Source organism: Microbacterium oleivorans (assembly GCF_001644225.1).
GTDB lineage: Bacteria > Actinomycetota > Actinomycetes > Actinomycetales > Microbacteriaceae > Microbacterium > Microbacterium gawkjiense.
The window spans coordinates 334,577-429,942 of record NZ_LSTV01000002.1; the positions used below are offsets into that span (position 1 = coordinate 334,577).

General features: G+C 70.1%; 99 protein-coding genes and 3 tRNA genes (1 of these 102 cut by a window edge). 55 read left to right on the forward strand and 47 right to left on the reverse strand.

The annotated features are described in order from the left end of the window. Nucleotides 1-23, reverse strand: the 5' end (the start) of a protein-coding gene (locus AYL44_RS08255; protein WP_064002796.1) for a DUF7059 domain-containing protein. Its footprint begins 1,501 nt before the window's first position; 23 of the gene's 1,524 nt are visible here — the first part of the coding sequence; the start codon lies at nucleotides 21-23; its stop codon lies off the left edge, out of view. Nucleotides 24-130: 107 nt separating this feature from the next. Here AYL44_RS08255 and AYL44_RS08260 point away from each other — a divergent pair, with 107 nt between their 5' ends. The 4 genes from AYL44_RS08260 (at nucleotide 131) to trxA (ending at nucleotide 5,280) form a co-directional block, all read left to right on the forward strand. Further along, nucleotides 131-2,200, forward strand: coding sequence for a DUF6049 family protein (locus AYL44_RS08260; protein ID WP_064002797.1), 2,070 nt, complete (start codon nucleotides 131-133; stop codon nucleotides 2,198-2,200). Further along, nucleotides 2,200-3,816: a murein biosynthesis integral membrane protein MurJ gene (gene murJ, locus AYL44_RS08265; protein ID WP_064002798.1), complete on the forward strand. Its 1,617-nt coding sequence runs from the start codon at nucleotides 2,200-2,202 to the stop codon at nucleotides 3,814-3,816. Before AYL44_RS08260 ends, murJ begins: the two co-directional genes overlap by 1 nt. A gap of 85 nt (nucleotides 3,817-3,901) precedes the next feature. Continuing rightward, on the forward strand, nucleotides 3,902-4,882 hold the full coding sequence (trxB, locus tag AYL44_RS08270; protein ID WP_064002799.1) for a thioredoxin-disulfide reductase: 981 nt from the start codon (nucleotides 3,902-3,904) through the stop codon (nucleotides 4,880-4,882). Between the two features lie 74 nt (nucleotides 4,883-4,956). Continuing rightward, complete coding sequence (trxA, locus tag AYL44_RS08275) at nucleotides 4,957-5,280, forward strand: thioredoxin (protein WP_064002800.1); 324 nt, start codon at nucleotides 4,957-4,959, stop codon at nucleotides 5,278-5,280. A gap of 10 nt (nucleotides 5,281-5,290) precedes the next feature. Here the strand turns inward: trxA and AYL44_RS08280 are convergent, their stop codons facing one another. From AYL44_RS08280 to rpmH, 10 genes are all read right to left on the reverse strand, one after another. Then, nucleotides 5,291-6,322, reverse strand: a complete 1,032-nt coding sequence (locus AYL44_RS08280) for a hypothetical protein (protein WP_064002801.1) — start codon at nucleotides 6,320-6,322, stop codon at nucleotides 5,291-5,293. 23 nt (nucleotides 6,323-6,345) lie between these two features. Next, on the reverse strand, nucleotides 6,346-6,681 hold the full coding sequence (locus AYL44_RS08285; RefSeq protein ID WP_064002802.1) for a hypothetical protein: 336 nt from the start codon (nucleotides 6,679-6,681) through the stop codon (nucleotides 6,346-6,348). Between the two features lie 39 nt (nucleotides 6,682-6,720). After that, nucleotides 6,721-7,707 (reverse strand): ParB/RepB/Spo0J family partition protein, encoded by a 987-nt coding sequence (locus AYL44_RS08290; RefSeq protein ID WP_064002803.1) that lies wholly within the window; start codon nucleotides 7,705-7,707, stop codon nucleotides 6,721-6,723. Continuing rightward, nucleotides 7,707-8,636, reverse strand: coding sequence for a ParA family protein (locus AYL44_RS08295; protein ID WP_064002804.1), 930 nt, complete (start codon nucleotides 8,634-8,636; stop codon nucleotides 7,707-7,709). The genes AYL44_RS08290 and AYL44_RS08295 overlap by 1 nt, the downstream gene beginning before the upstream one ends. A 175-nt stretch (nucleotides 8,637-8,811) precedes the next feature. Next, complete coding sequence (gene rsmG / locus AYL44_RS08300; protein WP_064002915.1) at nucleotides 8,812-9,456, reverse strand: 16S rRNA (guanine(527)-N(7))-methyltransferase RsmG; 645 nt, start codon at nucleotides 9,454-9,456, stop codon at nucleotides 8,812-8,814. Next, nucleotides 9,449-9,952: a protein jag gene (locus AYL44_RS08305; protein WP_064002805.1), complete on the reverse strand. Its 504-nt coding sequence runs from the start codon at nucleotides 9,950-9,952 to the stop codon at nucleotides 9,449-9,451. The genes rsmG and AYL44_RS08305 overlap by 8 nt, the downstream gene beginning before the upstream one ends. Nucleotides 9,953-9,972: 20 nt before the next feature. Next, on the reverse strand, nucleotides 9,973-11,067 hold the full coding sequence (gene yidC, locus AYL44_RS08310; RefSeq protein ID WP_064002806.1) for a membrane protein insertase YidC: 1,095 nt from the start codon (nucleotides 11,065-11,067) through the stop codon (nucleotides 9,973-9,975). Nucleotides 11,068-11,073: 6 nt separating this feature from the next. Then, a complete protein-coding gene (gene yidD / locus AYL44_RS08315) occupies nucleotides 11,074-11,430 on the reverse strand; it encodes a membrane protein insertion efficiency factor YidD (protein WP_082886155.1) in 357 nt (118 codons plus the stop codon). After that, the gene (gene rnpA / locus AYL44_RS08320) at nucleotides 11,427-11,765 is read right to left on the reverse strand and encodes a ribonuclease P protein component (RefSeq protein ID WP_082886156.1); all 339 of its coding nucleotides are present in this window, start codon (nucleotides 11,763-11,765) and stop codon (nucleotides 11,427-11,429) included. Before rnpA ends, yidD begins: the two co-directional genes overlap by 4 nt. A gap of 9 nt (nucleotides 11,766-11,774) precedes the next feature. Further along, nucleotides 11,775-11,912 carry a 50S ribosomal protein L34 gene (gene rpmH / locus AYL44_RS08325; protein WP_064002918.1) on the reverse strand — a complete coding sequence of 46 codons (138 nt, stop codon included), beginning with the start codon at nucleotides 11,910-11,912 and terminating at the stop codon, nucleotides 11,775-11,777. Nucleotides 11,913-12,338: 426 nt separating this feature from the next. On the opposite strand from rpmH, the gene dnaA reads away from it, so the two are divergent. The 7 genes from dnaA (at nucleotide 12,339) to AYL44_RS08360 (ending at nucleotide 22,097) form a co-directional block, all read left to right on the forward strand. Further along, complete coding sequence (dnaA, locus tag AYL44_RS08330) at nucleotides 12,339-13,640, forward strand: chromosomal replication initiator protein DnaA (protein ID WP_419865920.1); 1,302 nt, start codon at nucleotides 12,339-12,341, stop codon at nucleotides 13,638-13,640. A gap of 431 nt (nucleotides 13,641-14,071) precedes the next feature. After that, nucleotides 14,072-15,214 (forward strand): DNA polymerase III subunit beta, encoded by a 1,143-nt coding sequence (dnaN, locus tag AYL44_RS08335; protein ID WP_064002808.1) that lies wholly within the window; start codon nucleotides 14,072-14,074, stop codon nucleotides 15,212-15,214. Between the two features lie 55 nt (nucleotides 15,215-15,269). Next, nucleotides 15,270-16,436, forward strand: a complete 1,167-nt coding sequence (gene recF, locus AYL44_RS08340) for a DNA replication/repair protein RecF (RefSeq protein WP_064002809.1) — start codon at nucleotides 15,270-15,272, stop codon at nucleotides 16,434-16,436. Then, nucleotides 16,423-16,917: a DUF721 domain-containing protein gene (locus tag AYL44_RS08345; protein WP_064002810.1), complete on the forward strand. Its 495-nt coding sequence runs from the start codon at nucleotides 16,423-16,425 to the stop codon at nucleotides 16,915-16,917. The genes recF and AYL44_RS08345 overlap by 14 nt, the downstream gene beginning before the upstream one ends. Nucleotides 16,918-17,040: 123 nt before the next feature. Next, the gene (gene gyrB, locus AYL44_RS08350; RefSeq protein WP_064002919.1) at nucleotides 17,041-19,083 is read left to right on the forward strand and encodes a DNA topoisomerase (ATP-hydrolyzing) subunit B; all 2,043 of its coding nucleotides are present in this window, start codon (nucleotides 17,041-17,043) and stop codon (nucleotides 19,081-19,083) included. A 51-nt stretch (nucleotides 19,084-19,134) separates the two neighbouring features. Further along, nucleotides 19,135-21,693: a DNA gyrase subunit A gene (gene gyrA, locus AYL44_RS08355; protein WP_064002811.1), complete on the forward strand. Its 2,559-nt coding sequence runs from the start codon at nucleotides 19,135-19,137 to the stop codon at nucleotides 21,691-21,693. Next, nucleotides 21,690-22,097, forward strand: coding sequence for a DUF3566 domain-containing protein (locus tag AYL44_RS08360; RefSeq protein WP_064002812.1), 408 nt, complete (start codon nucleotides 21,690-21,692; stop codon nucleotides 22,095-22,097). The genes gyrA and AYL44_RS08360 overlap by 4 nt, the downstream gene beginning before the upstream one ends. A gap of 21 nt (nucleotides 22,098-22,118) precedes the next feature. On the opposite strand, the gene AYL44_RS08365 is transcribed toward AYL44_RS08360, so the two are convergent. Continuing rightward, complete coding sequence (locus tag AYL44_RS08365; protein ID WP_064002813.1) at nucleotides 22,119-22,844, reverse strand: VIT1/CCC1 transporter family protein; 726 nt, start codon at nucleotides 22,842-22,844, stop codon at nucleotides 22,119-22,121. Nucleotides 22,845-22,958: 114 nt separating this feature from the next. On the opposite strand from AYL44_RS08365, the gene AYL44_RS08370 reads away from it, so the two are divergent. The 4 genes from AYL44_RS08370 (at nucleotide 22,959) to AYL44_RS08385 (ending at nucleotide 25,069) form a co-directional block, all read left to right on the forward strand. Next, nucleotides 22,959-23,032: transfer RNA gene (locus AYL44_RS08370), tRNA-Ile, on the forward strand. Between the two features lie 14 nt (nucleotides 23,033-23,046). Beyond that, nucleotides 23,047-23,119, forward strand: a tRNA-Ala gene (locus tag AYL44_RS08375). 163 nt (nucleotides 23,120-23,282) lie between these two features. Beyond that, nucleotides 23,283-24,410 (forward strand): dimethylsulfone monooxygenase SfnG, encoded by a 1,128-nt coding sequence (sfnG, locus tag AYL44_RS08380; protein WP_197471619.1) that lies wholly within the window; start codon nucleotides 23,283-23,285, stop codon nucleotides 24,408-24,410. Nucleotides 24,411-24,643: 233 nt separating this feature from the next. Next, nucleotides 24,644-25,069 carry an NUDIX hydrolase gene (locus tag AYL44_RS08385; protein ID WP_064002815.1) on the forward strand — a complete coding sequence of 142 codons (426 nt, stop codon included), beginning with the start codon at nucleotides 24,644-24,646 and terminating at the stop codon, nucleotides 25,067-25,069. Here the strand turns inward: AYL44_RS08385 and AYL44_RS08390 are convergent. Together AYL44_RS08390 and AYL44_RS08395 are read right to left on the reverse strand one after the other, a co-directional pair. Continuing rightward, complete coding sequence (locus AYL44_RS08390) at nucleotides 25,060-25,557, reverse strand: aminoacyl-tRNA deacylase (protein ID WP_197471620.1); 498 nt, start codon at nucleotides 25,555-25,557, stop codon at nucleotides 25,060-25,062. The genes AYL44_RS08385 and AYL44_RS08390 overlap by 10 nt on opposite strands. After that, nucleotides 25,550-26,119, reverse strand: coding sequence for a hypothetical protein (locus AYL44_RS08395; protein WP_064002817.1), 570 nt, complete (start codon nucleotides 26,117-26,119; stop codon nucleotides 25,550-25,552). Before AYL44_RS08395 ends, AYL44_RS08390 begins: the two co-directional genes overlap by 8 nt. Nucleotides 26,120-26,219: 100 nt before the next feature. Here AYL44_RS08395 and AYL44_RS08400 point away from each other — a divergent pair, with 100 nt between their 5' ends. Together AYL44_RS08400 and AYL44_RS08405 are read left to right on the forward strand one after the other, a co-directional pair. Further along, nucleotides 26,220-26,777 carry a peptidylprolyl isomerase gene (locus tag AYL44_RS08400; protein ID WP_064002818.1) on the forward strand — a complete coding sequence of 186 codons (558 nt, stop codon included), beginning with the start codon at nucleotides 26,220-26,222 and terminating at the stop codon, nucleotides 26,775-26,777. A 7-nt stretch (nucleotides 26,778-26,784) separates the two neighbouring features. Next, nucleotides 26,785-27,660, forward strand: coding sequence for a rhomboid family intramembrane serine protease (locus tag AYL44_RS08405; protein ID WP_231872757.1), 876 nt, complete (start codon nucleotides 26,785-26,787; stop codon nucleotides 27,658-27,660). Between the two features lie 78 nt (nucleotides 27,661-27,738). Here AYL44_RS08405 and AYL44_RS08410 read toward each other — a convergent pair whose 3' ends face one another. Continuing rightward, entirely contained in the window at nucleotides 27,739-27,975 is a 237-nt protein-coding gene (locus tag AYL44_RS08410) for a cell division protein CrgA (protein ID WP_064002819.1), read from the reverse strand. Between the two features lie 55 nt (nucleotides 27,976-28,030). On the opposite strand from AYL44_RS08410, the gene AYL44_RS08415 reads away from it, so the two are divergent. From AYL44_RS08415 to AYL44_RS08420, 3 genes are read left to right on the forward strand one after another with little or no spacing between them, the layout of a single operon-like run. Further along, nucleotides 28,031-28,828: a class E sortase gene (locus AYL44_RS08415; protein ID WP_064002820.1), complete on the forward strand. Its 798-nt coding sequence runs from the start codon at nucleotides 28,031-28,033 to the stop codon at nucleotides 28,826-28,828. Beyond that, nucleotides 28,828-28,995, forward strand: coding sequence for a hypothetical protein (locus tag AYL44_RS14695; protein ID WP_197471621.1), 168 nt, complete (start codon nucleotides 28,828-28,830; stop codon nucleotides 28,993-28,995). The genes AYL44_RS08415 and AYL44_RS14695 overlap by 1 nt, the downstream gene beginning before the upstream one ends. Next, entirely contained in the window at nucleotides 28,992-29,630 is a 639-nt protein-coding gene (locus tag AYL44_RS08420; RefSeq protein WP_064002821.1) for an anthranilate synthase component II, read from the forward strand. The genes AYL44_RS14695 and AYL44_RS08420 overlap by 4 nt, the downstream gene beginning before the upstream one ends. A gap of 9 nt (nucleotides 29,631-29,639) precedes the next feature. Here the strand turns inward: AYL44_RS08420 and pknB are convergent, their stop codons facing one another. The 7 genes from pknB to AYL44_RS08455 all read right to left on the reverse strand — a co-directional run bounded on the left by pknB (nucleotide 29,640) and on the right by AYL44_RS08455 (nucleotide 38,576). Next, nucleotides 29,640-31,337 (reverse strand): Stk1 family PASTA domain-containing Ser/Thr kinase, encoded by a 1,698-nt coding sequence (gene pknB, locus AYL44_RS08425; protein WP_197471622.1) that lies wholly within the window; start codon nucleotides 31,335-31,337, stop codon nucleotides 29,640-29,642. 88 nt (nucleotides 31,338-31,425) lie between these two features. Then, nucleotides 31,426-33,246 (reverse strand): protein kinase domain-containing protein, encoded by a 1,821-nt coding sequence (locus tag AYL44_RS08430; protein WP_082886158.1) that lies wholly within the window; start codon nucleotides 33,244-33,246, stop codon nucleotides 31,426-31,428. Then, nucleotides 33,243-34,697, reverse strand: a complete 1,455-nt coding sequence (locus AYL44_RS08435) for a peptidoglycan D,D-transpeptidase FtsI family protein (protein ID WP_064002824.1) — start codon at nucleotides 34,695-34,697, stop codon at nucleotides 33,243-33,245. Before AYL44_RS08435 ends, AYL44_RS08430 begins: the two co-directional genes overlap by 4 nt. After that, nucleotides 34,694-36,070 (reverse strand): FtsW/RodA/SpoVE family cell cycle protein, encoded by a 1,377-nt coding sequence (locus AYL44_RS08440; protein ID WP_064002825.1) that lies wholly within the window; start codon nucleotides 36,068-36,070, stop codon nucleotides 34,694-34,696. Before AYL44_RS08440 ends, AYL44_RS08435 begins: the two co-directional genes overlap by 4 nt. Then, nucleotides 36,067-37,296 carry a PP2C family protein-serine/threonine phosphatase gene (locus tag AYL44_RS08445; RefSeq protein WP_064002826.1) on the reverse strand — a complete coding sequence of 410 codons (1,230 nt, stop codon included), beginning with the start codon at nucleotides 37,294-37,296 and terminating at the stop codon, nucleotides 36,067-36,069. Before AYL44_RS08445 ends, AYL44_RS08440 begins: the two co-directional genes overlap by 4 nt. A gap of 12 nt (nucleotides 37,297-37,308) precedes the next feature. Continuing rightward, the gene (locus tag AYL44_RS08450; protein ID WP_064002827.1) at nucleotides 37,309-37,845 is read right to left on the reverse strand and encodes an FHA domain-containing protein FhaB/FipA; all 537 of its coding nucleotides are present in this window, start codon (nucleotides 37,843-37,845) and stop codon (nucleotides 37,309-37,311) included. Next, nucleotides 37,842-38,576, reverse strand: a complete 735-nt coding sequence (locus tag AYL44_RS08455) for an FhaA domain-containing protein (RefSeq protein ID WP_064002828.1) — start codon at nucleotides 38,574-38,576, stop codon at nucleotides 37,842-37,844. The genes AYL44_RS08450 and AYL44_RS08455 overlap by 4 nt, the downstream gene beginning before the upstream one ends. 143 nt (nucleotides 38,577-38,719) lie before the next feature. Between AYL44_RS08455 and AYL44_RS08460 the strand changes: the two genes are divergently transcribed. Both AYL44_RS08460 and AYL44_RS08465 read left to right on the forward strand, forming a co-directional pair. Then, nucleotides 38,720-38,803, forward strand: a tRNA-Leu gene (locus tag AYL44_RS08460). A gap of 90 nt (nucleotides 38,804-38,893) precedes the next feature. Continuing rightward, complete coding sequence (locus AYL44_RS08465) at nucleotides 38,894-39,925, forward strand: FUSC family protein (protein WP_064002829.1); 1,032 nt, start codon at nucleotides 38,894-38,896, stop codon at nucleotides 39,923-39,925. 7 nt (nucleotides 39,926-39,932) lie between these two features. Here AYL44_RS08465 and AYL44_RS08470 read toward each other — a convergent pair whose 3' ends face one another. The 3 genes from AYL44_RS08470 to AYL44_RS08480 all read right to left on the reverse strand — a co-directional run bounded on the left by AYL44_RS08470 (nucleotide 39,933) and on the right by AYL44_RS08480 (nucleotide 42,317). Then, nucleotides 39,933-40,328 (reverse strand): VOC family protein, encoded by a 396-nt coding sequence (locus AYL44_RS08470; protein WP_064002921.1) that lies wholly within the window; start codon nucleotides 40,326-40,328, stop codon nucleotides 39,933-39,935. A 73-nt stretch (nucleotides 40,329-40,401) separates the two neighbouring features. Then, a complete protein-coding gene (locus AYL44_RS08475; protein WP_064002830.1) occupies nucleotides 40,402-40,668 on the reverse strand; it encodes a metal-sensitive transcriptional regulator in 267 nt (88 codons plus the stop codon). A 2-nt stretch (nucleotides 40,669-40,670) separates the two neighbouring features. Beyond that, a complete protein-coding gene (locus tag AYL44_RS08480; RefSeq protein WP_064002831.1) occupies nucleotides 40,671-42,317 on the reverse strand; it encodes an FAD-dependent oxidoreductase in 1,647 nt (548 codons plus the stop codon). A 175-nt stretch (nucleotides 42,318-42,492) separates the two neighbouring features. Here AYL44_RS08480 and AYL44_RS08485 point away from each other — a divergent pair, with 175 nt between their 5' ends. Further along, nucleotides 42,493-42,699, forward strand: a complete 207-nt coding sequence (locus AYL44_RS08485; RefSeq protein ID WP_064002832.1) for a cold-shock protein — start codon at nucleotides 42,493-42,495, stop codon at nucleotides 42,697-42,699. 4 nt (nucleotides 42,700-42,703) lie between these two features. Here AYL44_RS08485 and AYL44_RS08490 read toward each other — a convergent pair whose 3' ends face one another. Next, complete coding sequence (locus AYL44_RS08490; protein ID WP_064002833.1) at nucleotides 42,704-43,381, reverse strand: HAD hydrolase-like protein; 678 nt, start codon at nucleotides 43,379-43,381, stop codon at nucleotides 42,704-42,706. A gap of 302 nt (nucleotides 43,382-43,683) precedes the next feature. Between AYL44_RS08490 and nucS the strand changes: the two genes are divergently transcribed. Further along, nucleotides 43,684-44,370: an endonuclease NucS gene (gene nucS / locus AYL44_RS08495; RefSeq protein WP_064002834.1), complete on the forward strand. Its 687-nt coding sequence runs from the start codon at nucleotides 43,684-43,686 to the stop codon at nucleotides 44,368-44,370. 6 nt (nucleotides 44,371-44,376) lie between these two features. Here the strand turns inward: nucS and AYL44_RS08500 are convergent, their stop codons facing one another. Continuing rightward, nucleotides 44,377-45,591, reverse strand: coding sequence for an MFS transporter (locus AYL44_RS08500; protein WP_064002835.1), 1,215 nt, complete (start codon nucleotides 45,589-45,591; stop codon nucleotides 44,377-44,379). 65 nt (nucleotides 45,592-45,656) lie between these two features. On the opposite strand from AYL44_RS08500, the gene AYL44_RS08505 reads away from it, so the two are divergent. From AYL44_RS08505 to mnhG, 7 genes are all read left to right on the forward strand, one after another. Then, complete coding sequence (locus tag AYL44_RS08505) at nucleotides 45,657-46,697, forward strand: LacI family DNA-binding transcriptional regulator (RefSeq protein WP_064002836.1); 1,041 nt, start codon at nucleotides 45,657-45,659, stop codon at nucleotides 46,695-46,697. Nucleotides 46,698-46,780: 83 nt separating this feature from the next. Further along, nucleotides 46,781-49,696: a Na+/H+ antiporter subunit A gene (locus AYL44_RS08510; protein WP_064002837.1), complete on the forward strand. Its 2,916-nt coding sequence runs from the start codon at nucleotides 46,781-46,783 to the stop codon at nucleotides 49,694-49,696. Then, nucleotides 49,693-50,214, forward strand: a complete 522-nt coding sequence (locus AYL44_RS08515; RefSeq protein ID WP_064002838.1) for a Na(+)/H(+) antiporter subunit C — start codon at nucleotides 49,693-49,695, stop codon at nucleotides 50,212-50,214. Before AYL44_RS08510 ends, AYL44_RS08515 begins: the two co-directional genes overlap by 4 nt. Continuing rightward, on the forward strand, nucleotides 50,211-51,782 hold the full coding sequence (locus AYL44_RS08520; RefSeq protein ID WP_064002839.1) for a Na+/H+ antiporter subunit D: 1,572 nt from the start codon (nucleotides 50,211-50,213) through the stop codon (nucleotides 51,780-51,782). Before AYL44_RS08515 ends, AYL44_RS08520 begins: the two co-directional genes overlap by 4 nt. Next, nucleotides 51,772-52,371, forward strand: coding sequence for a Na+/H+ antiporter subunit E (locus AYL44_RS08525; RefSeq protein WP_064002840.1), 600 nt, complete (start codon nucleotides 51,772-51,774; stop codon nucleotides 52,369-52,371). The genes AYL44_RS08520 and AYL44_RS08525 overlap by 11 nt, the downstream gene beginning before the upstream one ends. Further along, on the forward strand, nucleotides 52,368-52,640 hold the full coding sequence (locus tag AYL44_RS08530; protein ID WP_064002841.1) for a monovalent cation/H+ antiporter complex subunit F: 273 nt from the start codon (nucleotides 52,368-52,370) through the stop codon (nucleotides 52,638-52,640). The genes AYL44_RS08525 and AYL44_RS08530 overlap by 4 nt, the downstream gene beginning before the upstream one ends. Beyond that, a complete protein-coding gene (mnhG, locus tag AYL44_RS08535) occupies nucleotides 52,637-52,993 on the forward strand; it encodes a monovalent cation/H(+) antiporter subunit G (RefSeq protein ID WP_064002842.1) in 357 nt (118 codons plus the stop codon). Before AYL44_RS08530 ends, mnhG begins: the two co-directional genes overlap by 4 nt. Nucleotides 52,994-52,996: 3 nt before the next feature. Here the strand turns inward: mnhG and AYL44_RS08540 are convergent, their stop codons facing one another. The 3 genes from AYL44_RS08540 to AYL44_RS08550 are packed head-to-tail and all read right to left on the reverse strand — an operon-like array spanning nucleotide 52,997 to nucleotide 56,207. Continuing rightward, on the reverse strand, nucleotides 52,997-54,892 hold the full coding sequence (locus tag AYL44_RS08540) for a YhgE/Pip domain-containing protein (protein ID WP_064002843.1): 1,896 nt from the start codon (nucleotides 54,890-54,892) through the stop codon (nucleotides 52,997-52,999). Continuing rightward, nucleotides 54,889-55,599, reverse strand: coding sequence for a hypothetical protein (locus AYL44_RS08545; RefSeq protein WP_064002844.1), 711 nt, complete (start codon nucleotides 55,597-55,599; stop codon nucleotides 54,889-54,891). Before AYL44_RS08545 ends, AYL44_RS08540 begins: the two co-directional genes overlap by 4 nt. Continuing rightward, complete coding sequence (locus AYL44_RS08550) at nucleotides 55,596-56,207, reverse strand: TetR/AcrR family transcriptional regulator (RefSeq protein ID WP_064002845.1); 612 nt, start codon at nucleotides 56,205-56,207, stop codon at nucleotides 55,596-55,598. Before AYL44_RS08550 ends, AYL44_RS08545 begins: the two co-directional genes overlap by 4 nt. A 141-nt stretch (nucleotides 56,208-56,348) precedes the next feature. Between AYL44_RS08550 and AYL44_RS08555 the strand changes: the two genes are divergently transcribed. After that, nucleotides 56,349-56,660, forward strand: coding sequence for a hypothetical protein (locus AYL44_RS08555; RefSeq protein ID WP_064002846.1), 312 nt, complete (start codon nucleotides 56,349-56,351; stop codon nucleotides 56,658-56,660). Nucleotides 56,661-56,663: 3 nt separating this feature from the next. Here the strand turns inward: AYL44_RS08555 and argG are convergent, their stop codons facing one another. Further along, nucleotides 56,664-58,106 carry an argininosuccinate synthase gene (gene argG / locus AYL44_RS08560; RefSeq protein ID WP_064002922.1) on the reverse strand — a complete coding sequence of 481 codons (1,443 nt, stop codon included), beginning with the start codon at nucleotides 58,104-58,106 and terminating at the stop codon, nucleotides 56,664-56,666. Between the two features lie 344 nt (nucleotides 58,107-58,450). Between argG and AYL44_RS08565 the strand changes: the two genes are divergently transcribed. From AYL44_RS08565 to AYL44_RS08595, 7 genes are all read left to right on the forward strand, one after another. Then, nucleotides 58,451-59,440 (forward strand): ABC transporter substrate-binding protein, encoded by a 990-nt coding sequence (locus AYL44_RS08565; protein WP_064002847.1) that lies wholly within the window; start codon nucleotides 58,451-58,453, stop codon nucleotides 59,438-59,440. Between the two features lie 92 nt (nucleotides 59,441-59,532). Beyond that, nucleotides 59,533-61,125, forward strand: coding sequence for a sugar ABC transporter ATP-binding protein (locus tag AYL44_RS08570; RefSeq protein WP_064002848.1), 1,593 nt, complete (start codon nucleotides 59,533-59,535; stop codon nucleotides 61,123-61,125). After that, complete coding sequence (locus AYL44_RS08575) at nucleotides 61,122-62,171, forward strand: ABC transporter permease (protein WP_064002849.1); 1,050 nt, start codon at nucleotides 61,122-61,124, stop codon at nucleotides 62,169-62,171. The genes AYL44_RS08570 and AYL44_RS08575 overlap by 4 nt, the downstream gene beginning before the upstream one ends. Further along, a complete protein-coding gene (locus AYL44_RS08580; RefSeq protein ID WP_064002850.1) occupies nucleotides 62,168-63,196 on the forward strand; it encodes an ABC transporter permease subunit in 1,029 nt (342 codons plus the stop codon). The genes AYL44_RS08575 and AYL44_RS08580 overlap by 4 nt, the downstream gene beginning before the upstream one ends. A gap of 37 nt (nucleotides 63,197-63,233) precedes the next feature. Beyond that, nucleotides 63,234-64,757, forward strand: a complete 1,524-nt coding sequence (locus AYL44_RS08585; protein WP_064002851.1) for a sugar ABC transporter ATP-binding protein — start codon at nucleotides 63,234-63,236, stop codon at nucleotides 64,755-64,757. Further along, nucleotides 64,754-65,767, forward strand: coding sequence for a LacI family DNA-binding transcriptional regulator (locus AYL44_RS08590; RefSeq protein WP_064002852.1), 1,014 nt, complete (start codon nucleotides 64,754-64,756; stop codon nucleotides 65,765-65,767). Before AYL44_RS08585 ends, AYL44_RS08590 begins: the two co-directional genes overlap by 4 nt. A gap of 16 nt (nucleotides 65,768-65,783) precedes the next feature. Beyond that, entirely contained in the window at nucleotides 65,784-66,050 is a 267-nt protein-coding gene (locus tag AYL44_RS08595) for a hypothetical protein (RefSeq protein ID WP_064002853.1), read from the forward strand. Between the two features lie 32 nt (nucleotides 66,051-66,082). On the opposite strand, the gene AYL44_RS08600 is transcribed toward AYL44_RS08595, so the two are convergent. The 4 genes from AYL44_RS08600 to AYL44_RS08615 form a co-directional block, all read right to left on the reverse strand. Then, nucleotides 66,083-66,790 carry a Pr6Pr family membrane protein gene (locus AYL44_RS08600; RefSeq protein ID WP_064002854.1) on the reverse strand — a complete coding sequence of 236 codons (708 nt, stop codon included), beginning with the start codon at nucleotides 66,788-66,790 and terminating at the stop codon, nucleotides 66,083-66,085. Nucleotides 66,791-66,843: 53 nt separating this feature from the next. After that, nucleotides 66,844-67,671, reverse strand: a complete 828-nt coding sequence (locus tag AYL44_RS08605; RefSeq protein ID WP_064002855.1) for a MetQ/NlpA family ABC transporter substrate-binding protein — start codon at nucleotides 67,669-67,671, stop codon at nucleotides 66,844-66,846. Between the two features lie 65 nt (nucleotides 67,672-67,736). Further along, entirely contained in the window at nucleotides 67,737-68,456 is a 720-nt protein-coding gene (locus AYL44_RS08610; protein ID WP_064002856.1) for a methionine ABC transporter permease, read from the reverse strand. Then, complete coding sequence (locus tag AYL44_RS08615) at nucleotides 68,453-69,436, reverse strand: methionine ABC transporter ATP-binding protein (protein WP_064002857.1); 984 nt, start codon at nucleotides 69,434-69,436, stop codon at nucleotides 68,453-68,455. Before AYL44_RS08615 ends, AYL44_RS08610 begins: the two co-directional genes overlap by 4 nt. A gap of 194 nt (nucleotides 69,437-69,630) precedes the next feature. Here AYL44_RS08615 and AYL44_RS08620 point away from each other — a divergent pair, with 194 nt between their 5' ends. The 11 genes from AYL44_RS08620 to AYL44_RS08670 are packed head-to-tail and all read left to right on the forward strand — an operon-like array spanning nucleotide 69,631 to nucleotide 79,390. Further along, nucleotides 69,631-70,917, forward strand: a complete 1,287-nt coding sequence (locus tag AYL44_RS08620; RefSeq protein WP_064002858.1) for an adenylosuccinate synthase — start codon at nucleotides 69,631-69,633, stop codon at nucleotides 70,915-70,917. Nucleotides 70,918-70,920: 3 nt separating this feature from the next. Further along, nucleotides 70,921-72,033 carry a lactonase family protein gene (locus tag AYL44_RS08625; RefSeq protein ID WP_064002859.1) on the forward strand — a complete coding sequence of 371 codons (1,113 nt, stop codon included), beginning with the start codon at nucleotides 70,921-70,923 and terminating at the stop codon, nucleotides 72,031-72,033. A 37-nt stretch (nucleotides 72,034-72,070) separates the two neighbouring features. After that, nucleotides 72,071-72,871 (forward strand): hypothetical protein, encoded by an 801-nt coding sequence (locus AYL44_RS08630; RefSeq protein WP_064002860.1) that lies wholly within the window; start codon nucleotides 72,071-72,073, stop codon nucleotides 72,869-72,871. Continuing rightward, nucleotides 72,868-73,626, forward strand: a complete 759-nt coding sequence (locus tag AYL44_RS08635) for a hypothetical protein (protein ID WP_064002861.1) — start codon at nucleotides 72,868-72,870, stop codon at nucleotides 73,624-73,626. The genes AYL44_RS08630 and AYL44_RS08635 overlap by 4 nt, the downstream gene beginning before the upstream one ends. 22 nt (nucleotides 73,627-73,648) lie before the next feature. Continuing rightward, a complete protein-coding gene (locus AYL44_RS08640) occupies nucleotides 73,649-75,268 on the forward strand; it encodes an AAA family ATPase (RefSeq protein ID WP_064002862.1) in 1,620 nt (539 codons plus the stop codon). A gap of 11 nt (nucleotides 75,269-75,279) precedes the next feature. After that, nucleotides 75,280-75,486: a DUF2997 domain-containing protein gene (locus tag AYL44_RS08645; RefSeq protein ID WP_064002863.1), complete on the forward strand. Its 207-nt coding sequence runs from the start codon at nucleotides 75,280-75,282 to the stop codon at nucleotides 75,484-75,486. Then, complete coding sequence (locus tag AYL44_RS08650) at nucleotides 75,483-76,220, forward strand: 4Fe-4S single cluster domain-containing protein (protein ID WP_064002864.1); 738 nt, start codon at nucleotides 75,483-75,485, stop codon at nucleotides 76,218-76,220. Before AYL44_RS08645 ends, AYL44_RS08650 begins: the two co-directional genes overlap by 4 nt. Beyond that, entirely contained in the window at nucleotides 76,217-76,723 is a 507-nt protein-coding gene (locus AYL44_RS08655; RefSeq protein WP_064002865.1) for a hypothetical protein, read from the forward strand. The genes AYL44_RS08650 and AYL44_RS08655 overlap by 4 nt, the downstream gene beginning before the upstream one ends. After that, nucleotides 76,720-77,463: a ComEA family DNA-binding protein gene (locus tag AYL44_RS08660; protein WP_064002866.1), complete on the forward strand. Its 744-nt coding sequence runs from the start codon at nucleotides 76,720-76,722 to the stop codon at nucleotides 77,461-77,463. Before AYL44_RS08655 ends, AYL44_RS08660 begins: the two co-directional genes overlap by 4 nt. 53 nt (nucleotides 77,464-77,516) lie before the next feature. After that, the gene (locus AYL44_RS08665) at nucleotides 77,517-79,058 is read left to right on the forward strand and encodes an alpha-L-fucosidase (protein ID WP_064002867.1); all 1,542 of its coding nucleotides are present in this window, start codon (nucleotides 77,517-77,519) and stop codon (nucleotides 79,056-79,058) included. A 41-nt stretch (nucleotides 79,059-79,099) separates the two neighbouring features. Continuing rightward, nucleotides 79,100-79,390 carry a chorismate mutase gene (locus AYL44_RS08670; RefSeq protein ID WP_064002868.1) on the forward strand — a complete coding sequence of 97 codons (291 nt, stop codon included), beginning with the start codon at nucleotides 79,100-79,102 and terminating at the stop codon, nucleotides 79,388-79,390. Between the two features lie 116 nt (nucleotides 79,391-79,506). On the opposite strand, the gene AYL44_RS08675 is transcribed toward AYL44_RS08670, so the two are convergent. The 5 genes from AYL44_RS08675 to AYL44_RS08695 all read right to left on the reverse strand — a co-directional run bounded on the left by AYL44_RS08675 (nucleotide 79,507) and on the right by AYL44_RS08695 (nucleotide 84,714). Then, complete coding sequence (locus tag AYL44_RS08675) at nucleotides 79,507-81,399, reverse strand: amylosucrase (RefSeq protein WP_064002869.1); 1,893 nt, start codon at nucleotides 81,397-81,399, stop codon at nucleotides 79,507-79,509. 91 nt (nucleotides 81,400-81,490) lie between these two features. Then, on the reverse strand, nucleotides 81,491-82,186 hold the full coding sequence (locus AYL44_RS08680; RefSeq protein WP_064002870.1) for a hypothetical protein: 696 nt from the start codon (nucleotides 82,184-82,186) through the stop codon (nucleotides 81,491-81,493). Beyond that, nucleotides 82,183-83,079 carry an ABC transporter ATP-binding protein gene (locus AYL44_RS08685; RefSeq protein WP_064002871.1) on the reverse strand — a complete coding sequence of 299 codons (897 nt, stop codon included), beginning with the start codon at nucleotides 83,077-83,079 and terminating at the stop codon, nucleotides 82,183-82,185. The genes AYL44_RS08680 and AYL44_RS08685 overlap by 4 nt, the downstream gene beginning before the upstream one ends. Continuing rightward, nucleotides 83,076-83,459 carry a GntR family transcriptional regulator gene (locus tag AYL44_RS08690; RefSeq protein ID WP_064002872.1) on the reverse strand — a complete coding sequence of 128 codons (384 nt, stop codon included), beginning with the start codon at nucleotides 83,457-83,459 and terminating at the stop codon, nucleotides 83,076-83,078. The genes AYL44_RS08685 and AYL44_RS08690 overlap by 4 nt, the downstream gene beginning before the upstream one ends. Before the next feature lie 85 nt (nucleotides 83,460-83,544). Beyond that, nucleotides 83,545-84,714 carry a MalY/PatB family protein gene (locus AYL44_RS08695; RefSeq protein WP_064002873.1) on the reverse strand — a complete coding sequence of 390 codons (1,170 nt, stop codon included), beginning with the start codon at nucleotides 84,712-84,714 and terminating at the stop codon, nucleotides 83,545-83,547. 364 nt (nucleotides 84,715-85,078) lie between these two features. On the opposite strand from AYL44_RS08695, the gene AYL44_RS08700 reads away from it, so the two are divergent. Genes AYL44_RS08700 through AYL44_RS08710 form a run of 3 tightly spaced genes read left to right on the forward strand, consistent with a single transcriptional unit; the run spans nucleotide 85,079 to nucleotide 88,274 of the window. Further along, on the forward strand, nucleotides 85,079-86,368 hold the full coding sequence (locus tag AYL44_RS08700; protein ID WP_064002874.1) for a quaternary amine ABC transporter ATP-binding protein: 1,290 nt from the start codon (nucleotides 85,079-85,081) through the stop codon (nucleotides 86,366-86,368). Continuing rightward, entirely contained in the window at nucleotides 86,368-87,294 is a 927-nt protein-coding gene (locus AYL44_RS08705; protein ID WP_064002875.1) for an ABC transporter permease, read from the forward strand. The genes AYL44_RS08700 and AYL44_RS08705 overlap by 1 nt, the downstream gene beginning before the upstream one ends. Nucleotides 87,295-87,347: 53 nt before the next feature. Continuing rightward, entirely contained in the window at nucleotides 87,348-88,274 is a 927-nt protein-coding gene (locus tag AYL44_RS08710; RefSeq protein WP_064002876.1) for a glycine betaine ABC transporter substrate-binding protein, read from the forward strand. Between the two features lie 12 nt (nucleotides 88,275-88,286). On the opposite strand, the gene AYL44_RS08715 is transcribed toward AYL44_RS08710, so the two are convergent. From AYL44_RS08715 to purL, 5 genes are read right to left on the reverse strand one after another with little or no spacing between them, the layout of a single operon-like run. Beyond that, nucleotides 88,287-89,039 carry a hypothetical protein gene (locus tag AYL44_RS08715; RefSeq protein ID WP_064002877.1) on the reverse strand — a complete coding sequence of 251 codons (753 nt, stop codon included), beginning with the start codon at nucleotides 89,037-89,039 and terminating at the stop codon, nucleotides 88,287-88,289. A gap of 10 nt (nucleotides 89,040-89,049) precedes the next feature. Further along, on the reverse strand, nucleotides 89,050-89,913 hold the full coding sequence (locus AYL44_RS08720) for a hypothetical protein (protein WP_064002878.1): 864 nt from the start codon (nucleotides 89,911-89,913) through the stop codon (nucleotides 89,050-89,052). Between the two features lie 45 nt (nucleotides 89,914-89,958). Next, nucleotides 89,959-90,690, reverse strand: coding sequence for a YqjF family protein (locus AYL44_RS08725; protein ID WP_064002879.1), 732 nt, complete (start codon nucleotides 90,688-90,690; stop codon nucleotides 89,959-89,961). Between the two features lie 8 nt (nucleotides 90,691-90,698). Further along, nucleotides 90,699-90,833 carry a hypothetical protein gene (locus tag AYL44_RS14850; RefSeq protein ID WP_269454692.1) on the reverse strand — a complete coding sequence of 45 codons (135 nt, stop codon included), beginning with the start codon at nucleotides 90,831-90,833 and terminating at the stop codon, nucleotides 90,699-90,701. Further along, on the reverse strand, nucleotides 90,830-93,151 hold the full coding sequence (gene purL / locus AYL44_RS08730) for a phosphoribosylformylglycinamidine synthase subunit PurL (protein ID WP_064002880.1): 2,322 nt from the start codon (nucleotides 93,149-93,151) through the stop codon (nucleotides 90,830-90,832). Before purL ends, AYL44_RS14850 begins: the two co-directional genes overlap by 4 nt. 136 nt (nucleotides 93,152-93,287) lie before the next feature. Here purL and AYL44_RS08735 point away from each other — a divergent pair, with 136 nt between their 5' ends. Then, a complete protein-coding gene (locus tag AYL44_RS08735; protein ID WP_064002881.1) occupies nucleotides 93,288-93,866 on the forward strand; it encodes a septum formation family protein in 579 nt (192 codons plus the stop codon). On the opposite strand, the gene AYL44_RS08740 is transcribed toward AYL44_RS08735, so the two are convergent. Then, nucleotides 93,863-94,099, reverse strand: coding sequence for a hypothetical protein (locus tag AYL44_RS08740; RefSeq protein WP_064002882.1), 237 nt, complete (start codon nucleotides 94,097-94,099; stop codon nucleotides 93,863-93,865). The two genes, AYL44_RS08735 and AYL44_RS08740, sit on opposite strands and share 4 nt — an antisense overlap. 97 nt (nucleotides 94,100-94,196) lie before the next feature. On the opposite strand from AYL44_RS08740, the gene AYL44_RS08745 reads away from it, so the two are divergent. Beyond that, a complete protein-coding gene (locus AYL44_RS08745; RefSeq protein WP_064002883.1) occupies nucleotides 94,197-94,535 on the forward strand; it encodes a TraR/DksA family transcriptional regulator in 339 nt (112 codons plus the stop codon). A 214-nt stretch (nucleotides 94,536-94,749) separates the two neighbouring features. On the opposite strand, the gene AYL44_RS08750 is transcribed toward AYL44_RS08745, so the two are convergent. After that, nucleotides 94,750-95,366, reverse strand: a 617-nt coding sequence (locus tag AYL44_RS08750) for an HNH endonuclease (RefSeq protein ID WP_197471624.1), incomplete at its 5' end; no start/stop codon positions are given.

A 95,366-nucleotide genomic window follows, 5' to 3' on the forward strand; every position in this document is an offset into this window, starting at 1 on the left:
TCGGGATGCCGGATGTCGCTCACCGTCCCATTCAACCGGCCTCGGGGCCCAATCAGGGGCTCCGCAGGACGGGGACCCTAGAATCACTCCCGATGGTGCGGTCATCGATCGCACGGGAATCGACCTCTTCATGACCTTCATCTCGCCTGCTCCGGGCCGACGTCCGCCTCGCCGATCCCGGTGGCTGCGTGCGGCGGCGGCAGCGACGGCCGCGATCGCCCTCGCCGCCCCGGCCCCGGCGGCCTTCGCCGCGGTCGACGACGCACCCGACGAGACCGTCACCGCCACCCTCGCGCCGAGCGCGGGCGGGGTGCTCCCCGCATCCGGCGATCTGTCCCTGACGCTCACGGCCGACAACCCGGGCCCGGACGCCGTCCCCGCCGGCGCGGCGACCGTGGGGATCGGAGCCGATCCCCTCGTGTCGACCGCGGCGATCGCGTCATGGCTCGACAGCGGCTCCACGGGAGCGTCGTTCGACGACCTGGGCGAGATCGCGATGCCCGAGGTCGCGTCCGAGCAGTCGGCATCCGCTTCGCTCACGATCGACGCGGGTGACGCCCCCATCGACGACCTCGACCCGGGGGTGTACCCCGTCCGCGCTGTCTACGGCACCGATGAGGACAGCCTCCGCGCGCGGACCGTCCTCGTCGTCCCCGACACCGGCGCACCGGCTCGTCAGATCGGCGTCGTCGTCCCCATCACCGCGGGACCGCAGTCCACCGGCGTCCTCAGCTCCGAACAACTCGCCGAACTCACCGCCGAGGGAGGCGACCTGCGCGAGCAGGTGGATGCCGTGACGGGCACGCCGGCGATCCTCGCCGTGGATCCTGCGATCACCGCCTCGATCCGCGCCCTGGGCTCCGCGGCGCCGGCCGACGCGGTCGCGTGGCTCGACGACCTGATCGCGCTCCCGAACGACCGGTTCGCGCTGCAGTACGGCGACGCCGATCTCGCCGCGCAGATCGGCGCGGGTGAGGCATCCCCCCTCCGGCCGGTCTCGTTCGCGGCCTACCTCGACCCGGCGAACTTCGGGGCCCCCGCGGTCGACGGCGAGGCGACCCCGACCCCGACGCCGACCCCCGAGGAACCGATCCTCCCCACGCTCGAGGAGCTGTTCGACGTCGGCGCCGACCGCGACAGCGTCTACTGGCCCGCGACCGGAACGGCGGGCGCCGAGACCGTCGCGGCCCTGAGCGCCGGCACGGGCGGCGACGACGCGCCCGTCACGCTCTTGCCGAGCTCGGTGGTGCGATCGGATGCCGGGGCGCACGCGGTCTCGGTCGACACCGACCTGCTCGTCTACGACGCCGGCCTCTCCCGCCTGCTCGAGGACGCCTCCGCGACCGATGCCGACACCGCCCGCGGAGCGCTCCTGGCGGAATTCACGGCGCGGGCGGCCGTGGGCGACCTCGCCGACCCCCTGCTCGTCACGGTCGACCGCGCGAACGGTCGGTCCCAGGCCGCCCTGCGCGAGGCGATCGACGCGGCGACCGGGCTCCCCGGCTGGACGGCGACAGACCTCGACGGCCTCCTCGCGACTCCCGCCGCCGCGGTGGACGTCGACTCCGTGCCCGCCGACCAGGACCGCGTCGCGGTGATCGACGGGTTCCGCGCCGCGCAGGGCGGTCTGCAGCGCATCTCGGGTGTGCTCGACGACCCGACGCTGCTCACCTCGTCGGAGCGGGCGACCGAGCTGCAGCTGCTCGGCAACGCGTGGCTCGACGACCGCGAGGGATGGGATGCCGCCATTCAGGCGCAGCGCGAGCGCATTGCCACGTGGACCGACGGCGTCGCCCTCGTCCTCGGCGGCCCCATCACCCTCGCCGGAAGCTCCGCCCCCCTCGTCTTCACCGTTCGCAACGACCTGCCGTGGCCGGCCCGTGTCGACCTGCTCGCCTCGCCCGGCGACGCGCGTCTGGTGATCGAGTCGACGACCGAGGTCGAGATCGGCGCCCAGCAGACCAGCCGCGTCGCGATCCCCGTCTCCGCCCTTGTAGGCAGCGGCGAATCCTCCGTCGACCTGCAGCTGCGCACCCCGTCCGGCGTCGAGATCGGGCGGAGCGAGACCGTCGAGGTGTCGGTGCGCGCCGAATGGGAGTCGGTGGCCCTCGTCATCCTCATCGTCCTCGTGTCCGCCCTCCTCGTCTTCGGTGTCGTCCGGACGGTCCGACGGCGCAAGCGGATGCCGGTGGCCCCCTGATGGCCGGCCTCGGACGCGCGAGCGCCACCGTCGCCGCCGGCACGATGGCGTCCCGCATCACGGGACTCATCCGCAACATCGTGCTGGCGGCGGCCCTCCCGGTCGTCGCCGGCGGCGCGGCCGACGCCTTCGCGGTCGCGAACGCGCTCCCCAACACGGTGTTCAACCTGATCTCGTCCGGCCTTCTCGCCGGCGTCATCGTGCCGCAGATCGTGAAGGCGGTACGGACGCACGACGACCGCGGTGACGCGTTCGTCTCCAAGCTGCTCACCCTGGGGATGGTCGTCCTCACCGCGGTCACGGTGATCGCAGTGATCGCGGCGCCGCTGCTGATCCTGCTCTACGGCGGACAGTTCTCGCCCGAGAAGCAGGCCCTGACACTCGCCCTCGCCTACTGGTGCATCCCGCAGGTCCTCTTCTACGGCCTGTACGCCCTCGTGGGCGAGGTGCTCAACGCGAATCGGGTGTTCGGACCCTTCGCGTGGTCCCCGATCGTCAACAACCTCGTGTCGATCGTGGGCTTCGGCGCGTTCATCTGGATCTTCGGGCCTCATCAGGAGGTCACCGGATGGACCCCGGGCATGGTGGCGCTCCTCGGCGGCACCGCGACTCTCGGCATCGTCGTTCAGGCCCTGATCCTGCTTCTCTTCTGGCGTCGTGCGGGTCTGCGCGTCCGCCCGGACTTCCAGTGGCGTGGTCTCGGCCTGGGTGACATCGGTCGTCTCGCCGGGTGGACCTTCCTGATGGTCGTCGTCGGTCAGGTGGCGGGGGTGTTCCAGGTCAACATCGTCGGTGCCGCGTCCGGAACCGGCGCAGCGAATGCGAGCCTGCAGTTCGCCTGGCTGCTGTTCATGCTGCCGTTCTCCGTCATCGTGCTCTCCCTCGGCACCCCGTACTACACACGGCTCAGCGAGCACGTCGCGGAAGGACGCACCGACGAGGTGACGCGGGATCTCGCGTCGTTGACCCGCACGGTCGGCATCTTCATGGTGGGCGTGCTCGCGGCCATCGTGGCCGCGATCGTCCCCCTCTCCCGCATCTTCACCGACAGCTCCGAGAATGCCGTCGCGTTCGCGGCCGTCCTCGCCGCCTATCTCGTCGCACTGCTGCCGCTGTCGTTCCAGTTCGGGCTGCAGCGCACGTTCTACGCGTTGAAGGACACCCGTACGCCCTTCTTCTACACGCTCGTCCAGGCCGTCCTCGTCATCGTCTCCGCCCTCACCGCTGCTGCGCTGCTGCGCGGCGGGGTCCTGCCCGTGACGCTGCTGGCCGTGGCCATCGCGCTCGGCCAGTCGGTGGCGAACATCGTGCAGTTCTCGCTCGCCGTCTCGCTGCTGCGGCGCAAGATCGGTCCGCTGGGATTGGGTGGGGCCGCTCGCGCCGTGCTGCGCTTCCTCCTCGCGGCGATTCCGGCTGCGGGTGCCGGCGTCGCCGTCTTCCTTCTCACGGGCGGCGTCTCGGGATGGACGGTGACGAACGGCCTTTTCGGCTTCCTCGGCGCCGCGCTCATCGGCGGTGTCACGCTGCTCGTGTACGGCGGCATCCTGGCCCTGTTCCGCACTCCCGAGCTGGGCGTCGCGTTCCGTGCCGTCCGCCGCTTCCTGCCGGGCCGGTGAGCCCCCGGTCCGTGGAATGCCACGCGGCTACCATGGGTTGAACTGTCCGGGCGCGAACATCGCCCAGACGAAGAGAGGATTCATCGTGCGCAAGGTCATCATCATCGGCTCGGGTCCGGCGGGCTACACCGCGGCGATCTACGCGGCGCGCGCGAACTTGTCGCCCCTCGTCGTCGCCAGCTCGGTCGATGCCGGCGGAGAGCTGATGAACACGACCGAGGTCGAGAACTTCCCCGGGTTTCCCGAGGGCATCATGGGCCCCGACCTCATGACCAAGATGCAGGAGCAGGCCGAGAAGTTCGGCGCCGAGGTCGTCTATGACGACGTCGTGTCGCTCGACGTCTCGGGCGACATCAAGACCGTCACGCTCGGCCGCGGCGAGACGCACGAGGCCGAGGCGATCGTGTTCGCCACGGGTTCCGCGCCCCGCAAGATCGGCATCGAGGGTGAATCCCGGCTGTCGGGCCGCGGCGTCTCGTACTGCGCCACGTGCGACGGGTTCTTCTTCCGCGAGAAGGTCATCGCCGTCGTCGGCGGCGGCGACTCCGCGATGGAGGAGGCGACGTTCCTCACGAAGTTCGCCTCGAAGGTCTACGTGATCCACCGTCGCGACGAGCTGCGCGCCTCGAAGATCATGCAGGACCGCGCCAAGGCCAACGAGAAGATCGAGTTCGTCTGGAACGCCGAGGTCGTCGACGTCCTGGGTGAGGATGCCGTGACCGGCGTGCGTCTGCGCGACACCGTCGACGGGTCCGAGCGCGACCTCGCCCTCGACGGCGTGTTCGTCGCGATCGGCTACGACCCCCGCACGCACCTCGTGCACAACGTCCTCGACATCACCGAGCACGGCACCGTGTGGGTCGACGGCCGCACCTCGAAGACCTCCGTCCCCGGAGTCTTCGCCGCCGGCGACGTCATCGACCCGACCTACCGCCAGGCCGTCACCGCGGCCGGCAGCGGCACGGTCGCCGCCCTCGACCTCGAGCACTACCTCGCGGCGCGCGGCGACGCGGGTGCCCCCGCGCAGGACGGTGCACTGATCGACGGGCTGCCGACCCCCGCCTGAGCGCGGAACAATTGCGGCATCCGCTGCGTTTTCCCCTCTGACACCCACGTGTCGATTCCTAAGGAGACAGACATATGACCGCCAAGGCCACGAGTGAGAGCACCTGGCAGCAGGACGTCATCGACGCCGAAGGCCCCGTTCTGGTGGACTTCTGGGCGGCGTGGTGCGGACCCTGTCGCATGGTCGGCCCCATCCTCGACGAGATCCAGACCGAGAACCCCGAGAAGATCACGGTTCTGAAGCTCAACGTCGACGAGAACCCGCAGCTCGCCATGGAGTACCAGATCACGTCGATCCCGGCGATGAAGGTCTTCCACAAGGGCCAGGTCGAGAAGACGATCATCGGCGCGAAGCCGAAGTTCGCCCTCGAGCAGGACCTCGCCGACTACATCGGCTGAGCACCCCACGTCACGAAGGACCCGCGCGACTCCGGTCGCCGGGTCCTTCGTCGTTTCCGCGCCGACGGAACAGCCGCGACCACCACGACGGACGGGACGTGAGTTCCCACGCGCGTCGACCCGCGTCGGTGCGTTCCCTCCGGCGCGCACCCGGCAGATCCGCGATGTCGGCACGGCCCCGGACGAGGTCCTCGACGACCGCCGGCAGACGCAAGGCCCGGGTGAGGTGACCGGGGAGGTCGTCATCGTTGTCGCAGCGGCGAAGGTGCTCGAACGTCGCCCGCGTCACCCGCAACTCGTCGAGCACGGGCCGGTCGTCGGCGAGGTCCGACATCCGCTCGATGGCGGCCGTGCGCAGCATCCGCTGCACCTCCCCCGTCCATCCCTCCTCCGATAGCACCGGCACCCATCGTGCCGGCCACGACAGCTTGAGATCCGGGACGCCACGCCCCCGCATGCGCTCGTCCTCCGGCAGCGCCGCGAGTCCGGCGGCGCTGAACACCTCCATCGTGAGGCCCGTCCGCGTGCGGGTGAGCGCGACGACGGGGCGCTGAGCCGGCGGCCAGGAGTTCCGGACGTGCTCGTGCGCCACGACGATGGCCGCTCCGTCGACCTCGGCGACGGTGACGGATGCCTCGAGCTGCTGGGCGAGCGAGGTGAGACCGGTCACGCGCTCGCCCATCAGCACGTAGACCCGGAACGGCACGTCTCGGATCGGTGACGACGACGGCGGCGGCGGGTCCGCGGCATCCCGTCTGCGCCCGACGAGGAAGAGACCGTCGGACTCGAGCAGCACATCGGCCGACCATTCCGCGGCGAGGGAGTCCAGTGTCGGCTCCGGGGCGGTGCTCGTGACCGTGCCGTCGGACGCGATGACCATCTGGCCGTCGGGCGTGAGCGCCACGCGCGCGATCACGGTGCCGTCCTCGTCGCCGACGACGGCGGGGATCATCCGCTCCCGGAGGGCGGCGCGCACCGCGTCGATGGTGACGACTGTCTGAGACGGAGCGATGTCGATCGACGCGATCGTCAGTTCGTCCATCGGCGACGTTTCACGTGGAACAGTCAGGAGGCTCGGACCGAGACGTTCCACGTCCGGTGCGGCTCGCTGCCGAGCAGGCGCCAGACCGCCGCACTCAGCGCGGGGTAGTCCAGGGCGATCTGTCGCAGCACACGGTAGTTCCGCGCCTGGGTCGGGCGCTGTCCGCCGTCGGCCGCGATGTTCTCGGCCCGCAGGGTGAGCACGACCAGCTCGTCGACCGAGGGGAGATCCTCCATGAAAGCCCAGGGATCCTCACCGTCGCGCAGACGCTCCTCGACCAGCACCGACAACTCGTCGGACGCCTCCGCGCGCAGCACCTCGAGGCTCGCGCGTCGGGGGAGGTTGGGGCGATCACTCACCCCTCCAGCCTACGCTCGCCTCCCCACGTCCGGCCCCGATCAGGAGCCGCCGAACTCCGTCTCGCCGAGCTCGCCGAGGATGCGGTTGAGATCCTGGATCGTCGCGAAATCGATGCTGATCTGGCCTTTCCGCGCTGTCAGCGAGATCTTCACCTTGGTGTTGAGCCGGTCCCCCAGCCGCTCCGCGACGTCGTCGAGGTGCGCGCGGCGCGTGCCGGCCTTGGGGAGCGGGCGCACCCGATTGCCGATCGTCTTGGCGGCTGCCTCCGCGGCGCGCACCGAGAGATCCTCGTTCACGATCTTGTCGGCCAGGCGCTGCATGTGGTCGGCGTCGTCGACCGAGAGAATCGCGCGGGCGTGGCCGGCGCTGAGCACGCCGGCAGCGACGCGCTGCTGCACGGGCACGGGGAGCTTGAGCAGACGGATCGTGTTGCTGATCTGCGGACGCGACCGCCCGATGCGCGTCGCAAGCTCCTCCTGGGTGATCCCGAAGTCCTCGAGGAGCTGCTGGTAGGCGGACGCCTCTTCGAGCGGGTTGAGCTGCGAACGGTGCAGGTTCTCGAGCAGCGCGTCGCGCAGCAGGTGCTCGTCCTCGGTCTCGCGCAGGACCGCCGGGATCGCGGTCAGCCCGGCTTCGCGGGCAGCGCGTGTGCGGCGCTCGCCCATGATGAGCTCGTACGCGCCGTCCTCGTTGCGTCGCACGACGACGGGCTGCAGCACACCGAACTCCCGGACGCTGTGCACGAGCTCGGCGAGGTCGTCCGCGTCGAAGTTCGTGCGCGGCTGGCGCGGGTTGGGGACGATCTCGTTCGGGTCGACCTCGATCAGACGCGTTCCGGGGACGGCGACGAGCTCGTCCTCCCCCGCCGGAGTCTCCGCGGGTGCGGCATCCTGGTTCGATCCGTCGGCGTCGGCCGCAGGCAGCGACGCTCCGGGGAAGAACACGTCGACGGGACGCGCCTCCGTCGAATCCTGCGTGGGGATGAGGGCTCCGATGCCCCGGCCCAGTCCGGTTCGCTTGGCCATCAGTGGGCTCCTTCTTCTGAGTTCTGTGCGAGACCGCGCCGCGCGATCTCGACCGCCGCCTCGCGGTACGCCACGGCGCCCGCGGACTGTCCGTCATAGGCGATGACCGTCTGCCCGAAGCTCGGGGCCTCGGACACACGGACCGACCGCGGGATGACGGTGGTCAGCACCCGGTCGGGGAAGTGCGTGCGCACCTCGTCGGCGACCTGCTGCGCGAGTCGGGTCCGCCCGTCGTACATGGTCAGCAGGATGGTCGACAGGTGCAGGGCCGGGTTGAGGTGCTTCTGGATCATCGAGACGCTGCCGAGCAGCTGGCTCAGTCCCTCGAGCGCGTAGTACTCGCACTGGATCGGAATGAGGACCTCGGTCGCGGCCGTGAAAGCGTTGATGGTGAGGAGTCCGAGCGACGGCGGGCAGTCGATGAACACGAAATCGACGTGGTTTTCCGCCAGATAGGTCTCCAGGGCCGTCCGCAGACGATGCTCTCGCGCGACCTGCGAGACGAGCTCGATCTCCGCGCCGGCGAGATGGATGGTCGACGGCGCACAGAGGAGATTCGGGGACTCCGGGCTCGTCTGGATCACGTCCGCGAGCGGCTCCTCATCGATGAGGACGTCGTAGATGCTCGCGACATCGGCGCTGTGCGGGATGCCGAGCGCCGTCGACGAGTTCCCCTGCGGGTCGAGGTCGATGACGAGCACGCGCGCCCCGACGGAGGCGAGCCCCGCCGCGAGATTGACGGTCGTCGTGGTCTTCCCCACGCCGCCCTTCTGGTTCGACACCGTGAAGACGCGGGTGGAGCCGTCGAACTCGACCTTCACCTCGGCGAGGACCTTCCTGCGCGACGTCAGATCCGCCAATTCGCGGGCGATCGGACTGTCGTCGAAAGAGAAGGGTGCGGGAGAGGTGGTGTTCTCCGAATCCGGCACCTGTTACTCCTGTCGTGTCGAGGACGTTCCCACTGTAGTCGAGGCCTCCGTCAGCCTCCCGCGCCGATCGTTGTTTCACGTGAAACAGAGCTCTCGCGCTCCGCGCGTTTCACGTGAAACGTTCGCCGACGTTTCAGGCCGCCCGATGTTCCACGTGAAACATCGCCGCCTGGTGTCAGCGCACGGTGGCGCGGATGACCCGCGTCGGCTCCGCGACGACACCGTCGCCGACGGGTTCGACCCGGACATCCGACAGCCGGAACTTCCGGATCGCCTTCTCCGCGGCGGAGATCTCGTTCGCTGCGTTGACGCCCTTGAGCAGGATCAGCTCGCCGCCGCCCCGCACCAACGGCGCGGTGATCGGGATGAGGGTGCGGAACGCGCTCACGGCGCGGGCGGTCACCGCATCCAACACCCGACCCTCGGTCCAGTCCTCGCCGCGTGCGCGGACGATCTCGACGTTGTCGAGCCCGAGCTCGTCCGTCTGCTCCGTCAGCCACGCGATACGGCGCTCCATCGGCTCGATGAGCACCCAACGGACGTCGGGACGTGCGATGGCGAGCACGAGTCCCGGCAGGCCAGCGCCGGAACCGATGTCACCGACGCGGGACCCGGCCGTGAACAGCGGCGCGGCGACAGCACTGTTGAGGATGTGCCGGGTCCAGATGCGGGGGAGTTCGAGCGGTCCGATGAGACCGCGCTCCTCGCCCTGGGCGATCAGCGCGTCGGTGAAGCGACGAGCGAGATCGACCCGATCGCCGAAGACGGATGCCGCGGCATCCGGTTCGTGCTCGGGTGTTTCACGTGAAACGTCAACCACGGCGCAGAACGGTGTGGCGATCGGCACCCTCGCCGTAGGACTCCGACACCAGGCCGTGCTCCGCCGCGATGTCGTGCACGAGCTTGCGCTCGTAGCTGGACATCGGCGGCAGGGATGCCTGCGAGGCGCCGTCGTCGAGCCGCTCCAGCGCACGCTCCACGAGCTTCTGCAGCTGCGCGCGCCGTGCGTCGCGAGAACCGCCCACATCCAGGATGAGGCGTGAGAACCGCCCGGTCTTGGTCTGCACCGCGATGCGGGTCAGCTCCTGCAACGCCTGCACCGTCTCGGGGTCGGACAGCAGCGAGAGCGCGTCGGGCTGCTCGTTCTCGACGGACACGTAGGCGCGGCCGGCGCGCACGTCGAGCGTCAGGTCGCCGTCGATGTCCGCGATGTCGAGGATGCCCTCGACGAAGTCGGCGGCGATGTCGCCTTCCTGCTCGAGCTCGTCGACGGTGGGCACAGCGCGAGCGCCGGGGGTCTGGTCAGTGGTCGTCATGATCGATCCTTCGGTCCTCGTCAGGACGTGCCGTCCTGCTTGCCTTTCTGAGCCTGCTTCTTCGCGCGCTGCTTACTGACCGGCTGCTGGCGCTTGGGAGCTTGCGCCTTCGCGCGCTCGGCCTCCTCGAACAGGCGCTGCTGCTCGGCCTCGTACTTGGCGAGGGGGATGACCTTGCCGCTCGCGTCGAGCGCCTTACCCTTCTTCGCCAGCCGCTCCTCGCGCGCCTTGGCCGCCTCCGAGCCCGGGGTCGGGAGGTTCCGGATGACGACGAACTGCTGGACCATGGTCCAGATGTTCGAGGTGAACCAGTACATGACGACGCCGAGCGGGAAGAACACACCCGAGAAAATGAAGGCCAGCGGCAGGACGTACAGCATGATCCGCTGCATCTGGTAGGCCTGGCCGGTCTTGGCCTCGGGGGAGAGGTTCTTGGAGATGATCTGCAGCTGCGTGAAGAACTGCGACAGGATCATCAGGATCACGAGGATCACGAGGATCACGACGGTCGCCGTCTGATTCGTGTTGATCGCGTCGATCATGTTGACGTGCAGCGGTGCGACACCGAACAGCTCGGCGTTGTAGAACTCGCGCGTCAGCGTCGCGTTCAGCAGGCCGGTGCCACCCACACCCCACTCCGCGTGACGCTTCACTTCGCTGAGCGTGTAGAACATGCCGAGGAGGATCGGCATCTGCACCAGCAGAGGCAGACAGCTCGACAGCGGCGTCGTACCGTGCTTCGTGTACATCGCCATGGTCTCGCGACTCATGGCCTCGCGCGACAGCTGGTCGCGCTTGCCCTTGTACCGCTCCTGGATCTTGCGCATCTCGGGCGCGAGCTCCATCATCTTGCGCTGGCTCTTGATCTGCCGCACGAACAGCGGGATGAGTGCGGCACGCACGACGATCACGAGCCCGATGATTGACAAAACCCAGGTCAGGCCGGCATCCGGTGCCAGTCCGATCGACGTGAAGATCCAGTGCCAGAAGACGAGGATCGCCTCGACGACGAACTTGAACGGCCACAGGATGATGCTGAAGAAGTCAGGATCACCGGGTTCGGGTGTCGTCGGGTTCGGGAGCGGCGGGAGGGTCGCCGAGGCGAAGAGATCCATCACGGATCAATCCTTTCTGAGGGGCACGACGAAGCCGTGCGAAGTCAGGTCGTGCCGGAAGTGCGTGTGAGCGGGGACGTCGTCGATGCCGCCCGCGGCCCACGGGTGGCATCTCGCGAGACGGGCCGCCGCGAGCGCCGAGCCCTTGAGGACCCCGTGCTGCTGCACGGCGCCCAGCGCATAGGCCGAACACGAGGGATAGTACTTGCACACGTCGCCGTACAGCTGGGAGACGGTCGCCCGATAGCCGTGCAGCAGGGCGATCACCGCGTTGCGGGGGAGCAGCGTGATCGTCGCCGGCAGGGTCGCGGCATCCATCACCGCCGTCCCGCGGGTGTACGAGGGAAGAGGCGCCGAGCTCATACGGCCGCCTTCCGTTCGAGGCAGCGGATGACCTCGGCGCGCAGGGTCGCGAAGTCGACGGATGCCGCAGCCGGCAACGCGCGGATGACCACATCGGCCCCCGGCCGGACTTCCGGCAGAGCCTCTGCGCAGATCGCCTTGAGCCGGCGACGCACCGTATTGCGCACGACAGCGCCCCCCACCTGCTTGCTCACGATGAAGCCGAAGCGTGGGGGGCGCTGTTCAGACGTGCTGACCACGTGGGCCACGGTGTGTGCCGCCGGACAGCGGGAACCTCCGCGGACGACGGAACGGTAGTCCGCCCCGCGGGTGATGCGGTTCCCGCGCGCCAGCACCGCGTGGTGTCAGGCCGAGAGCTCGGTGCGCCCCTTGGAGCGGCGAGCCGAGAGGATGGCGCGGCCGGCGCGGGTGCGCATACGGGCGCGGAAGCCGTGCTTCTTGGCGCGGCGGCGGTTGTTGGGCTGGAACGTGCGCTTGCTCATGAAGATCACTCCGGATGGGCGGGGTCACCCGAACGCTCGAGACCGGGGACACAGGTACATGGGGGACTCGCGCCGAGAGGCACAAGTCAACCGACCTAGGATACGTCGAGATTCCTGAGATCCCAAACCGGGACGCCGACCGGCCATTATCCACCGACGCCCGAACGCTGCTGGCGACGACACGCGGGCCGGTTCTACAGTGGGTTTTGCCTTGCGGAGCGCCGATGACTAGCGTGATCCGGATACTTATCCACAGGTTGTGCACAGTACCGTGCACACCATTGTCCACACCCCGGGAGGGTCATGTCCGAGCACGAACTTCCAGATGTCCCCGTCTGGAGCGCCGTGCTCGACGTGCTGGCGAACGACGACCGCGTCACGCCGCAGCTGCACGGCTTCGTGAACCTCGCCGTCGCCCAGGGGGTGATGAGCGGAACGCTCTACCTCGACGTCCCCAACGACCTCACCGCCGGCCAGTTCAACAAGCGCCTGCGCGGACCCATCATGGAGGCCCTCGCGCAGGTCGACGCCGAACCGTCGGCGAGCACGTTCCGCGTCGTCGTGAACCCCGAGCTCGGTGACGCCCACCTCACCGCGCCGGTCCCGGTCCAGTCGGCCCTCGCGCCGACCCCGTCGGCACCGACCCGGCCGAACGCCGAGGACTACAGCGAGCAGACGGCGCCGGCATCCCGCAACGACACCCGCCTCAACCCGAAGTACACGTTCGACAACTTCGTCATCGGCCAGTCCAACCGTTTCGCGCACGCGGCGGCGGTCGCCGTCGCCGAGGCGCCGGCCAAGGCGTACAACCCGCTGTTCATCTACGGCGACTCGGGGCTGGGGAAGACCCACCTCCTGCACGCGATCGGCGATTACGCGATCAACCTCTACACCGGCATCAAGGTCCGGTACGTCTCGAGTGAGGAGTTCACGAACGACTTCATCAACTCGATCGTGAACAACCGCGCATCCGCGTTCCAGGCCCGGTACCGCGACGTCGACATCCTCCTCATCGACGACATCCAGTTCCTGCAGGGTCGCGCCGAGACGCAGGAGGCGTTCTTCCACACCTTCAATCAGCTGCACGACCACGACAAGCAGGTCGTGATCACGAGCGATGTGCCGCCCCGTCACCTCACCGGGTTCGAGGACCGGATGCGGAGCCGCTTCGAGTGGGGTCTCATCACGGACGTGCAGGCGCCCGACCTCGAGACGCGTATCGCGATCCTGCGCAAGAAGGCGCAGTCCGAGCGCCTGCAGGTGCCCGACGACGTGCTGGAGTACATCGCCACGAAGGTGTCGAGCAACATCCGCGAACTCGAGGGCGCCCTCATCCGGGTGTCCGCGTTCGCGAGCCTGAACCGCTCGAACCTCGACATCTCGCTCGCGCAGACGGTGCTCCGCGACATCGTCGACCAGGACGACGCGAACATCATCTCGCCGACCGACATCATCTCGGCCACGGCCCAGTACTTCCGCCTCACGGTCGACGACCTGTACGGCTCGAGCCGCTCGCAGTCGGTCGCCACGGCTCGGCAGATCGCCATGTATCTGTGCCGCGAGCGCACGAGCCTGTCGCTGCCGAAAATCGGTCAGCTGTTCGGCAACCGCGACCACACCACGGTGATGTACGCGTACAAGAAGATCAGCGAGCTCATGAAGGAGCGCCGCTCGATCTACAACCAGGTGTCCGAGATCACCTCGCAGCTCGGCCGTTCCTCGCGCTGACGGCCCCACACGCCCGGGTGTGCGGCCGTACTTGACATGTGCGCGGCCGGACCACCAAAATGCCGTTTCCCACAGTGTGGAAAGCCTGTGGATAACTGTGCGTCACAGGCCGTCGGATGTGAACGAACGGCGACAGCCTGTGGATGAACGGATGACACGCATCGATTCCTCGTCGCCGGACTCACGCGTCTTTCCGCAGCCCGTGCACAAGTTACACGGATGTGGTTCCGGCTCGGTGACAGGGATCCACCGACTTATCCACAGTTTCCACAGCTGTTAACAAGAAGACAGAGAACTATCTAATGGAAGCCCGATCCGATCACACCCACGGGGTGCGGGCCGGTCGCAGCGAGCTCGGTAGAGCGGCTTCCGGAGCGTCCTGTCGTGGGCACTAGCATGAGAGGGCCCATCTCGCCGTCAAGGGAGCATCAGTGAAGTTCCACGTCAACCGCGATGTATTCAGCGAAGCCGTGTCGTTCGTCGTGAAACTGCTCCCGCAGCGGAACCCGCAGCCGATCCTCGCGGGTGTGCTCATCGAAGCCGGCGACGACGGTCTGTCGCTCGCCGCGTTCGACTACGAGGCATCCGCCCGCACCCGCATCGAGGCGACGGTCGACGAGCCGGGTACGATCCTCGTCCACGGCCGACTGCTGTCCGAGATCGCGAGCCGTCTGCCGAACGCACCGATCCAGATCACGCAGGATGCCGACGGTGAGATCCTCCTGACGTGCGGTTCCGCGCGGTTCACCCTCGCGGCGATGCCCGTCGCCGAGTACCCCGCGATCCCCGAGGTCTCGGGCGACTCGGGCCTCGTCCCGGGCGACGACTTCTCAACCGCGATCGCGCAGGTCGCGTTCGCAGCCTCCCGCGATGACGTCACCCCGGTCCTGACGGGTGTGCAGCTCGAGGTGACCGGCAACGAGCTCAGCCTCGTCGCCACCGACCGCTACCGCGTCGCGCTGCGCGAGATCAACTTCGACAGCGGCGCCGTCGCCCGCGAGGAGGCGACGACCGCGCTCGTCCCCGCGCGCACGCTGACCGAGGTCGGGAAGACCTTCGCGCACTCCGGCGACATCCAGGTGTCGTTCTCCGGCTCGGGCGACCGCGAGATCATCGCGTTCACGGCGGGCAACAAGACCGTGACCTCCCTGCTCATCAAGGGCAACTTCCCCCCGGTCCGGCGGCTTTTCCCCGCGCAGACCGAGCACTATGCGGTCGTCAACACGGCGGAGCTCGCCGAGGCCGTCCGCCGCGTCTCGCTCGTGCTCGACCGGTCGGCGCCGCTGCGATTCACGTTCTCGGACGAGGGTGTGTCGATGGATGCCGCGGGCACCGAGCAGGCCCGCGCCACCGAGTCGGTCGACGCGACGCTCGCCGGCGACGAGGTGACCCTCGGACTCAACCCGCAGTACCTGCTCGAGGCGCTCGGCGCCGTGAAGAGCGAGTTCACGCGCATCACGTTCACCTCGAGCGAGAACGCCAACAAGCTGAGCCCGGTCCTCATCACGCCGCAGACCTCGGGCACGCCCGAGAGCTTCAAGTACCTGCTGCAGCCGAACCTCCTGCTGCGCTGACCCCCGGCGTCCGTCCACATCGAGGCGTGTCGGAGCCTCGAGGGAGGGTGATCTGGTGATCGTGGAGCACCTGAGTCTCGTCGACTTCCGCAACTACGCGGCGGCCGACGTGAGTCTGGCCGCCGGTCCGAACGTGTTCGTCGGCCGCAACGGCCAGGGCAAGACCAATCTCGCCGAGGCGATCGGCTACTTCGCGACGCTGGGTTCGCACCGGGTGTCGCAGGATGCGCCGATGGTCCGGTACGGGGCGGATGCCGCCTTCGTCCGCGCCCGGCTCGGGTACGGCGACCGCCGCATCCAACTCGAGGCGCAGCTGAACCGGTCCGGCTCCAACAAGGCGCGCGTCAACGGTTCGCCGGTGCGCACCTCGGAGCTCCCGCGGTACGCGCAAGTTGTGCTCTTCGCCCCCGAGGACCTGCAGATCGTGCGCGGCGACCCGTCCGCGCGACGCCGGTTCGCCGATCAGCTCCTCGTGCAGCGCGCACCCCGCATGTCGGGCGTGCTCGGCGACTACGACCGCGTGCTCAAGCAGCGCACGGCTCTGCTGAAGTCGGCGCGGGCTCGGGGACTGAAGGCCGAGCAGCTCACGACGCTCGACGTCTGGGACGACAAACTCATCTCGCTCGGCACCGAGATCATCCTGGCCCGCCTGCGCCTGGCCGAGGATCTCGCGCAGCCGATGCGTGACGCGTACGAGGCCATCGCCGGCGCCGACCACGACCCGCAGCTCGAATGGGTGCTCACGGTCGAGGGGTCCGACCCGGAGGACGACGCCGCACCCGTCGCGAAGACGGGTTCCGCCGTCGGGTCCGACGCGGTCGCGGCATCCTTCCGCGCCGGACTGGCGGCGAAGCGGTCCCAGGAACTCGAGCGCGGGGTGACCCTCGTCGGACCGCACCGCGACGACCTCCTCCTGCGCCTGCGCGGACTTCCCGTGAAGGGGTACGCCTCGCACGGCGAGTCCTGGTCGACGGCGCTGTCGCTGCGGTTGTCGTCGGCGCAGCTGCTGCGCGACCAGTTGCGCCTCGGCGACCCGATCGTCATCCTCGACGACGTCTTCGCCGAGCTCGACGCCGACCGTCGCGCCCGTCTGGCGGGCGTCGTCGCCGATTTCGAGCAGGTCATCGTCACGGCGGCGGTCGAGGGCGACGTCCCGGCGTCGCTCCGGGTCCGGACCGTCCGCGTCGAGGCGGGCACGATCGTGACGGATGCCGATGTCTGACACCACCGGCATCCCCGAAACGGTCGCGACCTACCTCCGGCTGCGCGGACTCGAGCCGTCGGCCGCGAAGAAGCGCCGCCGCAAGCGGCGGAACGACGACGACGAGAACCAGCCGTTCACCCCGGGTCGCGATCCCAAGGGTGTCGGCGACCTGCTGGCCGACCTCACCCGGCAGTCGGGGTGGGACGCGCAGCTCGCGAAGGAGGACCTCGTGCTGCAGTGGGCCGAGGTCGCCGGCGAGGAGACGGCGCGCCACGCGGATCCCGTGGCTCTCAGCGACGGCGTGCTCACCGTCCAGTGCGATTCGACGGCATGGGCGAAGAACCTCCACCTGATGCGCGCGACGATCGTCACCGAGCTGATCCGGCGGTTCCCGGAGGCCGGCGTCGAGTCCGTGCGTTTCGTGGGGCCGGACGTCCCCTCCTGGAAATGGGGCCCCAGAGCCGTTCCAGGGCGGGGTCCACGCGATACCTACGGCTGACCGACGTCCCGGAGGCTTCGGAAAGGTTTCGTGCCGCCACAGCGGCGTTCAGCCGCGTAGCGAGGGCGTGAGGCACTAGACTGGGATCAAGCCCAGACGATGGATGTGGAGCGCGCGAAACCGATGACGTCAGATACCCCCGACAACACTCCCGAGGATCTCGACCCGCCCGCCGCACCCCGGATCCCCGCGGAGTACGGGGCGGACGAGATCCAGGTCCTCGAGGGCCTCGAGGCCGTCCGCAAGCGCCCCGGCATGTACATCGGTTCGACCGGTGAGCGCGGTCTGCACCACCTGGTCTACGAGATCGTCGACAACTCCGTCGACGAGGCCCTCGCCGGCTACTGCGACACGATCCACGTCACGATCCTGGCCGACGGCGGCCTGCGCGTCGTCGACAACGGCCGCGGCATCCCGGTCGACCCGCACTCCTCCGACCCCAGCAAGTCGACGGTCGAGGTCGTCCTGACCGTCCTCCACGCGGGCGGCAAGTTCGGCGGCGGCGGGTACGCGGTCTCGGGCGGTCTGCACGGTGTCGGATCGTCCGTCGTGAACGCGCTGTCGACGCGGTTCGAGGTCGAGATCGCTCGTCAGGGACACATCTGGCGTCAGACGTTTTCGGGCGGCGGCAAGCCCGAGGGCCCGCTCGCCAAGGGCGAGGAGAGCGACAAGACCGGCACGACCATCACGTTCTGGCCCGACGCGGCGATCTTCGAGACCACCGACTTCGACTACAACACCCTCCGCACGCGCTTCCAGCAGACGGCGTTCCTCAACAAGGGTCTCCGCATCACCCTCACCGACGAGCGCCCCGAGGCCCTCGACGTCGTGGATCTGCCCGAGGGCGGTTCCGAGACCACGCAGCGCCACGACGACTTCCTGTACGAGCGAGGCCTGGTCGACTACGTCGAGTACCTCAACAAGGTCCGCAAGGCCGAGGTCATCAACGAGGAGATCATCGAGATCGAGTCGGAGGACACGGTCCGTCACATCTCGCTCGAGCTCGCGATGCAGTGGACCTCGGGCTACACCGAGAACGTCTTCACCTTCGCGAACACGATCAACACGCACGAGGGCGGCACGCACGAAGAGGGTTTCCGTGCGGCGATGACGATGTACATCAACCGCTACGCCAAGGAGAAGGGCCTCCTCAAGGACAAGGACGAGAACCTCGCCGGCGAGGACATCCGTGAGGGCCTGACCGCCGTCATCTCGGTGAAGCTCTCCGAACCGCAGTTCGAGGGCCAGACGAAGACCAAGCTCGGCAACACCGAGGCGAAGGCCTTCGTGCAGAAGGTCGTCGGCGACCAGCTCATGGACTGGCTCGACCGCAACCCGCAGCAGGCGAAGCTCATCATCACGAAGGCCATCGAAGCGGCGACCGCGCGCATGGCCGCGCGCAAGGCGCGCGAGACGGCGCGTCGCAAGAGCGTCTTCGAGTCGGCATCCATGCCCGAGAAGCTCAAGGACTGCACGAGCAAGGACCCGTCGATCAGCGAGATCTTCCTCGTCGAGGGCGACTCGGCCGGCGGCTCGGCCGTGTCCGGCCGCGATCCCGAGCGTCAGGCGATCCTGTCGCTGCGCGGCAAGATCCTCAACGTCGAGAAGGCGCGGCTCGACCGTGCCCTGGGCAACGCCGAGATCCAGGCGATGATCCAGGCGTTCGGCGCCGGCATCGGCCCGGACTTCGACATCGAGAAGGCCCGGTACCACAAGGTCGTCCTGATGGCCGATGCCGACGTGGACGGTCAGCACATCACGACCCTCCTGCTGACCCTGCTGTTCCGCTACATGCGTGGGCTCGTCGAGGCGGGCTACGTCTACCTCGCGCAGCCCCCGCTGTACCGACTCAAGTGGTCGAACGCGCCGCACGAGTACGTCTACAGCGACGCCGAGCGCGACGCGCTGCTGCGCGAAGGGGCCGCGGCGGGGCGCCGCATCCCGAAGGACAACGGCGTGCAGCGCTACAAGGGTCTCGGCGAGATGAACGCCAAGGAGCTGTGGGAGACGACGATGGACCCCGAGACGCGCACGCTGCGTCAGGTGACCATCGACGACGCGGCCGCGGCCGATGAGATCTTCTCCGTGCTGATGGGCGAGGACGTCGAGGCGCGGCGCGGGTTCATCCAGCGCAACGCCAAGGACGTGCGGTTCCTGGACATCTGAGTCCACCGCATCCGCCCCGGCACTCCGACGACGAACGAAGACTGAGAGAACATGGCTGACGAAGAGCGTCCCGACCCGAACGCCGGCTACCAGCACGGCAACATCGACCAGGTCGACCTCCAGGTCGAGATGCAGCGGAGCTACCTCGACTACGCGATGAGCGTCATCGTGGGTCGCGCGCTGCCGCGCGTCGAAGACGGCCTCAAGCCCGTGCACCGCCGCGTCATCTACGGCATGTACGACGGCGGCTACCGTCCCGACAAGAGCTACTCGAAGTGCGCCCGCGTCGTCGGCGAGGTCATGGGTCAGTACCACCCGCACGGTGACAGCGCGATCTACGACGCACTCGTCCGTCTCGTCCAGCCGTGGTCGCTGCGCTACCCGCTGGCCGACGGTCAGGGCAACTTCGGCTCCCCCGGCAACATGGGCGCCGCGGCCCCCCGGTACACCGAGACCAAGATGGCCCAGCTCGCGCTCGAGATGGTGCGCGACATCGACGAGGACACCGTCGACTTCGAGGACAACTACGACGGCCGCACCCGCGAGCCCGTCGTCCTGCCCTCGCGCTTCCCGAACCTCCTGGTCAACGGCTCGGTCGGTATCGCCGTCGGCATGGCCACGAACATCCCGCCGCACAACCTCCGCGAGGTGGCCGACGGCGTCATGTGGGCCCTGCAGAACCCGGATGCCTCCCGCGAGGAGCTCCTCGATGCGCTGATCGAGCGCATCCCGGGGCCGGATTTCCCCACCGGCGCGCAGATCCTCGGCACGAAGGGCATCCGCGAGGCGTACCGCACGGGTCGCGGCTCGATCACGATGCGCGCCGTCGTGAACGTCGAGGAGATCCAGAACCGCACCTGCCTGGTCATCACGGAACTCCCGTACCAGGTCAACCCCGACAACGTCGCTGCCAAGATCACCTCGCTCGTGCGCGAGGGCAAGCTCAGCGGCATCGCCGACATCCGCGACGAAACGAGCGACCGCACCGGTCAGCGACTCGTCGTCGTCCTGAAGCGCGACGCCGTCGCGAAGGTCGTCCTCAACAACCTGTACAAGCACACGCAGCTGCAGGAGAACTTCGGCGCGAACATGCTCGCCATCGTCGACGGTGTGCCGCGCACGCTGCCGATCGACGGGTTCATCAGCTACTGGCTCGCGCACCAGTTCGAGGTCATCGTCCGCCGCACCCGGTACCGGCTGCGCGAGGCCGAGAAGCGCATGCACATCCTGCGCGGCTACCTCAAGGCGCTCGACGCGCTCGACGAGGTCATCGCCCTCATCCGCCGCTCCCCCACGGTCGACGAGGCGCGCGAAGGGCTGAAGTCGCTCCTCGACGTCGACGACGCGCAGGCCGACGCGATCCTGACGATGCAGCTGCGCCGCCTGGCCGCCCTCGAGCGCCAGAAGATCGTCGACGAGGCCACCGAGCTCGAGCTCAAGATCGCGGACCTGAACGACATCCTCGTCTCGCGCGACCGCCAGAGCGGGATCATCGCCGAGGAGCTCAGTGAGATCGTCGCGAAGTTCGGCGACGAGCGTCGCACGCACATCCTGCACGGCTACGACGGCGACATGTCGATGGAGGACCTGATCCCCGAAGAGGAGATCGTCGTCACCGTCACGCGCAACGGCTACGTCAAGCGCACACGCAGCGACAACTACCGCTCGCAGCACCGCGGCGGCAAGGGTGTGAAGGGTGCGCAGCTGCGCGCCGACGACGTGGTCGAGCACTTCTTCGTCTCGACGACGCACCACTGGCTCCTGTTCTTCACGACCAAGGGGCGCGTCTACCGCGCGAAGGGCTACGAGCTCCCCGAGGGCGGACGGGATGCGAAGGGGCAGCACGTCGCGAACCTGCTCGCCCTGCAGCCCGGCGAGGACGTCGCGCAGATCCTCGACATCCGCGACTACGCCGCGGCCGAGTACCTCGTCCTCGCGACGCGCGACGGCAAGATCAAGAAGACGGCGCTCACCGAGTACGACACGAACCGGCAGGGCGGCATCATCGCGATCCGCCTGCGCGGTCAGGACGAGGAGGACGGCGACGAGCTCGTCAGCGCGATGCTCGTCGACTCGACCGACGACCTCCTGCTCGTCTCGCGCCTGGGCATGTCGCTGCGTTTCACGGCGAACGACGAATCGCTGCGTCCGATGGGCCGCTCGACCGAGGGCGTGAAGGGCATGTCCTTCCGCGACGGCGACAGCCTGCTCTCGGCATCCGTCGTGCGTGACGAGGGATTCGTCTTCGTCGTCACCCAGGGCGGGTACGCCAAGCGCACCTCGGTGGACCAGTACCGCGTGCAGGGCCGCGGTGGTCTCGGCATCAAGGTCGCCAAGCTGCACGACGACCGCGGCGAGCTCGCGGGCGGTCTGATCGTCAGCGCGGACGACGAGGTCCTCGTGGTTCTTGCCAGCGGCAAGGTGGTACGCTCGGCCGTTGCTGAGGTGCCTGCGAAGGGTCGCGACACGATGGGTGTCGTCTTCGCTCGCCCCGATGACGACGACCGGATCCTCGCGATCGCCCGCAACGGCGAGCGGGGTCTGGCTGAGAGTGCGGGGGCCGAGGAGGCCGCCGCAGCTCCCGAGACCACCGAAGAGAGTGACGCATGAGCTCCGTAGCCGACAAGCTGGCCAAGAAGTCCTCGAGCCGGACGACCGCGAAGCAGGTCCGCCTCCGTCTCGTCTACGTCGACTTCTGGTCGGCCGTGAAGCTGTCCTTCCTGGCGGCCGTCGCCCTTGCGATCGTCACGGTCGTCTCGACGCTGCTCGTCTACCTCGTGATCAGCTCGACCGGTCTCGTCGGCCAGGTCGACGCCCTGCTGGGTGCGGTCAACGGCGAGAACACCTTCACGCTCGCCTCGATCCTCAACCTGCCCCAGGTGATGGCGTTCGCCGCGGTCGTCGCGATCCTGAACCTCATCGTCGTGACGGTGCTGGGTGCGGTCCTCGCGGGGATCTACAACCTCATGGTCAAGGTCACCGGCGGTCTGCTCGTCGGCTTCACCTCGAACTGAGTCGGATGCCGCGGCATCCGCTCACGCGACGGATGTCCCCAGCAGCAGTCCCAGCGCCCAGGTGACAGCGAGGGCGAGTGCCCCGCCGACGACGAGACGCACGACGGCCCGCCGCTTGCCGGCGCCGCCGAGGGTCGCCGAGATGGTGCCGGTCAGACCCAGCGCGATGAGGACGGCGACGAACGTCGTCGGCACCCGCCATTCCGCCGGTGGCAGCAGGATCGCGAGGAACGGCAGCAGCGCGCCGAGCGTGAAGGCGATCGCCGACGACACCGCAGCCTGCCACGGGCTCGTCAGCTCGTCGGGGTCGATGCCGAGCTCGATGTCGAGGTGCGCGCGCAGGGCGTCGTGCGCGGTGAGCTCCTCGGCGACCTTCCGCGCGGTCTCCGCACTCAGCCCCTTCGCCTCGTAGAGTTCGGCGAGCTCGCCGAGTTCCTCGTCGGGCATCTCGGCGAGCTCCCGCGTCTCCTTCTCGATGAGCGCGCGCTCGGTGTCGCGCTGGCTGCTCACCGAGACGTACTCGCCGAGCGCCATCGAGATCGCCCCACCCACGAGAGCGGCGGACGATGCCGTGAGGATCGGCCCGAGGTCGCTCGTCGCGCCGGCGACGCCGACCGCGACGGCGGCGACGCTGACGATGCCGTCGTTCGCGCCGAGGACACCGGCGCGGAGCCAGTTCAAGCGCTGGCCGAGGCCGGCGCCCTGCGGTTCGCGGTGGCCGGGCTCACGGGGGATGGTCGTGCTCATGAGGCCAGTGAATCAGAACGAACGGATGCTGCGGGCCGCCGCCGCCGCGGATTCGTCAAACGGCGCCCTCTTCGGGTAAAGTCTTGGAGGTTGCAGGCGTGAGCCGGCAACGACGGGGCTATAGCTCAGGCGGTTAGAGCGCTTCACTGATAATGAAGAGGTCCCAGGTTCAAGTCCTGGTAGCCCCACCGTCACCGCACCGGGGGCCTTAGCTCAGTTGGTAGAGCGCCTGCTTTGCAAGCAGGATGTCAGGAGTTCGAATCTCCTAGGCTCCACAGTCCAGAAACGCCGGTTCCCCACGGGGTCCGGCGTTTCGCGCATCCCGGTCGCAATATCCCGTCACGCCGCGTCACGGATCGTCGTCTTCTTTGACACCCCTGCGGCCATGGCGGAGATTCGTTCGCACAGTCCTCGGAGCGAGGCGGAACGGAGCGGATGATGACGGAGACGACGGCGGGCCTCGAGCCCACGAAGTTCGCGTACTGGGTGCCCAATGTGTCGGGCGGACTGGTGGTGTCCTCGATCGAGCAGCGGACCTCGTTCGACCTGGACTACAACATCGAACTGGCTCGCACGGCCGAGCGCGTCGGCTTCGAGTACGCCCTCAGTCAGGTGCGGTACCTGTCGAGCTACGGCGCGGCGCAACAGCACGAGTCGACGTCGACGAGCCTCGCCCTGCTCCTGGCGACCGAGACGCTGAAGGTCATCGCGGCCGTGCACCCGGGCCTGTGGGAGCCGGCGGTCCTCGCGAAGTTCCTGCTCACGGCCGACAACTTCTCGAAGGGCCGCGCGGCCGTCAACGTCGTGTCGGGCTGGTTCAAGGACGAGTTCACCAAGCTCGGACTCCCCTGGCTCGACCACGATGAGCGCTACCGGCGGTCGGGCGAGTTCCTGCAGGTCCTGCGCAAACTGCTGACCGAGGAGAACGTCCGGTTCGCGGGCGACTTCTACCGGGTGAACGACTTCACGCTGCGGCCCGGACCCTACCCGGCGCCCGGGCGACCGCATCCGGAGATCTTCCAGGGCGGCAACTCGACGGCAGCGCGTTTCAACGGCGGCGCTTACGCGGACTGGTACTTCTCCAACGGCAAGGACTTCGACGGCTTCACCGAGCAGTACGACGAGGTCACCCGCATCGCGGCGGAGCACGGACGCCGCGTACGGTTCGGCCTGAACGGCTTCGCGATCGTGCGCGACACCGAGGCCGAGGCGCGCGAGCAGTTGCGCGAGATCATCGCCAAGGCCGACACCGAGGCCGTCGAGGGCTTCCGCACGTCCGTCCAGCAGGCGGGTCCCGCGACCGCCGACCGCAAGGGGATGTGGGCGGACTCGAGCTTCGAGGACCTCGTTCAGTACAACGACGGGTTCCGCACACAGCTCATCGGCACGCCCGAGCAGGTCGCCCGACGCATCGTCGAGTACCGCCGGCGCGGGGTCGACCTCCTCCTCCTCGGCTTCCTGCACTTCCAGGAGGAGCTCGAGCAGTTCGGCGAGAAGGTCATCCCTCTGGTGCGCGAAATCGAGGCTGAGACAGGGGTCACGCAGCGCCACCACGCCGACGTGTGAGGAATCTTGCGCTGATCTTGAGGTGATGTTGCGCTTCGCTTGCGCCACGCGCGACACCATGAATGGTGTCGCCGTTGGAGACGACCGCCCGAAGCTCGGATCCAATGTGAGCAGCAACTCCGCAGGGGACGCGGAGTGCCTGGGGCTCTGCGCGACAGCGCCTGGGGTGCGTGGCTGGGGAGCTCGCACCCCAGGCAGTCCCCCCGTGTCGGGGTGGCGCGTAGGGTGAACGCGTGGACATCCGCGTCGCCGCGTACGCCGTCATCACCGACGGGGATCGCATCCTTCTCGCTCACTGGAACAGCCCCACGAGACCCGCGTGGACCATGCCCGGCGGGGGCATCGATCCCGGTGAGGATCCGAAGGATGCCGCGGTGCGCGAGGTCTTCGAGGAGACGGGGTTCCACGTGGAACTCGACGGCATCCTCGGCACCGACTCGCAGGTGATCGCCGCCAAGGACCGGCTGCACGGAGAAGGGCCCATCCAGGCGCTCCGCATCCTCTACCGCGCGCACATAGTCGGCGGCGACCTCCGCAATGAGGAGGACGGATCGACCGACGAGGCGGCGTGGTTCCCGCTCGCCGACGTTCCGGCGCTGACCCGGGTCGGCCTCGTCGACACCGCCCTGCGGATGGCGGGGCTGCTGCCTCAGGCCTGACGCTCGCCCATCGCCTGCGAGATGTCGGCGACCGTCGCGCCGTAGGCACGGATGAGGTCGTCGGCGTCGACGAAGAGGCTGAAGCCGTGGGCGCCGGCCCCCATCGCGATCCGTCGACCCGTGATGGTCTCGTCCGCGTAGACGGGCCAGTCCGTCGCGCTGCCGATCGGTGTGATCGTGCCGCGCTCGAACCCCGTCGCCGCGAGCGCGAGCTCCGGTTCGGGCAGCCGCAGTTTGTTCACACCGACCACGGCCCGCAGCTTCGGCCACGAGATGGCGCGATCGCCAGGGATGAGGGCGAACAGGTAGGTGTCGTCGCTGCGCTTGACGACGAGGGTCTTCACAATGTCGGATGCCGCGAGACCCAGGAGCCCTGCGGCTTCCTCGAGACTCCTCGCGGCCGGCCGGGCGACGAACTCCACCGACAAAGACCGGGAGCGCGCCGCTTCAGCGACGCGCTCCGACGGTACGGGCGTGGATTCAGGCATCCGGTGCACGCAGCGGGTCGTCCGCCACCCACAGCTCGTCGTCGGCACGCAGCGTCTGCCAGGCGGCGTAGAGCACACCGGCGGCCGCGGCGATGCCGAAGATGAGGGCGAGGACGCCGCCGGCGCTCGGGCCGCTCTTCTTCTCGGGGACGCTGAGCTTCTTCGTCGCCTTCTTGCCGGCCTTCTTCGCCTTCTTGCGGAAGTCGTCCGCGTCGAAGCCGCCGAGCCCCTTGCCCTTCGCCAGACGGTGACGCTTGTCGTTGGCGACGTCCCACACCGACAGGGCGGTACCGACGACGGCTCCCGCGGCGGGGACGACGGCGCCGTTGAGCACCTTGCGTCCGGTCTCGACACCGCGGTCGACGTAGGGAGCGGCGTACCGCTCGTAGGAGTGCTTGGCGGCGGGCACCACGTGGTCGTGGTTGTACTTGCCGAGCTGGCGACCCGCCTCGCGGGCGACCTCACCGGCCTGGCCGACCAGCACCTGCTGGGACTCCCAGAGGTTCGCAGCCTGCTTCTGCAGCTTGCGGAGTTCCTTCTTGGTCTTGCGGTTGAGGCTCACGGGGCCCTCCCTTTTCGGGGTTCATCCGGGGACGTAGTGGGTCCATACTGCCAGACGCATTCAGGCTGTGAGGGGGGTTGCAAGTGAGAGGATGATGGGTATGCCGATTCACTCCGCTGTCGCAACCCTGCACACCACCCACGGCGACATCGTCGTCAACCTGTTCGGCGACCAGGCGCCGCGCACCGTCAAGAACTTCATCGGCCTCGCCGACGGATCCCAGGCGTGGACGCACCCCGCCACCGGCAAGCCGGGCGAGGGTCCCCTCTACACCGACGTCATCTTCCACCGCATCATCCCGGGCTTCATGATCCAGGGCGGCGACCCGCTCGGTCAGGGCATCGGCGGACCGGGCTACAACTTCGACGACGAGATCAGCCCCGAGCTGACCTTCAGCAAGCCCTACCTCCTCGCCATGGCGAACGCGGGCCTGCGCCGCAACGCCATCACGGGCAAGGCCGAGGGCACCAACGGGTCGCAGTTCTTCATCACGACCGACCCGACCCCGTGGCTCAACGGCAAGCACACGATCTTCGGCGAGGTCGCCGATGACGCCTCCCGCAAGGTGGTCGACGCCATCAGCGCCGTCCCGACCGGTGCGCAGGACCGTCCGCTCGAGCCCGTCGTCATCTCCTCGATCGACATCGCCGAGGCCTGATCCCTTCGTGACCTCGGCCGACCCCCGGACTGATCCGGACAACTTCTGCTACCGGCATCCCGACCGTCAGAGCTTCGTGCTCTGCCAGCGGTGCCTCCGCACCATCTGCCCCGAGTGCCAGACGCCGCTGCCCGTGGGCGTCATCTGCCCGGAGTGCCTCGCGGAACAGCAGAAGGGTGCGCGGTCGGCCGAGGTGAGGCGGATGCCGGGGCGGTTCGCCCGCAAGCTGCGCAGCGACCGCCCCGTCGTCACCTACGCGATCATGATCGTCACGATCGCGATGTACCTCGTGCAGCTCATCCCCGTCGTGGGCGGCGCCGTCACGGGCGGGCTCGCTTTCGCTCCGCCGTACGTCGTCCCGGGCAGCGGGGCGCCCTTCGAGCCGTGGCGGATGCTGACGGTCGCCCTCGTGCACTCGACCCCGCTGCCGTTCCACGTCGCTCTGAACATGCTGGCGCTGTGGGCTCTGGGCCGCAGCCTCGAACCCCTTCTCGGCAAGGCGCGGTTCCTAGCCCTCTACGCGCTGAGCGCGATCGGCGGATCGGTCCTCGTCGCGCTCATCGCGCCGGGGTCCGCCGTCGTCGGTGCATCCGGCGCGGTCTGGGGTCTGCTCACGGCCATGCTCATCATCGGGCGACACGTCGGCGCGAACATCCTCCCGATCGCGATCCTGCTCGGGATCAACCTGGTGTTCTCGTTCGTGGGTGCCGGGGTGTCCTGGCAGTCGCACATCGGTGGCGGTCTCGTGGGTCTGCTGGTCGGCTTCGTCTTCGCGAGGACGCGCGCGCAGAACCGTCAGGGCCTGCAGGCGCTGCTGCTCGTCGCCGTCGGGATCGGCCTCATCGCCATCGCCGTGACCGTGCCGGGTCTGCTCTACCTCTGAGTTATCCACAGGTTCATCCACAGGTGGGGATGAATCACACCGGTGTAATTCCCCTCGAGGACAAGGGATGCCGCGGTCTCAGCGCCAGCGCGTCGTCATCAGGAACCCGATGAACGCGATGCCGAAGCCGATCGCGAGGTTCCACGGCCCGATGTCGGGGATCGGGAAGGCTTGGCCGCTCAGGTAGAAGACGATGATCCAGATCAGACCGATGAGCATCAGCCCGAGCATGATCGGCTTGAACCAGACGGGGTTGGGGGCGGCGTCGCCCTCGGTCTGGACGAGTCGGTCGTCGTCCTTGTCTCCACGTGCCATGGGGGGAAGTCTACCTGCCAGCCCGGATCCAGCCTTCGCTGGCTAAACTCCGATCGTGACCGACTCCTCGCCCACGGAGCACCCCACCCGACGTTCCCGTCGTCCGCGCCCTCGTCGTCGCGCGACGGTCGCGAGCGTGTTCGGCGAGATCCTGCTCACGGTCGGTGTGCTGACCCTGCTCTACGTGTCCTGGCACACCTGGATCGGCGACGCGATCGTGCAGAGCGAGCAGCACGCTGCCGCGCAGGCGCTCGCGGAGGAGTGGGCGAACGAAGCGCCCGAGACCCCGGAACCGTCCGAGACCCCCGCGCCCGATGCGACCGCGGAGCCGGAGGGCCCCGCGGCGATCCCCGTCCTCGGCGAGCAGTCCCACGGCGACGTGTTCGGGATCATGAAGGTGCCGCGCTTCGGCTCGAACTGGCAATTCAAGATCGCCTCCGGGATCACCCGCCCCGACATCCTCGACCGCGGCGAGATCGGCCATTACCCCGACACCGCGATGCCCGGTGCGGTGGGCAACACCGCCTACGCCGCGCACCGGTGGACCTCGGGCGCCCCGTTCGACCCGATCGACCGCCTCGTCATCGGTGACGCGATCGTCGTCCAGACGAAGGCGGGCTGGTACACCTACCGGTTCCGCTCGCTCGAGTACGTCCAGGAGACGCAGGTGCAGGTGCTGCTCCCCGTCCCCAACCAGCCCGGCGTCGAAGCCGACGGCCGCTACCTGACGCTCACGAGCTGTGCGCCGAAACTGAACTCCCTGGAGCGCATCATCGCCTACGCCGTGTTCGACGAGTTCACCCCGACCGCCGACGGCCCGCCGGCGTCGCTGACCGCAGGGGTGGACGCCTGATGTACGCGGCGCTCTGGCGTGTGCTTCCCGGCCCGTGGTGGGTGCGGGTCCTCATCCTGATCGTGCTGGCCGCGATCATCTTGTACCTGCTCTTCTACTACGCGTTCCCGTGGGTGTTCCACACGCTGTGGCCGAACGAGGAGTCCACCGTCGGCGGCGGCGGGTGACCAGCGGCATCCGTGTCCTCGTCGTCGACAACCACGACAGTTTCGTCCACACCCTGATCGGGTACCTCGTCGAGTTGGGCGCCGACGTCGAGATGGTCGAATCGGATGCCGCGGATGCGCTCTCGCGGGTGGACGCGGCCGACGGCGTCGTGATCTCTCCCGGCCCCGGCACGCCCGAGGATGCGGGTGCGTCGATCCAGATCGTCCGGCGGTGCGCCGCCACGGCCACCCCCCTGCTCGGCGTGTGCCTCGGGCATCAGGCGATCGCGGTCGCGTTCGGCGGGGTCGTCTCGCACGCTGCCGACCTCATGCACGGACGCACCTCGCCCGTGCACCACGACGGCACCGGGGTGTTCGCGGGACTGCCGTCGCCGTTCACGGCCACGCGCTACCACTCGCTCGCCGTCGAGCGCGACCGCGTTCCGGCCGACCTGCGCGTCACGGCGTGGACGGAGTCCGGCACGGTCATGGGGCTCGCGCACCGTTCGCTGCCGCTGGTCGGGGTGCAGTTCCACCCCGAGAGCGTGCTCACCGAGGGCGGTTACCTGCTGCTGGGCACGTGGCTGGAGGGCATCGGAGTGATGGATGCCGCAGCGCGCGGCGCCCGGCTGTCACCGCATCGCACCGTGGCGTGACCTCGGGGGTCAGCCGCTGCAGGTCGTGAGGACGATCTCCGACCCCACGGGAACCTCGCCGATCGCCGACTGCACCTTCACCATGCGCGGGTCGGTGGCCGGGCAGGAGGGATCCTCCTGGATGACGGGCTCGAGGCCGTACTCGTCCGAGCGGAGGATCTCGGCGGCCTTGTCGACCGTGTAGTTCAGCGCGAAGTCCTCGACGGTGACGGTACCGGTGGCGACGACGAGGTCGACGGCGGTGTTGAGGGGGACCTCTTCGCCGGCGGTCACGGGCGCGCCGTCCACCGATCCGCTGATCACGACATCGGCCGCCAGGGCCGGGTCGTTGCGTCGTGTGATCGAACCGAGCGTGAGGCCCTCCTGCTCGAGGGCGGTCGTCACCTCGTCGACCGTCAGGTTGGCGAGGGTGGGGATGGCGGCCATCTCGACACCCTCCGAGACGTACACGGTGACCTGGTCTCCCGGTGCGACGGTGGTGCCGGCCGCGGGGTCGGTGCGCACTACGGCGCCCTCGGGGACGTCGGCGCTCGTCTCGCCGACCTGCAGCGGGTCGAGCTGATCCTTGTCGAGGACCTCCTGCGCGCGGTCCCAGGTCATCGTCACGACGTCGGGGACGGTGAGCGCGTTCGGGGTAACGGTCCCCTCCTCCGGGCGGATCGTGTTCACCCAGATGAAGACCGACACGAGCAGCACGGCGAGCATCGCGATGCCGGCCCACACCCACGCGACGGGGGGCCCGGCCTGCGTGCGGCGCATCGTGTCGTCGCTCGTCAGTTGGCGCAGCGACCGCGCCGTCTCGGCCGCCTGCTTCGGGTCGGGGCCGTACAGCTCGTTGCTGAGGTGCTCGACGCGTCGCTTGCTCGGCGCCTTGCGGCCGGTCGCGGCGGCGAGGGCGTCGCGGAAGGCGACGGCGGTCTGCGGCCGCTGGAACGGGTCCTTCGCGAGCGCGCGCAGCACAAGGGCGTCGAGCGACCGCGGCACGGTCTCGACCACCTCGGACGGCGGGACGGGCGCCTCGGACACGTGCTGATAGGCGACCGCGATCGGGTTCTCGCCGCGGAACGGCGGCTGCCCTGTCAGCAGTTCGTAGAGGACGATGCCGGCCGAGTAGATGTCGGCGCGGGCGTCCACAGGGTCGCCCTTGGCCATCTCGGGCGAGAAGTACGACGCGGTTCCGATGATCGCGGTGGTCTCGGCGACCGTCGACGACGAGTCCGACACGGCACGCGCGATGCCGAAGTCCATGACCTTCACCTGACCGGCATCCGTCACCATGACGTTGCCGGGCTTGATGTCGCGGTGGACGACGCCGGCCCGGTGGGAGTACTCGAGGGCTTCGAGGATGCCGTCGGTGTAGCGCAGGGCGTCCTCGATCGGGACGGGACCCTCGCTGATGATGTCCTTCAGCAGGCGCCCCGAGACGAGCTCCATGACGATGTACGGTTCGGGATGCGGCTGCCCCGCGGCATCCGTCCTCGTCTCCTCACCGGCATCGAAGACACGGACGATCGCAGGGTGCGACATGCGCGACGCGGACTGCGCCTCGAGGCGGAACCGCGTGCGGAACGCCCCGTCGGCGGCGAGATCCGGCTCGAGGATCTTGATGGCGACGTCGCGCCCGAGCGTGAGGTCCTGCCCGCGGTACACCGAAGCCATGCCGCCTCGGCCGATGAGGTCATCGACGCGGTAGCGGCCCGAAAGCACGCGTTGCTGTACGGACACATCACTCCCCGGAATGGAACCCGGACAGCCTATCCGACCCCGCTCGAAAGCCCGCTGAAAGCGGTCGTGGTCAGCCGTCGCCCTCGCCGTCGGCCGGCGGGGTCTCCTCGGGCGCGGGCACGATCGACGCCGACGCCTCGGGAGAGCTCCCCGACACACGCTCGGTGCTCTCACCCGTGCACGTGACGGTGTAGGTCACCGAGAGGGCCTGGCTGTTCTCGTCGACGACGATCTTCGCCGGGCGCTGGTCGATGTCGAAGCTCGCCGTCGACTCGCCGTTCGTGTCGAAGATGCCGCCCGAGAGCGTCATCGTGTAGCTCGACGCCGTGGGAGACCCCGCGGGGCAGGTGTAGCTGTCCCACATGACCTGGACCGTCGACCCGGCGGTGACGGTGCCGTCGCCGTTGCCACCCTCGATGCGGGGGGCGGCGGGGACTCCGAGCGCCGCGGCGTCGGCGTAGTACAGCAGCGTGATCTCGCGGTCGAAGCGCACGTTGCCGGTCGGATCGACGCTGTACACCTGACCGGCTTGGTCGTCCGTGTCGGCCTGATCACCGCGCTCGCAGACGACGTTGTCGAAACCGTTGTCGTTGAGGATCGCGGTGGCTTCCTCGCACGTCTTCCCCTCGAGCCCCAGGGTCGCGGGGTTCGCGGTCGTCGGCTCGGTCTCGGTGGGGGTCGGTGCGGGTGAGGAGGGCGGGACGCTGGCGCTCGACGGGGGGTTCGAGGGCGTGTTGCTCGGAGCCGCGGTGTTGCCCTGCGGCATGAAGAGTGCGATGAGCCCACCGATCAACACGATCGCCAGCAGCGCGATGAGCGCGACCAGGGGCCAGGTCCACGGGCTGCGCTTCTTCTTGCGCTGCGTCTGTTCGGACGATGCCTGGTCGGTGGACAGCGCGGCCGTGCCCGTGCCGACGGCGGCCGCAGCCCCGGCCCCGGCCGCGGCGGCTCCGCCCGCGGGCAGGAGGCGGGTCGTGGCATCCGATCCCGTGGTCGGGGTCAGCAGCTGCGTGAACGCGTCGGCGTCGGCGGCCCCGGCGATCGCGGGGACGATGGCCGCGGCGCCGGCGACGTCCCCACGACGCAGCGCGCCGGCGGCACGCGCGACGGCGGAGGTCGAGGCGGGACGTTCTTCGGGCTTCTTCGCGATCATGCTCATCACGAAGCGCTGCACGGGCTCGGCGACCGTGTCGGGCAGCGGCGGCGGGGTGTCGTTGATCTGCGCCATCGCGATGGCGACCTGCGACTCACCCGTGAACGGACGACGACCCGCGAGCAGTTCGTAGGCGACGATGCCGAGCGAATAGATGTCGGTGGAAGGGGATGCCGCGTGCCCCGACGCCTGCTCGGGCGAGAGGTACTGAACGGTTCCCATGACCTGGCCGGTCGCGGTCAGCGGCACCTGATCGGCGATGCGGGCGATGCCGAAGTCGGTGATCTTGACGCGGCCGTCGGGGGTGATCAGCAGGTTGCCGGGCTTGATGTCGCGGTGGACGAGCCCCGCGGCGTGGGCCGCCTGCAGCGCCGACGCGGTCTGCGCGACGATGTCGAGCGTCTTGTCGGTCGAGAGGGCGCCCTCGCGCTCGAGGATCGTCGACAGCGCCTCGCCGGGGACGAGCTCCATGACGAGGAAGGCGGAGCCGTTCTCCTCGCCGTAGTCGAAGACGCTGGCGATGCCCTCGTGGTTCACGAGCGCGGCGTGACGGGCCTCGGCGCGGAAGCGCTCGAGGAAGCCCGGGTCGCCCATGTACTCGTCTTTGAGGATCTTGATGGCGACCGTGCGGCCGATGACGTGGTCGGTGGCCTCCCAGACCTCGCCCATGCCGCCGATCGCGATCCGCGAGTCCAGTTCGTACCGTCCGCCGAAGCTCACACCCTGCGTCGGTCTCATTCGCTCAGCACCGCCTCAATCACTTTCTTCGCGATCGGGGCCGCGATCCCGTTGCTCGTGCCGTTCTGGCCGAGCCCACCACCGTTCTCCACCATCACCGTGACGACCACTTCCGGGTCTTCTGCGGGCGCGAAACCGGTGAACCAGAGCGTGTACGGGTCCCCCGGATTGTGCTCCGCCGTTCCGGTCTTCCCGGCGACGTCGACGCCGTCTATTCTCGCACCCGACGCCGCACCGTTTTGGACATTGCCGATCATCAGGGTCGTCATCGTCTCGGCCACCTCGGGGGTCAGCGCCTCGCCGAACTGCGTGTTCGCCGGCTCGTCCTGCACCGTCAGATCGGCCGCGACGACGCGGTCGACCATCCGCGGGTTCATGACGACGCCGTCGTTCGCGATGCCGGCGGCGACCATCGCCATCTGCAGCGGGGTGGCGCGCACGTCGGTCTGACCGATGCCGCTGAGCGCGGTCTGCGGCTCGTCGAAGCCCTCGGGGTAGCTCGACGCGGCGACGTCGAGGGGGATCTCGAAGGCCGAGTTGAAGCCGAACTTCTGCGCCTGTTCACGGATGGCGTCGGTGCCCAGCTCGAGCGCGAGCTCGGCCATGGGGATGTTGCAGCTGAGCCGCAGCGCGGTCTCGAGCGTCGTCTTCTCCCCCGGTCCGCACGTGCCGCGGTCGAAGTTGTGCAGGACGTTGTTCGTTCCCGGGAGCGTGAAGGTCGCCGGGTTGTCGAACTCGGAGTCGGGGGTGTACTTCCCCGAGGCGAGGGCGGCCGACGCGACGACGAGCTTGAAGGTCGATCCGGGGGGCTCCGTCTCGCGCGTCACCCGGTTGGTGAGCGGTCGCAGCGGATCCGCCTGCAGCTCCTGATCGGCGGCGTTGACCGCCGAGCTGTTGTGCGAGGCGAGCTTGTTGGTGTCGAAGCTGGGGCTGGTGGCCATCGCGAGGATGCGGCCCGTGTCGGGCTCCATCGCGACGACCGCGCCCTCGAGTCCGTCCAGCGCGTCGTACGCGACCTTCTGCACCGCGGGGTCGAGCGAGAGGAGCACGTTCGACCCGCGCGGCGGCTGGCCGCTCACGATCTGGTCGAGACGGGTCAGGAACTGCTGGCTGCCGGTGCCGGCGAGGGCGGCGTTCATCGCGTACTCGAGCCCGGTCGAGGAGCGCAGGACGGGGTTGATGAACCCGGTCACGGGCGCCCACATCTCGGCATCCGGATACGTACGGATCCAGCTGTAGACGTCGTCGCTCGGCTCGGACGACGCGATCGCCGTGCTGCCGGCGAAGATCGTGCCGCGCTGCACCGCGTACGAGTCGTACAGCGTGCGCCGGTTGTCGGGGTTCTCGTTCAGCTGACCGGCGAGGGCCACCTGGATCACGCTCGTCGCCGCGAACAGGCTGAGGAACATGAGGAGCACCACGACGCTCAGTCGACGGAGTTGCTTGGTCATCCGATCACCACCCGGGGCCTGGAGCGGACGGCATCCGAGATCCTCAACAGGATCGCGATGATGAGGAAGTTCGCGATGAGGGAGGAACCGCCGGCCGCGAGGAACGGCATCGTCAGACCCGTCAGCGGGATGAGACGGGTGACGCCGCCGACCATGATGAACACCTGCAGCGCGAGGGTGAACGACAGCCCCGTCGCGAGCAGCTTTCCGAAGTCGTCCTGACCCGCGATGCCGATCCGGATGCCGCGGCTGACGAAGACCATGTAAAGGGCCAGGATCGCGAAGACGCCGACCAGGCCGAGTTCCTCACCGAGGCTCGGGAGGATGTAGTCGTTGTGGGCGAGCGGCGTCAGGTCGGGTCGGCCCAAGCCCCAGCCGGTGCCGATGAGTCCGCCGTGGGCGAGGCCGAAGATGCCCGAGACGAGCTGGAAGCTGCTGCCGTTGATGTAGTCCGGGTTGAAGGCGTCGAGCCAGTTCGAGAACCGGGAGGCGACGTAGGGCAGGACCTGCGAGGCGGCCAGGGCGCCCGCGACGGCCAGGAGGACGCCGAGGATCGCCCAGCTCGCCTTGCCCGTCGCGACGTAGAGCATCGCGATGAACATGCCGAAGATGAGGATGCCGGTACCCAGGTCGCGCTGAAGGACGATGATCCCGAGCGAGACACCCCACACGATCAGCAGCGGCCCGAGCTGGCGGGCGTGCGGCCAGGTGATTCCGAGGAAGCGCGTGCCGACCGAGGTGAGGGCCTCGCGGGTGCGGACGAGGTAGCCGGCGAAGAAGATCGCGAGGCAGATCTTCGCGAGCTCACCGGGCTGGAACGAGAAGACACCGGCGACCGACACCCAGACGTCGGCGCCCGCCTCGATGCCGAGTCCCGGAACGAAGGGGAGCAGCAGCAGCAGGATGCCGCTGAGACCGAAGACGTAGGTGTACCGGAACAGCACGCGGTAGTTGCGCAGGAAGATCACGATGAGGATGGCGCCGCCGATCGCGATCGCCGCCCAGACGAGCTGACGGAACCCGAGCGAGGACCAGCCGACGCGGTCCTCGGCGATGTCGAGGCGGTAGATCATCGCGACGCCGACGCCCGTGAGGAGCGTCGCGATCGGCAGGACGAACGGGTCGGCGTCGCGGGCGCAGATGCGCGTCACGATGTGCAGCGCGAGCGACAGCCCCGCCAGCCACCCGCAGTACGAGAGGAACGTCGGGTCGATCTCGTCGCGGGTGCCCAGCTGGACGAGCAGCACGGCGACCGTCGAGACGATGATGGCGAACACGAGCAGGCCGAGCTCGCGGTTGCGCTGGGTCGCCGGCATCCGGAGTTTCCGGAGTGCCTTGATGACCGTCGTGTCGGTTTCTACCGCGGCTGTCATGGGGTCCCCTGGCGGAGGTTGTCGACGATCGCCTCGGCGTCGGCGAGGGATCGGGCGGAGATGGTCTGCTCCACGGACAGCCGCTGATAGGCGGGCAGGTCCGCGAGGAGGATGTCGGTGTCCTCGTACGGCGTGGACAGCGAGATCGGACCGATGTCCTGCTGGATGCCGCGGTAGATCACGACGCTGTCGTCGTCGGGGCCGACGAAGTAGCGCGTCTGCGTCCAGGCGTAGCCGGCGAAGACGCCCGCGGCGAGCACCGCGACGATCGCGATGAAGCCGACGAACCACCAGACGCGGCGGCGGCGCGCGCGGCGACGGTCCTCTTCGATGAGCTCCTCGAGGTACTCGGCCGCGGGCTCGAAGTGGCTGGGCTCGTTCGCCGCCTGGCGTCCGGTCTGGAACCAGCCCGTCCGGGCGGGGCGCGCGACGGGGACCTCGATGCCCTTCGGAGTGGCCGCGGACCCGACGATGGTCGCGGTGCCGCTGAACATCGGATGCCGCCCGCCCACGTCGACGAGGACGATCGTGACGTTGTCGGGGGCACCGGCATCCAGCGCCAGCTTCAGGAGCATGTCGGCGGTCCGACCCGGCGCGAGGTCCTGGCGCAGGACCTTGGCGGTCTGCGCGTCGTCGACGACGCCGCACAGTCCGTCGGAGCAGATGAGCCACCGGTCGCCCGGCTGGGTCTGCATGATGAACGCGTCGACCTCGGGGTCGGTGCCCATGTCGCCGAGCACGCGCATGAGGACGGACCGGCGCGGGTGGTAGCGCGCCTCTTCGGGGGTGATCCGGCCCGAGTCGACGAGGCGCTGGACGAAGGTGTGGTCGGTCGTGATCTGCGTCAGCACGCCGTCGCGGAAGAGGTAGACGCGGGAGTCGCCGATGTGGGCGATGACGGCGTAGTCGTCGACCATGAGCACGGCGCTGACCGTCGTGCCCATGCCGGCCAGCTCGGGGCGCTCGGTGACCGTGTCGACGAGGACGTGGGCGGCGTCGACGATCGCTTCACGGAGCTCGCGCTCGGCTTCGGCCGGCGTCGGGAATGCGTGGTCGAGGCCCTCGAGGTGGTGGACGGCGATGCTCGAGGCGATGTCACCGCCGGCGTGCCCGCCCATGCCGTCGGCGACGACGAACAGGTTCGAGCCCGAGAAGCCCGAGTCCTGGTTGTTGGAGCGGACCTTCCCGGTGTGCGAGATGGCGGCGCTCGAGCCCTCGAAGACCATCGGTGCGGGCCGTTACTTCCGCAGCTCGAACGTCGTGGCGCCGACCTTGATCGGAGCGCCGACGATGACGGGGACGGGGGATGCCACGCGCTCGCCGTCGTGCCAGGTGCCGTTCGTCGAGTCCAGGTCCTGCACCATCCACTGCTCACCCCAGAGGACGAGGCGGGCGTGATGGCTCGAGGTGTAGTCGTCGCGGATGACGAGGCCCGACTCGCTGGAGCGGCCGATCGTGAGGGGCTCGCCACCGAGGGGCAGCTCGAGCCCCGCCTTCGGTCCGCTCGTGATGACGATGCGGGACACGGTGTTGACCGTCGCCTTCTGGGGGCCGGTGGGTGCCGCCGGGCGCGTCATGACCGGCGAGACGATGGAGGTCTCGGCGTTGGCCGGGGACGTCGCGACGGGGCCCGCGGCGGCAGGTGCCGGCTCGGGCATCTTGCGCACCTTGACGCCGAACAGGTCGGCGCGCAGCGAGTAGACCACTGCGAAGACGAAGAACCACAGCAGGATCAGGAATCCGATCTGCAGCAGCAGGAGTGTCAGTTCGCTCATGCCTGGCCTCCAAGGTCGAACAAGCGGGTCGCGGGATCCTGCGGCCGCGGGGGGATGCGGGATGCCGCCTGCGCGACGACGCGGAACGTGATGCGCGTGCGGCCGATCGTGACGACGGAGTCCGGCTCGAGGGCGGCCTCCGAGACCTTCTGCCCGTTCAGCTGGGTGCCGTTGGTCGAGCCGAGGTCGCGGACCATCGCGCGTCGACCGTCCCACAGGATCTCGACGTGGCGACGGCTGGTGCCGGCGTCGGGGATCGTGATGTCGGCATCCGTCCCTCGGCCGATCACGGTGCGGCTGCCGGTGAGGCGGTGCTGCGTGCCGTCGATCTCGACGACGCCGTGCCACGAGACCTCCTCGGCCGAGGCGGAGCGCGAGTCGACGCGGACGGTGCCGGTCGTCAGGGACTCGTCGGGGTTGATCGCGAGCGAGACGGGGCCCGCGAAGCTGTACTTCTGCGCCTTGGCGTGGCCCTCGACCAGCTGGACGAGTTCGTCGTGCAGGGTGCGGCCGAGGGCGCCCATGCGTTCGTGGTCGGCGGGGGCGAGCCGGACGACGAGCGTGTTCGGCACGAGGATGCGGTCGCGCGAGACCACAGCGGCCTTCGCATCGAGTTCGGCACGCAGTGCGGAGGCGATCTCGACAGGCTGCACACCGCTGCGGAAGGTCTTCGCGAACGCGCCGTTCACGGCGCGCTCGATTCCCTTCTCGAAGCTGTCAAGTAGTCCCACGGGGCTCCTCAGGCAGTCTGGACCGGTGCTCACATGCTAGTTGTCGACCCTGGCAGGGTCTGGGGAACACAGCTGCGGCCGTTTCTCCGGCGGGCTCGCGCCATGATATCCTCGGAAAGTTGATCCCGTGGCGACACGGGTTCGCGCGAGTGGCGGAATAGGCAGACGCGCTGGCTTCAGGTGCCAGTGCCCGAAAGGGCGTGGGGGTTCAACTCCCCCCTCGCGCACAGACAGTGCGAAACGAAGCCGGTCGGTGGTGAGAACCCCGACCGGCTTCGTCGTTTCCGACGATGCAGCCGGGCTCCTAGGCTCGGACGGTGAACACGTCGCGCGGCCGGATCTGGACCGGCGTCATCCGTGTCGCACCCTACGATCGCGACCACACCGTCGCTATCCGGGCCGCGATCAGCGTCGGCGTCCCGCTGATCGTGCTGTGGTCGATCGGTCGGCTGGACCTCAGCATCTATGCGAGCTTCGGAGCCTTCGCCTCGCTCTACGGCCGCACCGATCGCATCGGCGACCGCGTCCGGATGCAGGTGGCGGCCGGGGCGGTCGTGGTCGCCGCGATGCTCATCGGCACCGCGCTCTCGGTCGCCGACGCGCCGGCTCTGCTCGCGATCGTGGTCGTGGCTGCGGTCGCCTCCGTGGCGACCCTGCTCGCGTATGCGACGCAGTGGCACCCGCCCGGCGCGCTGTTCATCGTGTTCGCGGCCGGGGCCACGGCATCCATCCCTGCAGAAGGCGCGCGTTTCGGTGACGTCCTCGTCGTGGGTCTGGCCGCCGTCTTCTTCTCCCTCACGGTGACCCTCGTCTCCGAAACCGTGACGGGCCGCCGGATCCCCCGTCTCACGCGGACGAAGAACCGGATGCCGGTGGGCGCCGTCGCCGCGGAGATGGCCCTCACGGTCGCGGTCGCGACGGTGCTCGCCGGCGCAGCCGGACTGCTCCTCTTCCACGCCCACTGGTACTGGGCGATGGTGGGCGCGGTCGCCGCGGTGAGCGGCCCGCACGTGAAGGCCCGCGTCATCCGCGGGCTGCAGCGGCTCATCGGCACCCTGCTCGGCGTGCTCGTCGCGGCGGGCATCCTCGCCCTGGGGTTGCCGCCCCTCGCGGTCATCCTCATCGCCGTCGCCTTGCAGGCGTGCGCCGAGCTCTTCGTCGGGCGCAACTACGCGATCGCGATGGTCTTCATCACGCCGCTCGCCCTGCTCATGGTCCAGCTGGCCGCGCCCACCACGGTCGGCGTTCTGCTGACGGACCGAGTGTGGGAGACCGTGGTGGGGATCGTCGCGGGGACCGCCGTCGCCGTGGGCTCTGCGTTCATCCGCGGGCGCCGCCGGCGGGCCTGAGCCCGGATCAGCCCTGGTAGCCGATGAGCCAGGTGACCCCGAAGCGGTCGGTGACTGTTCCGTCGTGGTCGCCCCAGGCGCGCAGCTGCAGATCGTCGACGATCCGGCCTCCGTCGGCCAGCCGGGCGAACCACGTCTCGAGGACGGCCGGCTCCGCAGCCCCCAGCAGGGCGAACATCACTCCGCGCAGCTGCAGCGCTTCGTCCCCGGGCCCACCGTCCGAGGCGAAGAGCGCGACCGGGCCGGTCAGCATCCCGTGGGCGATGAAATCGCCGGGGCCGTCGACGCGCTCGAACTCGGCGAACGTATTCAGCACGAGGTCGCCGCCGAACACCGCCTGATAGAAGGTCAGTGCGTCGCGCGCCGTGCCGGGGAACGTCAGATACGGGGTGAGTCCGGTCATCCGCTCACCGTAGACCGCCGTCACCCGCGTGACCAGAGTGGATCCCGGTGCCCGTCCCTTGATGACGCGCCGATCAGCTCAGCGACAGGAAGAGCTTCTCGAGGTCCGCCATCTGCAGCTCGCCGTCCTCCTCGACGAGGCACTGCTGCATGGCGGCGGCGATCACCACGAACCCGGCCCGATCGATCGCGCTCGACACTGCGGAGAGCTGCGTGACCACCGCGCGGCAGTCGCCGCCCTCCTCGACGGCGGCGATCACGGCGGCGAGCTGGCCCTGCGCGCGCTTGAGGCGGTTCGCGATGCGGCGAACGGCCTCGTCGTCCCGGAGCGCCGTCGACACCGTCAGACCTCCTCGCGCGCCGCGGCCTCGAGGCCGTCGGTCCACGTGAGCCAGCCGCCGTCGAGGTTGCGGACATCGTGCCCCAGCTGCTGCAGCAAGCGGCTCGCGGTGTGCCCACGCTGCCCCACCTTGCAGTGCACGATGAGAGGCGCGTCGGGCAGCTCCGCATGACGCTCGCGGATCTCGTCGAGCGGCAGGAGGACGGCGCCGGGGATCGCTCCGGCCCCGTTCTCCTCGGCTGTGCGGACGTCGACCACGACGGCGCCGGCCGCGCGGGCGGCATCCACTTCGTGCCACTGGATCGTGCGGTCGGCTCCCGTCGCGAGGTTTTCGGCGACGTACCCCGCCATGTTGATCGCGTCCTTCGCCGATCCGTACTGCGGTGCGTACGCGAGTTCGAGCTGGGACAGAGCGGATGCCGTGAGCCCGGCCGTCATGGCGACGGCGAGGACGTCGAGCCGCTTGTCGACGCCGGCTCCGCCGACGATCTGCGCCCCCAGGATCAGGTCGGTCTCGGGGTCGACGAGCAGCTTCATGGCCATCTGTTCGGCGCCCGGGTAGTACGTCGCGTGCGAGAAGGGGTGGGTGTGCACGACGCGGTGCGCCCGGCCCGCCGCGACGAGCCGGCGCTCGCTCCAGCCGACGAGCCCGACCGTGAGGCCGAGGATGCCGACGATCGTCGTCCCGAGCGCGGGGGTCGCGGGTGCGGTGGCGACGCCGGCGATGTCGTCGGCCGCCGCTCGGCCGTGCCGGTTGGCGAGGCCCGCCATGGTGACGAGGGTCGCGGCGCCGTCGAGGTGGTCGGTCTTCTCGACCGCATCGCCCACGGCCCACACGCCCGGGATGTTTGTGCGGTGCCGGTCGTCGACGGCGATGCCGCCGGTCGGGCCGAGGGCGATGCCCGCGGCCTCGGCGATCCGGACGTCGGGACGCACCCCGCGCGCGTCGACGACGAGATCGGCGGGCACGCGGCTGCCGTCGGACAGGACGACGGCGCCGGCCTCGAGGCGCTCGATGGTGGTCCGGGTGCGGACGTCCACTCCGGCGGTCGACAGCGCACGGTGGACAGGCGAGGCCATCTCGGGGTCGAGGGCGCTCAGCACCTGCGCCCCGCGCTGCACGAGGGTGACCTGCGCGCCGCGGTGCGCGAGGTTCTCGACGGCTTCCACGCCGATGAACCCGCCACCGGCCACGACCGTCCGCGGCGTCCGCAGCCCCGCGAGGACCTCGGTGATCGCATCGACGTCGTCGACGCTGCGCAGGGTCGCGACCTGAACGCCCTCGCCCGGGATGCCGCTGGTCGCCGCCGCTCCCATGGCGAGCACGAGGTCGTCGAACGGCTCGTTCCGTTCGGTGCCGGCATCGAGGTCGCGCACCGTGACGACCTTGGACGCGGCGTCGATCGCCGTCACCTCGTGCCGCACGTGCACGCGCAGCGCGAAGCGCGCGCCGAGCGATGCGGGGGTCTGCAGCAGCAGCGACGACCGGTCGGCGATCACGCCGCCGATGTAATAAGGGAGTCCGCAGTTCGCGAAGGAGACGTGCGCGCCGCGCTCGAAGACGACGATCTCCCGCTGTTCGTCGAGACGGCGCAGGCGCGTGGCCGCCGACATCCCTGCCGCGACACCTCCGATGATGATGGTCCGCATGCCTTCACGATACCCCGGGGGGTATCGCTGCGGTCGCCGGATGGGCAGACGCCGGGTGTACGCCCGGCAACGTTTGTGTCACCTTCGCACGTGGGGGGTGACTGCACAGGCTGCGAGGGCTAGGTTGGGGAACGACCGGCGGACGTGTCGCCGGCAACAATCAGTAAGGCAGTTCATGAGCGTCAGCGGTACCGTCAAGTGGTTCAACTCGGAGAAGGGCTTCGGGTTCATCGCTCCCGATGAAGGCGGCGCCGACGTCTTCGCCCACTACTCGGCCATCGAATCGTCGGGCTACCGCTCGCTGGAAGAGAACCAGCGAGTTGAGTTCGACATCGCACAGGGCCCCAAGGGTCTTCAGGCGGAGAACATCCGTCCCCTCTGAGGTTTCACACCTCTTCAGTGAGGAGCAGGCGGCGGAGTTCGACCATCGTGTCGACCGCCGCCTGCGCTCCTTCTGACTCGTGGGGCCAACTGAAGCCCCACCGCACGAAGATCACGGGCACGCCGTTCGCCGCGCCCCCGTCGATGTCGTGATGGCGGTCCCCGATGAGGATCGGTCGGCTCGTGTCGACCCCCATCGAGCGCAGCCGCCGCAGTGACTCCGCCACGATGTCTGCCTTCGAAGCGAGGGTCTTCTCGTCCGGGGTCGCGCCCGCCATCGCTTGCATGTGCTCGGCCAGACCGTAGTGCTCCATCAGCGCGACGACCTGGACCTCCGGCTTCGAGCTCGCCGTCGCCTGCGGGATGCCGGCGGCCGAGATGTCCGCGATGAGCTCCCCGACACCCGGGTAGAGCCGCGTGCGGGCCGTGTACCCGTCCTGCTTGCCGAGTGCGCGGTAGTAGGTGACCGCCTCGGACGCCTGCGCCGGGGTCATCCCCACGTTCTTCTGGAACGAGTCGTACATGGGCGGTCCGATCCAGTGGACCAGTTCCGCGCGCGTCGGGGCGGGGTACCCGAAGTGACTCAGGCAGCGGTCGAGCCGGCTGAGGATGCCGTCTGACGCATCGACGATGGTGCCGTCCACGTCCCAGAGGATGCAGGACCAGGGGGAGCGTGTCGTCATGACCCCAGCCTACGGGGCGGGTCGGAGCGTCCGACGTGGTCACCGCGTTCGGCCGGGAGCCGCGGAGGCGCCGGGTCGGACCCCGGGTCACCGACACGGCGCCACCGCGGTGAGCGGCACGCGAGCCCGAATCCGCGTGCAGCGACGGTGCGCGGTGGTGTGGTGATCTCGTGCTCCCCCCGGAGACGGACCGCCACCGGCGCACCTGCTCGCCGTCCACGGTACGAGCCGTCAGCCGCGGACAGGGCGTCGGAGCCCATTCCCGGACGATCCCGAACGGGCCCGCGGGTAGGCTCGTCGCCGTGCGTCTCGTCATCGCCCGCTGCTCCGTCGACTACACCGGTCGCCTCAACACCCACCTGCCGCCCGCCACCCGCCTCATCATGGTGAAGGCGGACGGCACGGTCGCGTTCCACCGCGACATCCAGCACCAACCGCTCAACTGGATGAGCCCGCCGTGCACGCTGACGGTCATCGAGCCCGGCGAGGACGACGTCGACGTCGTCGAGAAGTGGCGCGTGACGCACGCCAAGTCGGGCGACGAGCTCACCATCCGGATCTACGAGGTGCTGCACGATTCTTCGCACGAGCTCGGCACCGACCCGGGCCTCGTCAAGGACGGTGTCGAGGCCGATCTGCAGCGGCTGCTCGCGGAGCAGGTCGGCGTCATCGGCGAGAACCTGACGCTCGTGCGCCGGGAGTTCCCCACCGCCATCGGACCGGTCGACCTGCTGCTGCGCAACCCCGAGGGCGGCACCGTGGCGGTGGAGGTCAAGCGGCGCGGCGACATCGACGGCGTCGAGCAGCTCACGCGCTACCTCGAACTGCTGGGACGCGACCCGCACCTCGCGCCGGTCACCGGCGTCTTCGCCGCTCAGGAGATCAAGCCGCAGGCGAAGGTCCTGGCGGCGGACCGCGGCATCCGCTGCGTCACCCTCGACTACGACGAGATGAAGGGCATCGAGTCGGGAGCTCCGCGTCTGTTCTGACGCCGCTCAGTGGCTCGTGCCGCGGGTGCCCGGCAGGGGCTTGGCGGCGCCCGAGGCGAACCCCGACGCGGCGACCAGCGCGGCGATGATGAACAGTGTGTTGAGCAGGCCGATGTGCGTGCTGATGACACCCAGGATCGGCGGGCCGCACAGGAACGCGACATAGCCGATGGTCGCGGCGGCGCTCACCCGCGCGGCGGCACGTTCCGGATCGTCCGCCGCGGCCGACATCCCGAGGGGGAAGCCGAGCGAGGCACCGACACCCCAGAGCGCGGCGCCGACGAGGACGAGCGGCAGGTTCGGCGCGAGAATGAACAGCAGGATGCCGAGCACGGCCGTGACGGCGAGCACTCGCAACGTCGCGACGCGGCCGAACCGGTCGACCAGCGGTCCGCCGAAGACGCGGACGACGGTCATGGCGACCGAGAAGACGGTGAGCGCGGTTGCGCCGAGCGCCTCGCCGCCGCGGTGGTCCTCGCTCACCGCGAGCGCCATCCAGTCGTTCGCGCCGCCCTCGGCGAACGCCATGCCGAGCATGACGACGCCCAGAACGTAGGTGCGGGGTTCGCGCCACGCCGACAGAGCAGCCGAGAGGCGGGAGCGCCATCCGCTGGGAGCCGCGTCGGGTGCGCCGAAGTCGCGCTGCGGCACGTAGGCGAAGGCGACGACGGCGAGGACGACGATCGCGACGGCGATCACAGCGGTGTGCGGGAAGACACCGATCCGCGCCCCGGCCACCAGCGCGCCGATGCCGGCGCCGATGACGGTGCCGAGGCTGAAGAAGGCGTGGAACAGCGGCAGGATCGTCTTGCCCACCTCGACCTCGATCGCCGCGCCGTCGACGTTCATGAGCACGTCGAGCGCGCCGTTGCCGAACCCGAAGAGGGCGAGCCCGATGAGGACGAGCAGGAGCGAGGGCGCGACGTCGGTGCCGAGGCCGATGAGGAACAGCCCCACGGCGAGGACCAGCATGACGGTCAGCATCCCGCGACGCGTCCCCATGCGGGCGGCGATGACGGAGGACACCGACAAGCCGAGGATCGACGCGACGCCCATGCCGAGAAGGAGCAGGCCGATCGTCGAGTTCTCAATGCCGAGGGCGGCCTTGATCGAGGGCACCCGCGACGCCCACGTCGCGATGCTCAGCCCGCTGGCGGTGAAGATCGCGAACACGGCCAGGCGCCAGGTCCACAGGCGGGAGGCGGTGAGCTGCAACGTCATGGCGTCACTCTAGCGGGATCTCCGAATCGATTCGAGAATCGGATCCGTGCGGCTACGATCGAAAGATGAGCAGCCGCCGAGCGACGATCTCCGACGTCGCGCGTGAAGCCGGGGTGTCGGCGTCGACGGCATCCGTCGTCTTCAGCGGCAAGGTGTCCGTGTCGGACGCCACCCGCGCCAAGGTGCTCGCGGCGGCCGAGGCGCTCGGGTACACAGGACCCGATCCGCGGGCCGCGTCCCTGCGCACCGGACGTGCCGGCGTCGTCGCCGTGCTCTTCCGCGAGCGCCTCGCGTCCGCGTTCCGCGACCCCGTCACCGCGGCGATGATGGACGGTCTCACCGATGCGCTCGCGCCCATCGGCGCCGGCGTCCTGCTCCTCCACGACGAGGGACCCGTCGAGTCGGCGCCCACGCTCACGACGGCTCCGGTCGACGCCGCGATCCTGCTCGGGTGCAACGAAATCCTGCAGTCCTCGGTCGACGTGCTGGGGCGCCGCGGCATCCCCGTCGTCGTCATCGAGGGCGACGCCGGACCCGACGTGCCGCAGATCCTGCTCGACAACGTCGAGGCCCAGCGCACCGCCGCCGAGCACGTGCGCTCGCTCGGACACGAGCGGGTCGCCCTCGTCACGCTGACGAAGGATGCCACGCGCCCCCGCGGCTTCATCGACGACCCCAGCCGAATCGCCGTCGAGGTCACCCGTGACCGGCTGCGCGGCGCGCGGCAGGTCTACCCCGACGCGCCCGCCTACGCCGTCGGGGCGAGCTCGATTGACGAGGGACTCGCCGCCGGTCGCGTCCTGCTGCAGGGGGAGCGGCCCACGGCGATCATCGCGCAGAGCGACCTGCTCGCCGCCGGCGTCATCCGCGCGGCCGAGGAGGCAGGCCTGCGTGTCCCCGAGGACCTCAGCGTGACGGGTTTCGACGGCATCACGGTCGACGGGCTCGCGCCGTACGTCCTGACGACGCTCGTGCAGGACGCGATCGCGAAGGGGCGCGCCGCGGGCGAGGCCGTCGTCGCGATGCTCGAGGGGCGGGACCCGGCATCCCTCACCCTCACCTGCACATTCCGACGCGGGAACACGACCGGTCCGGTACCCGCCTGACCTGGGAACCCGCCGGGCGCCGGCTGGTCGTCAGCCGGTAGACTGGAGTCCTCGACCCCCGCGAGTGCACAGAGGAGGCCAGGTTGCTGATCCTCCTCGCGGCGTTCGCGCTCGTGCCCCTCCTCCTTCCGGCACTCGTCGCGCGCCTCGGGTCACGCACCTTCCTCGTCGCGGCCGTCGTCCCGATCGCCGCCTTCGTGCACACGGCCTGGCAGACGCCCGCCGTGCTCGCCGGGGATATCCCGTTCGAGACATACACCTGGATCCCGGATCTCGCGGTGCAGGTGTCGATGCGGATGGACGTCCTGTCGTGGGTGATGTCCCTCATCGTCACCGGCGTCGGCGCCCTCGTGATGATCTACTGCCGGTGGTACTTCGCGGGCAAGACCGAGGGCCTCGCGACGTTCTCGGCGGTGCTGCTCGCCTTCGCCGGGGCGATGTACGGGCTCGTGCTGACCGACGACATCGTCGTGCTCATCATGCTGTGGGAGGTCACGAGCGTCCTCTCGTACCTGCTCATCGGCTTCTACCACCGCCGCGGCGCGAGCCGCCGTGCCGCGCTGCAGGCCCTGCTGGTGACGACCCTCGGCGGACTCGTCATGCTCATCGGCGTCGTCATGCTCGTCGTCCTCTACGGCACGACGAGCATCGCGACGATGCTCGAGACCGGCCCGATCTTCGAGGGCGGTCAGGCCGTCGCCTTGGATGCCGCGATCGTGATGCTGCTCGTGGGTGCGCTCAGCAAGTCGGCCATCTTCCCGTTCCACTTCTGGCTGCCCGGCGCCATGGCGGCGCCGACCCCGGTGAGCGCCTACCTGCACGCCGCCGCCATGGTGAAGGCGGGCATCTACCTCATCGCCCGCTTCGCCCCGGCCTTCGCCGACACCGACCCCTGGCGTCCCATCGTCATCGGCCTCGGCGTCTTCACGATGCTCCTCGGCGGGTTCCAGGCGCTGCGGGAGTCCGACCTCAAGCGCATCCTCGCCTTCGGCACCGTCAGCCAGCTCGGCATGCTGACCGTCGTCCTCGGCTACGGCGAACGCAACAGCGCGCTCGCCGGTCTCGCGCTGCTCGTGGGGCACGCCCTCTTCAAGTCGGCGCTGTTCCTCGTCGTCGGCGTCATCGACCGTCAGCTCAGTACCCGTGACATCGCGGAGCTCTCGGGCGTCGGCCGCCAGGCGCCGACACTGGCGACCTTCTCGATCATCGCGATCGCCTCGATGGCGGGGGTCGCCCCGACCGTCGGCTTCGTCGCGAAGGAGGCTGTGCTCACCTCGTTCCTCGAGGGCGGCGCCGAGCCGGCGGCTCTCATCCCGCTCATCGGGATCCTCCTGGGCTCGGCTCTGACAGCGGCGTACGGCATCCGTTTCGTGTGGGGTGCCTTCTGGACGAAGAAAGATGCCGCCGGCGCCCCGCTCGAGCGCACCGAGTGGCCCGACCCGCCGATCGGCTTCCTCGTGGCCCCCGTCGTGCTGAGCGGTCTCACGATGGTCGCCGGCGTCGCGGCGCCGCTGGTCGACGCAGCGATCGCCGGGTACGCCGACGGCATCCCGCTCGAAGAGGGCGGCAAGGAGTACCACCTCGCGCTCTGGCACGGGTGGGAGCCGGCACTGTTCCTCTCGCTCGGCTCGATCGCGCTCGGAGCGCTGCTGTTCTGGTTCACCCAGCGGCGCCCGCTGAAGGCGCGCGTCATGCCGTTCACGGCGAACGACGTCTACAACCTGTCCCTGCGCGGCATCGCCCGCGTCTCGGTCTGGACCACCTCGCTCACCCAGCGCGGCTCGCTGCCGTTCTACGTGGGCACGATCTTCGTCGTGTTCGTCGCGGCGGAGGCCACGGCGCTACTCGCCGGTACGAAATGGCGCATCGCGGTCGACGCGTGGCAGAGCCCGGCCCAGCTGCTGGCAGCTCCGGTCATGATCCTCGCCGGCTTCGTCGCGATCCGCGCCCGCAAGCGCTACACCGGGGTCGTGCTCGTCTCGGTGACGGGGCTCGGCATGGTGCTGCTGTTCGCGACGAGCGGTGCCCCCGACCTCGCGCTCACGCAGATCCTGGTCGAGACCGTGACCCTCGTCGCCTTCGCCCTGGTGCTGCGCCGCATCCCCGCGCGGCTCGGCGACCACAACGCGTCGGTGCTGCCGGTGGTCCGCGCCGTCATCGGCATCGGCGTCGGCGTCACGATGGCGGCGATCGCCCTCATCGCCACGGGGGCCCGCGTCGCCGACCCCGTCTCGGGTCCGTTCCCCGACCTCGCCTACGAGATCGGCCACGGCAAGAACGTCGTCAACGTCACCCTCGTCGACCTCCGCGGCTGGGACACGATGGGGGAGCTCTCGGTGCTCATCCTCGCCGCGACGGGTGTCGCCTCGCTCGTCTTCGTCACGAACCGCTCCGACAGTCGCGTCCTGCCGTCGATGCCGACCAGCACGGGTCGCAGCCGCCGTCCGCTCGTCGAGACGGCCGACGGCCCGCGCCCGCGCTCGACGGCGCCCGGCTCGACCCGGCAGGCCTGGCTCGTCGGCGGGCTGAAGGTCAAGCCCGAGAACCGGTCGCTGCTGCTCGAGGTGATCGTCCGCATCCTCTTCCACTCGATCATCGTCGTGTCGGTCTACCTGCTCTTCGCCGGTCACAACCTGCCCGGCGGCGGCTTCGCGGGCGGCCTCGTCGCCGGCATGGCCCTCGTGATGCGCTACGTGGCGGGCGGGCGGTGGGAGCTCGGCGCCGCCGCGCCGACCGATGCCGGTCGCCTGCTCGGCGCCGGCATGGTCCTCGCGCTCTCGTGCGCGATCGTGCCCCTGTTCTTCGGCGCCGCACCGCTGACCAGCACCTACTGGGAGGCCGAGCTGCCGCTCCTGGGCGAAGTCGAGTTCGTGACCTCGACGATCTTCGACGTCGGCGTCTACCTCGTCGTCATCGGACTCGTCCTCGACGTTCTGCGGTCGCTCGGCGCCGAGGTCGACCGGCAGACGCAGGCGCAGCGGGAGCGGGTGACCGCATGACCGTCTCGCTCGTCCTCGTCATCATCATGGGGGTGCTGTTCGCCGCCGGGGTGTACGCGATGCTCGAGCGCAGCCTCACGCGCGTCCTCATCGGCTTCCTGCTGCTCGGCAACGCCGCCAACCTCTTCCTGCTCGTCGTCATGGGCGCCCCGGGTGTCGCGCCCTTCTACGGCAGCGCCGGTGAGGGGGAGTCCTTCAGCGACCCGCTGCCGCAGGCGCTCTCGTTGACCGCCATCGTCATCACGTTCGCGATCTCGTCCTTCCTGCTCGCCCTCATCTACCGCTCCTGGCAGCTCGGTCAGGCCGACACCGTCACCGACGACGAGGCCGACCGCGAGGTGCGCGAGCGCGGCGCCCGCGACGAGGAGACGATGGACGACGAGATCACGGACGAGGACGACGACGCCACGACCGACTTCATCGGGACGGAGACCTCGCCCATCGTGATCCTCCACGCGCAGGACATCGCCGAACTGCGCGACGACGCCCCGACGGACACCCCGGGAGGCCCGCGATGACCGCGCTCGTCCCCCTCCTGGTCACCCTGCCGCTGCTCGGCGCGGGGATCGCGCTGATCTTCGGCCGGCGTCGCCGCGTGCAGGTGGGCGTCTCGATCGTGACCCTCACGGTCGCCGCCGCCGTCGCGGCCGTGCTGCTGTACTACGTGGATGTGAGCGGGATGCCGCTGGCGGTGTCGGTCGGCGGGTGGCCGATCCCGTTCGGCATCGTGCTGTACGTCGACCGTCTCGCGGCGCTGCTCGTGCTCGTCTCGAGCATCGTGCTGCTCGCGGTCCTGCTCTTCTCGGTCGGCCAGGGTGCGGCCGACGGCGACGAGGAGACGCCGGTCTCGATCTTCCACCCGTCGTACCTGATCCTCGCGGCGGGCATCTTCAACGCGTTCATCGCGGGCGACCTTTTCAACCTCTACGTCGGGTTCGAGATCCTGCTGGTCGCGTCGTACGTGCTCATCACGCTCGGATCCACCGAGTCCCGCATCCGCACCGGCGTCGTCTACATCGTCGTGTCGCTCGTCTCGTCGATCCTCTTCCTCGCCGCGATCGCCGCCATCTACGGCGCGCTCGGCACCGTGAACATGGCCCAGCTGGCCGACCGGATGGGGGAGCTCCCCGACGAGGTGCAGCTCGTCCTCCACCTGATGCTGCTGCTCGCCTTCAGCATCAAGGCGGCGGTCTTCCCGCTGTCGTTCTGGCTGCCCGACTCGTACCCGACCGCGCCGGCGCCGGTCACGGCGGTGTTCGCGGGCCTGCTGACGAAGGTCGGCGTCTACGCGATGATCCGCACCGAGACGCAGATCTTCCGAGAGAACGACGTCAACCAGCTGCTGCTGATCGTGGCGCTCGCGACGATGGTGGTCGGCATCCTGGGCGCCGTCGCGCAGGCCGAGCTCAAACGCATCCTGTCGTTCACACTCGTCAGCCACATCGGTTACATGGTCTTCGGACTTGCGATCGCGACACCGGAATCCCTCGGCGCCACGATCTACTACATGGTCCACCACATCGTCGTGCAGACCACCCTGTTCCTCGCGGTCGGGCTCGTGGAACGCCGGGCGGGGTCCACGTCGATCCTCAAGGTGAAGGGGCTCATGAAGGCGGCGCCGGTGCTCGCCGTCCTCTACTTCATCCCCGCCATCAACCTCGGCGGTCTGCCGCCGTTCTCGGGCTTCATCGGCAAGTACGCGCTGTTCAACGCGGCCGCCGAGGTCGGCACGCCGATCATGTACGCGCTCATCGTCGCGGGCATCGTGACCTCGCTGCTGACGCTCCTGGCGCTGATGCGCGCGTGGAACCTCGCGTTCTGGCGCGAGGAGGAGGACCACACCGAGGAGTCCGGTGTCGTCGACCGCATCTCGTACCTGGGCGACGCCCCCGCCGCCGGAGTGCAGACCGAGCGCCGCGTGATCCCGCGCATCATGACCGCCTCCACGGCGGGCATGGTGGCCGTCACCGTGGCGCTGACCCTCTTCGCCGGCCCGCTCTACAACCTCTGCGCGAGCATCGGCGCGGCGCTTCCCTACCCCGTGAGCCTCACCCAGCTGCAGGACGAGGTGAACGATGGGAACTGACGTCAAGCGCAGCGCGCTGACCGGGATCTGGCGGCAGCTGCCGTTCTTCCTCTGGCTCATCGCACTCTGGATGCTGCTGTGGGGTCAGTTCACCGTGCTCGCCTTCCTCACCGGGACCGTCGTCGCCGTGTTCGTGACGAGCGTCTTCCGTCTGCCGCCCGTCGAGCTGTCCGGTCGCCTCAACCCGTGGTGGCTGCTCGTCTTCCTCGTGCAGTTCCTCGGAGCCGTCGTGAAGGGCTCGCTCGTCGTGGCGTGGCAGGTCGTCCGGCCTGGCCGGCAGCCGGGCGTTTCGGTCGTCGCGGTGCCGCTCGTGACCGACGACGACCTGATCATGGCCCACGTCGGGGTCACGGCATCCCTCATCCCCGGTTCGCTCGTCCTCGAGACCGACCGCGACCGCCGCATCCTCTACCTGCACGTCCTCGGCGCCGCGACGGATGCCGAGGTCGACGCGCAGCGGCGGATGGTGCAGCGCTGGGAGGCGCGGATCGTGCGGGCCGTCGGCTCGCCCGCCCAGCTCGAGGCGGTCCGTTCGTCGGGCGCCGGCGGCGGCGAGATCCGCACCCGCGTGAAGGAGGAGCGCTCGTGACCACCGTCCTCATCGTCGTCATCTGCGCCGTCTTCGGTGTCGCCGCCCTGCTCACGGTCTGGCGGATCATCGTCGGGCCCTCGATCCTCGACCGCGCCGTCGCCTCCGACGTCCTGCTGACGCTCCTCATCTGCGCGCTCGGCGCCGAGATGGCGATCAACCACCACACGCGGACGCTTCCCGTGCTGCTGATCGTCGCGGCGGTCGGCGTGTTCGGGTCGGTCTCGATCGCGCGGTTCGTCGCCCGCCGGGACGGAGCCGAGCGATGACCGAGATCCTGCACGTCGTGTCGCTCGTCCTCATCCTCGTGGGGGCGCTCCTGTGCCTGACGGCCGCGATCGGACTGCTGCGCTTCCGCGACGTGCCGACCCGCCTGCACGCGGCGACCAAGCCGCAGGTGCTCGGGCTCCTGCTGATCGCCATCGCGGTGGGGATCGAGCTGCAGTCGTGGGCGGTCGTCGCCTTCCTCGTGCCGGTGCTCGTCATCCAGTTCGCGACGGCGCCGCTGTCGGCCCACATGGTCGGGCGCCAGGCGTACCGCAACGGCACGATCGACCGGCGGACCCTGCACGTCGACGAGCTCGCCGACGCGAAGGAGACCCCGCCCGGCGCGGGCGGCTGATTCTCAGCCGATCAGGCTCGGCTGCAGGTCGCGCATCGTCCGCCGGAACGTCATGCGCGTGACCCCGGCGACGGCGAGCAGCAGGGCGCCGACGAGCCACGTCGCGAGCACCGCGGCATCCGCCCAGGCGCGGCCGGCGACACCGCCGTACATGACCTGCCGCATCGCGTCGACGACGTACCCCATCGGCAGCACGTGGTGCAGGGCCGCCAGCGGCGCCGGCAGCGTCTGCCACGGGAACGTGCCGCCGGCGGTCACGAGCTGCAGCACCATCAGCACGAGACCCAGGAACTGCCCGACCGACCCCAGCCACACGTTCAGCGCGAGGATGATGGCGGCGAAGGTGGCCGACGCGAGCAGCAGGATGCCGAGGGTCGGCAGCGGATGCGTGAACGAGAAGCCGAGCGCGATCGACAGCACGCCGAACAGCGTCGCCATCTGCACCGCGCCGAGGGCGGCCGGCGTCAGCCATCCCGCGATCGCGACGCGGACGGGGGAGCGGAGTGCGGTCACCGCGCGACGGGACACGGGCTTCACGATGAGGAACAGCGCGTAGATGCCGATCCACCCGGCGAGGGCGGCGAAGAACGGGGCGAGTCCGGCGCCGTAGTTCTGGGCCTGGGTGAGCGAGTCCTCGGCGACACCCACCGGGTCGGCGAGGGTCGCCGCCTGCGCGGCACGGGTCTTCGCGCTGTCGTCGGGCAGCTTCTCGGCGCCCGCCTGCAGGGCGTCGCGGAGCGTGCCCGCACCGTCCTCGAGTCGGTGGATGCCGGTGGCCAGCGAGTGCGCGCCGGTGTCGAGTTCGTGGGCCCCGGCATCCGCCGTCGCGATGCCGTCGGCGAGGGTGTGGGCTCCCGTCGATGCCGTCGCCGCCCCCTTCGCGAGCGTCGAGCTGCCGGCGGCCACCTGGGACGCGCCGTCGTCGAGCGCGTCGATCTGCGAGACGGCCTGCTGCACCCGGGTGTCGAGGTCGTCGACGCGGGTGCCGATGGGGTCGAGCACGTCCAGCACCTTCGCGATCTGCGCGTCGTCGAGTCCCTGGTCGGTCAGCGCGCTCGTGAGGTCGCTGCGGAGGGTGGGGACGGCGGAACTCACCTGGTCGGCGGCCGATCCGACGCGGTCGGCGACGCTGCGGAGTTTCGCGGTGCCGCCCGAGACCTGTGCGGCGCCGGAGGAGAGCGAGCGCAGTCCGTCGGCGAGCGTGTCGACACCCGACGCGAGTTTCGTCGCCCCGCCCTCGAGCTTCGTCGTGCCTGCGGCCAGGGTGCTCGCGCCGTCCGCGAGGGTGTCGGCACCGTCGCCGGCTGTCGTGAGGCCGTCGGTCAGGGTGCCGGCGCCGTCGGCGGCGTCGAGGAGCTTCACGCGCACGGTGTTCAGCGCGTCGAGCATCGTCAGGCCGGCTTCGCGGACGACCTTCTCGCTCACGGTCGTGCGGATGCGTTCGACCGCCTGCGTGCCGATCGTCGAGGCGAGGTAGTTGTTGGCGTCGTTCGTCGTCAGGTCGATCTCGGCCTGACGCGGGTCCGCCGACGAGATCGAGGCGACGGCTGCGGTGAAGTCGGCGGGCAGGGTGACGGCGAAGTCGAACGCGCCGTCATCGAGGCCGCGGCGGGCACCGGCGGCATCCACTTCGTGCCAGTCGAAGCTGCCGTCCTCGAGCAGCGAGTCGGCGACCTCGTCGCCGAGGTTTCGGGCGCTGCCGTTGAGCGTCGCGCCCTCGTCGCTGACGACCAGCGCGACCGGTACCTGCGACAGGTTGCCGTACGGGTCCTGGTTCGCCCACAGGTAAAGCCCGCCGTAGAGGACGGGCACGAGGATCAGGGCGATGAGCGCGATCACCCGCATGCGGGTGGAGGTGAGCCGCCGCAGCTCGGCGGCGAACAGGGCGGGGATCTTCACGGACGGAGGCCTCTGGTCGAAGGGCGAGCGGTGACGGATGCCGCGCCACGGCGCGCGCGGCGAAGCCCGGCGCCGGCGCGGATCCGCGGCCGACCGACGTGCGCGGGCGCCGTCGGCGCGCTCGGCGTGAGCGCGCTCGCCGCGGCCGTCCCGGCGATGACGAGCACGGCGAAGCCGCGGGCGGCGAACTCCTCGGCGATCCGCTGCCAGTGCACGGGATCGCCGCCGTGGCGGTCGGGCGAGACAAGGACGAGAGCCTCGATGCCGCGGCGGAGCGCCGCGAGTTCGAGCAGCATGCGGATGCGGTCGTCCGCCGGGACCTGACCGAACGGTGTGCGGGCGAGGTGGCGCCAGCCGTGGTCATCGAGCCAGTGCCGGGCCGACAGGGGATCGGCGCGACGCCCCGCGAACATCAGCTCCTCCTCGACGACACCGACGACGGCGACATCGGGGGCCGGGTCGTTGACCTCGGGGGCGTCGACGAGCGCGGCGACGCGGCGGAGCCGACGGGCGCCGCGGTGTCCGCCGAGGGTCACCGTGCCGGCATCCGGACGCATCCGTCCCGTCGCGATGAGACCGAGCACCGAGGGGCGCTGCTCCGTCTCGGCGGTGGCGAGGGTGACACGTCCCGTCTCGAGGACGAGCGAGGTGGGGGGCAGGATGCCGCCGTCCTTGCCCTTCGCGACGGCGTCGAGGGCGATCCTCATGCGCGCGCCTCCGCGAGCACGGCGTCGGCCTCACGCCACCCGAGCCCCGCGACACCGAGGATCGCGCGGACGGCCACACCGGCGGCATCCGGTCGACTCGAATCCAGCCGCGTGATGACGGTGCGTGCCGCCTCTTCGACGAGGCGCGCGACCGTCGTGACGTGCAGGTCGCCGCGGAGGGTGCCCTCGCAGCGGCCGCGGTCGACGATCTCGAGCACGCGGCGACGGACCGGCGTGAGGATGGCCGCGGTCTCGCCGACGTGGGAATCGTCGAGCGCGACGGCGGCGGCGAACTGCACGTGCGCGGCGCCGTCCCAGAGGGCGAGGGCCAGCCGGGCGAGGGCGAGCGGCGCAGGGCCGTCGTCGTCGACCGTGTCGGCGATGGCGTTGAAGCGCTCGGCGCCGGCGTGGATCATCTCGCGGATGAGCGCGTCGCGATCGTCGAAGTGGCTGTAGAGGGCGCGGCGGCTGAGGCCCGCGGCACGCGCGATCGTGTCGACGGAGGCGTTCGGGTCGGCCGCCAGGGTCTGTGCCGCAGCCGTGAGGAGGCCGGCGCGGTTGGCGACGGCGTCACGACGGATGCGGCGGGGAGCGGGGGAGTCGGTCACGAAGCCAGTGTAATTATCGTGCACACGTGTGTGCAAGATAATTCGGCGAACGCACAGCGGGCGCTTGATGTAACCGTTTACCGGCGATAGCGCCCTGCGCCCTGCGTCCTCGACATCGGGCTCGGGGCGGGACGCGTCGTCGTGGCTGCGGCGGACCTGCCGTGCCTGCCGCAAATCTGGGATGCGCTCCTCGCACGACTCGGTGCGCAGCCCCGCATCCGGATCACGTCCGACAGTCGCGGCGTCGTCGTGGTGCCGTGCCGCACCCCCGACGACGTCGAGGTCGTGCACGTGATCAACGTCTCGCCGTGGGACACCGCCGTCGCGCTCGAACAGGACGGCCGGCCGCTGACCGACGAGCCGTTCGCGCTCGCGCGGCGCAGCGGGACGTGGCTCGTCCGCCGCCCGGGCGAGACCCGTGCCCGGGTCGCGTACCGCGCGCCGCGGGCCTGAGGCTCAGTCCGCGCCGAAGTCGAACGAGGCGGACTCGCCGGCCTCGTCGAAGGCCTCGGCGAGACCCTCGCGCTGCTCGTCGAAGGGCTGCGCGTGACCCGTGATGGCCGCCGCGCCGCCGCGCTCGAGGTCGCCCACGAGCTCGCCGGTCGCACCGCCGATGAGGCCGAGCGACACGAAGTGCTCGAGGCGGGCGCGCGAGTCGGCGATGTCGAGGTTGCGCATCGTCAGCTGGCCGATGCGGTCGGTCGGGCCGAAGGCGGCGTCGCCGACGCGCTCCATCGAGAGCTTCTCGGGCGAGTACGACAGGTTGCGGCTCTCGGTGTTCAGGATCGTGTAGTCCTCGCCGCGGCGCAGACGCAGGGTCACGGTGCCGCTGATCGCGGACCCGACCCAGCGCTGGATCGACTCGCGCAGCATGAACGACTGCGGCTCGAGCCAGCGGCCCTCGTACATGAGCCGACCGAGACGCCGGCCCTGCTCGTGGTACGTGGCGAGGGTGTCCTCGTTGAGGATGCCGTTCACCAGGCGCTCGTACGCGATGAACAGCAGCGCCATGCCCGGGGCCTCGTAGATGCCGCGGGACTTCGCCTCAATGATGCGGTTCTCGATCTGGTCGCTCATGCCGAGGCCGTGGCGCCCGCCGATCGCATTCGCCTCCATGACCAGGGCCACGGCATCCGCGTACTCGACGCCGTCGATCGCGACGGGGCGGCCCGCCTCGAACGTGATCGACACGTCCTCGGTCGCGATCTCGACCTCGGGGTCCCAGAAGCGGACGCCCATGATCGGCTCGACGATCTCGAGCGACACGTCGAGGTGCTCGAGCGTCTTCGCCTCGTGGGTCGCGCCCCAGATGTTCGCGTCGGTGGAGTACGCCTTCTCGACCGAGTCGCGGTACGGGAACCCGTGTGCGACGAGCCACTCGCTCATCTCGGTGCGGCCGCCGAGCTCGGTGACGAAGTCGGCATCCAGCCACGGCTTGTAGATGCGCAGGGCCGGGTTCGCCAGCAGGCCGTAGCGGTAGAACCGCTCGATGTCGTTGCCCTTGTAGGTGGAGCCGTCGCCCCAGATGTCGACGCCGTCCTCCTTCATGGCGCGGACGAGCATCGTGCCCGTCACGGCGCGGCCGATCGGCGTCGTGTTGAAGTAGGTGCGTCCGCCGGAGCGGATGTGGAACGCGCCGCACGAGAGGGCGACGAGGCCCTCTTCGACCATCATCGGCTTGCAGTCGATGAGGCGGGAACCCTCGGCGCCGTACTGCAGGGCACGGCCGGGGATCGACGCGATGTCGTCCTCGTCGTACTGGCCGAGGTCGCCGGTGTAGGTGAACGGGACGGCGCCCTTGTCGCGCATCCAGGCGACCGCGACCGAGGTGTCGAGACCCCCCGAGAAGGCGATGCCGACGCGCTCGCCGACGGGCAGGGACTGGAGGACCTTCGACATGGCCTCCATCCTATCGAGCGGGCGGTCCGGCCCCCGGCGCGGTTACGCGCGGGCGGTGCGGCGGAGATCCGGGCGACACGCGGGGGAACGGATGCCGGGCCGCGGCGTGTCGGCGAGGATCTCCGCCGTTCGGCACCGACTCCGGGATGTGAATGCTCACATGGCACGGACCCTGCCGCTCGCCGCCCCGGCAGGTCGAGCCCCGCCCGGGCGCCGCGTTACCGGAATGTTATCGCTCACAATCTAGCGCCGCGAGAAATGTGAAGGCTAACATTCGAGCATCCGAAGGCCAGGGCGGCCCGGAACACCGGCGGTGAGCCGGACCCGAACAAGGAGGTTTTGGGATGAAGAAGAGCGTTTTCGCGGCAGCAGCCATGCTGGGGGCATTCGCGCTGGTCGCAACAGGCTGCGCCGGCGGCGCGGCTCCCGGAGCCGGGGGCAACGGGGGCGGCGGCGGTGACGACGTCATCAAGGTCGGGTTCGCACAGACCGGATCCGAGTCGGGCTGGCGCGCCGCCAACACCGAGTCGATGAAGAAGGCCTTCTCGGCGGAGAACGGCTTCGAGCTGATCTTCAACGCGGCCGACAACAAGCAGGAGGCGCAGATCTCCGCCGTCCGCAACTTCATCAACCAGGGTGTCGACGCCATCGTCATCGCCCCCATCACGGTCGACGGCTGGGACGACGTCCTGAAGGAAGCCAAGGATGCCGGCATCCCGGTCATCCTCGAGGACCGGACCGTCTCGGCCAGCGAGGACCTCTACGCCTCGTGGGTCGGCCTCGACTTCGAGCAGGAGGGTCGCACCGCCGGCGAGTGGGTCAAGGAGAACTTCGACGGCAAGGGCGCGAACCTCGTGGTCCTCGAGGGCACGACCGGCTCGTCGGCCGCCCTCGACCGGGCAACCGGCTTCAACGAGGCCATCGACGGTACGGACATCAACGTGCTCGACTCGCAGACCGGTGACTTCACCCGCGACGGCGGCAAGAAGGTCATGGAGGGCTACCTCCAGAAGTACGGCAAGGACATCAACGTCCTGTTCGCGCACAACGACGACATGGGCCTGGGTGCGCTCGACGCCATCAAGGCGGCCGGTCTGACCCCGGGCAAGGACATCCAGATCGTCACCATCGACGCGGTGAAGGACGGCATGACCGCCCTCGCGAACGGCGAGTTCAACTTCATCGTCGAGTGCAACCCGCTCCTCGGTGACAAGGCCGCCGAGCTCGTCAAGGCCGTCGTCGCCGGCGATGAGGTCGAGAAGCGCACGATCGTCGAGGACCAGTCGTTCACGCAGGAGCAGGCCGCCGAGGTCCTCGACTCCCGCCCCTACTGATCGACTGACCCCCCACGGTCCGTACGGATCACCGAACCACCGCCGGGGACCGGATTCCGGTCCCCGGCGGTCACCACGGAAAGGTGCGCCTCATGGTCGATGTCGCAGCCACGCCGGAGTCCCCGGCCACCGCCCCGCAGCACGACGAGGTCGTGCGGATGCGGGACGTCACCATCCGGTTCCCCGGGGTGCTCGCCCTGGACCGGGTCGACCTGACGCTGCGCGCCGGCGAGGTCCACACCCTGATGGGTGAGAACGGCGCCGGGAAGTCGACGCTCATCAAGGCGCTCACGGGCGTGTACGCCATAGACGGCGGGACGATCGAGGTGGCCGGCGAGCAGCGGGTCTTCCGCTCGACGGCCGACGCCGAGGCATCCGGGATCTCCACGGTGTACCAGGAGGTCAACCTCTGCACCAACCTGTCGGTCGGCGAGAACGTCATGCTCGGCCGCGAGGTGCGCCGGGCGGGCTTCATCGACTGGCGGGCGACCCACCGCGAGGCGACGCGGTACCTCGCCGCCCTCGGCCTCGACATCGACCCGCGCTCGGCGCTCGCATCGCACTCCATCGCGGTGCAGCAGCTCGTCGCCATCAGCCGGGCGACGGTCGCCGATGCCCGTGTGCTCGTGCTCGACGAGCCCACCTCGAGCCTCGACCGCAGCGAGGTCGAGCAGTTGTTCGCCGTCGTCCGCGGTCTCCGCGACCGCGGCGTCGCCATCCTCTTCGTCACGCACTTCCTCGACCAGGTCTACGAGATCTCCGACCGGCTCACGGTGCTGCGCAACGGCCAGCTGGTGGGGGAGTACCTGCCGGCCGAGCTGCCGCGGGGCGAACTCATCGCCAAGATGATCGGCCGGCAGCTCGACGAGCTCGAGGCCCTCTCGCGCTCGGCCGAGCGCGAGATCGACCGCACCGCGACGCCCGTCCTGCGGGTCGCGGGCCTGGGCCGCAAGAACGTCATCGAACCCGTCGACATGGAGGTCTACGAGGGCGAGGTCGTCGGCATCGCGGGTCTGCTCGGCTCGGGACGCAGCGAACTCGTCCGCCTCGTCTACGGCGCCGACCGCGCCGACGCGGGCACCCACGAAGTGCGGGGGGATGCCGCACGCATCACCAACCCGCGGAACGCCATCGACAAGCGCATCGCGTTCTCGAGCGAGGACCGTCGCGCCGAGGGCATCATCGCCGACCTGACCGTCGCCGAGAACATCGTCCTCGGTATCCAGGCCAAGCGCGGAGCGATGCGCCCGATCGGCCGTGCCGAGCGCGACGCCATCGTGTCGGAGTACATCTCGGCGCTCGGGGTCCGCCCCGCCGATCCGAACGCACTCGTGCGCAACCTCTCGGGCGGCAACCAGCAGAAGGTGCTGCTCGCGCGCTGGCTCGCCACCGCGCCGCAGCTCATCATCCTCGACGAGCCGACGCGCGGCATCGACGTCGGCGCGAAGGCCGACATCCAGCGCAAGGTCGCTGAGCTCTCGGCGGAGGGCCTCTCGGTCGTCTTCATCTCCTCGGAGCTCGAGGAGGTCATTCGCATCGCGCAGCGCATCGTGGTGCTGCGCGACCGTTCTAAGATCGGCGAACTGGACGCCACCGACGTGACCGTCGACGACCTGGTCGCCCTCATCGCGCAAGAGTCCGGCGAGACGACGACGTCCCGCCTCAACCCGGAGACAGCGGCATGAACCCGACACTCAAGCGCTTCCTGGCGCACCGCCTCGTCTGGCCGATCGCGGCACTGCTCGTGCTCGTGATCATCAACACGATCGCGCGGCCTTCGTTCATCTCGATCACGGTGCAGAACGGTCAGCTCTACGGGCCGCTCATCGACATCCTGCGCAACAGCGCACCGCTCATGCTCGTCGCGCTCGGCATGACGCTCGTCATCGCGACGCGCGGCATCGACCTCTCGGTCGGCGCGATCATGGCGGTCTCGGGCGCGGTGGCCCTCACCTTCATCTCGTCGTCGCCGGCACCCGAGGACCTCTCGACGGTGCTCATCGCTATCGCGCTCGCCGTCGGGGTCGCCCTCGTGCTGGGTGTCTGGAACGGCTTCCTCGTCGCCGTCGTCGGGGTGCAGCCGATCATCGCGACCCTCGTGCTCATGCTCGCCGGCCGCGGCGTCGCCCTCCTCATCACGGGCGGCTTCATCACGACGATCACGAGCGCGCCGTACCGCTTCATGGCGCAGGGGTACCTCGTCGGTCTGCCGTTCGCGTTCTACGTCTCGATCGTTGCGATCGTGATCGTCGCCGTCCTGCAGCGGCGCACCGCGCTCGGCGTCCTCACCGAGGCCGTCGGCATCAACCCCGAGGCCAGCCGCCTCGCCGGCGTCCGCTCGCGCGGAATCGTTTGGGGCGCGTACGCGGCGAGCGGTCTGCTCGCCGGGTTCGCCGGCATCCTCTACTCGTCCAACATCATGGCGGCCGACGCCAACGCGGCGGGCCTCTACATCGAGCTCGACGCGATCCTCGCGGTCGTCCTCGGCGGCACGAGCCTCATGGGCGGCAAGTTCACGATCGCCGGCACCGTCGTCGGCGTCTTCACGATCCAGACCCTCAAGTCCACGATCACCTTCCTCGGGGTGCCGCCGGCGGTCAGCCCGCTGTTCCTCGCCATCGTGGTCGTGATCGTCGTCCTCGTGCAGTCCCCGCGCACGCGGTCCCTCTTCGCCAAGGGAGCCGATGCCGTCCGGGGCGGCACCCGTCGCACCGTGGAGGTGGCCTCGTGAGCGCGATCACCGCAGACCTCGGACGCACCGGCGGCTTCGCCGACACGGTCCAGCGCTTCCGCAGCCGGCACGCCTCGTGGGTGCCCGTCTTCGCGGCAGTCGTCATCCTCGTCGCGATGCTCATCGGGGCGCAGGCGTACTTCGGCAACTTCGTCACCCCGCGCGTGCTGTCGGCGCTGCTGCTCGACAACGCGTACCTGCTGATCCTCGCCGTCGGTATGACCTTCGTCATCCTCACGGGCGGCATCGACCTGTCGGTCGGCGCCGTGATGGCCTTCACCGGGATGCTGGGTGCCAGCATGCTGAGCCAGGGGATGCCGGTGGCCCTCGTCATCCCGGTCATGCTGGTCCTCGGCGCCCTCATGGGTCTGTTCGTCGGCGTGCTCGTGCAGTACTTCGGGGTGCAGCCGTTCATCGCCTCGCTCGCGGCCATGTTCGCGGCGCGCGGTCTCGCGTTCATGGTGAGCCTGTCGTCGATCCGCGTCGAGGAGCCCGCCATCCTGTGGCTGCAGTCGACCCGCATGCAGGGCGGACCGGGCAGCTTCTACCTGACCCCGACCGGCATCCTGGCGCTGCTGGTCGTGCTCGCCGGCATCCTGATCCTGCAGTTCACCCGCTTCGGACGCACGATCTACGCGATCGGCGGCAACGAGCAGTCCGCGCGCCTCATGGGTCTGCCCGTCGTGCGCACGAAGCTGCTCGCGTACGTCATCAGCGGGGTGTGCGCGGGACTCGCGGGCGTCGTCTTCACGGCGTACACCGGGGCCTCCTACCCGTTGAACGGCATCGGTACCGAGCTCGACACCATCGCCGCGGTGGTGATCGGCGGCACGCTGCTCACGGGCGGCAGCGGATTCGTGCTCGGATCGATGATCGGCGTGTTCGTCTACGGCACCATCAAGACGGTCATCTCCTTCCTCGGAGTCGACCAGTCGTGGACCCGCATCACGATCGGTGCACTGCTGCTCGTCTTCGTCGTCGTGCAGCGCCTGCTCGTGGCGCGGACCGCGCGAACGTCGCGGTGACGCTCGGGGGGAGCTCACCGCGGGCATGATGGTCCGTATGGATGCGCGCGAAGCAGCGGTCGCGCCGGTCGTCGAAGTGACCGGCGCGACCGTTCGCTTCGGCTCCGAGACGGTGCTCGACGCCGTCGACTTCCGTCTGCTGCCCGGCGAGGTCCACTCCCTGATGGGTGAGAACGGCGCCGGCAAGTCGACGCTCATCAAGGCGATCACGGGTGCGCTGCGACCGGATGCCGGGACGATCCGCGTCGGCGGCGAGCCAGTGCACTTCGTCTCGCCCGCCGATGCGCTCGCCGCGGGGATCAGCGCCGTTTATCAGGAGATCGACCTGCTGCCGAACCTGTCGGTCGGCGAGAACGTGCTGCTGGGGCGTGAGAGCAGGCGGTTCGGGGCGATCGACTGGCGCGAGACGCACCGCCGCGCAGGCGAGATCCTCGAGGGACTGGGGCTCGACATCGACCCCCGCACGCGACTATCGCGGCACTCCCTGGCGATCCAGCAGCTCGTCGCGATCGCGCGGGCCATCTCGGTCGACGCCCGTGTCGTGGTGCTCGACGAGCCGACCTCGAGCCTCGACCTCGACGAGGTCGCCGAGCTCTTCCGCGTCATCCGCGAACTGACCTCCCGCGGTGTCGCGGTGCTGTTCGTCTCGCACTTCCTCGACCAGGTCTACGAGATCTGCGACCGCATCACGGTGCTCCGCGGCGGCCGGCGCATCGGCGAGTACGTGCCGACCGAGCTCTTGCGCATCGACCTCGTCGAGAAGATGCTCGGACGCGGGGCCGACGAGCTCGACGTCCACCAGCGAGAGGATGCCGCGGCATCCTCTCCCGTCGCCCTCGCCGGACGCGGCCTCGCCTCGGGGACGGGGCTGACCTCGGCGACCCTGGCGATCGGCGAGGGCGAGGTCGTGGGTCTTGCGGGGCTCCTGGGTTCGGGGCGGTCCGAACTGGCGCGCGCGCTGACCGGGGTGGATCGACCGGATGCCGGCGAGATCGAGGTCCGCGGTGCGCCCGCCGTGCTCGCGACGCCGCGACGGGCGATCGGGCAGGGGATCGTCTACTCGTCCGAGAATCGGCGCACCGAGGGGATCATCGGCGAGCTCAGCGTGCAGGACAACATCACCCTCGCGCTGCAGGCCGATCGCGGCATCCTGCACCGGCTCACCCGCGCCCGCCGGCGCGAGCTCGCGGTGAGCTGGATCGAGGCGCTCGACATCCGTCCCGCCGATCCGGACCGGCCGGCGGGGACCCTGTCAGGCGGCAACCAGCAGAAGGTGCTGCTCGCGCGGCTGCTCGCCCTCTCGCCCCGGGTGCTCGTGCTCGACGAGCCGACCCGCGGCATCGACGTCGGCGCGAAGGTCGAGATCCAGCGGCTCGTCGCCGACCTCGCCGACAACGGCCTGTCGGTGCTGTTCATCTCGGCCGAGCTCGAGGAGGTGCTGCGGGTCTCGAACCGGATCGCGATCATGCGCGGGGGCCAACTCGTCGACACGATCCCCGCCGATTCGCTCACCGTCGACTCGCTGCTGGCGCTCGTGGCCCGACCTGAGGACGAGTCGTGAGCGACGAGCGCGGCGCGAAGTCCGCCAACATCTTCGACGTCGCGCGCCTCGCCGGCGTCTCGCACCAGACCGTCTCGCGGGTGCTCAACGACCTGCCGAACGTCCGGCCCGCCACCCGCGCGCGGGTCGAGCAGGCGATGGCGCAGCTGCGCTACAGCCCGTCGCCGGCCGCGCGTGCCCTCGTCACGAAGCGCACCCGCACGATCGGTCTGATCACGCCGGGGACGGCGGACTTCGGGCCCACCTCGATCGCGATGCACTTCAACGTCGCGGCGCGCGTGGAGCGGTACTCCGTCGACTCGGTGACCGCGCCCGACACGGATGCCGCCAGCATCCGCTCGGTCGTCGAAGGGCTCCTCCGGCAGCGCGTCGACGCGATCGTCCTCGTCGTGACCGACCTCGGCGTCCTCGAGGTCGTGCGCGGGCTCGACCTCGGTGTGCCGATGGTCGCCGCCGCCGCGACGCAGCGCCGGCATCCGCAGCTCGTGTCGATCGATCAGTACCGCGGCGCGCGGTCGGCCGTGCGTCACCTCGCCGAGCTGGGGCACCGCCGCATCCTCCACATCGCCGGTCCCGTCCGCAATCCGGATGCCGTCGAGCGCATCCGCGGCTGGCGCGACGAGCTCGCGGCCCGCCAGCTGGCGGTGGTGGAGCCGCGCCACGGCGACTGGACCGCGGCCAGTGGGGCCGAGATCGGGCGGTCGCTGGACCTCGCCCCCGGTGACGCGGTCTTCGCGGGCAACGACCACATGGCGATCGGTCTGCTCTCGGCGCTGCGTGCCCGCGGGCTGCGCGTTCCCGACGACGTCGCCGTCGTGGGGTTCGACGACGTGCCCGAGGCCGCCTACCTGTCGCCGCCGCTCACGACCGTGCGGCAGGACTTCCGTGCCCTCGGCGAGCTCATGATGCAGAAGGTGCTCCTCGCCGTCGAGGAGCCCGACGGACTCACCGAGGACACCCCGCTCCCGACCCACCTGATCGTCCGCGAGTCCTCGCGGCCGGCGGAGTGATCCCGGAGGCCCACCGATGAGCGTCGAGGAACTGATGGCGATCGTCCGCGAGGAGTCCCTCGATGCGCCCGTCCTGTACGGCGTGGGCGACGTGCACATGAACGCGGTGCTGCTCACGCGCACGGATGCGCTGTGGCAGGCGTGGGTGTCGGACGAGCGCGGCGGTGTCATGGGACGCACGCTGCAGACCTTCGACACGGAGTCCGCGGCGCTCGAGTACGTCCTCGTCAAGCTGCGGGAGGTCACTCCGCTGCGCCGCACGCTCGCCGCCTGGCGCAGCTGACGCGCGCGACCGCCCTCGGAATGATCCGGGGGTCAGACCGTGACGGCGGTGCGCGCCCCGCGAGCGCGCAGGCGCCCGACGGCGACGACGATCGTGCCGACGACGACGAAGGTGACGGCGATCCCGGCGACGTAGGCCCAGACACCGCCCCACCCGGCGACCCCGTTCGGGTTCAGGAACGGGTAGGGGTACCAGAACGCGACGCCGCGCACGGGGTCGAGGACGAACGGTCCGCGGATCAGGGTGTAGACAATCCAGACGATCGGGACGGCGAGGATGACGGCGACCGCGCGCCACCGCAATGCGCGGTGCGTGGGGGCGACGAGCAGGTCGATCACGAGGAACAGCGGCGCGACGACGTGGAGGATCTCGTTCGCCCAGGCGACGTGGTCATCGGCCGTGGGCAGCCCGCGCAGCAGCAGGTTGTAGACCACGCCGGTGATCACGAGGTAGGTGGTCGCGCCGGCGAGGGCGACCGCGATGCCCCGGGGTTCGCGGTCTTCGTGGGGCGGACGCATCCAGAACCAGACCACCGCGGCGAGCAGTGCCAGCACGGCGATGAGGTTCGACAGGATCGTGAAGAAGCTGAAGAAGTTCGCGATCGTGGTCGCGACGTCACGGTCGGCGGAGATGGCGGCGCGCACCGTCGTGACGAACTGACCGACGAGGGCGGTCATGATCACGGCGGCCGCGAGGAGCCGGATGGCCGACCACACCGTCGGCCACGTTCGGGTACGCATGACCGAACCCTAGCGCGCGGCCCGGCGATGCGGGCCGCGCGCAACGGGAGAGGTCAGCCCTTGGCGACGGGGACGACGAGGCCGCCCCAGGTCTCGTTCTCGAAGTCCGCGGTCTCCTGCGAGGTCAGCAGCTCGTAGAGCTTCTGCACGCGGGCGTCGTCCTTCAGCTCGGGGCGCGTCGCGAGGACGTTGTAGTACGGGCTGTCCCCGCCCTCGAGCAGGATCGCCTTGTCGCTCGTGAGGCCGGCGGGCAGGGCGAACGAGATGGTGACGAAGGCGGCATCCACATCGGGCAGCGCCTGCGGCAGCGTCGCGTTCTCGATCTCGCGGAACTCGAAGTCCTTCGGGTTGGCGGTGATGCCGCTCAGGTCGACGACGTCGTCGGTGACCTCGATGAGGCCCTCGGATGCCAGCAGCTTCAGCGCGCGTCCCTCGTTGGTCGGGTCGTTGGGGATCGCGATGCTCGCGCCGTCGGCGAGCTCGTCGAGGCTCGACACCTTGTCGGAGTAGAACGCGGCGCTCGGCAGGTAGGCCTCGCCGACGCTCACGAGCTCGCCGCCGGCCTGCTCGTTGAAGGTCTGGAGGAAGGTCGCGTTCTGGAAGAGGTTCGCGTCGATCGACCCGTCGGCCAGCGCGGTGTTGGGCGTGTTGTAGTCGGTGAAGGGCACGAACTCGATGTTCAGCCCCGCCTCCTTGGCGCTGGTCTCGGCGATGTGGTTCAGGATGTCGCCGGCCGGCGTCTGCAGCGCGCCGACCTTGAGCGTGCCGAGGCCGTCGCCGTCGCCCTCACCACCGGCGGAGGGCGTCGAGGCGCAGCCGCTGAGCAGGAGCGCGGTGGCGGCGGCGGTGGCCAGGAGGGCGGAACGGAGGGTGCGGGACATCGTGATGCCTTTCGTCGGTGGTGCGGGGGACCGGCGTCGGGACGGCCGGAGGAGGGAGGGGCGGATCAGACGGTGGATACCGCGGCGACGCTCGCGCTGCGGCGGGTGCTGCGTCGGCCGAGGCGCCGGGCGCCCCAGGCGGCGAGGCTCTGCAGCACCATCACGATCGCGAAGATGATGACGATGACCGCGACGATGTGGATCCAGCTGTACTGCTGATAGCCGTAGCGGATCGCGACGTCGCCGAGTCCGCCGCCGGCGACCGTGCCGACCATCGCCGAGAAGTTGATGATCGAGGTCACGGTGGTCGAGAGGCCGAGGAGGGCGGCGGGGGCCGCTTCGGGCAGCAGGACCTTGGTGACGAGCTGCCACCGGCTCGCCCCGAGCGACGAGGCGACTTCGAGCAGGCCAGGGTCGACCTCTTTCACCGCGATCTCGACCATGCGGGCGAAGAACGGGATGGCGACGGCCGACAGCGGGACGATGGCCGCGGTCGATCCGATGAAGGTGCCCACGAGGGCGCGCGTGACGGGGATGAGGGCGACCATCAGGATGATGAACGGCACCGACCGGCCGAAGTTGACGATGAAGTCGAGCGCCCGGTTGATGGCGACGCCCGCAGCGCGCGACCCGAACGGACGCTCGAGGAACCGGCCCGCCTCGGTGCCGACGAGCACGACGCCGAGCGGCAGCCCGACGACGATCGTGACGAGCAGGGCCACGCCGACCATGTAGAGCGTCTCGCCGGTGGCCTTGAGCAGGACGTCGATCAGCTGCTGGTTCATGCGGCCACCCCCTGGAGGACCTCGATGAGCAGGCCTTGGGCACGGAGGTCCGCGATGACGGCCGCGGCGACGTGGCCGGGCACCTCGAGGCGGGTGCGGCCGGCCTGGGTTCCGGCGATGCGCTCGACGACGGCGCCGAGGATCGACACGTCGGCGTCGTGATCGCGTGCGAGCCGTGCGATGACGGGCCGGTCGGCGGTGCCGCCCGCAAAGGTGATGTCGATGACCGTCGCGTCGGCGGGTACGCCGTCGGGCACGGGTCCGAGCGGGAACAGCTGCGAGGTGAGGCGGGAGCCGGGCGTGCGGATGACGTCGACGAGGCGCCCCTGCTCGACGACGCGGCCCTGCTCGAGGAGTGCGGCCGAGTGGCAGGTGGACTTCACGACGTCCATCTCGTGCGTGATGAGGAGGACCGTGAGTCCGAGCTCCTCGTTGATGCGGCGGTACAGCTCGAGGATCGAGTCCGTCGTCTCGGGGTCGAGGGCGCTGGTCGCCTCGTCCGAGAGCAGCACGCTCGGCCGCGAGGCGAGGGCGCGGGCGATGCCGACGCGCTGCTGCTGACCGCCCGACAGCTCGTGGATCGACGCGTCGCCGCGGTGGCCGAGGCCGACGAGGTCGAGCATCTCCTGCGCGCGGTCGCGACGGGCGGCGCGGGAGCCGCCGTCGAGCTCGAGGGCGAGCTCGACGTTGCCGCGCACGGTGCGGCTGCTGAGCAGGTTGAACCGCTGGAAGACCATGCCGATCCGGCGGCGGGCCGCACGCAGCTCCGTCTCGCCCAGTGCCGTGAGCTCGACGTCGTCCACGGTCACGGTGCCGCGGTCGGGCCGTTCGAGGAGGTTGACGATCCGCGCGAGGGTGCTCTTGCCGGCGCCGCTCTGACCGACGATGCCGAACACCTCGCCGGTGGGGATGGTCAACGAGACGTCGTCCACGGCGGGGACACCGCCGTAGTGCTTCGAGACCCGATCGAGCGCGATCAACGGCCGTCCTCTCGGATGGTGGGGGTGGGGGGAACGATGGCGCGGTGTCCGCGCGCAGTCCCCTCGATGCAACCCAATCCGTGCCGACGACGACAAATCGTGTGACGCCGCGTTGCGGGGAGGATGCCGCGGCTCGGGCCGCGGACCCGGCCCGATAGGATGGGGTGTAACCGTCCGATAACGGGGGAGAGCCCATGCCAGGCATCGTGATCGTCGGCGTTCAATGGGGAGACGAGGGCAAGGGCAAAGCCACCGACCTCCTGGGTGAGCGCACCGACTGGGTCGTCAAGTTCAACGGCGGCAACAACGCCGGCCACACCGTGGTGATCGGCGACGAGAAGTACGCCCTGCACCTGCTGCCCAGCGGCATCCTGTCGCCGGGCGTCAACGCCGTCATCGGCAACGGCGTCGTCATCGACCTCGAGGTGCTCTTCGCCGAGCTCGGCGCCCTGCAGGCCCGCGGCGTCGACGTCTCGCGCCTGAAGGTGAGCGCCAACGCGCACATCATCACGCAGTACCACCGCACGCTCGACAAGGTCACCGAGCGCTTCCTCGGCAAGCGCATGATCGGCACGACCGGTCGCGGCATCGGCCCGACCTACGCCGACAAGATCAACCGCACCGGCATCCGGGTGCAGGACCTGTTCGACGAGAACATCCTGCGCCAGAAGGTCGAGGGCGCCCTCGACCAGAAGAACCACCTGCTGGTGAAGGTCTTCAACCGCCGCGCCATCACCGTCGACGAGGTCGTCGACGACCTGCTCTCGTACGCCGAGCGCGTGCGGCCCATGGTGTGCGACACCGGTCTGCTGCTGAGCGACGCGCTCGATGCCGGCGACGTCGTGGTCTTCGAGGGCGGCCAGGCGACGATGCTCGACATCGACCACGGCACGTACCCGTTCGTCACCTCGTCGTCCGCGACCGCGGGCGGCGCCTCGACCGGATCGGGCGTCGGGCCGAACCGCCTCGACCGCATCGTCGGCATCGTGAAGGCGTACACGACGCGGGTCGGCTCGGGTCCGTTCCCGACCGAGCTGTTCGACGAGGACGGCGACTTCCTGCGCTCGCGCGGGTTCGAGTTCGGCACGACGACCGGCCGGCCGCGCCGCGTCGGCTGGTACGACGCCCCGATCACGCGCTACGCGACGCGGATCAACGGCATCACCGACCTCGTGCTCACCAAGCTCGACATCCTCACGGGCCTGAAGGAGATCCCCGTCTGCGTCGCCTACGACGTCGACGGACAGCGTTTCGACGAGGTGCCGGTCAATCAGACCGACTTCCACCACGCGACGCCGATCCTCGAGAACTTCCCCGGCTGGAGCGAGGACATCTCGACCGCCCGCACCTTCGAGGACCTGCCGCAGACCGCACAGGACTACGTGCTCGCCCTCGAGAAGATGAGCGGCACGCGCATCTCGGTCATCGGCGTCGGGCCCGCGCGTGACGCGGTCATCGTGCGCCACGACCTGCTCGACTGACCCGTGCGGTTCCTGCTCGGCGGGTACTCCGCCGACATGGGCGGGTCGGCGACGGGCATCGGACTGCTGGATGCCGGGAGCGCCGCATCCCCGTTGGCGAGCGGCCCCCTCGGCTTCGGCGGCGACGTCGTCGCGGCCGAGTCGTCGTCGTGGATCGCGCGGCACCCGTCCCTCGACGTCGTCTACGCGACGCTCGAGGGCCGCGGCACCGTTCGCGCCTACCGTCAGACGGGGGAGCGCTCGTTCGCTCCGCTCGGACCCGAGGTGGCCGTGGGCGAGAACCCCTGCCACGTGCTCGCGATCGAGGACGCGCTGATCGTCTCCTGCTACGGCGACGGCGCGGTGGTGCGCGTCGCGCTCGCGGCCGACGGGCGACCCGGGGCCGCCCGCGCGTGGACGGCCGTCGCCGAGGGCGGACCGGCATCCGATCTCACCGCGGCGGCCCGCGCGCTGCGTGCCGCCGCCGGCGCGGAGTACGCCCACCTCATCCCGCACGCCGACGACGAGACGGATGCGGCCACCCCGAGCACCGGTCGGCCGTCGCACGCGCACCAGGCGGCCGTGCTGCCCGGCGGGCTTATCGCGACGACGGACCTCGGCCTCGATCTCGTGCGCTTCTGGCGCGGCGGTCGTGAGGTGCAGCGCCTCGCCCTGCCGACCGGCACCGGCCCGCGCCACCTGCGGGCGCACCCGAGCGGCCATCTGTACGTCGTGACGGAGTACTCGGGCGAGGTGTTCGCGCTCGCGGCGGATGCCGCCGGCGAATGGCGCCTGGTGGGCGGGGCGCAGCTCGGCGCGTTCCCCGGCGACAAGGGAGCGGAACTCGCGATGTCCGCCGACGGCGTCTTCCTCTATGCGGGGCTGCGCGGCAGCGACACGATCGCGACCGTCAAGGTGCGCGGCGGCGGCGAGACCCTGCAGCCGGTCGCGCTCGCCGAGGCGGGCACGGTGTGGCCGCGTCACCACGTCGTCGCGCGCGACACGCTGCTCGTCGCGGGTGAGCGGGCCGACGAGGTCGTCTCGCTCGCGATCGAGGAGCGCACGGGCGTCCCCGGTCGCGTCCGGCACCGGACAATAGCACCGTCGCCGACGGCGCTCCTAGCCTTCTCGTCCTGACCTCCGTGCCCGGTAACGTGTCGGGGCGGAGGGGAACATGAGCGCGGGCGGGCAGACGGGCGCGAGCCGGACGGCGATCGCGCGACTGGGCGGTTTCACCGCCTTCGTCTGGATCGCGGGCCTGGTCGTGGCGGGCATCGTCGCCCTCGTCTACGCGGACGAGGGCGGCTTCGACATGGGTCCGGTCGGCGTCGACGAGGACTACGCGCGCGAGCCGTGGACGAGCCCGGACCCGATCGTCGCGGACGACCGCGGCGGCGGGGTGTACGAGGGTTCCGACGGCGCGGTCATCCGTCTCAGCGGTCTCGACGTCGACGCCCCCGTCGTCCTGACGCCCGAGGACTCGACCTACCTCGGCGGTGTCCGGGTCACAGGCCCCGGCGGCCGGATCGTGACCCAGGGCGAATACGGCGAGCCGCCGCGCTTCTTCTCCCTCGCCGACGGCCGCGTCGTCGTGCTCGTCGAGCAGCCCGACGTCGAGCTGTGGGTCGACGGATTCCGCGACGAGACGTGGCGCGCGCGGGTGACCACGGGCGGGCTCGGGTGGACGAACGACGTCGCCTCCGGGTTCGAGTCCGCCGTCTTCACCCACGCCGGCGAGGCGTCGACCGCGCGGTTGAGCGCGCGCGGCGAGGGGAGCATCGCGATCCAGATCGTGACGCCCCACGGCAGCGAGAGGACCTTCGACGGCGAGGCGCCCCTCGACCAATCGATCGCGTGGCCCGACGCGCCGCTCGTCGTCTTCTCGGTCGAGTCCTGGGACGACGTGGGCTGGAAGCTGGAGTTCCCACCGACGCCGTCACCGTCACCGTCACCGTCGCCCGGGGCGACGCCGTGAGTACCGCGGATGCCCGGATCCGGCGCTTCTCGACCGTCACCTGGCTGGCGGGGTCGGCCGTCGCGGTCGTGCTCGCCTTCGTCCTCGTGCCCTTCGTCGGGGTCAACCCGCGGACGGGGGACCTCGTCCTCACCGACCCGAACCGCTACGAGTACGAACCGTGGGACGACCCCGACGCACAGGAGGTGCAGCTCGACGGCGATGAGCTGAGCGGCACGGCCGCGAGCGGCTTCGTGGAGCTGCCGCCGGGCGACGACGTCTGGGTCGTCGGGCCGCTCACGAGCGGCACGGACGACTACCTGAACGTCTACCAGCAGGTCGACGCCGCCGTGGGTCTCGACGACGAACGCCCCGACTACATCGGCCTGGTGAGCGAGAGCCGGAAGATCGCCGTCGTGTCGGCCGCGACGGGCGGCCGGCTCTGGTTCGCGCCGCGCCTCACCGACTGGACCGCGAGCGTGAGTCGAGAGACGCCGACACCCATCGAGGGCGGGTCCGCGACGGGCGACGGTCCGGCGTTGCTGTCGTACGACGGCGACGCGCTGAGTGCCCGCTTCGCCTTCGAGGGGGACGGCTTCTTCACCGTGGATGCCGCCTTCCCGGGCGAGATCATCGACCTCGTGAAGGGCGTCGACGACGTCGACACCCGCGCATCCTGGCCCGCGCAGGGGCGCGTGATCCTGCGGGTCGACACCGACGAGGGCGCCGGGCGATGGACGATCACGCTGGACGAACCGGCATCCGACACACCATGACCACCGAACGAAAGGGACGGACGTGACCTTCGACGCCACGCTGGACGCCGCCTTCAAGGCGCGATTGCCGCTGCTGTACCTCGAGACCGGCGAAGAGGTCCGCGCGATCGCCGCGATCACCGACGCCGCCCACGCGCAGCGCAACCGCCGCGCGGTGTGGACGTGGACTTCGGCGCTCGGGCTCATCGGCCCCGACGGCAAAAGCGTCTCGAACACGACGAACCCCGCCCGCGCGCTGCAGCACGCCGCCGGCGTGACCGACCCGAGCGTGTTCATCTTCTGCGACCTGCACGCCTACTTCGGCGGCGAGCACCGGCAGGGCGATCCGGCGATCGTGCGTACGGTGCGCGAGACTGCCCTCGAGTTCCGCCACGGTGACGTCTCGCGCACGCTCGTCATCACGGCGCCCGTGCGGGTGATTCCGCCCGAGCTCGACGAGCTCACGCACCTGTTCGACTTCCCCCTGCCGACGGCCGACGAGATCCGCGACCTGCTCGACACGATGATCGACAACAACGCCCGCGAGATCCGCGTCGCCGCCGATGACGCGGCCCGCGAGGCTCTCGTCCAGGCGGCGCTCGGACTCACGATGGCCGAAGCCGAGAACGCCTTCGCGCGCGCGATGGTCAACGACGGACGCCTCAGCGCAGACGACATCGGGGTCGTTCTCGACGAGAAGCGCCAGGTGGTGCGCAAGTCCGGGGTGCTGGAGTTCGTCACCGGGAACATCGACCTCGACGACGTCGGCGGTCTGAACAACCTCAAGCGCTGGCTCGAGCGCCGCAACGGATCATGGTTGCCGAGCGCCCACGAGTACGGCCTGCCCGCCCCCAAGGGCGTGCTCATCACGGGTGTGCCGGGCTGCGGCAAGTCGCTGACGGCGAAGGCGACGGCGGCCTCGTGGGGGCTGCCGCTGCTGCGCCTCGACATCGGACGCATCTTCTCGGGTCTCGTCGGCTCGAGCGAGCAGAACCTCCGCACCGCGATCGCGACCGCCGAAGCGGTGGCCCCCTGCATCCTGTGGGTCGACGAGATCGAAAAGGGGTTCTCGAACACGACGGGGCAGGGCGACTCGGGGACGACGGCCCGCGTGTTCGGGACCTTCCTGACGTGGATGCAGGAGAAGCGGCATCCGGTCTTCGTCGTCGCGACGGCCAACAACATCGACGCCCTGCCGCCGGAGTTCATGCGCAAGGGCCGGTTCGACGAGATCTTCTTCGTCGACCTGCCCACGGCCGTCGAGCGCGAGGCGATCTGGTCGCTGCAGCTCGCCGCCCACGCGACGCCCGCGAACGGCCTGCGCGCGGTCGCCGAGGACCGGGGTGCCGTCTCGTCGCTCGTCGCGGCGAGCGAGAACCACTCGGGCGCCGAGATCGAGCAGGCCGTCGTCGCCGCCCTGTACGAGGGGTTCGGTGGCCGCCAGGCGATCACGGCGGACGTCGTGAACCGGGTCGTCGAGACGATGATCCCCCTCGCGGTGACTCAGGCCGAAGAGGTCCAGCGCATCCGCGCCTGGGCCGCGCAGCGCGCCGTCCGCGCGACCGGGGCCGAAGACCTCGATGCGCACGACACCCCCGCGGGCGGGGACGATGCCGACGGCATCCTGTCGTCGCGTCGCGGCGGCCGGACCGTGGACTACTGAGGAGGACCGGGATGAAGAAGCTCGTCGTGCAGCTGCGGGCCGACGGATCGGTCGCGGCCGAGACGTTCGGCATGACCGGGCCCGAGTGCCTCGACTACATCGAGCAGCTCGAAGCGCTGCTCGACGCCGAGACGGCCTCGTCGCAGTTCACCGAGGACTACACGCGGGTCGCCGCCACGGCCGAGGACGAGCTGCGGCAGGAGGACCGGGGCCGATGACCCTCGTCGAATCCCGCGGCGTCGGCGGGCGGGCGAGCCTGCTCGGCACGACGCCGCCCCCGCCTGGGGAGCCGGAGCTGCGCTGGTCGAGGTTCGTGCCCGCGACGGCGGCGGAGGGTCCGGGTGTGCGGGCGGCGGTCTGGGTGCAGGGCTGCGCCGTGCGCTGCCCCGGGTGCTTCAACCCGCACCTCTGGGCGACACGCGGCGCCCGCTTGGGCGATCCGGCCGAACGGGCCGCGGAATGGGTGGATGCCGCCGTCGCGGCCGGCGCGGAGGGGATCACGCTCCTCGGCGGCGAGCCTTTCGACCAGGCCGACGCGCTCGCCGTCGTCGCCGAGGCGTTCCGCGACGCCGGCCTCGGCGTCATGGCATTCTCGGGCTACACGTTCGAGCGGCTGCAGGAGTGGAGCCGGGACCGCCCGGACATCGCGCGCCTGCTCGCGGCGACCGACCTGCTGTGCGACGGGCCCTACCTCGCCGACCTCCCCGACACGCGGCGGCCGTGGATCGGGTCGCGCAACCAGGCGATCCGCGCCCTCACCCCGCGCTACGCGGCCGAGGTCGAGCGGATCGCGCGCGACGGCGGCGGTGACGCCCTCGAAGTGCGCATCGCCGCCGACGGCACCGTCGCCGTGAACGGGTGGGCGACGGATGCGGCGCTCGCCGCCCTGCTGGACGATCTGGGTGTGCGCGGCGACCGCGCGGCATCCCTCAGGAAGGAACCCTCCCGATGAGCATCTCGTTGATCCTCGTCCCCGCCGCCCTCGCCGCCGCGGCCGCCCTCGGCGGCACCGGTGTGCTCGGGGCGGTCGCGCAGAACCGGGACGCGACGACCGAGCCGGGGGCGCCGCCCGCGGCCGTGCCGATCGCGGTGCAGACGCGGATGAAGGATGCGAACCTGCTCGCGGCGGCCCTCGCCGACCTCGGCGCCACCGACGCGTCGCTGGTCGACGGCGAGCTGACCGCGACGATCGACGGGCTCGAGCTCGTGATGTCCCGCACCGAGGGCGACGTCTGGGGCGCGCACCTGTCGCGCCTCGACGGGCACGAGGTGACCGAGGCGGACGCGGCCGAGCTCATGACGCGACTGGATGCCGCCTACGCGCGGCACGTGCAGCAGGCGGTCGCCGAGCGCATCCGCGCCCGCGCCGATCAGGCCGGGTTCGAGCTCGTCTCCGAGACCCGCGACCAGGACGACACCGTCACGATGGTGCTGAACGTGCGGGAGCACGCGTGAGCAGTTCGACGCGCGAAGCGGTGCCCGGCTGGGGCTGGATGCTGGGTGTCAGCGCGTGGCTTCTGCCGGTGTTCTTCGGCCCCGGCTTCGCGTGGATCGGCTTCCTCATCGTCGGCGCCGTCTCGCAGCGGGGGGCCGCGTACGTCGCCGCCCTCGTGAGCGGCGTCCTCGGATTCACGATCGGTGTCGAGGTCTGGGGCGGCTTCACCGACATCGTCGCCGCGATCGTCCATCTCGCCGGCATCGTGGTCGCGCTCGCCCTCAACCCGGCGTGGCTGCGGACCCTGTGGGAGCGTCGCGTCGCGGGGAAGGACAAGAACCGACCCGCCGTGTGGCGGCGCGCGGCGGAGCCCGTCGCGGCGGCATCCGCTCGTCCGACGCGGAGCAGTCGCCGGGGCTCGAAGCGGGCGTCGAAGCCTGCGCCCGAGCGCGAGACGACCCGCACCGCGGAGGCCGTGGGGGCGACGTCGGCGGATCTGCTGCAGCCGCGGGAGGCGGTCGAGCCGGTGGACGTGCAGACCGCGTCCGCGGACGAGCTCGCCGAGCTGCCCGGGATGAACCGGAGCAAGGCGCGCCGGGCCGTGCGGGCGCGGACGAAGGAGGGCGGGTTCGTGTCGCTCGAGCAGTTCGGCGAGACGGCGGGGCTGCAGCCGCACGAGATCGTCCGGCTGCGAGCGGCGGCGACGTGCTCGCCGAGGCCGCGGGGAGAGCGGCGCTTCGGTCGACGCGTCGACCTCTGACACGTTCCCGGTAAACGTTGCATTCCGCCGGGCAAGGGCGGGAGGATCGGGGAATGGCCGCCTCCCCCCTCGAGCCGCTCGACCCGGCATCCCTTCCGCCGCGCGTCGACGTGAGCGACAACTCCGTCGCCCTCGCCGCCGTGCAGGCGGTCATCGACGCCGGCCCGTACGACGCGACGTGGGAATCGCTGCGCGCCTACGAGCCGCCGCTCTGGTACCGCGACGCGAAGTTCGGGATCTTCATCCACTGGGGCATCCCGTCGGTGCCCGCGCAGGGCGAGTGGTACTCGCGGACGATGTACCTCGAGGCCGACCGGGCGTTCGCCCATCACCGCGAGACCTACGGCCCGCACCGCGAGTTCGGGTACAAGGACTTCATCCCCTCGTTCACGATGGACCGGTTCGACCCGGCCGAATGGGCGGAGCTGTTCCGCCGCGCGGGTGCGCAGTTCGTCGTGCCCGTCGCCGAGCACCACGACGGCTTCGCGATGTACGACACCGCCCGTTCGCGGTGGAGTGCGGCGCAGATGGGTCCGCGCCGCGACGTCTTCGGCGACCTGATGACCGCTGTCGACGACACCTGGATGGTGCGTGGCGCCTCGTCGCACCGGGCCGAGCACTGGTTCTTCATGAACGGCGGGATGCGGTTCGACTCCGACGTCCGCGATGCGCGCTTCTCGGACTTCTACGGTCCCGCGCAGCGCGAGGAGACCGCCCCCAACGAGCTGTTCCTCGAGGACTGGTTGCTGCGGACAGTGGAGATCATCGACCGGTACCGGCCGCAGGTGCTGTGGTTCGACTGGTGGCTCGAGCAGCCCGCGTTCGAGCCGTACATCCGGCAGCTCGCGGCGTACTACTACAACCGCGGTCACGAGTGGGGCCGCGGCGTCGTCATCAACTACAAGTGGACGGCGTTCGCCGAGGGGACCGCGGTCTACGACATCGAACGCGGCGCGATGGGCGGCATCCGTCCCGACGTGTGGCAGAACGACAGCTCGGTGGGCAAGACGTCGTGGGGGTGGATCGAGGACCACGACTACAAGAGCCTCGACGACCTGGTCGGCGAACTCGTCGACGTCGTCGCGAAGAACGGCAACCTGCTGCTGAACATCGGGCCGAAGGCCGACGGCACGATCGCCGATCACGAGCGGGAGCTGCTCGAGGGGATCGGCGACTGGCTGACGGTCAACGGCGAGGCGATCTTCGGGTCGCGGCCGTGGCTGATCCCCGGCGAGGGGCCGACCGAGGTGGTCGCAGGGTCGATGATCGACGACGGCTTCGCGCCTTACACGTCCGAGGACGTGCGCTTCACGACGCGCGCCGACGTCACCGGCGACTACGTCTACGCGACCGTGCTGCGGTGGCCCGAGGACGGCGTCGCGACGATCCGCTCGTGGGGTCGGGGGAGCGGCCTGCTGGGTCGGCGCATCCGCGAGCTGACGGTGCTCGGCGCCGGCGCGGCGGCGTGGTCGCAGGACGTCGACGCGCTGCGCGTCACCCTGCCCGAGACGCCGACGTCCGAGGTCGGTGCGGTCGTGAAGGTGTGGCTCGAGCCCGAGCACGTCCCGGCGCGCAAGGACTTCCTGCACGGCTGAGCCGCTGCGCCGCCCGCGATACGCTCGACGCCGGAGGAATGATGACCGACCCGAACGCCCAGCTGCAGACCCTGCGATCCAGCATCGACAACATCGACGCCGCCCTCGTCTTCATGCTCGCCGAGCGATTCCGCTGCACGAAGCAGGTCGGCGTCCTCAAGGCCGAGCACGGGATGCCGGCATCCGATCCCTCCCGTGAGGAGCAGCAGACCGCGCGCCTGCGCCGCCTCGCCCTCGAAGCCGACCTCGACCCCGAGTTCGCTGAGAAGTGGTTCAACTTCGTCGTCGCCGAGGTCATCCGCCACCACACCGAGGCCGCCGAGGAGCGCTGAACCCCAGCTGCGCCGCCGGCGTTCACGGATGCAATGGATCCGGAGCGACACGCCGGTGAATGAACGGATGCCGCGGCGCGCCGCGCGGCATCCGTGGCATCCCGTGACAGCGCGCGTCAGACCGGCCGCACCCGCAACCAGCGGAACCCGTGCGCCGGCAGCTCGAGCCCGCCCGACAGGTCGACATCCTCGCCGGTGACGACGTCGGTGGCGTCGGCCCGGAACCCCGAGAGGGTGTCGGCCTCGACGACGACCGCGTCGTCGCCGACGTTCGCGAGCACGAGCACGACGCCCCCGCCGATGCGCTGGAAGCCGACGACCGACGGATGCGGCGTGTGGAACGGCGTCAGCGGGATGTCCGCGAACTCCGGCGTCCGCCGCCGCGCCTCGATCAGCGCCGTCAGCCGGGCGTGGATGCGGCCCGCCACCGTCGACGGATCGTGGCGCGCCGCGAACGCGGCCGAGTCGGCCGCCGGTCGGTGCACCCACCGGCTGTCGCCCGCGTGGGCGGGGTCGTCGCGGTAGCCGTAGTCGTTCAGCTGTCCCAGCTCGTCACCGAGGTAGAGCAGGGGGATGCCGCCGGTCGACAGCGCGAGCGCATGCGCGAGGATGACGCGATCCTCGCCGCCGGGGTCGCCCGCCTCGACGCCGGCGAGCGACGCCGTCGTCCCGGTCACCCGGGCGTCGCCGGTCTTCGGGTTCTCCTGGAAGGGCACCCCGCGCGAGAACGTGCCGGGGAAGCGGCCCACGTAGAAGTCGTTGAGGAACCGGCGGTGGGAATAGCCGTCGATGCCGAGGGCCGCGGCATCCTCGTCGGCGAAGGTCCAGCCGATGTCGTCGTGACTGCGGACGTAGTTCACCCACGCGGTGCCGGCGGGCAGGGCGTGACGCTCGTCCAGCGCCTTCTGCAGGAGGCGGCCGTCGCGGGTCGCGAGCGCTTCCCACCCGAGGGCCATCTGCAGCGGGTTGTACGAGAGCTGGCACTCGTCGGTCGAGATGTAGGTGATGACCTCGTCGGGGTGCACGATCGCCTCGGACTTGAACAGCACCGACGGAGCGCCCAGCGACAGCACCTGGTTGAAGGCGCGCAGCAGCAGGTGAGCCTCGGGCAGCGACTCGCACGTCGTGCCGAGCCGCTTCCAGATGAAGGCGACGGCATCCATCCGCAGCACCTCGACGCCCTGGTTCGCGAGGAACAGCATCTCGCCCGCCATCGCGCGGAACACCGCCGGGTTCGCATAGTTGAGGTCCCACTGGAAGTGGTAGAACGTCGCCCAGATCCACCGCCCGTCATCGAGCTGCACGAACGCCCCCGGGTGGTCGTCGGGGAAGATCTCGCGGACGGTCTCCTCGTACCGGTCGGGCATCGTCCGGTCGGGGAAGATCAGGTAGAAGTCCTCGTACCCCGGCTCGCCCGCGACCGCCTTCTGCGCCCACTCGTGCTCGTTGCTCGTGTGATTGAAGATGAAGTCGACGACGAGCGAGATCCCGGCCTCGCGCAGGTCGGCGGCGAGCTCGGCGAGGTCGTCCATCGTGCCGAGCTTCTCGTCGACGGCGCGGTAGCTCGACACCGCGTACCCGCCGTCGTTGTTGCCTTCGGGCGAGGCGAACAGCGGCATGAGGTGCAGATAGGTGAGCCCGAGTTCGCGGAAGTAGGGGATGCGATCCCGGATGCCGCGGAGCGACCCCGCGTACCGGTCGACGTAGCAGACACCGCCCAGCATCCGCTCCGACAGGTACCACTCCGGGTCGGCCGTGCGCCGGCGGTCGAGCGCCTTCAGGTCGTCGGGCCGGTCGCGCCAGCTCGCGGCGGCCGATGCGACGACGGCGGCCAGCGCCTCGCGGCCGTCCTCGCGCTCGCCGTAGAGCTGCAGGAACAGGTCGTGCAGCACGGGCAGGGACTCCTGCAGGCGGGCGTCGAAGGCCGCATCCGGTCCGCCGAGTTCGGCCCTGACCGCAGCCCTCGCGGCCTCGAAGTCGGTCGTCGGATCGGGGCTCAGACGTGCCATGGTGCTCCCAGCGTCGGGTCGGTGTTCCGCATCGTAGCGCGGCCGGGGACCGCGAGTGCGATCCCCGGCCGCGCCGGTCACGAGGGCTCCGTCACGCGATGGCGCGTCGCAGCATCCCGTACGAGAGGGCGGCCAGCAGGGCGCCGACCAGCACCATCCCACCGGTCACCGCGATGGGCGTCAGCGAGCCGAAGAAGGCGAACAGATCGCCCCACGCCCGCAGCTGCCCCACGAGCCACATCGCACCGATGAGCACGAAGCCCAGCGAGACGAGCACGACCGTGAGGACGAGGTTGCCCCAGCGCTTGTAGACGGTCGCCGCGCAGAACCCGACGACGAAGAACAGCATCGCGAGCCCGAAGAAGAACAGTCCCGCGACGACGGGGCCCTGCGACCAGACCCACGGCAGGTAGAACATGTAGCCGCCGAGGCCCCAGCCGTCCGTCGCCTGCTCGATGAGCCCGCCCACGATGAAGAGGGCGGCGAGCACGAACGACGTCAGGGCGGCGGTCAGCAGGGTGCCGAGGTAGAACTCGCGCCGGGTGACGCTCATGGCCTGCGAGAACGGGAACGTCAGGGTGAGGGCCTGCACGCCGACGACGCCGAAGTACCACAGCGGTGCCTGCGCGCCGCCGCCGAACATCTGCGCGTCGGCGCCGCTGCTCGAGATGAGCCCGAAGATCGCGAGACTGATGAGGAGCGTGCCGCCGAGGATGATCAACGGCACCCAAATGTAGGTGGCGCGGTTGACGAGCTGCATGCGCACGACGTTGAGGGTGCGGTTCATCGGAGTGCTCCTTCGTCGGTGGTGGCGGCGTTCTGGGTCTGCCGCACGATGAGCTGCTGCAGTGAGACGGGGGTGACGTCGAGACCGGATGCCGCCAGTTCGGCGCGGTCCGCAGCGGTCAGCTCGCCGATAACCGTGGCGCTCGTGACGCGGCCGAGGGTCTCGCGGTGGATTACCTCGCGGCCGGCGACGAACGCCTCGACGGCCGCGGAATCGCCGACGACCGTGGCGGCCCGGCCGCGCACGGACTCGGTGTCCTCGTCCATCACGATCCGGCCGCCGTCGATCACGATGACCTTCTCGAGCAGGTTCGAGACCTCGTCGATCAGGTGGCTCGACAGGATGATGGTGCGCGGGTGCTCCGCGTAGTCCTCGAGCAGCCGGTCGTAGAAGATCTGGCGGGCGACGGCATCCAATCCCAGGTACGGCTCGTCGAAGAAGGTGACCTCAGCGCGGGCCGCGATGCCGATGATGACCCCCACGGCCGAGAGCTGACCGCGGGACAGCTTCTTGATGCGCGTCTTCACGGGCAGCCGGAACTCGCGGATGAGCTTGTCCGCGAGCGCCTGGTCCCAGTGCGGGTAGAACAGCCGCGCGATGCGGAACGCGTGCAGCGGTGTCGCGTCGTCGGGGTACTTCTGGCTCTCCCGCACGAAGCACATGCGGCTGAGCACGGCCGCGTTCTCGTAGGGCGACTCGCCGAACACGCGGACCTCGCCCGCGGTCGGGAAGTTCTGCGCCGTGAGGATCGACATGACGGTGGTCTTTCCGGCGCCGTTGCGGCCGAGGAGCCCGTAGATCGAGTCGCGCTCGATGGTGAACGAGATGTCGTCCACGGCGGTGGTGTCGCGGTAACGCTTGGTGAGGTTCTTCACCTCGATGACGGCGGTCATCGTGCGGTTCCTTTCGTTCCGGATGCGGTGGCGCGCTCCGCCAGCAGGCGCGCGAGGTCGTCGGGGCCGAGGCCGAGCTTGCGGGCTTCGGCGATCAGCGGGTCGAGGTAGCGGTCGGCGAAGGCCGAGCGCCGCTCGGTGAGCAGGAGCTCGCGCGCACCGTCGGCGACGAACATGCCGATGCCGCGTCGCTTGACCAGCACACCCTTGTCCGTGAGCATCGTGATCCCCTTCGCCGCGGTGGCCGGGTTGATGCGATGGAAGGCGGCGAGCTCGTTCGTCGACGGGGCCTGGTCCTGTTCGGACAGGCTGCCGTCGATGATCGAGTCCTCGATGCTCTCCGCGATCTGCAGGAAGAGCGGGCGTCCTTCATCGACCATTCCGACTCCGCGTTGTTCGTTGGTTAGTTACATAAGTAGGTAACCACTGAACCCGAGGAGTGTCAAGAGGGCCGTGCGGCCGGAATCAGACGGAGCGGACCGCCTGCCCGAGGCGGCGGACGATCTGCTCGAGGATCGGCCTTGGCGTCGCGAAGATCAGGCGGGTGAAGCCCGTGCCGGCCACGCCGCACATCGACCCCTCGGTGAGGGTGACGCCGGCCTCGCGGGTGAAGAAGTCCGCGGGGCGGTCGCCGAGCCCGACGGCGCGGAAGTCGATCCAGCCGACGTACGTTCCCTCGGGCTTCGGCATCCAGGCGCCGGGGATTTCCTCGGCGAGCAGGTCGAGGAGGGTGTCGCGGTTCTGTTCGACGTAGGGCACGAGGTCGGCGAGCCACGGGTCGCCCTCGCGGTAGGCCGTCGCATTCGCGATGGCGCCGAGGTTGCTGGTGCCGTGGCCGGCGAAGGGGCCGAGCTTCTCCCAGGTCTCGCGGTCGGCGTCGCTCGTGAGCACGAGCTGCGCGCACTTGAGCCCCGGCAGGTTCCACGCCTTCGACGCGCTCATCGCCGTGATCGTGTGCTGCGCCGCGGCGGGGGAGACCGTCGCGTAAGGGGTGTGGGTGGCGCCGCCGTAGACGAGGGGCGCCCAGATCTCGTCCGAGAACACGCGGCCGCCGTTGCGCTCGACGACCTCGGAGATCGCGACGAGCTCGTCCCGCGAGAACACGCGCCCCACCGGGTTGTAGGGGTTGCAGAGCAGAAGGAGGCCACCGCCGTCGTCGAAGGCGCGCTGCAGCGCGTCGAGGTCGAACTCGTACCGACCGTCGCGGACGGCGAGCGGCACCTCGATGACCTCGCGTCCGCGCATCGGCGGCACGAAGAGGAACGGCATGTACGAGGGCGTCGGCACGATGACCTTCGACCCGGCGGCCGAACAGTGCTCCATCGCGAGCTCGAGACCCATGATGACGTCGGGGATCGGCTGCACGTCGGACGCCGCCACCTGCCACCCGTACCGCCGCGCGACGAACTCGGCGGTCGCCTCCGAGAGGTCCGCCGAGATCCCCCGCGGCATGTAGCCGAACGACCCGGCATCCACCGCGCGGTGCAGGGCGGCCGTGATCGTCGGGTCGATGCCGAAGTCCATCTCGGCGACGAACGCGCCGAGCGTCCCGTCATCCGCCGACCACTTGGTGGCCCCCGTCGAGCGCAACTGCTCGATGGTCGTGCCGTCGATCCGTCGTGCGAACTCGCTCATGGCGCTCCTCTTCTCGGGCTCCCCTGATTCTGGCGGATCCCCGACGCCGTGTCGCCGCCCCGGCGCGCGCGTGATACCGACCGTCGGCGATTCATGCAACCCGATGGATCGATTTGATCCCGGTCAACGATCTTCGTTAGCGTCGAGGCGGGCCCTGTGCCCTCGACGACCAGTCCGCGGCCGCTCGAACCGACATCCCGTGGTGTCGGCGACGGGCGGGCGTATGGTCGGCGGTCTGGACGACGAGCCCGATGTTCGTCGTCGGAGCGCTGCACTCGAGTGACGTTTTCGCTCGTGCGGATGCCGGTGATCGCCACCCGGGCGCTACCTATGCGGACGCGTGCGCGCCCGCCGAGGGAAGCACGTGACAACTGCCGCTGTCGAAGCGAAGAACCTGTTCAAAGTCTTCGGACGCAATCCCGCCCAGGCCGTCAAGCGCCTGCAGGCGGGAGAACGCCGGGACGCCGTCCGCGATGCGGGTACCGCCGCCGTGATCGACGCGAGCTTCCGCGTCGAGAAGGGCGAGATCTTCGTGATCATGGGCCTGTCGGGGTCGGGCAAGTCCACCATCATCCGCATGCTCAACGGCCTGCACGACGCGACCGGCGGGGAGGTGCTGGTCCACGGCGAGCCGATCACCGGCATCCCGGCGGCGAAGCTCCGCGGCATCCGTCGTGAGCGCATCGCGATGGTCTTCCAGCACTTCGCCCTGCTGCCGCACCGCACCGTCGCCGCCAACGTCGCCTACCCGCTCGAGCTGCAGGGCGTCGGCAAGGCCGAGCGCCTCGCGAAGGCCGAGGAGATCCTCGCGCTCGTCGGCCTCGAGGGCTGGGGCGACAAGCTGCCGTCGGCGCTGTCGGGCGGCATGCAGCAGCGCGTCGGCATCGCCCGCGCGCTCGCCGCCGACACCGACATCCTGCTGATGGATGAGGCGTTCAGCGCGCTCGACCCGCTGATCCGCCGCGAGATGCAGGAGCAGCTGCTCGAACTTCAGCAGACCCTGCAGAAGACGATCATCTTCATCACGCACGACCTGAACGAGGCCATGTTCCTCGGTGACCGGATCGCGGTCATGCGCGACGGGCGCATCGTGCAGATCGGCACCCCCGAGGACATCCTCACCGACCCCGCCAACGACTACGTCGAGCAGTTCGTGCAGGACGTCGACCGTGCGCGCGTGCTCACGGCGGCGAACGTCATGGAGCGTCCCGGCTCGGTCTCGGTGACCGTGGCCGCCGGTCCCCGCACGGCGCTGCGCACCATGCGCGACGCCCGCATGGCCGCCGTCTACGTGACCGACCGCAGCCGCAAGCTCCTCGGCATGATCACCGACCGCGACGCGCTCAAGCTCGTCCGCCGCGGCGAGACGACCATCTCGTCGCTGCTGCGCCCCGTGCCGCAGGCGGTGGGCCGCGACGACGTCCTCATGGACCTGTTCGTCCCCGCCGCCGAGTCGCCGCTGCCGTTGGCGGTGACGGATGCCGAGGGTCGCCTCGTCGGCGTCATCCCGCGCATCACGCTGCTCACCGCCCTCGGCCCCTCGACGACCGAGACCACCGAGATCCCCGTCATCCTCGACCCGGTCCCGGGCTCGGTCATCGACGAGGCCCTCGCCGACGAAGGCTCGGCCGTCGAGAAGGAGGAGGTGCGCTGATGGGCGGGTTCCGCATCCCCCTCGGCGAGTGGGCCGAAGCCGGCGTCGCCTGGATCCGCGACACCCTCGGGTGGCTGCTGTCGGGCGTCTCGGCGATCGTCGGCTGGTTCGTCGACACGCTCGCGAACGGACTGCTGTCGCTGCCGATCGTGGTCGTGATCGCTCTGTTCGCGGCGCTCGCCTGGCTGCTGCGCTCCTGGCGCTTCGCCCTGGTCACCGTGATCGGCTTCGTCCTCATCCTGGGTGTCGGCCAGTGGGTGACCTCGATGCAGACGCTCGCGCTCGTCCTCGTCGCCGCGATCATCGCCGTCGTCATCGCAGTGCCCCTCGGCATCGCGGCTGCGCGCAACGACACCTTCAGTGCGGTGCTCCGCCCCGTGCTCGACCTCATGCAGAGCATGCCGGCGTTCGTCTACCTGATCCCGGCGATCGTGTTCTTCAGCATCGGCGTCGTGCCGGGTGTCGTCGCGACGGTCATCTTCGCGCTGCCTCCGGGCGTGCGCCTCACCGAGCTCGGCATCCGCGGCGTCGACAGCGAGACGGTCGAGGCCGGCCACGCCTTCGGCGCGACGCCGGGGCAGATCCTCCGCGGCGTGCAGCTGCCGCTCGCGATGCCGAGCATCATGGCGGGCGTCAACCAGCTGATCATGCTGGCCCTGTCGATGGCCGTCATCGCCGGGATCGCCGGCGCCGACGGACTCGGCAAGGAGATCGTCCAGGCCATGTCGACCGTCGACATCGCGAAGGGCGTCGAGGCCGGCCTCAGCGTCGTCATCCTCGCCGTCTACCTCGACCGCCTCACCGGCGCGCTCGGCGACCTGAAGGGCCAGCGCGGCTCGCTGCTCGGCGCCCTCGCCCGCCGTCGCGCCCCGAAGGACGCGCGCGTCGCGACCCCGGCCCCGGCTCAGGAGCCCGTCGCCGTCTGACCCCACCCCGACCTGCACGATACGGAACCAGCAATCACATACGGAAGGCACTCATGAACAAGCGACACCTGACCGGCATCCTCGCGATCGGAGCCGCGGCATCCCTCACCCTCGCGGGCTGCGCGACCGGCAACGACGTCGCCGGCGGCACGAACGGCGGCGGCTCGAACAGCGGCGAGGAGAGTCTCGGCACGATCACCCTCGGCTACCTGCCCTCGTGGACCGACGGCCTCAGCACGGCGTACCTGCTCGAGGACCAGCTCGAGAAGATCGGCTACACGGTCGAGATGCAGGAGCTCACCGAGGCGGGTCCCCTCTACGCAGGCCTCGCGCAGGGCGACGTCGACATCTACCCGTCGGCCTGGCCCGAGCTGACCCACAAGTCCTACATGGACCAGTACGGCGACAAGATCGAGGACCTCGGCGAGTACTACGGCGGCGCGCAGCTGACGATCGCCGTCCCCGAGTACGTCGACATCGACTCGATCGAGGACCTCGAGGCGAACGCCGACCGCTTCGGTGGCAAGATCTACGGCATCGAGCCCGGTGCGGGCCTGACGAAGCAGACGCAGGAGTCGATGATCCCCGCGTACGGTCTCGACGACAGCTACCAGCTCGTGACCTCGTCGACCGCGGCGATGCTCACCGAGCTCGACAGTGCCGAGGCGGCGCAGCGCGACATCGTCGTGACGTCGTGGCGGCCGTTCTGGGCCAACGACCGGTACGGCCTGAAGGACCTCGAAGACCCGAAGGGTGCGATGGGCGAGGCCGAGGCGCTGCACTTCCTCGGCACGGACGGCTTCGCCGAGGAGTACCCCGAGGCGGCGGAGCTCATCAAGGGCATCGCCCTCGACGACGAGCAGTACGCCTCGCTCGAGGACATGGTCGTGAACGAGTACGGCGAGGGCAAGGAGGCCGAGGCGATCGACGCGTGGCTCGAAGAGAACCCCGACGCCTACGACACGATCGTCACCGACTGACCGTCGGCGACGTCAGGGGGATCCGGCTGCGGCCGGGTCCCCTTCGTCGTTCGGACGCTGCGTCAGCGGCTGAGCGACCTTGTTCTCGAGCACCTCGACCGCCTCGTCCGACAGGGCGATGAGCCCGTCGATCTCCTCGCGCACGCGCTGGTAGGCGAGGTGGCGCTCGGCGGGGGTGGCGGCCTCGTCGGTCGCGACGGCGAGCATGCGGGATGCCGTGGCGAGCCGCTTGCGCTCGGCGTCGGTCAATCCGGAGTCGCGCACCCGACGGGCCTCGCGCTCGGCGAGGTCGAAGGCGACCTCGAAGTCGGTGACGGCCTTGCGGTACTCGCGCACCTGGTCGGCGGACGGCTTCGACCCGTCGGCCGGTCGCGCGCGGTCGGCGACCTTCTTGGCGCGCAGAAACCCGGCGGTGAGCGGGTCGCGGCCGTCGCTCATCGACGGGAAGGCGATGAGCTTGGCGACGTCGAGCTCGTAGTCCAGCCAGCGATGCGTGACCTCGTCGTGCACGGCGCGCAGGTCGTCGAGCTGATCGGCGAGGGACTGCGACGGCGCCTCGACTTCGGCTGCGGAGGCCGAGCCGATGCCGCGCTTGGCGGCGGCACGGGCGGCGGTGAGCTCGGCTTTCGCCCTCATGATCTCCAGGCGCTGCTTGTGCCGACGCTTCGAGGCGGACGCCCACGAGCCGCTGGCGGCCGAGGCGAGTCCGAAGAGCGGGAACACGAGCCACCAGTAGTTGCCGGCGAAGGCCCAGAATCCGTCCACCCGCTACACCTTACGTGCGGGGACGATCGTCACGACCGCCGCGGCGCGACCGGTAGGCGTCGAGAGCGGATGCCGCGCCCTCCGCCGCGCGCGTGATGCCGTCGACCGAGCGGGCGATCGCCTCACCGGCGATGACCGTCCACACGGGCGCCGCGGGTCCGTCCGCCGGGGCGTCGTCGGGGCGGTGCCCGGCGCGGCGCCACGCCTCCTGCTCGGCGGCGGTGAAAGCGCGGCCCACCTCGTCGACAGCGGACCGGTAGGCGGTGAACTGCTCGGGGGTGAGCTTCGCGGTGGGGGATGCCGGGCGCAGCTCGCGGGCGGCGCCCTCGAGGCGCAGGAACTCGGCCGTCGCGGGGACCCGCACGTCGCTCATCGCGGGGAAGGCGAGGCGGCGGGCGGCATCCGTCTCGTACTCCATCCAGCGCGCGGCGATCGCGTCGTGGGCGGCCATGAGGCGCGCGAGCGGGAGGTGCTTCGGGTCGGTGCCGCGGGCGGGGACGGCGGCGCGCTCGGCGCTCACCCGGGCACGGGCGACGCGGATCGTCGCGGTCGCGGCGGCCTTCGCGCGCTGAGCGGTCTCGAGCGCGCGGCGCGCGGCGCGCACGTCGTCGGGGCGGGCGCGGCCGGCGGCACGCTCGGCTTCGGCGCGGACGAGCTCGGCCTGCGCGACGCGCGCCGCGGCGCGGGCGCCGACCGCGTCGGAGCGCGCCTGCTGCAGTTCGCGCTGCGCCGCGGTCAGGCCGAGGCGCCGCGCACGGGTGGTGCGCCCGCGTCGCACGCCGAGTACGCTGGCCGCGCCGGCGCCGACCGCGGCGGGCGCGACCCACCAGAACTCCGCCACCGCGGCCCCGATCGCGACGACCCAGAGCTGCATGCCGCCATGCTAGCCGCGACCGGTGGGCGCGCTCTCAGGTCGCGCTCAGCGCACGCGGCGTGCACCCGAGAACCGGGTGACCACCCCGGGGTGTCGGGCCGGCATCGCGAGCACCGAGTCGGGTACGCGATCCGCGAGGTCGGGGAACCCGGCATCCGCCAGCAGGCCGTCGTCGAGACGGTCGACCGTCGCGCGGACGAGCGGCCACGGCTCGTGCTCGTTCGCGGCCCAGATCGTCCGGCCGAGGTGCCGTTCGTGGAAGCCCCAGCGCGCCGTGAGGAAGCGGCTCAGCTCGTCGTCGACGGCCTCGGTTCCGGGGGTGACGCGGATGCGGGTGCGCACCCGATCCCCGAATCCCGGATGCCGCCGCGACGCGTACTCGATCGCGTCGCCGTCCGTGCTCGTCGCCGCCTTCGCCCAGCGGTAGGGGAGCCCGAACGCGGCGCGCGCGCCGAGGACCGGCAGGAGGTGCTCGGCCTCGAGCGTCTGGAAGACGACGCCGCGGCGACCGTCGGCATCCCGCGCGTACGTCCGGACGTTGATCTCGACGAAGCGGCCGACGAAGGGAACCGGCGGCATCGGCAGGAACCGGAACTCGCTGAGCACGAACGGGATCAGCCCGACCCACGCCGACCCGTCGAACACGTCGGGTTCGGTTCCCGGCGGCAGGAGCGGCGCGACCTGCGACGGATCGACGCGCCAGTGTAGGAAGCACGCGCCGCTCCAGCGCTGCTGCAGCACCGCACGCCCGGGAAGAGCGGGAGCGGTGGCGTCCATGACCCGGGTCAGCCGAACAGGAGCGTGAGCACGGTCGCGCCGCCGCCCACGAGCACCATCGAGATGATCACGGTCCACGCGATCACCTTCGTGCGGGCGCGCTTGCGCCCGACGAACTCGGCGTACTCCGGGTCGTCGCTCACGCGGGGACCTCGTCGACGATCGGGCCGAAGGCGGCGGGCAGCGTCGCCTTCGCGACGCGTCGCAGCTCGGGCACCGGGATCGAGAAGACGTCCTGGACCTCGAGGGACGACTGCTCGCCCTCGGGGGCCGAGTCGGTGACGCCGATGCGCAGCACGGGGTAACCGCGGCCCTCGCACAGGCCGCGGAACTTCACGTCCTCCTCGCGCGGGACCGAGACGATGACGCGGCCGGTCGACTCGCTGAAGAGGGCGGTCGCGGCATCCACCCCGTCGCGCTCCATGATCTCGCGCAGCCACACGCGGGCACCGACGCCGAACCGGGTCGTCGCCTCGGCGAGGGCCTGCGCCAGGCCGCCGGCCGAGAGGTCGTGCGCGCTCGAGACGAGCATCTCGTCGCGCGCGGCCTGCAGCAGGCCCGCGAGCGTCTTCTCGCCGGCGAGGTCGACCTTCGGCGGACGACCGCCGAGGTGACCGTGGACGGTGTCGGCCCAGGCCGAGCCGTCGAGCTCGGTGGAGGTGGTGCCGAGCAGGTAGATGTTCTCGCCGGCATCCTGCCAGCCGCTCGGGATGCGGCGGGCGACGTCGTCGATGATGCCCAGCACGCCGACGACGGGGGTCGGGAAGATGGGCTGGTCGCCGGTCTGGTTGTAGAAGCTGACGTTGCCGCCCGTGACGGGGACGCCGAGCTCGAAGCACGCGTCGGCGAGGCCGTCGACGGCCTGCCCGAATTGCCACATGACCTCGGGGTTCTCGGGGCTGCCGAAGTTGAGGCAGTCGGTGACCGCGGTGGGCTGGGCGCCGGTGACGGCGACGTTGCGGTACGCCTCGGCGAGGGCGAGCTGCGCACCCGCGTACGGGTCGAGCTGGCAGTAGCGGCCGTTGCAGTCGGTGGCGATCGCGAAGCCGAGGCCGGACTCCTCGTCGACGCGGATCATGCCGGCGTCGTCGGGGAAGCTGAGGGCCGTGTTGCCCATGACGTAGTAGTCGTACTGGTTGGTGACCCACGACGTGTCGGCGAGGTTGGGGCTGCCGAGCAGCTGCAGGAACTGCGTGCGCAGGACCTCGGGGTCGTCGCTGCGCTCGAGCGCGGCGGCCGAGTCGTCGCGCAGCGCGTCGATCCAGGTCGGGTAGGCGACGGGACGCTCGTAGACGGGGCCGTCGACGGCGACGGTCGAGGGGTCGACGTCGACGATCTGCTCGCCGTGCCAGAAGATCTGCAGGCGGCCGTCACCGGTGACCTCGCCGAGGACGCTCGTCTCGACATCCCACTTCTGTACGACCGCGAGGAACGCGTCGAGCTTCTCGGGAGCGACGATCGCCATCATGCGCTCCTGGCTCTCGCTCATGAGGATCTCCTCGGGCGTGAGCGAGGGGTCGCGCAGCAGGACCTTCTCGAGGTCGACGCGCATACCCGAACCGCCGTTGGCGGCCAGCTCGCTCGTCGCGCACGAGATGCCCGCGGCGCCGAGGTCCTGGATCGCCTCGACCAGCTCGCCCTGGTACAGCTCGAGGCAGCACTCGATGAGCACCTTCTCGGCGAACGGGTCGCCGACCTGCACGGCGGGACGCTTGGTGGGGCCGCCGTCGGCGAACGTGTCGGATGCCAGGATCGACGCGCCGCCGATGCCGTCGCCGCCCGTGCGGGCGCCGAACAGGACGACCTTGTTGCCGGCGCCGGTGGCGTTGGCGAGCTTGATGTCCTCATGGCGGAGGACGCCGACCGCGAGCGCGTTGACGAGCGGGTTGCCCTGGTAGACCTTGTCGAAGACGGTCTCGCCGCCGATGTTGGGCAGGCCGAGGCAGTTGGCGTAGAAGCTGATGCCGCTGACGACGCCGTGCACGACGCGGGCGGTGTCAGGGTCGTCGATGTCGCCGAAGCGCAGCTGGTCCATGACGGCGACGGGGCGCGCGCCCATCGAGATGATGTCGCGGACGATGCCGCCGACGCCCGTCGCGGCGCCCTGGAACGGCTCGATGTAGCTCGGGTGGTTGTGGGACTCGACCTTGAAGGTGACGGCCCAGCCCTCGCCCACGTCGACGACGCCGGCGTTCTGGCCCATGCCGACCATGAGCCGTTCCTTCATCTCGTCTGAGACCTTCTGGCCGAAGCGGCGCAGGTAGATCTTCGAGGACTTGTAGGAGCAGTGCTCGCTCCACATGACGGAGTACATCGCCAGCTCGCCCGAGGTGGGGCGGCGGCCGAGGATCTCGCGGATCTTGTCGTACTCGTCAGGCTTGAGGCCGAGCGCCGCGTACGGCTGCTCCTTCTCCGGCGTGGCGACGGCGTTCTGGACAGTGTCTGCGACGGGGGTGCTCACGCGGCTGGGCTCCAAGACTCGGGATGCCGGGGGACGCCCCCATCCTATCGGCGGGGCACCCGCATCCCGTCGTGTACAGGTCGGGCCCGTAGCGATACGCTGACGCCGTCAGCTCGGCGCACTCCTGGGGGAACACATGTCGACAGCACCGCGTCGAGGGCGCCTCATCACGACGGCCGGCGTCGGCGTCATCCTGCTCGCGGCGACACCGATGCTCGCGGGATGCTCCGAGGTGGTGTTCGCGGTCGCCCGCGGGATGGTGCAGGCGGAGAAGGGCCCGACCGCAGCACCGGAGGACGATGACCCGGCGTCGCACCTGCAGGTCAGCGTGAGCGGGCTCGAGGTGGGGGACTGCTTCGACGAGCCCGAACCGGACGAGTCGACCCCCGAGTGGAGCTCGGCGGTCTATCCGGTGTCGTGCGACGACCCGCACATGTTCGAGCTGTACGCCGACACCAACATCCCGGAGTCGCTGTTGCCCGCGGGCGAGTACCCCGGCGACGAGGCGGTCTGGGACGCTGCCGACTCGGTCTGCTACTCGGCGTTCGAGGATTACGTCGGCGAGGCCTACGAGGACTCGTTCCTCGAGTTCTGGTCGTACACCCCGACCGAGGCGTCGTGGAAGTACGACGATCGTCGGGTGCTCTGCGTCGTCTTCGACGAGGACGGGATGCTCACCGGCAGCGCCGAGGGCAGCGGGGCGGAGTCGTCCTAGTCCTCAGCGCCGGGCTCGTCCGTCTCGCTCGGGTCGGAGTCGATGACGCCGATGCCGACGGCGTGGTGGCTGGGTTCCTCGTCCTGCTGCGGCGGTGCCTTCGGCTCTTCGCCGGGCTCCTTGGCGACGCTGGGCTCCTCGAGCTCGTCGGTGTCGGGCATCTCCTCGGGGTCGGCGTGCTCGGTGCCTTCGTGCTCGGTGCCCTCGTGCTCGGTGCCTTCGTTGTCGGCCATGGCGGCTCCTTCCGTTGATCCCACTGTGCGGGTGGGATGCCGCGGTTGCGACGGTCTTGACGGCTCTCGCGTCGGTGGGTAGGCCTACGCTGATCGGATGGATCCGATCGAGCGGCTGCGGGAACGTGAGCGTGCGTTGCGCGCGCAGCTCGCCCGGCTCGAGGCGGATGATGCGGCGCTGCGGGTCGACCGGTCGGACGCGACGGCGGACGACGAGCACGACCCCGAGGGCTCGACGCTGTCGGGTGAGTGGCAGCGTGTCGACGCCTTGCGGGCCTCGACGCGGGACGAGTTGACGCAGGTGGCGACGGCGTTGGCGCGCGTGGATGCGGGGACCTACGGCGTCTGCGAACGGTGCGGACGACCGATCCCCGAGGCGCGGCTCGAGGTGCGCCCGCAGGCGACGATGTGCGTCGCGTGCGCGTCGATCGGCTGAGGACGGCCGCGTTCGCTGGTCGGCGCATCGCGGGGTTCCGTGGGTTCGCGGGCACGCGGGTCTCGAGCCGTCGCGCCGGCATGCGGGTCTTGAGCTACCGTGACGGCGTGCGGATCTTGCTGCATCGCCGCGCGGTAGGCCTGACGAACCGATCCGAACCGAACCGGAGCTCGTTGCGTGTCCGCTGCCGCGACAGGGCGCGTCGGTGGTCACGTCAGAAGGGTGCGGGTTCCGCTGACGTGGTCGGCGGTGGCGGTGGTGGTGCGGCAGGGGTGAAGGCTACGGCCGGTGTCGGTGCGTCTTCTCTGTAGGTCCTGCCGAGGGGTGAGGTCCATTCCAGGACGCCACCCTTGCGTTGTCGCACTCTCCAGGCGGTGAACTGCTTCATGGAGTGATGCCTCTGGCACAGGTGGGCGAGGTTCGAGAGTTCGGTTCTGCCGCCGAGGGCGTGGTCGTGGGTGTGATCGACTTCGCAGCGGATGGCGGCGACGCGGCATCCGGGGAACCGGCAGTGCTGGTCGCGGGCTTGCAGGAACCGTCGCATCCCGGCCGGGACGCGGTACGAGTCGGTTGCGACGGTGACTCCGGTGGTGGGGTCGTGGAACAGGCGTTCCCAGGTGTGGGTGCCGCCGGCGAGCGTCCGCGCGGTGGCGGGGTCGATCGGGGAGCGCCCCGCGAGGTCGCAGGGCCCGTCGTCTTCTCCGGTGAGCGTCGCTGCGGGCACGAGCACTTGCACGCGCGCGCGGATCGCGCCCAGCGGCCCGGCGGTGGTGTCGCGGGTGTCATCGAGCGCTGGGGTTCCCGCGAGGAGCAGGTCGGCGAACACATCCG

Excerpts from the sequence above, each read along its gene's own strand:
- AYL44_RS08280 (WP_064002801.1), bottom strand. The coding sequence starts at position 6,322 with ATGGACGAACTGACGATCGCGTCGATCGACATCGCTCCGTCTCAGACA.
- AYL44_RS08570 (WP_064002848.1), top strand. The coding sequence starts at position 59,533 with ATGGTCGATGTCGCAGCCACGCCGGAGTCCCCGGCCACCGCCCCGCAG.
- AYL44_RS08645 (WP_064002863.1), top strand. The coding sequence starts at position 75,280 with ATGAAGAAGCTCGTCGTGCAGCTGCGGGCCGACGGATCGGTCGCGGCC.
- AYL44_RS08740 (WP_064002882.1), bottom strand. The coding sequence starts at position 94,099 with ATGGCCGACAACGAAGGCACCGAGCACGAGGGCACCGAGCACGAAGGC.
- AYL44_RS08520 (WP_064002839.1), top strand. The coding sequence starts at position 50,211 with ATGACCGCGCTCGTCCCCCTCCTGGTCACCCTGCCGCTGCTCGGCGCG.
- AYL44_RS08390 (WP_197471620.1), bottom strand. The coding sequence starts at position 25,557 with ATGCCTGAATCCACGCCCGTACCGTCGGAGCGCGTCGCTGAAGCGGCG.
- AYL44_RS08725 (WP_064002879.1), bottom strand. The coding sequence starts at position 90,690 with ATGGACGCCACCGCTCCCGCTCTTCCCGGGCGTGCGGTGCTGCAGCAG.
- AYL44_RS08670 (WP_064002868.1), top strand. The coding sequence starts at position 79,100 with ATGACCGACCCGAACGCCCAGCTGCAGACCCTGCGATCCAGCATCGAC.
- AYL44_RS08705 (WP_064002875.1), top strand. The coding sequence starts at position 86,368 with ATGGGCGGGTTCCGCATCCCCCTCGGCGAGTGGGCCGAAGCCGGCGTC.
- AYL44_RS08365 (WP_064002813.1), bottom strand. The coding sequence starts at position 22,844 with ATGAGCACGACCATCCCCCGTGAGCCCGGCCACCGCGAACCGCAGGGC.
- AYL44_RS08485 (WP_064002832.1), top strand. The coding sequence starts at position 42,493 with ATGAGCGTCAGCGGTACCGTCAAGTGGTTCAACTCGGAGAAGGGCTTC.
- AYL44_RS08745 (WP_064002883.1), top strand. The coding sequence starts at position 94,197 with ATGGATCCGATCGAGCGGCTGCGGGAACGTGAGCGTGCGTTGCGCGCG.
- rpmH (WP_064002918.1), bottom strand. The coding sequence starts at position 11,912 with ATGAGCAAGCGCACGTTCCAGCCCAACAACCGCCGCCGCGCCAAGAAG.
- AYL44_RS08345 (WP_064002810.1), top strand. The coding sequence starts at position 16,423 with ATGCCGATGTCTGACACCACCGGCATCCCCGAAACGGTCGCGACCTAC.
- AYL44_RS08410 (WP_064002819.1), bottom strand. The coding sequence starts at position 27,975 with ATGGCACGTGGAGACAAGGACGACGACCGACTCGTCCAGACCGAGGGC.
- AYL44_RS08630 (WP_064002860.1), top strand. The coding sequence starts at position 72,071 with ATGAGCGCGGGCGGGCAGACGGGCGCGAGCCGGACGGCGATCGCGCGA.
- AYL44_RS08400 (WP_064002818.1), top strand. The coding sequence starts at position 26,220 with ATGCCGATTCACTCCGCTGTCGCAACCCTGCACACCACCCACGGCGAC.
- AYL44_RS08695 (WP_064002873.1), bottom strand. The coding sequence starts at position 84,714 with ATGAGCGAGTTCGCACGACGGATCGACGGCACGACCATCGAGCAGTTG.
- AYL44_RS08435 (WP_064002824.1), bottom strand. The coding sequence starts at position 34,697 with ATGACCAAGCAACTCCGTCGACTGAGCGTCGTGGTGCTCCTCATGTTC.
- AYL44_RS08735 (WP_064002881.1), top strand. The coding sequence starts at position 93,288 with ATGTCGACAGCACCGCGTCGAGGGCGCCTCATCACGACGGCCGGCGTC.
- AYL44_RS08490 (WP_064002833.1), bottom strand. The coding sequence starts at position 43,381 with ATGACGACACGCTCCCCCTGGTCCTGCATCCTCTGGGACGTGGACGGC.
- AYL44_RS08445 (WP_064002826.1), bottom strand. The coding sequence starts at position 37,296 with ATGGTCTTCGAGGGCTCGAGCGCCGCCATCTCGCACACCGGGAAGGTC.
- AYL44_RS08515 (WP_064002838.1), top strand. The coding sequence starts at position 49,693 with ATGACCGTCTCGCTCGTCCTCGTCATCATCATGGGGGTGCTGTTCGCC.
- AYL44_RS08470 (WP_064002921.1), bottom strand. The coding sequence starts at position 40,328 with ATGACCGGACTCACCCCGTATCTGACGTTCCCCGGCACGGCGCGCGAC.
- AYL44_RS08610 (WP_064002856.1), bottom strand. The coding sequence starts at position 68,456 with ATGAACCAGCAGCTGATCGACGTCCTGCTCAAGGCCACCGGCGAGACG.
- AYL44_RS08675 (WP_064002869.1), bottom strand. The coding sequence starts at position 81,399 with ATGGCACGTCTGAGCCCCGATCCGACGACCGACTTCGAGGCCGCGAGG.
- AYL44_RS08525 (WP_064002840.1), top strand. The coding sequence starts at position 51,772 with ATGGGAACTGACGTCAAGCGCAGCGCGCTGACCGGGATCTGGCGGCAG.
- AYL44_RS08500 (WP_064002835.1), bottom strand. The coding sequence starts at position 45,591 with ATGACGTTGCAGCTCACCGCCTCCCGCCTGTGGACCTGGCGCCTGGCC.
- AYL44_RS08680 (WP_064002870.1), bottom strand. The coding sequence starts at position 82,186 with ATGAACCGCACCCTCAACGTCGTGCGCATGCAGCTCGTCAACCGCGCC.
- AYL44_RS14695 (WP_197471621.1), top strand. The coding sequence starts at position 28,828 with ATGTACGCGGCGCTCTGGCGTGTGCTTCCCGGCCCGTGGTGGGTGCGG.
- AYL44_RS08440 (WP_064002825.1), bottom strand. The coding sequence starts at position 36,070 with ATGACAGCCGCGGTAGAAACCGACACGACGGTCATCAAGGCACTCCGG.
- dnaA (WP_419865920.1), top strand. The coding sequence starts at position 12,339 with ATGAGCGGAACGCTCTACCTCGACGTCCCCAACGACCTCACCGCCGGC.
- AYL44_RS08720 (WP_064002878.1), bottom strand. The coding sequence starts at position 89,913 with ATGCAGCTCTGGGTCGTCGCGATCGGGGCCGCGGTGGCGGAGTTCTGG.
- AYL44_RS08710 (WP_064002876.1), top strand. The coding sequence starts at position 87,348 with ATGAACAAGCGACACCTGACCGGCATCCTCGCGATCGGAGCCGCGGCA.
- yidC (WP_064002806.1), bottom strand. The coding sequence starts at position 11,067 with ATGGATCTCTTCGCCTCGGCGACCCTCCCGCCGCTCCCGAACCCGACG.
- gyrB (WP_064002919.1), top strand. The coding sequence starts at position 17,041 with ATGACGTCAGATACCCCCGACAACACTCCCGAGGATCTCGACCCGCCC.
- AYL44_RS08305 (WP_064002805.1), bottom strand. The coding sequence starts at position 9,952 with ATGACGACCACTGACCAGACCCCCGGCGCTCGCGCTGTGCCCACCGTC.
- AYL44_RS08505 (WP_064002836.1), top strand. The coding sequence starts at position 45,657 with ATGAGCAGCCGCCGAGCGACGATCTCCGACGTCGCGCGTGAAGCCGGG.
- gyrA (WP_064002811.1), top strand. The coding sequence starts at position 19,135 with ATGGCTGACGAAGAGCGTCCCGACCCGAACGCCGGCTACCAGCACGGC.
- AYL44_RS08690 (WP_064002872.1), bottom strand. The coding sequence starts at position 83,459 with ATGGTCGATGAAGGACGCCCGCTCTTCCTGCAGATCGCGGAGAGCATC.
- AYL44_RS08650 (WP_064002864.1), top strand. The coding sequence starts at position 75,483 with ATGACCCTCGTCGAATCCCGCGGCGTCGGCGGGCGGGCGAGCCTGCTC.
- AYL44_RS08260 (WP_064002797.1), top strand. The coding sequence starts at position 131 with ATGACCTTCATCTCGCCTGCTCCGGGCCGACGTCCGCCTCGCCGATCC.
- AYL44_RS08655 (WP_064002865.1), top strand. The coding sequence starts at position 76,217 with ATGAGCATCTCGTTGATCCTCGTCCCCGCCGCCCTCGCCGCCGCGGCC.
- murJ (WP_064002798.1), top strand. The coding sequence starts at position 2,200 with ATGGCCGGCCTCGGACGCGCGAGCGCCACCGTCGCCGCCGGCACGATG.
- AYL44_RS08480 (WP_064002831.1), bottom strand. The coding sequence starts at position 42,317 with ATGCGGACCATCATCATCGGAGGTGTCGCGGCAGGGATGTCGGCGGCC.
- AYL44_RS08605 (WP_064002855.1), bottom strand. The coding sequence starts at position 67,671 with ATGTCCCGCACCCTCCGTTCCGCCCTCCTGGCCACCGCCGCCGCCACC.
- AYL44_RS08685 (WP_064002871.1), bottom strand. The coding sequence starts at position 83,079 with ATGACCGCCGTCATCGAGGTGAAGAACCTCACCAAGCGTTACCGCGAC.
- AYL44_RS08450 (WP_064002827.1), bottom strand. The coding sequence starts at position 37,845 with ATGAGCGAACTGACACTCCTGCTGCTGCAGATCGGATTCCTGATCCTG.
- AYL44_RS08565 (WP_064002847.1), top strand. The coding sequence starts at position 58,451 with ATGAAGAAGAGCGTTTTCGCGGCAGCAGCCATGCTGGGGGCATTCGCG.
- mnhG (WP_064002842.1), top strand. The coding sequence starts at position 52,637 with ATGACCGAGATCCTGCACGTCGTGTCGCTCGTCCTCATCCTCGTGGGG.
- AYL44_RS08620 (WP_064002858.1), top strand. The coding sequence starts at position 69,631 with ATGCCAGGCATCGTGATCGTCGGCGTTCAATGGGGAGACGAGGGCAAG.
- sfnG (WP_197471619.1), top strand. The coding sequence starts at position 23,283 with ATGACGGAGACGACGGCGGGCCTCGAGCCCACGAAGTTCGCGTACTGG.
- yidD (WP_082886155.1), bottom strand. The coding sequence starts at position 11,430 with ATGAGCTCGGCGCCTCTTCCCTCGTACACCCGCGGGACGGCGGTGATG.
- AYL44_RS08575 (WP_064002849.1), top strand. The coding sequence starts at position 61,122 with ATGAACCCGACACTCAAGCGCTTCCTGGCGCACCGCCTCGTCTGGCCG.
- AYL44_RS08430 (WP_082886158.1), bottom strand. The coding sequence starts at position 33,246 with ATGAGACCGACGCAGGGTGTGAGCTTCGGCGGACGGTACGAACTGGAC.
- AYL44_RS08360 (WP_064002812.1), top strand. The coding sequence starts at position 21,690 with ATGAGCTCCGTAGCCGACAAGCTGGCCAAGAAGTCCTCGAGCCGGACG.
- AYL44_RS08600 (WP_064002854.1), bottom strand. The coding sequence starts at position 66,790 with ATGCGTACCCGAACGTGGCCGACGGTGTGGTCGGCCATCCGGCTCCTC.
- trxA (WP_064002800.1), top strand. The coding sequence starts at position 4,957 with ATGACCGCCAAGGCCACGAGTGAGAGCACCTGGCAGCAGGACGTCATC.
- AYL44_RS08665 (WP_064002867.1), top strand. The coding sequence starts at position 77,517 with ATGGCCGCCTCCCCCCTCGAGCCGCTCGACCCGGCATCCCTTCCGCCG.
- AYL44_RS08545 (WP_064002844.1), bottom strand. The coding sequence starts at position 55,599 with ATGAGGATCGCCCTCGACGCCGTCGCGAAGGGCAAGGACGGCGGCATC.
- AYL44_RS08290 (WP_064002803.1), bottom strand. The coding sequence starts at position 7,707 with ATGGCCAAGCGAACCGGACTGGGCCGGGGCATCGGAGCCCTCATCCCC.
- AYL44_RS08595 (WP_064002853.1), top strand. The coding sequence starts at position 65,784 with ATGAGCGTCGAGGAACTGATGGCGATCGTCCGCGAGGAGTCCCTCGAT.
- AYL44_RS08585 (WP_064002851.1), top strand. The coding sequence starts at position 63,234 with ATGGATGCGCGCGAAGCAGCGGTCGCGCCGGTCGTCGAAGTGACCGGC.
- argG (WP_064002922.1), bottom strand. The coding sequence starts at position 58,106 with ATGTCGAAGGTCCTCCAGTCCCTGCCCGTCGGCGAGCGCGTCGGCATC.